The sequence below is a fragment of the Nocardioides sp. Soil805 genome, assembly GCF_001429625.1.
Lineage (GTDB): Bacteria > Actinomycetota > Actinomycetes > Propionibacteriales > Nocardioidaceae > Nocardioides.
Window position 1 is genome coordinate 285,405 of sequence record NZ_LMSU01000003.1, and the last position, 113,723, is coordinate 399,127.

Genomic DNA, 113,723 nt, shown 5'->3' on the forward strand with positions numbered 1-113,723 from the left:
GTTCGCCTTCTCCCCGGTGGTCGGCCTCGCCGCGGACCGCCTCGGCCGGCCGCGGGTGCTGGTGGCCGGGGGAGTGGTGCTGCTGGTGTCGCTGGTGCTGTGCGGGCTGGCGCCGGAGGGCTCGTCGTGGCAGATCTTCGCCGGCCTGTTCCTGCTCGGGCTCGGGTGGTCGTGCGCCACGGTGGCCGCCTCGACGATCATCGCGGACCTGACCCCCGTGTCGGCACGCACCGACGTGCAGGGCACGGCCGACATGGCGATGTCGCTCACGGCCGCCGGAGGCGGCGCGCTGGCCGGACTGATCGTGGGCTGGCTCGGCTACCCCGTGCTGGCGACGTTCGCCGGGGTGCTCGCGCTCGCGGTGCTCGGGGCCGGGGTGGTGGCGGGCACCCTGACGACCTCGGTCCCCGACGCGGCGTCCGACCCGGCGCGCTGACGCGCGACACGCGGCCCCGCATGCACCACTCGAACAACTGTTCGGGCTAGATTGTGTCCACAGGTACGACGCACGGCGAGGTTGTCCACAGCGTTCGACAGGGCTGATCAGGCGATGTCGGTGGCTCGTCCTAGCGTCGCAGACGTACCTGACTACCCGACGGACACGACAAGGACACGCACATGGCTGGTGGAGACCGCGAGAAGGCACTGGATGCCGCACTCGCCAACATCGAGAAGTCGTTCGGCAAGGGCTCGGTCATGCGACTGGGCGACGACACCCGCGCTCCGCTGGAGGTGATCCCGACCGGCGCCATCGCACTCGACGTGGCCCTCGGCCTCGGTGGTCTGCCCCGCGGCCGTGTCGTGGAGATCTACGGTCCGGAGTCCTCGGGAAAGACGACGGTCGCCCTGCACGCGGTGGCCAGCGCCCAGGCGGCCGGCGGCATCGTGGCCTTCATCGACGCCGAGCACGCGCTCGACCCCGACTACGCCAAGGCCCTCGGCGTCGACACCGACGCCCTGCTGGTCTCCCAGCCCGACTCGGGTGAGCAGGCGCTCGAGATCGCCGACATGCTCGTCCGCTCCGGCGCCCTGTCCCTCATCGTCATCGACTCGGTGGCCGCGCTCGTGCCGCGCGCCGAGATCGAGGGCGAGATGGGCGACAGCCACGTGGGCCTCCAGGCGCGGCTCATGAGCCAGGCGCTGCGCAAGATGACCGGTGCCCTCAACAACTCCGGCACGACCGCCATCTTCATCAACCAGCTCCGCGAGAAGATCGGCGTCATGTTCGGCTCGCCCGAGACCACGACCGGTGGTCGCGCGCTGAAGTTCTACTCCTCGGTGCGCCTCGACGTGCGTCGCATCGAGACGCTCAAGGACGGCCAGGAGATGGTGGGCAACCGCACCCGCGTCAAGGTCGTCAAGAACAAGGTCGCGCCGCCGTTCAAGCAGGCCGAGTTCGACATCATGTACGGCAAGGGCATCAGCCGCGAGGGTGGCCTGATCGACGTGGGCGTCGAGGCCGGTCTGGTCCGCAAGTCCGGCGCTTGGTACACCTACGAGGGCGACCAGCTCGGGCAGGGCAAGGAGAACGCCCGCACCTTCCTCAAGGACAACCCCGACCTGGCCAACGAGCTGGAGAAGAAGATCCTCGAGAAGCTGGGTGTCGGTCCGCAGGTCGACTCCCCGTCCGACCTGTCGGACGAGCCCATCGGCGTGGATGACTTCTGAGTCGGGCCCCCCGTCGGGTGAGTCCAGGCCGGCGCCGTCGTGGGCGGGAGACGTCCACGACGGTGTCGAGGCCTGGACCCGGTCGGCGAGGCTGTCGAAGTCCGGCACCCCGGAGTCCGACGAGCCCGACGAGCCGTTCCAGCGGGTGTCCACCCGTCGCTCCGGTCGACGCTCGGGCAGGTCACGGGAGCGTGGACCCGGCCGCTCCGCAGACCCGGGTGCCCGTCGCGCTCCTGCTCCGCCGGACCGGGTGGCGCAGGGCCCTGATGCCGATCCCGAGTCGGTGGCGCGCAAGATCCTCCTCGACGCATTGACCGGTCAGGCGCGCTCGCGCCGGGAGCTGGCCGACAAGCTCGCCACCAAGGGCGTCCCCGACGACCTGGCGTCCGCGCTGCTCGACCGCTTCGAGGAGGTCGGCCTGGTCGACGACGAGGCCTTCGCGCGGGCCTGGATCGCCTCCCGGCAGCCGGGCAAGGGACTCGCCCGGCGAGCTCTCGCTCACGAGCTGCGACGCAAGGGCATCGACGACCAGGTGGCGCGCGAGGCCCTCGACGAGATCGACCCCGACGACGAGGAGACCGCGGCCCGCGCCCTGGTCCGCAAGAAGCTGCGCACCATGCGCGGCCTCGAGCGCGACAAGGCGACCCGGCGCCTGGTCGGGATGCTCGCCCGCAAGGGCTACCCACCGGGCATGGCCTTCGCGGTGGTCAAGGACGAGCTGGGGGCCGACGACGTCGACCTCGACACGCCCTGAGCGCTCGCGACTGGGACATACTGCAGCGATGGGCACGAAGAAGAAGAATCTTGCGAAGACGACCGGTGCCACCGGAGAGGCCGTGCGCCCGCTCCTGCGCATCCCCGAGGGACCGGTCGACCTGGGCAGTATCGACCCGCGTGCCACCCCCGGCTTCGACGGCGACAAGGTGGCCGGCAAGGCGGCGCTGCCGGCGGTGGGCGAGCCGCTCGCGGAGCTCCAGGAGCGGCTCTACGCCCAGGGCAAGTCCGACGGCCACCGACGGGTGCTGCTCGTGCTCCAGGGCATGGACACCTCCGGCAAGGGCGGCGTGCTGCGCCACTCGGTGGGCCTCATCGACCCGCAGGGCGTGCGGATCAGCTCCTTCAAGGCGCCCAACGCGGAGGAGCGCCGCCACGACTTCCTGTGGCGGATCCGTCGAGCGGTGCCCGAGGCGGGCATGGTGGGGGTCTTCGACCGCTCCCACTACGAGGACGTCCTCATCGCCCGGGTGCGTGAGCTGACGACCCGGTCGGCCATCACCCGCCGCTACGACGCCATCAACCGCTTCGAGGCCGAGCTGGCCGACAGGGGGGTCACCCTGCTCAAGTGCATGCTCCACATCTCCGCCGAGGAGCAGAAGGCACGTCTCCTCGCCCGGCTCGACGACCCCACCAAGCACTGGAAGTTCAACCCCGGTGACATCGACGAGCGGTCGCAGTGGCGGGCCTACCAGGAGGCCTACGAGATCGCCCTCGAGCGGTGCAACACCCCCGAGGCCCCGTGGTACGTCGTACCCAGCGACCGCAAGTGGTACCGCAACTGGGCCATCGCCACCATGCTGCACGAGGCCCTGGAGGAGCTCGCCCCGGCGTGGCCGCCGGCCGACTTCGATGTCGCGGGCGAGCGCCGGCGGCTCGTGGAGGAGGACCCGGTCACGTGACCACGACCGGTTCACGCACCGAGGAGGGCACGCTCCCCGGGGTGTTCGTCACGCGCTACGTGACGCCCCTGCGGGAGGGCGGCAGCCTGCCCGGGATCGTCGAGGGCGACGACCTGGGCACCTACGTCTGCAAGTTCCGGGGCGCGGGACAGGGCCTCAAGGTGCTGGTCGCCGAGGTGATCGTCAGCGGGCTCGCGGAGCACCTCGGGCTGCGCACCCCGCGCATCGTCGCCCTCGAGCTCGACCCGGAGATCGCCCGCTACGAGGCCGACGAGGAGGTCCAGGACCTCCTCAACGCCAGTGCCGGGCTCAACCTCGGCGTCGACTTCCTGCCGGGTGCGTTCGGCTTCGACGGCACCGCGCTCGACCCCGACGCGGCCACCTCGGCCGACGAGGCCGCGCGCGTGATCTGGCTCGACGCTTTCTGCGCCAACGTGGACCGCTCGTGGCGCAACCCCAACCTGCTGCTGTGGCACGGCGACCTGTGGGTGATCGACCACGGCGCCTCGCTCTACTTCCACCACGGCTGGGCCGGCGGGGTCACCGATCCCGAGCGCTTCGCGCGACAGCCCTGGGACGCGTCCGACCACGTGCTCGGGCGGCACCTCCACGGCGTCGCCGCCGCGGACGCCGCGATCACCCCGCAGCTGGACCGCGACACCTTCGCCCGGGTCCTGGCCCGGGTCCCGGACGCGTGGCTGGAGCCGGTGCCGGGAGCCGGGACCCCGGACGCCCTGCGGGCGGCGTACGTCGAGTTCCTCACCGCCCGCCTCGGCACCCGCCAGTGGCTCCCCGGCGGTGGCGCATGAAGCGGCTCGCCTACCAGTACGTCGTGCTGCGCTGCGTGCCACGTCCCGACCGCGAGGAGTTCCTCAACGTCGGCGTGGTGCTCTACTGCCAGGCGGCCGACCACCTCGACGTCGCGTGGCACTGCGACGCCGATCGGCTCGCCGCCCTCGACCCGGGCCTGGACACCGCGCAGGTCTGCGCGGCGCTGGCCTTCGTCGAGGGCGTCGCCCGCGGCGACGAGCGCGGAGGCGCCGCTGCCGAGCAGTCCCTGGGCCAGCGCTTCGGCTTCCTCAAGGCCCCCCGCAGCACGGTGCTCCAGCCGGGTCCCGTCCACGGGGGCGTGACCACCGATCCGTCCCGGCAGCTGGAGCACCTCCTCGAGCGCCTCGTGGGATGAGTGCTGTCGGGTGAGTGCCGTGGGATGAGTGCCGACCCCGCCCTCGTCGCTGCGGTCCGCCGCGCGCTGAGCCTGGTCGGCGACCCCGAGCGGGCCCGGCAGCAGCAGGCGTACATGAAGTCGTCCCTGCCCTACCGCGGGCTCAGCGCGCCGGAGCTGCGGGCCCTGCTGCGCCCGCTGCTCGCGGAGCACCGCCTCCACGACCCCGGGACGTGGCGCGACACCGCCCTCGAGCTGTGGGACGGAGCCAGCCACCGCGAGGAGTGGTACGCCGCCATCGCCCTGCTCCGCCACCACCACTACCGGCGCTGGACCGACCCCGACCTCGTGCCGCTGCTGCTGCACCTGGTGCGCACCGGCGCCTGGTGGGACGTCGTCGACGAGGTCGCGAGCCACCTGGTCGGGGACGTCCTGCGGGGGCACCGCGTCGCCGTCACCCCGGTCGTACGTGCGTGGGGGAGCGACCGGGACAGCATGTGGGTGCGACGGACCGCGATCCTCGCCCAGCTGCGGCACCGTGACGCCACCGACACGACGCTGCTCGCCGACGTGCTGGACGCCAACCTCGAGGGCACGACGTACGGCTCGGAGTTCTTCGTCCGCAAGGCGATCGGGTGGGCGCTGCGCGAGCACAGCCGCACCGACGCCGACTGGGTGCGTGCGTACGTCGCGGCGCACGCCGAACGCCTCGCACCGCTCTCACGGCGCGAGGCGCTCAGGCTGGTGGGTCAGACAGGGACGAGCTCGACCGCGCCGACCGCGTAGCGGGCCAGCACCACCCGGGCGACCTCGGGGTGCGCCCCGAGGGGCGCGGAGACGGCGACGGCGCCGGCCTCGAGGGAGAGCTCGGCGGCCCGGTCGGGCAGGAAGCCGGGCGCCAGGAAGAACGACGCGACGGCGATGTGGCGACGGCCCTCGGCGCGGAACGCCCGCACGGCCTCGCCGGCGGCCGGGGGAGCGGCCGAGGCGAACGCCGCCGTGACCGGCAGCTTGTGACGGGTGCCCCAGGTCCGGGCGAGCCTCGCCACGGCCTGGTTGGCGAGGGGGTCCGAGGAGCCGGCGGCGGCCAGCACCAGGGCGTCGAGCTCGCGGACCCGGGCCTCCTTGAGCGCCTCACGCAGGCGCAGGTCGAGCACCTCGAGGAAGGCGGCCTCCATGCCCAGGACCTTGGTGGCCCGGATGGTCAGCCCCTCGTGCCGGGCGGTGGCGGCGGCGATGGCCTCGGGGACGTCCACCTTGGCGTGGTAGGCCTCGGTGAGCAGCAGCGGCACCACCACGATCTCGTCGAAGCCGGCGCGGACCAGCTTGTTGACGACCGTCTCGAAGGACGGCTTGGAGAGCTCGAGGAACGCCGGCTCGATGCGCAGGTCGGGGCGCATCGCCCGGACCTCGTCGACGAGCGCGGTGATCGTCGCGGCGGAGCGGGGGTCACGGCTCCCGTGAGCCAGGGCAACCAGTGCAGGAGCGGCCATCAGAGGGGCCTCCCATCGTGGGTGGTGGGGTGGAGGTCGACGCCGTTGTCGTTGAGGAGGAAGTCAGTGGGCCTCATGCGTGGATCCCGCACTCGGTCTTGGTGGTGCCGGCCCAGCGGCCGCTGCGCGGGTCGTCGCCGGGGGCGACCCGCCGGGTGCACGGCCAGCAGCCGATGGAGGGGTAGCCGTCGTGGACGAGCGGGTTGACCAGGACGCCGTGCCGGTCGATGTACCGCTCGACCTGCTCGTCGGTCCAGCGCGCCATCGGCGACACCTTGACCTTCTGCTTCTTGGCGTCCCAGCCGACGACGGGGGCGATCACCCGGTTGTGCGTCTCCGCGCGGCGCAGGCCGGTCGCCCAGGCGTCGTACCCGGCGAGCGTGTCGGCCAGCGGCTTGACCTTGCGCAGGGCGCAGCACAGGTCGGGGTCGGTCTTGTAGAGGTCCTTGCCGTACTGCGCGTCCTGCTCGGCGACGGTCAGCTCGGTGCTGACGGTCCGCAGGGTGACCGGGAGGGTGGCCTCGACCGCGTCGCGGGTGCCGATGGTCTCGACGAAGTGGTACCCGGTGTCGAGGAAGACCACGTCGATGCCGGGAGCGACCGTCGAGGCCAGGTGGGCCAGCACGGCGTCGCCCATCGAGGAGGTGATGCAGAAGCGCTCGCCGAAGGTCGCGACCGCCCACTCGATGATGTTCTCGGCGGGCGCCAGCTCGAGCTCGGCACCCACGTGGGAGACCAGCTCCCGCAGCTCCTCGGGGGTGCGCCCGTCGGTGTGGGTGCCCTTGAACTCGCGGGCGGCCTGGGTGGACAGGCTCATCGGGCACCTCCTCCGCTGGTGTCGGTCCGGCTGCTGTCGGGTCGGGTGAGGCCGAGGTACTTCACGGAGAAGGCGCGCAGGCACGAGCGGCACTCCCAGCCGTCCTCCAGCGGCCACAGGGTGGTCTCGCCGCAGTAGGGGCAGTGCTGGGCGACCGCGCGCTCGCTCACGAGGCGGCGGCTTCCCCGCGCAGGTGGACCTCGTCGGCGCGGGCGGCCCACGTCGCGAACGACTCGCCGTCCGTGCGGTCGGCGAGGTACGCCGAGACCACGGCGGTCACGTAGTCGTCGAGGTCGGCGCTGGCGACCTTGTGCGCGCGCAGCTTGCGGCCGAAGTTGGCCTGCAGGCCGAGGGCGCCGCCGAGGTGCACCTGGAAGCCCTCCACCTGGTTGCCGTCCGCGTCCATGACCAGCTGGCCCTTGAGGCCGATGTCGGCGACCTGGGTCCGGGCGCAGGCGTTGGGGCAGCCGTTGACGTTGATCGAGATCGGGGTGTCGAGCTCGGGGAAGCGCTTCTCCAGCTCGGTGACGAGCAGGCGGGCGCGCTCCTTGGTGTCGACGATCGCCAGCTTGCAGAACTCGATGCCGGTGCACGCCATGGTGCTGCGCCGCCAGTTGCTCGGGCGGGCGGTCAGGCCGATCTTCTCCAGGCCCTCGGCGAAGGCCTCGGTGTCGGCACCGTCGACGCCCAGCACGACGAGCTTCTGGTACGCCGTGAGGCGCGCGCCCAGGGCGCCGTACTGCTCGACGAGGTCGGCCAGCGCGGTGAGCGTGGTGCCGTCGATGCGGCCGACGACCGGCGCGGCACCGATGAAGAACTTGCCGTCCTTCTGCTCGTGGATGCCGATGTGGTCGCCCTGCGACACCGGGGTGGCGGGGGAGGGGCAGTCGACGAGCGCGCGGTGCAGGTACTCGGCCTCGAGCACCTCGCGGAACTTCTCCACGCCCCAGTCGGCGACCAGGAACTTGAGGCGCGCCTTGGAACGCAGCCGGCGGTAGCCGTAGTCGCGGAAGATCGACACGACGCCCTCCCAGGCGTCGACGACCTCGTCGAGCGGGATCCACACGCCCAGCTTCTGGGCGAGCATCGGGTTGGTCGACAGGCCGCCGCCGACCCACAGGTCGAAGCCGGGGCCGTGCTCGGGGTGGACGGTGCCGACGAAGGAGACGTCGTTGACCTCGGGGGCCACGTCGTGGCTGGGGTGTCCGGTGAGCGCGGTCTTGAACTTGCGCGGCAGGTTGGAGAACTCCGGGTTGCCGATGGCGCGGGCCTTGATCTGCGCCAGCGCCGAGGAGCCGTCGATGATCTCGTCCTTGGCGATGCCGGCGACCGGCGAGCCGAGGAAGGGGCGCGGCGAGTCGCCGCAGGCCTCGACGGTGATGAGGCCGACCGACTCGAGGCGCTGCCAGATCGCGGGGACGCTCTCGACCTCGATCCAGTGGTACTGGATGTTGTTGCGATCCGTGATGTCCGCGGTGTTGCGCGCGTACGTCGTCGAGGTCTCGCCCAGCGCGCGCAGCTGCTCGACCCCGAGCACCTGGCCGTCGGTGCGCACCCGCATCATGAAGTAGCGGTCGTCGAGCTCCTCCTCCTCGAGCATGGCGGTCTTGCCGCCGTCGAAGCCGGGAGCGCGCTGCGTGTAGAGCCCCATCCAGCGGAAGCGGCCGCGCAGGTCGGCCGGGTCGATGGAGTCGAAGCCGCGCTTGGAGTAGATGTTCTCGATGCGGGCCCGGACGTTGAGGGGGTCGTCGTCCTTCTTGGTCTGCTCGTTCTTGTTGAGCGGCTCGGTGTAGCCGAGGGCCCATTGGCCCTCGCCGCGCTTGCGGCGGACGGGCGTGGCGGCTGGAGTGGCCGCGGGAGCGGTCGGGGTGCTGGTCACGATGGTCGTGTCCTTCTTCGCTGAGGGCCGCGCGCGACGGTGGGCGCGGATGTGCAGGGGGGCGGCGTGGTTCAGCGGTGCCAACACATCATGCTGCCGGTGCGACCGAGGTCGACGTGGCGACGGACCACGAGGAACTGGTGCGTGACAGCAAGACTCATGTCAAGGAGTCTCAAGCCCCGGACACCCTTCCCACAAGGCGAAATCTCATGATGAGAGACGAGGCGCCACATAGTGAGACGCATGGCCCGGTCTCAGGCGGGATCACGCGTCCGGTGCGGCCCACGTCACACTCCGTCGACCACGCGGACACGCGACGACCAGGCGTCGTACCTCCCTCTAGGCTGTGTCGCATGACGGACTCCCTCATCAGCAGCGCGTACACCCAGGCCCTCGAGGTGATCGGCGCCGTCGAGCCGCGGATCGCCGACGCCACGCGCCAGGAGCTGGCCGACCAGCGAGGTTCGCTCAAGCTCATCGCCTCGGAGAACTACGCCTCACCGGCCGTGCTGCTCACCATGGGCACCTGGTTCTCCGACAAGTACGCCGAGGGCACCGTCGGGCACCGCTTCTACGCCGGCTGCCAGAACGTCGACACGGTCGAGTCGCTCGCGGCCGAGCACGCGCGCGAGCTGTTCGGCGCGCCGTACGCCTACGTCCAGCCGCACTCGGGCATCGACGCCAACCTCGTCGCCTTCTGGTCGATCCTGGCCAACCGGGTGGAGTCGCCCTACCTGCAGAAGATGCAGGCCAAGAACGTCAACGAGCTGACCGAGGCCGACTGGGAGACCCTGCGTGCCGAGCTGGGCAACCAGCGGCTCCTGGGCATGTCGCTGGACGCGGGCGGGCACCTGACGCACGGGTTCCGCCCCAACATCAGCGGCAAGATGTTCCACCAGCAGCAGTACGGCACCGACCCGGAGACCGGGCTGCTCGACTACGACGCCGTCGCCGCCAAGGCGCGCGAGTTCAAGCCGCTGGTCCTCGTCGCCGGCTACTCGGCGTACCCGCGTCGCGTGAACTTCGCGAAGATGCGCGAGATCGCCGACGAGGTCGGCGCCGTGCTGATGGTCGACATGGCGCACTTCGCCGGGCTGGTGGCCGGCAAGGTCTTCACCGGCGAGGAGGACCCCGTCCCCTACGCCCACATCACCACCACCACGACCCACAAGTCGCTGCGGGGCCCCCGCGGCGGCATGGTGCTGGCGCAGGAGGAGTTCGCCGCGGACGTGGACCGGGGCTGCCCGATGGTGCTCGGTGGTCCGCTGTCGCACGTGATGGCCGCGAAGGCCGTCGCGTTCGCCGAGGCCCGCCAGAGCTCGTTCCAGGCCTACGCACAGCAGATCGCCGACAACGCCCAGTCCCTGGCCGACGGCTTCCTCAAGCGCGACGCCCGCCTGGTCACCGGCGGGACGGACAACCACCTCGTGCTGCTGGACGTCTCCAGCTTCGGCCTCACCGGCCGCCAGGCCGAGTCCGCGCTGCTCGACGCCGGCGTGGTCACCAACCGCAACTCGATCCCCGGCGACCCCAACGGCGCCTGGTACACCTCCGGGATCCGCCTCGGGACCCCGGCGCTGACCACCCGGGGCTTCGGCCACGACGAGTTCGACACGGTCGCCGAGCTCATCGTCGACGTGCTCAGCAACACCGAGGCGGGCACCACGAAGGCCGGCGGGCCCTCGAAGGCGTCGTACGTCCTCGGCGACGGGGTCGCGGAGCGGACCAAGGCCGCGAGCGGCGAGCTGCTGGACAAGCACCCGCTGTACCCCGGCCTCGTCCTGGGCTGATCAGCGGCGCCAGCGGTAGGCCACCTGCGGCCGTCCGCCACCGCCGTACCGGGGCGAGCGCTCGACCCGGCCCTGGTCGGCGAGGTGCTCGAGGTAACGCCGCGCGGTGACCCGCGAGGCGCCGACCAGCGCGCCCACCTCGCTCGCCGACAGGCCGTCCGCGGCGTCGGCGGCGCGCAGCGCCTCGGTGATCTGGCGCAGCGTCTCGGGGCCGAGGCCCTTGGGCAGCTCGGCCGCGCCCGACCGGGTGCGCAGCGCGCCGAAGACCTGGTCCACCTCGTCCTGGACGACGTCGTCGTCGATCCCGGCGAGCTGGGCGCGGTAGGCCGCGTAGTGCTCGAGCTTGGAGCGGAACATCGCGAACGAGAACGGCTTGAGCAGGTAGAGCACCACGCCCTGCGTGACGGCGCGGCGGACGACCTCGGTGTCGCGGGCCGACGTGACGGCGATGACGTCGCACGGGTGCCCGGCGGCCCGCAGCCGCTGGAGCAGGGCGAGGCCGTGGCCGTCGGGCAGGTGCATGTCGAGCAGGACCAGGTCGACGGCGGGGTCCTGGGCGAGGTGCCGCAGCGCGTCCGCGGCCGAGCGGGCGACCCCCGCGAGCTCGAAGCCGTCCACCCGGCGCACGTACTCCGCGTGCGCCTCGGCGGCCAGCTCCTCGTCCTCCACGACGAGGACGCGGACGTCGGTGCTCACCGCGGGTCCTCGGAACGGGGACCGGGCAGGGTGACGGTGAACCGCGCGCCGCCGAGGTCCGAGGCCTCGACCTCGACCGATCCGCCGTGCTGGCGGGCGACCTGGCCGACGAGGGCCAGGCCGATGCCGCGCCCGCCGTTGGCCTTGGACGACCAGCCGTGCTCGAGGACCCGTTCCGCGTCCTCCGGACGGACACCCGTCCCGCTGTCCTCGACCACGATGGTGATCCCCTCCGCGTCGCCCTCGACGTGCACCACGATGCGGCGGTCCGACTGCTCGGAGACGGCGTCCATGGCGTTGTCCACCAGGTTGCCCAGGACCGTGACCAGCTCACGCGGACGCACGGTCAGCTCCTCCGCGACCACCTCGCCGCCGACGACCAGGTCGATCCCGCGCTCGGCCGCCTCGGCGGTCTTGCCGAGCAGGAGCGCGGCCAGCACCGGCTCCTGCACCGCCCCGACGACCTGGTCGGCGAGCTCCTGCGCGAAGCGCAGCTCCTCGGTGGCGAAGTCGACGGCGCGTTCGGAGCGGCCCATCTCGATGAGGGACACCACGGTGTGCAACCGGTTGGCGGCCTCGTGGTTCTGGGCCCGCAACGAGTCGGTGAGCCCACGGACCACGTCGAGCTCGCCGGTGACCGACTGGAGCTCGGTGCGGTCGCGCAGCGTCACGACCGCGCCCACCTCGTCGCCCTCCCAGAACGCGGGGGCCGAGCTGATCAGCAGGACGTGCTCACCCAGGACGTAGATGGTGTCCGGTTGCGGGGTGTCGCCGACCGCGGCGGCGACGAGCCCGGGAGGGAGGCCGAGCTCCGCCAGCGACCGACCCACGACGTCCTCCGGGAGGTGCAGCAGCCGACGGGCCTCGTCGTTGACGAGCTGGACCTCACCATGGGTGTCGACGAGCACCAGCCCCTCGCGCACGGCCGCGAGGACGGCGCGGTAGTACTCGTACATCCGGGTGATCTCCCGCTCGCCCAGCCCGTGGGTCTGGCGTCGCAGCCGGCGGCTGATCAGCCAGGCGCCGACCAGCCCGACGGCGAGCGCCCCCAGCCCGGCCACCAGGATCCCCGGCAGGTCGCGACGCAGCTGCTCGTCGACGCGGGTCAGGGTGATCCCCACGGACACCAGGGCGACCACCGTCCCGTCGTCGAGCACGGGCACCACGGAGCGGATGGAGCGCCCGAGCGTGCCGACGTACTCCTGGGTGAAGACCTCGCCCTGCGGGGCGCCCCCGAGGTCACCCACGAACTTCTCGCCGATGAGCGACTCCGTCGGGTGGGTGTACCGGCGCCGGTCCAGCCCCATGACGACGACGAAGTCGACCGCGGTGTCGGCGCGGACGGCCTCCGCGAACGGCTGGAGCGTCGCGCTCGGGTCCGCGGTGTCGAGAGCCTCGAGGACGGCGGGGGAGTCGGCGACCGAGACCGCCACGGTCACGGCTTCGTCGCGCGCGGAGTCGCGGGTGTCGCGGCGGGCGTCGAGCGCCGCCAGTCCGGTGGCGACCACGACGAGGACGAGCACGACGAGCACCTGCAGCAGCAGGATCTGGCGCGCGACCGGGCTCTCCCGACGTCGAGCCGGGGCGGTGGGCATGCGGGCATTGTGCCGCACGGCCGGCGTGGTTCGGCGCCGCGTACACGGAGCATGAACTCAACGACCACAAGGGTGACGGCCGTCACAGGCGCCCGCAGGATGTGGCGCAGGGCACAGGCCCGCTCTCATCAGCAGCACGGAGTCGGAGGAACCATGAGCACAACCACCCAGGGGACGACGGTCAAGCGCGACCGCACCCACTACCTCTACGTCGCGGTGATCGTCGCGGTGGTCCTGGGGGCCGTCGTCGGCCTCGTCTTCCCCGACTTCGCGGTGGGCCTGAAGTGGATCGGCACGACCTTCGTGGCCCTGATCAAGATGATGATCCAGCCGGTCATCTTCTGCACGCTGGTCATCGGCGTGGGATCCGTCCGCAGCGCGGCGAGCGTCGGCAAGGTGGGCGGCCTCGCGCTCGCCTACTTCCTCACCATGTCGACCTTCGCGCTCGGCATCGGCATGCTCGTGGGCAACCTCATCGACCCGGGCGAGGGCCTCAACCTCTCCGACGACGTCGCCGGCGTGGGTCAGGAGCAGGCCGCGGAAGCGAAGGGCTCCACCACCGAGTTCATCACCGGCATCGTCCCCGACTCGCTGTTCTCGTCGCTCACGTCCGGTGAGGTCCTGCAGACCCTGCTCGTCGCGCTGCTCGTCGGGTTCGCGCTGCAGGCGATGGGCCGCTCGGGCCAGCCCATCCTCACCGCCATCGGGCACCTCCAGCGCCTCGTCTTCCGGGTGCTGGCGATGATCATGTGGGCCGCTCCGGTCGGCGCCTTCGCCGCCATCGCGGCCGTCGTCGGCGAGACCGGGGTGGACGCGCTCAAGAGCCTCGCCACGATCATGTTCGCCTTCTACATCACCTGCGCCATCTTCGTGTTCGGCGTGCTGGGGACCCTCCTCAAGCTGGCCACCGGGGTCAACATCTTCAGCCTCTTCAAGTACCTGGCCCGCGAGTTCCTGCTCATCGTCTCGACGTCCTCCTCCGAGTCGGCGCTCCCGCGACTCATCGCCAAGATGAACCACGCCGGGGTCGAGAAGACCACCGTGGGCGTCGTCGTACCGACCGGCTACTCGTTCAACCTCGACGGCACCGCGATCTACCTGACGATGGCCTCGATCTTCATCGCCGACGCGCTCGACAAGCCGCTGTCCATCGGCGAGCAGCTCTCCCTGCTGCTCTTCATGATCATCGCGTCCAAGGGCGCCGCCGGAGTCACCGGCGCCGGCCTGGCCACCCTGGCGGGCGGCCTGTCCTCGCACCGCCCCGAGCTCCTCGACGGCGTCGGCCTCATCGTCGGCATCGACCGCTTCATGTCGGAGGCCCGCGCGGTGACCAACTTCGCCGGCAACTCGGTCGCCACCATCCTGATCGGCCAGTGGACCCACACCCTCGACCGTGACCAGCTCGACCGGGTGCTGGCCGGGGAGGACCGCTTCGACGAGACCACCATGGTCGACGACCACGGCCCGGACGCCTACGAGCCCGACCCGGTGCCCGCCACGCGGTAGGCGCTCCGCTCGCACACACGCGGACACAACCCCGCTCCCGGTGCTGCCGTCAGGCGGCGGCACCGGGTCCCGCGGCGAGTTGTGTCCGCGTGTTGGCGTGTCGGACCGCTCGCGCGAGCACGCGGCGTACCCACTCAGGACGGAGGACGACGTCCTCCCACGTGAAGCGGAGGACCGTCCACCCCTCGGCCACCAGGAGCGTGTAGCGCCGGACGTCCTTGCGGAAGCCGGCCCGGTTGCCGTGCCACTCGAAGGACTCGGCCTCGAGGACCATCAGCAGGCGTTCGTCGACCAGGTCGGGGCGAGCCCACACGTGGGGTGACGAGATGACGACCTGGGGCTCGACCGACAACCCCACGACGGTCAGCGCGATCGCCCGCAGCGCGGACTCGAAGGGGTTCGCGGCGCTCGACCTGGCGGCGGCCGCTATCGCACGGACGCGCGCGCTGCCGGGCCCCTGCACGCGATCGACCGCCACCTCCAGCAGCGCGCTCTCGCCGGCGCGCAGGGCTGAGTCGGCGACCGCGAGGGCCTCGTCGTCCGGAAGTCGACGCAGGCACTGCGTCACGGTGAGCAGCTTGCTCGTGGCGATCCCGTCCCGGTCGGCGGGCTCGAGGTCCCCGCGGTGCAGTACGACGCCCGCCCGGCGCGCGGGGGCGACGCGCCGCTTGCGCGGCACCAGCACGTGGGGCTGCTCGGGGGCGTGCAGGACCTCCCAGCCGTGGTGGAGGGCGGCACTCGTGAGGCTGAGGGTGCCGCCGAGCGCGTGCGCTCTCGCGGGGGCTTCTGCGACCTCGGGGAGGGTGTAGCGGCCCCGGCCGACCCGGACGAGGGCTCCGGCGGCCACCCGCCCGGTCGACGTCCCGTCGCCCGCTGACGGCCATCAGGTCGGCGCGCGCGGCCAGGCCGCCGTGTCGTCGTACGAGGTCCACCGGGTCCACACGGCGAGCATGCCGAACCCAGCGCGGGACGACGTTCGTCATCCACAGGGTCTGCGTGGCGGCCCGCGCCGAGGTCGCGGGGTCAGGCGCCGACGGAGCGGTAGAGGTCGAGCGTCCGGGCGGCGATCGCGCCCCAGCTGAACGACTCCTGCGCGCGGGCGCGGCCGGCGACGCCGAAGGCGCGGGCGCGCTCCGGGTCGCTGACCGCGTCGTTGAGGGCCTCGGCGAGGTCGGCGACGTACTGCTCGGGCGCGAGCGGCGTGCCGGTGCCGTCGGTGGCCTGCTCGATCGGGACCAGCCACCCGGTCTCGCCGTGGCGCACGACCTCCGGGATGCCGCCGGTCGCGGTGGCGACCACCGCGGTCTCGCAGGCCATCGCCTCGAGGTTGACGATGCCGAGCGGCTCGTAGATCGACGGGCAGGCGAAGACGGTGGCCTGGCTGAGCAGGGCCACCACGTCAGCGCGGGGGAGCATCTCCTCGATCCACACCACCCCGTCGCGGCCGGCGGCCAGCCCGTCGACGAGGCCGCGCACCTCGGCGGCGATCTCGGGGGTGTCCGGGGCGCCGGCGCACAGGATCAGCTGGACGTCAGGCGGCAGCTCGGCGACCGCGCGCAGGAAGAGCGGGAGCCCCTTCTGCCGGGTGATCCGACCGACGAAGATCACGCTGCGCCGGTCCGGGTCGACCCCGAGCGCGCGGACCCGGTCGGCGTCGGAGACCGGGGACCAGAGGTCGGTGTCGATGCCGTTGTGGATCACCGTGACCTTGGCGGGGTCGACGTCGGGGTAGCTGCGCAGCACGTCGTCGCGCATCGCGGCGCTGACGGCGATGATGCCGGCCGCCCCGTCGTACGCCGTCCGCTCCACCCAGCTCGACAGCGCGTAGCCGCCGCCGAGCTGCTCGGCCTTCCACGGTCGCATCGGCTCCAGGGAGTGGGCGCTGACGACGTGCGGGATGCCGTGCATGAGGCCGGCGAGGTGGCCGGCCATGTTGGCGTACCAGGTGTGCGAGTGCACGAGGTCGGCCCCGGCGCAGTCGTCGACCATCGCGAGGTCGACGCCCAGGGTGCGGATCGCGCCGTTGGCGGCGGCGAGCGAGGACGGCTCGGCGTACGCCGTCGTGCCCGCCTCGTCGCGTGGTGCACCGAAGCAGCGGACCTGCGCGTCGACGCCCGCCTGGGCACGGAGCGCGCGGACCAGCTCGGCGACGTGCACCCCGGCGCCGCCGTAGACCTCGGGCGGGTACTCCTTGCTCAGCACGTCGATTCGCATGAGCGGGAACTTACTCCGGCGTTTGGGTCGACCGCGCCGTCCGCGCCCCACTAGTTTCGGTCCATGAGTGCCGCACCCGCCCGCAAGAAGATCCTCGCCATCGTCCTGGCCGGCGGTGAGGGCAAGCGGCTGATGCCCCTCACCGCGGACCGCGCCAAGCCCGCCGTGCCCTTCGGCGGCATCTACCGGCTCATCGACTTCGCGCTCTCCAACGTCGTCAACTCCGGCTACCTCAAGGTCGTCGTGCTCACGCAGTACAAGTCGCACAGCCTCGACCGGCACGTGACGACGACGTGGCGGATGTCCAACCTCCTCGGCAACTACGTCACCCCGGTGCCGGCACAGCAGCGGGTGGGCAAGCGGTGGTACCTCGGCAGTGCCGACGCGATCTACCAGTCGCTCAACCTGCTCACCGACGAGCAGCCCGACATCGTGGTCGTGGTCGGGGCCGACCACGTCTACCGGATGGACTTCTCGCAGATGGTGGCCGACCACGTCGAGTCCGGCGCCGGCTGCACGGTGGCCGCGATCCGCCAGCCCATCGGGCTCGCGGACCAGTTCGGCGTGATCGACGTCGACCCGACCAACCCGCAGCGCATCCGCGCGTTCCTGGAGAAGCCCACCGACCCGGTGGGCCTGCCCGACTCGCCCGACGAGGTGCTCGCCAGCATGGGCAACTACGTCTTCACCGCCGACGCGCTGCGCGACGCGGTCACCCGCGACGCCGAGCTCGAGCAGTCCAAGCACGACATGGGCGGCGACATCGTGCCGTGGTTCGTCGACAAGTCCGAGTCCTCGGTCTACGACTACAAGGACAACACCGTGCCCGGCTCCACCGACCGCGACCGCGGCTACTGGCGCGACGTCGGGACGATGCGCTCCTACTACGCGGCCCACATGGACCTGGTGTCTCCGCTGCCCGTCTTCAACCTCTACAACACCGCCTGGCCGATCTACACCAGCTACGGCCCGCACCCGCCGGCCAAGCTGGTCGCGGGGGCCAGCGGCGGTGGCCCGTCGACCTTCAACTCGATCCTGTCGCCGGGGGTCGTGGTCAGCGGCGGGAGCGTCAACCAGTCGGTGCTGTCGCCCGCGGTGTGGGTCAAGGACGGCGCCGAGGTGTCCGACTCGGTCCTCATGGACGGCGTCCACGTGGGCGAGGGCGCGATCGTGCGCAACGCCATCCTCGACAAGGGCGTGGTCGTGCCGCCGGGTGTCCGCATCGGGGTCGATGAGGAGGAGGACCGGGCCCGCGGGTTCGTCGTCGACGACGGCCTCACCGTGCTGGCCAAGCAGCAGCAGGTGCCGACCGACTGATCAGTCGAGGGCGGCGCGCCTCGCGCGGAGGTGCGCGAGCTCCACGTCGTTGCGGCACGCCGCGATCGCCTGGTCGTACGCCGCCCGGGCGGCCACCGCGTCCCCGTCGCGTGCCAGCAGCTCGGCCCGCACGGCGGCCACCCGGTGGCTGGCCGGGATCTCGACGCCCTCGAGCGCGGCGATCCCCGACGCCGGGCCCTGGGCCTCGGCGACCGCGACGGCCCGGGCGAGCCGGGCGGCGGGGGAGGGCGCGACGGCGAGCAGGGTGTCGTAGAGCGCCACCACGTGGTCCCACCGGGTGTCCTCCGGCCGGGCGGCGCGGGCGTGCTCGGCGGCGATCCGCGCCTGGAGCGTGTACGACGCCGCGAGCACCGTGATCGGCCCGGTGAGCCCGGGGTGCTCGAGCAGGCCCAGGGCCTCGGCGATCTCGTCGTGGTGCCAGCGACCCCGGTCCTGGTCGGGCAGCAGCACGAGGCGACCGTCGTGGACCCGGGCGTCGCGTCGGGAGTGCTGCAGCAGCGTCAGGGCGAGCAGGGCGACGAGCACCGGCTCGTCGGGGCGCACGCCGAGCACGACGCGCACGAGGCGGATCGCCTCGCCGGAGGTCTCGGCGCGCAGGAGGTCCGGGCCGGTGCCCGGCGCGTAACCCGCGGTGAAGGCGAGGTAGGCGACCTGGGCGACGGTGTCGAGGCGCTCCGGCAGCACGCTCGCGTCGGGGACACCGAAGGGGATCGCGGCGCCGACGATCTTCTTCTTGGCCCGGGTGATGCGGGCCGCCATGGTCGCCTCGGGGACCAGGAAGAGCCGGGCGACGTCGGGCGTGGGAACTCCCATGACCAGTCGCAGCGTGAGGGCACTGGCGGCCTCGGGGGCCAGTGCCGGGTGGGCGCACATGAGCACCAGGCGCAGCAGGTCGTCCTCGACGAGGTCACCGGGGTCGGCCATGGCGCGTGCTCCTTCCTCTCGGTGCCCCGCCTCGCGGGCGAGGTCAGGAGCGCCCCGGCGGGCGGTCTCCTCCGCACGGAGCCGGTCGAGCAGGCGCCGGCGGGCGGCGGTGAGCAGCCAGGCCGAGGGGTTGTCGGGGACGCCGTCCTGGGGCCATCGCCGGGCGGCCGCCTCGACGGCGTCGCCCATCGCGTCCTCCACGAGGTCCACGCGCCGGAACTGCGCGAGGAGCAGGGCCACCAGGCGGCCCCACTCCTCGCGCACGGTGCGCTCCAGCACGTCGGTCACGTCAGGCTGCCCAAGCGGCGTCAGTAGGTCACGTCGACGACGGGCGAGACCTGCATGTCGTACGCCGGCAGCTCACCCAGCAGCTCGACCAGCACGTCGAGGTCCGGGGCCTCGACGAGGTAGAACCCGCCCATGCCTTCCACGACCTCGGCGTAGGGCCCGTCCGTCATCTCGAGCCGGCCGCCTCGGGTGCGCAGGGTCGTCGCGGTCCCGGCATCGGCGAGGGCCTCGCCGGCCAGCACCTCGACCCCGGGGCGGGCGGCACACGCCTCGTCGAAGGCCCGGAAACGCTCCATGGTCGCGGCCTGCTCGTCGGGGGTGTGCTCATCCCAGGGCTTGACCTCCCCGTCGCCGATGAGGAGCACGAGGTACTTCACGACGGCCTCGTGTCGGGCACGACGGTGGGCACCACCTGCACGGCGTCGCCGAGCGCCGCGATGATCCGGCAGCACTCCACCAGGTCGTCGACGTCCTCGGTGTCGATGTGGAAGTAGCCGCCCACCTGCTCGGCCGACTCGGCGAACGGACCGTCGGTGACGGTGCTGCCGCCCGGCTGGATCGTGCGGACCGTGCTGCTCGACTGGAGCTCCGCGCCCCCGACGATCCGGTGGCCGCGCTCGGCCAGCTGCTGGGCGAAGCGCCCGTACTCGGCGTACCCGTCCTTGCGCTCCTGCTCGGTCATGGTGGTCCACCAGCGGTCGGCGTCCCCCACGATCAGTACGACGTACTCGGTCATCTCGGTCTCCCTACTCGGCCATGCGGCGGAACTCGATGTGCTCACCGCGGGCGGCGAAGCGCTCGCACGCGGCACGCAGGTCGGCCTCGTCGTCGGTCTCGACGAGGTAGAAGCCGACGACCTGCTCGGCGGTCTCCGAGAACGGTCCGTCCGTGACGAGGGCGCCGCCGTCGCCGTCGGGGCGCATCGAGGTGGCCTGCGCCGACGGGTCGAGCGGTCCGACGGTGAGCAGGGTGTGCCCGCCCGACCGCAGGTCCTCGTGGAACTCACCGTGCGACCGCATCCCCTTCTCGTGCTCCGACTCCGGCAGCGCGGCCCACTCGGCCTCGGGCGCCGGGAGCAGGATCAGGTATCGGCTCATCTGGTTCCTCCTGTGTGGTGGGTCGCGGGTGCGACCTCATCACGATGACGGGCGTGCGGGACAGGTTTCGACAGCACCCCCGGAAATGTTTTCCCGGGTGCCGGTCCTCGACGCGCGAGGCGGCGGGCACCAAGATGGCGCCATGGCACCCGCAGACGCAGCATCCCGCGCCGGACAGCCCGCCGAGGCCCGTGACCTGGTGGACGTCGCCCACCTGGTCACCGCCTACTACACCGGGGTGCCGGACCCCGAGGACGTGGACCAGCAGGTCGCGTTCGGCACCAGCGGCCACCGCGGCTCCAGCCTCAGGACGTCGTTCAACGACACCCACATCGCCGCGACCACGCAGGCCATCTGCGACTACCGACGCGAGCAGGGGTACGACGGCCCGCTGTTCGTCGGTCGCGACACGCACGCGCTCTCCGAGCCGGCGTGGGCCACCGCTCTCGAGGTGCTGGCCGCCAACGACGTGACCGTGCTGGTCGACGACCGCGACGGCTACACGCCCACCCCCGCGGTCTCGCACGCGATCATCCGTGCCAACGGCGGTCGCTCGACGGGCTCCGGCCTCGCCGACGGGATCGTGGTCACGCCGTCGCACAACCCGCCGGCCGACGGCGGCTTCAAGTACAACCCCCCGCACGGCGGCCCCGCCGACACCGACGCCACGAGCGTGATCGCCGCGCGGGCCAACGAGCTGATCGCGGCCGGCCTGGACGGCGTACGCCGCGTCCCGTTCACCCGGGCGCGGGCGGCGGCCGGCGCGTACGACTTCCTCGGGACGTACGTCGACGACCTCCCGCAGGTGCTCGACCTCGACGCCGTCCGTGAGGCCGGGGTGCGCATCGGCGCCGACCCGCTGGGCGGGGCGAGCGTCGCCTACTGGGGCGAGATCGCCGAGCGGCACCGGCTCGACCTCACCGTGGTCAACCCGCTGGTCGACCCGACGTGGCGGTTCATGACCCTGGACTGGGACGAGAAGATCCGGATGGACTGCTCGTCGCCGTCCGCGATGGCCTCCCTGATCCGTCGGAAGGACGAGTACGACCTCGCGACCGGCAACGACGCCGACGCCGACCGCCACGGGATCGTCACCCCGGACGCCGGGCTGATGAACCCCAACCACTTCCTCGCCGTCGCGATCGGCTACCTCTTCGGCGGCGCGCGGCCCGGCTGGCCCGACACCGCGAGGATCGGCAAGACGCTGGTGTCGAGCTCGATGATCGACCGGGTCGCCGCGTCCATCGGCAAGCCGCTGGTCGAGGTGCCGGTCGGCTTCAAGTGGTTCGTCCCCGGGCTGATCGACGGCTCGTTCGGCTTCGGTGGCGAGGAGTCGGCGGGCGCCTCGTTCCTGCGCCGCGACGGCTCTACCTGGACGACCGACAAGGACGGGCTGCTGCTCGCGCTGCTGGCCAGCGAGATCCTGGGCCGCACCGGCCGGACACCGAGCCAGCACTACGCGGACCTGGTCGCCGAGCACGGCGACCCGGCGTACGCCCGTGTCGACGCCCCGGCCGACCGCGCGCAGAAGGCCAAGCTCGCCGCCCTCTCGCCCGACGACGTCGCGGCGACGTCGCTGGCGGGGGAGGAGATCACCGGCAAGCTCACGGAGGCGCCGGGCAACGGCGCGAAGATCGGCGGGCTCAAGGTGACGACGGAGTCCGCGTGGTTCGCTGCCCGACCGAGCGGCACCGAGGACGTCTACAAGATCTACGCCGAGTCGTTCCGCGGGCCCGACCACCTGGCCCAGGTGCAGGCCGAGGCGCGGGAGGTGGTCTCGGCCGCCCTGGGCTGAGGCACCCGGCCGACTAGCGCCGCACGGCGTCGATCTCCAGCCGCACGTAGTCGATGACCGGCTCGGCCATCGCCTCCCGCACCGCGCGGACGAACGGCCGGTGCTCCTCGGGCGGCAGCGTCGCGAGGTGGGACCCGAGGTTGACCGTCGCGAGGTAGGTCTCCATGAGCTCCGGGTCCTCGATCCGCAGGGGATCCGGTCGCAACCGCACGTCCTCGACCTCGAAGCCGGCGCCCTCGAGCGCGACTCGTGTCTCGTCGACGCCCCGGAACGACGTGCCGAACTTGCCGTCGCCGGTGACCTCGACGAGCGCGGCGATCATCACCGCGAGCTGGCCCTGCCCTCCGCAGTCCGAGGTGAGCCGGGCACCCGGTCGCATGACGGCCGCGAGGTGGGTGAAGAGCAGGTCCTGGTCGGTGACCCAGTGGAAGGCCGCCACGCTCATCACCGCGTCCACCGGCTCGGCCAGGGGCAGCGGTTCGGTGAGGTCGGCGACGAGCAGCTCGGCCCGGTCGCGCAGCCGCAGACGAGCCTGGTCGATCATCCTCTGCGAGCCGTCGATGCCGACCAGCCGCACGTCGGGCCAGCGCTCGAGCAGGGCCTCACCGTCGCGGCCGGTGCCGCAGCCGGCGTCGAGCACCCGCTCGTGACCCTCGAGCCGCATCCGGTCCAGCACGCGCTGGCCCCATGCCACGTGGGGGAGCGGCAGGGCGTCGTACGTCGACGCGTCCCACTCGCGGGTGGCCATCAGGCCACCACCGGGGTGGCGCGCTCGACGATCGCCGTCAGGTCGGCGCCGGCCAGCGTGCCGAAGGTCCCGTGGTACGCCGCCCCGAGCCGGTTGGCGCAGAAGGCGTCGGCCACCTCCGGCGGACCGAACCGGACGAGCAGCGAGCCCTGCAGGCACGCGGCCATCTGGCCGGCCAGCCGTCGTGCCGAGACCTCGAGCGAGGAGACGTCGCCGAGCAGGGAGAGGGTGTCGTCGACCGCGCGGTCGAGGTGCGGGTCCACGCCGCGGGCGGCGCCGACCTCGGTGATCCACGCCTCCAGCACCTCCGGCTCGCGGGACAGGGCGCGCAGCACGTCGAGTGCGTTGACGTTGCCCGAGCCCTCCCACACGGAGTTGAGCGGCGACTCCCGGAACAGCAGCGGCATCCCGGACTCCTCGACGTACCCGTTGCCGCCCAGGCACTCGAGCGCCTCGGCGACCATGGCGGGGGTGCGCTTGCACACCCAGAACTTCGCCAGCGGCAGCGCGATGCGTCGCAGCGCGACCTCGTGCGCGTCCCCGGGCCGGTCGACGGCCGCCGCCAGTCGCAGGGCCAGGGCGGTCGCGGCCTCGGACTCCACGGCCAGGTCGGCCACGACGTTGCGCATCAGCGGCTTGTCGACCAGCCGCCCGCCGAAGGCCGAGCGGTGGGTCACGTGCCACGACGCCTCCGCGAGCGAGCGGCGCATCAGGGACGCCGACCCGAGCACGCAGTCGAGCCGGGTGGCGGCGACCATCTCGATGATGGTGCGCACGCCGCGTCCCTCGTCGCCGAGGCGCTGGGCCAGGGTGCCGTCGAGCTCGAGCTCGGAGGAGGCGTTGGAGCGGTTGCCGAGCTTGTCCTTGAGGCGCACGACGTCGATGCGGTTGCGGGTGCCGTCGTCGAGGACCCGGGGGACCACGAAGCAGGTGAGGCCGCCCTCGGCCTGGGCGAGGACCAGGAAGACGTCGTTCATCGGGGCCGAGGTGAACCACTTGTGCCCGTGCAGCGTGTACCAGCCGTCGTCGGCCGTCGGTCGCGCCTGCGTCACGTTGGCCCGCACGTCCGAGCCGCCCTGCTTCTCGGTCATGCCCATGCCGGCCAGCGCCCCCAGCTTGGAGCCGTGCGCCCGGACGCCGGGGTCGTAGCGCAGCGAGGCGAGCAGGGGGGTCCACTCGGCGGCGATCGCGGCGTCGGCCCGCAGCGCGGGGACGGCGGCGTACGTCATGGAGATCGGGCAGCCGTGCCCGGGCTCGGTCTGCGACCAGGCCAGGAAGCCCGCCGCGCGGCGCACGTGGGCGTGCGGGTCGCCGGCGTCCTGCTGCTCCCACGGGGTCGCCGCGAGCCCGTGCCCGACCGCCCGCTCCATCAGCCAGTGCCACGACGGGTGGAAGGCCACCTCGTCGATGCGGGTGCCGTAGCGGTCGTAGGGGACCAGCGCCGGGTGGTGGGTGTTGGCCAGCATCCCGTGCTCGCGGGCGTCGGCCGTGCCGGCCTCGGCACCGAGCGCCTCGAGGTCCGCGAGGACGTCGTCGGAGGCGTGGCGGCGCACGGCCTCGCAGAGCGCGAGGTCGGAGGTGACGACGTTGTGACCGACGAGTGGCGGGGCCTGGTTGGCGGCGTCCCGGAGATGGGCCTGCATGGTGGATACCGTAGGCCCCATGGTGTCGGTGGGAGAGCAGCATCCGGCGCTGCGGACCCTGCGGACCAAGGGCGTCACGGTCCGCGAGCACCTGTGGCGCATCACCGTGGCCACGGTGGGGTCGTGCATGCGCTACCGGGTGACCGGCCTGGCCGCCGAGGCCGCGTTCTTCGCGATCCTCTCGGTGCCGCCGCTGGTCTTCGCCATGGCCGGGGCGATCGGCTACGTCTCCGATCGCTTCAGCGCCGCCCAGCTCGACGACGTGCGCCAGGCGGTGCTCGACCTGTCGTCGCAGGCCCTCACCGAGCGGGCGGTCAACACCATCATCCGCCCGACGATCGACACGGTGCTGGAGGGCGGGCGGTACGACGTCATCTCGGTCGGCTTCGTGCTGGCCCTGTGGTCGGGCTCGCGGGCGCTCAACGTCTTCGTCGACACCATCACGATCATGCACGGCCTCGGCGGGCACCGGGGGATCGTCAAGACGCGCGCGCTGTCCTTCGTCCTCTACGTGATGGCGATGCTCACCGGGATGGTGAGCATCCCGCTGGTGGTGGCCGGCCCGACGCTGGTCGAGCGCTGGCTGCCGGCGCGCTTCGAGTTCCTCATGGGCTTCTACTGGCCCCTGGTGCTGCTGCTGTGCGTCTGCTTCCTGGCCACGCTCTACCACGTGTCCGTGCCGGTACGGACCAACTGGGCCTTCAACCTCCCCGGAGCGGTGTTCTCGCTGGTCGCCTGGATCGGGGGCTCCTTCGTGCTCCGCTGGGTGCTGACCGTCACGGCCGCGGAGTCGAGGTCGATCTACGGGCCGTTGGCGGCCCCCATCGCGGTGATGCTGTGGCTCTACCTCCTGGCCATCGCGGTGCTCATCGGCGCGGCGGTCAACGCCTCCTTCGACACGGTCTTCCCGCAGGGCAGCACGACGCGTGCGCGCAACGAGCTCGTGCAGCGTCTGCGCAGCCGCATCGCCGTGAAAGACTCCTGAGCGTGCCCGACCTGCCCCCGCGTCACTCGAGCGCGCTCCACGGCGCCACGGTCGCACTCCCGGACCCGGCGCGCTCCCCGTGGTGGGAGCTGGGCCGCCGGCTGCTCCTGGCGATGGCGATCCTGGCCGGCACCGTGCTGCTGGTCTACTTCGACCGCGACGGCTACCGCGACGGCAACGACCCACCCGGCTACGGGGTCAGCTTCCTCGACTCGATCTACTACACGACCGTGACGCTGAGCACGACCGGGTACGGCGACATCGCCCCCGTCACCGACCAGGCCCGGATGGTCAACGCATTCGTCATCACCCCCGCCCGCATCGCCTTCCTGGTGCTGTTGATCGGGACCACCCTGGAGGTGCTCGCCTCCCAGGGCCGCGAGATGTTCCGGGTCGCCCGGTGGAGGAAGAGCATGGGAGAGCAGGAGCACGTCGTCGTCGTCGGCTACGGCACGAAGGGGCGCAGCGCCGTCGACACCCTCGTCAACAACGGCCAGAGCCGCGAGGCCATCGTCGTGGTCGACCCGAGCCCCCTGGCGATGGAGGAGGCGCACGCCGACGGCCTGGCGGTCGTCGTCGGTGACGCCACGCGACGCGAGATCCTGCGCCGCGCCGGGGTGCAGACCGCCAGCCAGATCATCATCACCACCGACCGCGACGACTCCAACGTGCTGGCCACGCTGACCGTGCGGCAGCTCAACCCCGACGCCTGGATCGTGGCGGCCGTGCGTGAGCAGGAGAATGTCTCGCTGATGAAGCAGTCGGGCGCCAACTCGGTCATCACCTCCTCCGACGCGGTCGGCCGCCTGCTCGGGCTCTCGTCGATGTCGCCGATGCTCGGCTCGGTCATGGAGGACCTGCTGACGTACGGCGAGGGCCTCGAGGTCGCCGAGCGGGACCTGCTGGTCAACGAGGTCGGCAAGCAGCCGCAGTCGCTGCCCGACCAGGTGATCGCGGTGGTCCGCGACGAGAAGGTCTACCGCTACTTCGACCCGGTGGTCACCCTGCTGGCCCGCGGCGACCGGCTGATCGTCGTACGCCCGGCCAAGGAGCTGCCGTGGGCGCCGCGGCCCGGGACGCACGGCGAGGAGTCCTCGGACGAGGACTGAGCCGCTCCCCGGACGGCGACGTCGTCAGCCGCGGACCGGACGGACGGTGAGGGACTGGGCGATCGTGCCCAGGGGGCCGGACTCGTCGTGGAGCACGGTGCTGGTCAGGCCGTGGCCGGCGGGCCCGAAGGACACCGTCGTGTCGAAGCCCAGCCAGCCCGGCGCCGGTGGCCGGAACAGGTGCGCGGTGAGGTCGAGGTTGGGGAACGCCACCTCGCGGGGGTCGGCACGCACGGTCATGCCGTTGGCGATGTCGAGCAGGCCCGCCGCACGAGCGGTCGCGCTGACCGGCTCGTCGAGGAGCGGCACGTCCGTGCGGACCCAGTAGCCGCCCCTGCCCGGCCCGTGCTGCTCGCGCCGCAGCTCGACGGAGTCGATGAAGCCGCCCGGCCAGACCGTGGTGGGGTCCCACGGCGCCATCGTGTCGGGGCCCGGGAGGCGGGGAAGGTCGGTGCCGGCGACCGTGGTGCTCTCGCCCTCGCTCAGCAGCCAGGCCCGCAGGAGCACGGCCGGCCGGGCGGCGTGCGACAGCTCGGCCTCGACGAGCTCGATCGTCCGGCCCGGGCGGCGTACCCGGACCGCGACGGCGACCTCCTCCATCGGCAGCGTGCCGAGGATGTCGTAGGAGAGCCGGGAGAGCACCAGGACGTCGTCGCGGCGACGGTCCCGGTCCTCCTCGACGAGGTGGGCCAGCAGGCCCAGGGCAGGGGCGACGTGCTGCTCGGCGGTGTTCCAGGCACCGCCCACGTGCTCGGTGGGGGTCCAGCGGTCGTCGCCGCTGCGCTCGAAGTAGGGCATCGACGCCATCCTCGCAGCCGCGTCCCTGGCGACGTGGGTGGTGACGTGGATCGTGACGTGGGGCACCCGAGGTGGGCCCCTGGGGGTGGTGGGGGACGGGTCCGCCGTCGTTAGCGTGGGGGCTCCCCACCACAAGGAGCGACCCATGGCGGAGAACACGCGTCTCGTCCACGCCACCCCCGAGAAGGTCTGGGAGGTCCTGAGCGACGGCTGGGTCTACCCCGTGTGGGTGGTGGGTGCGGCCCGGATGCGCGAGGTCGAGGACACTTGGCCGGCGGTGGGCAGCAGGCTCCACCACTCCGTGGGGTTGTGGCCGCTGCTGATCGACGACAACACCGAGGTCCTCGAGTCCGATCCCGGCCGCTCGCTGACCCTGCGCGCACGGGGGTGGCCGCTCGGTGAGGCGCAGATCGTCATCCGGCTGCTGCCGGTGGGCGCGGAGACCGAGGTGCGGATCGCTGAGGAGCCGGTGTCCGGGCCGGGCGCGCTGGTGCCCCCGCCGGTGCGCGGCCTGAGCCTGAGGTGGCGCAACACCGAGACCCTGCGCCGGCTCGCCTACATCGCCGAGCGGCGCTGATGACCCGCGAGCCCCGGGTCGTGCTCGTGACGGGGGCCTCGAGCGGCATCGGCGAGGCGACCGCCCGGCTCGCCGCCGGCCGGGGGGACCACCTGGTGCTTCTCGCCCGCGGCCCGGTCGCCCTCGCCCGGGTGGCCGCCGACTGCGACGCCCTCGGCGCCTCCTCCACCACGGTGGCGTCGGTGGACATGGCCGACGACGAGGCCGTACGCCGCGTGGTCGCCGACGCCGTCGCCCGTCACGGTCGTCTCGACGTGGTCGTGGGCAGCGCCGGTGTGGTGGCCTACGGCCGCCTGCAGGACGTGCCCGCCGAGGTGTTCGACGGCGTGCTGCGCACGAACCTCACGGGTTCGGTCAACCTGGTGCGTCACGTCCTCCCGGTGCTGCGCGAGCAGGGGACCGGCAGCGTCGTGCTCGTCGGCTCCCTGATCGGCCACATCGCGGTGCCCGACATGGCGGCGTACGTGCTCTCCAAGTGGGGCGTGCGCGCCCTGGTGCGGCAGCTGCGGGTCGACAACCGCGACCGGCCGCAGCTGCGCTTCGGCTACGTCGCGCCCGGCGGCGTCGACACGCCCATCTACGAGCAGGCCGCGACGTACGGCGATGCCGTCGGGCGGCCGCCGTTCCCCGTCCAGTCGCCGGAGCGGGTCGCCCGGCAGGTGCTGGCCACGGCGGACCACCCGTGGCGCGGTGGACAGACCTCGGCGGCCAACCACGTGATCCGGTTCGGCTTCACGACCCTGCCGGCGGTCTACGACCGGCTGGTGGGGCCGCTGTTCCGGGTGGCGGCCCAGGACCTGCTGCGCGAGGTGGTGCTCGGGCCGGGCAACGTGCTGACGTCGCGGCAGGAGCACAATGCGCTGCGGGGGAGCCACGGCAACGCCGTGGCCGGGATCGGTCGCAACCTCGCCGAGCTCGCCCGCCGACGGAAGGACCGTCCCTGATGCACGACGCGGTGGTGGTGGGCGCCGGTCCCAACGGACTGGTCGCGGCCAACAGGCTGCTCGACGCGGGCTGGTCGGTCCTGCTGCTGGAGGCACAGCCGGACGTGGGCGGAGCCGTGCGCAGCGACCGCGAGCTGCACCCCGACTACGTGCACGACACCTTCAGCGCGTTCTACCCCCTGGCGGCCTCGTCCCCGACGATCCGCTCCTTCGACCTCGAGGACCACGGCCTCACGTGGCGCCACGCCCCGGCCGTGCTCGGGCACCCGTTCCCCGACGGCAGCTGGGCCGTGCTGCACCACGACCGGGAGGCGACCGCCTCCGGGCTCGACGCGCTGCACGCCGGCGACGGGGAGGCGTGGCTGGAGCTGTGTGCGCAGTGGGACCGCGTCGGTCCGCACCTCATCGGCGCCCTCCTCACCCCGTTCCCGCCGGTGCGCCACGGCGTCGGCGTGCTGGCCGCGCTGCGGCACGTGGGGGGCCTCGGCTTCGTCAAGACGCTGCTCACCCCGGTCGCCGAGCTCGGCCGGCAGCGCTTCGGCGGTGAGGCGGCCCGGGTGCTGCTGGCCGGCAACGCCGCCCACGCCGACATCCCGCTCGATGCCCCCGGCTCGTCGCTGCTGGGGCTGCTGCTGGCGATGATGGGCCAGACCGTCGGCTTCCCCGTCCCGGAGGGCGGGGCCGGCGAGCTCACCCAGGCACTCGCGCGCCGCTTCCGGGCCGGCGGCGGCGAGATCCGCACCGGTGCCCGGGTCACCCGGGTCGAGGTGGCCGGGGGACGCGTCGCGGCCGTCCGGACCGCCGGCGGCGAGCGTCACCCCGTACGCCGTGCCGTCGTGGCCGACGTCCTCGCTCCCACGCTCTACACGGACCTCCTCGACCCCGACGACGTGCCCCGGCGCGTGACCGATGCGCTGCGCACCTTCGAGCTGGACCCCGGCACGGTCAAGGTCGACTGGGCCCTGGACGGCGTCGTCCCGTGGACCGGGGCTCCCGACCTGTCACCCGGCACGGTGCACGTGGCCGACTCGGTGCGGGACATGACCACGGCCATGAGCCAGGTGCAGGCCGGCTCCGTGCCGGCATCGCCCTTCATGCTGACCGGCCAGATGACGGCGTCGGACCCGACGCGCTCGCCGGCGGGCACCGAGTCGTTCTGGGCCTACACGCACGTCCCCCAGCGGGCCTCCAACGACGCGGGGGAGGGCGGCGTACGCGGGGTGTGGGACGCCGACGACTGCGAACGGTTCGCCGACCGGATGCAGGCCCGCCTCGAGCGGCTGGCACCGGGGTTCGGCGACCGCGTGGTCGCGCGACGGGTGCTCGGTCCCCGCGAGATGGAGGCGCGGAACGCCAACCTGGTCGGCGGTGCCCTCAACGGCGGGACCGCGCAGCTGCACCAGCAGCTGGTCTTCCGTCCCGTGCCCGGTCTCGGGCGGGCCGAGACGCCGGTCCGCGGCCTCTACCTGGGGTCGGCGTCCGCCCACCCCGGGGGTGGCGTGCACGGCGCCTGTGGGGACAACGCCGCACGGGCCGCGCTCGCCCACGACCGGGTGGACCGGGTCCTGCCGGGCCGGGGACGGCTGCGCCGGTCCTGACGACGGGCGCCCGGGGCCCGGGCGGCGTCACGCGCCGCGCTGTCCCGTGTCCGACGGTGGCGGCACATCGCACCAGTTCCGCCCAGAGTGGCGGCACATTCCGCGAGGATGCGCCTTGTCGTGCAGTCCGCCGCCACTCTGGGTCCGCACGGAGCGATGTGCCGCCACCCTGGGGCCGCACCCGGGTGGGCGCCCACCCTCAGCGCTCGAGGGCCGGTCCCGGCGCGATGCGCAGCGGACCGCTGGCCTGCTCCGGGTCGACCCGCTCGCCGCCCTGTCGCACCTCGACGACCTGCTGGGCGTGCAGCTCGCGAGCCACGTCACGGGCGATCGGCATGACGTCTCGCCACTGCTCGCCGCCCACCACGCGAGCGGCGTCGCTGGGACAGATCGTGCTCGTCTCCCGGTGGCGCAGCAGGGCCCGCATGGTGGCCGCGAGCCGGTCGCGGCGGCCCTGCTCGGAGGGCTCCTCCCACCAGGGCTCCCCGCGCTCCCCGAGGGCGACCTTGGCGTCCTGCACGAAGGGGCGGACCTCGTCGCCGCGGGTGCGCACCAGGCGCCGGGCCCGCATCAGCTCCTTGACCAGCTCGGCGCGCAGGGCCTCGGGGATCGAGTCGTCGGTGGCGCGCCACCGGCGACCGTCGACCACGATGTGGTGACCGTCCTCCGTGCGCTCGACCTCGTCGCCGTCCATGGGGGCAACCCTAGGCGTGGCGAGGTCGGAACGTGGACCGTGCCGGCGGGGAATCTCGGGGGAGGGACTCCCCACCGGCGCGGCAGCACGAAACTACTCCCGTGGCCCGCGCCTGTCTGCCCGCAGCGTCGGCGGGTTCGCCAAAAGTGGTGAACGTCGCCCTGCGAGGCGACCCGGGGGTGACGACCTCACCCGCTACGGGTGAGACCCCCTCGGGCCTGCCACGGCTAGGTTCGCCACGTGCTGATCCTCGCCGTCCTCGCCTTCGGGTTCCTCGTCGGAGGCCTCGCCCAGATGCTGCTGGGACGGTCCATGCGTGAGGTCAACTGGCCCCGGGCCCTGGGGCTGGGGCTGCTCGGCTCCCTGGTGGGAGGCACCGTGCTGAGCCTGCTCTTCGGCGAGGGCTTTGAGCTGCGGCCCGCCGGGATCATCGGCTCCGTCCTCGGCGCGGTCCTGCTCACCGCCCTCGTGGAGCGGGGAGCCGACCGGTCCCGCTGACCGGCGGGAGGGCTCGACGCCGGACCCCGTCGACGGGGGTCGCGCCGCTCAGACCCTGATCCCGCTGAAGAGCACGGTGCCGGTGGCACCGGGTGCCGTGACCTTGCCCGCGGGGTTGTTGATGCCCATCTCGTGGACGTAGTAGCGATCCAGGCCCGAGGCCTCGGACGCCCGCAGGATCTCGCCGGCGACGCTGCCCAGCCCGGTGCCGTCGATGGACACGGAGTCGCCCCGGTCGACCCGCACGAAGTCACCGTGCACGTTGACGACGTTGGCGTTGCGGATCACCAGTCGTCGGGGGATCTCGGCGTTGAGCGTGTGTCCCTTCATGGCGAAGCAGGCCGTCCCTGCGCGGTTGCCGTTGACCATGAGCCCGTCGACGAAGGTCTCGCGCACCGCGCCCTCGAGCGTGACGAGGTCGAACGGGAAGTACTGGACCGGGTTCCAGTTGTCGTTGTCGGCCAGGGCGTGGAGCTGCATGTCGCGGAAGATGGTCCTGCGCAGCGAGTTGCCGTCGTTGCCCGGTCCGCGCAGGAGCATCCGTCCCTCGTTGTAGACGAAGCGCAGCTGGTGGAAGTAGTTCTGGTTGCTGCCGTCTCCGGCGTCGTTGCCGTTCTGCAGCACCATGGCGGGCACGTCCGGGGAGCCGGAAGGAGAACCCGACCCGCACCGGTAGACGCGGATGCGCCGGAAGTCGGACTCGCGCACGCGGCCCGAGGCCACTCCGGGCGCCCGGGCGTCGGCGTCGTCCGCCCCGAGCGTGAGGGCGGTGCCGGTGAGGAACCCGAACATGACGTTGTCCATCAGCACGTCGTCGGCGTCGAGCAGGTAGATCCCGTCCCGGGCCGCGACCGAGCGGTCGTCGTCGATCACCACGAAGTCGCGCAGCGTCAGGCCGCCGCCGTCGGCCTCGGGGTCGTAGGTCTGGATGGGACCCGTGCCGACGGTGGACTCCCACTGGCCGTGGCGCTTGAGGTCGGTGGCACGGAGGACCGGACCGGCGAAGGTGCCCGCGTGCCTGATGCGGCTGGCCCGCCCCTCACCCACGATGGAGATCGGGCGGGTGATGTCGATGGTGCTGTCGGCGGCGTAGTCGGCCCGACCCAGCACCACCACCGCCGACGACCCGCCCGACCGTTCGGCCTCGGTGATCGCGGCCCGTACGCCGTCCCAGCCGCCGCCGAAGTCCTGCTCCACGTCGAGCCGGGCGGATGCCGGAGCCGTCCCGGCCGAGGCCGAGGTCATGCCCGCCCCGGCCGCGCTCCCGGCAAGGGCGACCCCGCTCAACATCCTGCGTCTGGAGATCGTCATGACTCCAAGCGTGACCCGGAGTGTCAATACCCGACTTTGAGCAGGGCCGGGCCGCGAGACCACCGCAGCGGAGTCGTGGTCCCGCTCCTACGCGCCGGACGACGCGGTCACTGGGTCCCCCTGCGGACGAAGATCCCGTTCATCTGCAGTCCACGCCCGGTGTCGAGCATCCACGCGGGTTCGGACAGGGCGAGCACGAACCCCTGGGAGTAGCACCAGGCCATCATCTCGGGCAGCAGGTCCTGGCCCTCGTAGATCTCGACCGCCGACATCTCGAACTCGAGGAAGTGGGCCTTCTCCAAGGTCGCGGCGGCGCCGTCGAAGACCGCCTTCTCATGGCCCTGCACGTCGACCTTGAGACCCAGCGGACCCGTCATGCCGTCCAGCGTCGGGAGGATGTTGTCGAGGGCGTCGGCCCGCACGGTCTCGGTGTCGACCTGCACCGAGTCGGGACGCCCCTCGCTCGTGACCAGCGGGATCGCCGAGGAGAACGTCGAGTCGCGGGAGACGTGCAGGAGCAGCTCGGCCGGATAGTCGCTGACGGCCAGGTTGAACGCCTGCCAGCCCGGATCGGCCTGGGTCGACCTGACGAGCTCCTCGTAGGGGGCGGCGACGGGCTCGAAGGACCAGAGCCGTCCGTCGTAGCCGTGGAAGCGCACCTCGTGGGCGTACTGCCCGGTGTTGGCACCGACGTCGAGGAGGTCTCGGATGCCGAGGTGCTTGAGCAGCTGGGCGCGTCTCGCCGCGTAGGTGAAGTGGTAGTGGGTGATCTGCACGTCGAACCGACGGAGCAGTCGCTGGACGGCGTCGGGGACTCGCATGTCGACGACGGTAGACCATTTTCGTCAACGTCGGCTTGACGCACTGCCGGGTCGCGAACGAGGAAGACCCCGCCTCCCTCGGGGGGAAACGGGGTCTGACCTGCTGTTCGTGCTGGTGGGCGATACTGGGTTTGAACCAGTGACCTCTTCCGTGTCAGGGAAGCGCGCTACCGCTGCGCCAATCGCCCGAGGTCGTGCTCTTCACTTGTGGAGCGTGGAGGTGGGTACGGGATTTGAACCCGTGTACACGGATTTGCAGTCCGTTGCCTCGCCTCTCGGCCAACCCACCGCGGGGGCCTTCCCAACATGAAGAAGGCACGGGGAGAGACCTCTCCGAGCGGACAACGAGACTCGAACTCGCGACCTCAACCTTGGCAAGGTTGCGCTCTACCAACTGAGCTATGTCCGCCTGCGCTTTCCCTCCGGTGACCCGGCGGGAAGTGCGAGTGGAACAGTAGCCGACACTGCGACCCGTGCCAAAACCGGGTCCCGCGCCGCGTGTTCTCGCGGGCCGTTCCGGGGGATCCGACTGCCTAGAGTGGCGCCATGCGTGCGTGGATGAACGGTGACCTGCTGCCCGACCCGACCGGCGCGGTGCTGGGGGTCACCGACCACGGGTTCACCGTGGGCGACGGTGTCTTCGAGTCGATCAAGACCCTCGACGGGCGCCCCTTCGCCCTCACCCGCCATCTCGAGCGGCTCGCGCGGTCCGCGTCCGGCCTCGGCCTCGACGCCCCGGACGAGGCCGCCGTGCGTCGCGGCGTCGAGGAGGTGCTGGACGGGACGACCGCCCCGCTCGGCCGCCTGCGCATCACCTTCACGGCCGGCCCGGCCCCCATGGGGTCCGGCCGGGGCGACGGTCCTGCCACCCTCGTCGTCGCCTGGTCCGCGCTCGAGCCGACGGGGGAGTCCACCGCGGTGGCCACCGTCCCGTGGACCCGCAACGAGCACGGGGCGACGGCGGGCCTCAAGACCACGTCGTACGCCGAGAACGTCATCGCGCTCGCCCGGGCGCACGAGCAGGGCGGCACGGAGGCGATCTTCGCCAACACTGCCGGACACCTCTGCGAGGGCACCGGGTCCAACGTCTTCTACGTCGTCGACGGCGAGCTGCGCACCCCCACCCTGGCCAGCGGTTGCCTTGCCGGTGTGACGCGCGCCCTGGTGCTCGAGTGGTGCGGCGGGCGGGAGGTGGACGAGCCGATCGAGGTCGCGCAGGGGGCCGACGAGGCGTTCCTCGTCTCCACCACCCGCGACGTGCAGGCCATCGCCCGCTGGGACGGCCGCGCGCTGCCGGCCCCCGGCCCCGTGACCGCGGAGTGTGCCGCGACGTGGCGCCGCCGCGAGGCCGAGCTGATCGACCCCTGATACTGGACGGGTGACCGACCTGGACCCCGCCATCGCCGAGCGCCTCAAGCGATCGGTCGACGGCCTGGTGCCCGCGATCGTCCAGCAGCACGACACCGGCGAGGTGCTCATGCTCGGCTGGATGGACGACGAGGCCCTGGCCCGCACCCTCACCACCCGCCGGGCGACGTACTGGAGCCGCTCGCGGCAGGAGTACTGGGTCAAGGGCGAGACGTCCGGCCACGCCCAGCACGTGCACGAGGTCCGGCTGGACTGCGACGGCGACACCCTCCTGGTCAAGGTCGAGCAGGTGGGGGCCGCGTGCCACACCGGCGACCGCACCTGCTTCGACGCGGACCGGCTCGATGGCTGAGGAGTCCTCGCAGTCCCCCCGCACCGGCTTCGGACCCGTCGTCCTCGCCGGGCTCGCCAGCGCCGTCCTCGCCGCCGTCGCCGGCACCAGCGCGTGGGTCGAGGGCACGTCGGGCCAGTTGAGCACCGAGACCGCCGGGGACGCCGCCGTCCTGGGCAACGCGGTGGCGGACGGGATCGGCGAGATGCCGCTGGCCGGCGCGCTGAGCCTGGTCGTGCTGGCCGGGTGGGGCGTCGTGCTGGTCACCCGCGGTCACTTCCGTCGTGCCGTCATGGCGGTGGCCGCCCTGGCGGCCGTGGGCCTCCTCGTCACCACCGTCTGGGCGTTCTTCACCCTCCAGGACTCGGTGGGCGAGCAGCTGCGCGCCGCCTCCGGGCAGGACACCTCGGCCGTCCACCTCACCGGGTGGTACGTCGCGGCCTGCGTCGCCGCCGTCGGGTGCGTGGTCACCACGCTGCTCGGCGTACGCCTGGTCCCGGCCTGGCCCGAGATGGGGCGCCGGTACGACGCCCCGGCGGGCGCGGACGTCCCGGCCGAGCCGGAGGGCAACCTGGAGATCTGGAAGGCGCTGGACGAGGGTCATGACCCGACCGACCGGCAGCGGCCCCTAGACTGATCCGCGACTGATCGGGTCACCGGTCGAGCCCGCCCCACGCGCACCGCCGCATCGCCCCAAGGAGCACCCATGGCCAACAACCACGGCAACACCCCCGCTGCGTGGACCGCGGTCAGCGTGGCCATGCTCGGCTTCCTCGTCGGCTCGATCGCCCTCATGCTCTCGCCGATCAACATGACGGTCTTCTGGGTCGGGATCGCCCTCGGCGCCGTCGCGCTGCCGCTGTTCCTGGTGATGGCCAAGCTCGGCTTCCACGGCGACCCGCACTGACCCTCCCCGCACGCGTCGAGCCGATGACCGGGCGCGCACGGCGTCTCGCCGCTCCTCTCGGGACCGCCGCCCTCGTCGCGGTCGCGACGCTCGCCCTGGCCGTCCGCGACCCGCACCGGCCCGGCAGCTGGGGCTGGTGCCCGACCCAGGTGCTGACGCACCTCGACTGCCCGCTGTGCGGCAGCCTCCGCGCCGTCCACGACCTGACCCGGCTCGACCTCGGCGCCGCCGCGTCGAGCAACCTGCTGCTGGTCGTGGCGCTCCCACTCGTCCTCGCCCTCTGGTTGCGCAGGGTCGCCGTGGCCTGGCGCGGAGGAGCCGCGATGCGGCCGGTGACCGTGCCCTCGATCCTGTGGACCCTCGGGCTGGGCGTGGCGGTCGTCTTCACGGTCGCACGCAACCTGCCCGGGTCCTGGCTCGCAGCCTGAGCCACCGTCCGCCCCGCCACCGGTCAGGTGAGAGGGTTGGGGCCATGTCCGTGCTCGACCAGATCATCGTCGGTGTCCGCGAGGACCTCGCCGGTCGCGAGGCCGCCCGGCCGCTCGCCGACGTCCGTGCCGCACTCGCCGACGTCGACCCGGCCCGCGACCCGATGCCGCACTTCCGCGACCCCGGTTCCAGCGTGATCGCGGAGGTCAAGCGCAAGAGCCCCAGCAAGGGCGAGCTCGCCGACATCCCCGACCCTGCCGCGCTCGCCACGGCGTACGCCGCCGGGGGCGCCGCCGCCATCTCGGTGCTCACCGAGCGGCGCCGCTTCGGCGGCTCGCTCGAGGACCTCGTGGCCGTGCGGGCCGCGGTGGACACCCCGGTCCTGCGCAAGGACTTCATCGTCACGAGCTACCAGCTCGTCGAGGCCCGGGCGGCGGGCGCCGACCTCGCGCTGCTGATCGTGGCGGCGCTCGACGACGACGACCTGTGGCGCCTGCACGACGAGGCACGTGAGCTCGGGCTGACCGTGCTGGTGGAGGTGCACGACGAGGCCGAGACGGAGCGGGCGGTGGCCCTCGGTGCCGAGCTCGTCGGCGTCAACGCGCGCAACCTCAAGACCCTCGCGGTCGACAACGACACGTTCGGCCGCCTCGCCCCCCTCGTCCCCGAGGACCGGGTGCTGGTGGCCGAGTCGGGCATCAGCGGCCCCGACGACGTGACCCGGTTCGTGGGCGAGGGCGCCCGGGCCGTCCTCGTCGGCGAGGCGCTGGTCAGGGACGGCGACCCCACCGCCGCCGTACGCACCATGACAGGAGTGAAGCGATGAGCCAGCAGGTCAGCCGGTACGACGCCGACGAGCAGGGCTACTACGGCGGCACGTGGGGCGGGCGCTTCATGCCCGAGGCCCTCGTCGCTGCGCTCGACGAGCTCACCGCGGCGTGGCACGACGCGATGGCCGACCCGGTGTTCGTCGCCGAGTTCGAGGCGATCTGTCGTGACTACGCGGGCACGCCGAGCCGGCTCTACCACGCCGAGCGGCTCTCGCAGCAGGTCGGCGCCCGGATCCTGCTCAAGCGCGAGGACCTCAACCACACCGGGGCCCACAAGATCCGCAACGTGCTCGGCCAGGCGCTGCTCACCCGCCGGATGGGCAAGAAGCGGGTCATCGCCGAGACCGGTGCCGGCCAGCACGGCGTCGCCAGCGCCACGGCGGCGGCCTACTTCGGGCTCGACTGCACCGTCTACATGGGCTCGGTCGACACCCGCCGCCAGGCCCTCAACGTCGCCCGGATGCACCTCCTCGGCGCCAAGGTCGTGGCCGTCGAGTCCGGCAGCGCCACCCTCAAGGACGCGATCAACGAGGCGCTGCGCGACTGGGTCGCCAGCGTCGACCACACGGCGTACCTCTTCGGGACGGCCGCCGGCCCGCACCCGTTCCCGAGCATGGTCCGCGACTTCACCCGCGGCATCGGCGACGAGGCGCGCGCCCAGTGCCTCGAGCAGTACGGCGTGCTGCCGGACGCCATCGCGGCGTGCGTCGGGGGCGGGTCCAACGCCATCGGCCTGTTCACGGCGTTCCTCGACGACGAGGACGTGAGGATCTACGGCTTCGAGCCCGGCGGGGACGGCGTCGACACGCCCCGGCACGCGGCCACCATCCACGCCGGGGCGTCGGGCGTGCTGCACGGCGCCCGCACCTACGTCCTGCAGGACGAGGACGGCCAGACCGTCGAGTCGCACTCGATCTCGGCGGGCCTCGACTACCCCGGGGTGGGTCCGCAGCACGCGCACCTGGCCCAGACGGGCCGCGCGACCTACCGCCCGGTCACCGACACCGAGGCGATGGACGCGCTGGCGCTGCTCGCCCGCACCGAGGGGATCATCCCGGCCATCGAGTCCGCGCACGCCATCGCCGGCGCCATGGAGGTGGCCCGCGAGCTGGCCGCCGAGAAGGGCCCCGACGCCACGGTCCTCATCAACCTCAGCGGTCGCGGCGACAAGGACATGGGGACCGCCACCGAGTGGTTCAAGCTCGGTGAGGCCGACGACGAGACCGGAGACCCCGCGTGAGCGCGACGACCGCCACCGCGTTCGCGACCGCCCGCGCCGAGGGCCGGGCCGCGCTGGTCGGCTACCTGCCCGCCGGCTACCCCAGTGTCGAGGGCTCGATCGAGGCGATGAAGGCCATGGTCGACGCCGGCTGCGACGTCATCGAGGTCGGCCTGCCCTACAGCGACCCGGTGATGGACGGGCCCACGATCCAGGCGGCTGCGCAGGCCGCCCTCGAGGCGGGCACCCGCACCAGCGACGTCCTGCGCGTGGTGGAGGAGGTCGCCGCCACCGGCACCCCCACCGTGGTGATGACCTACTGGAACCCGGTCGAGCGGTACGGCGTCGAGCGCTTCGCCGCCGACCTGGCCGCTGCCGGGGGAGCGGGCCTCATCACGCCCGACCTCACCCCCGACTCCGCGCGGGAGTGGATCGCCGCCGCCGACGCCCACGGGCTCGACAAGGTCTTCCTCGTCGCCCCGAGCAGCACCGGGGAGCGCGTCACGATGACGACCGCGGCCTGCCGCGGGTTCGTCTACGCCACCGCCGTGATGGGCGTGACCGGCGCTCGCACCACGACCAGCGACCTGGCCGGCCCCCTCGTGGCGCGCACCAAGGCCACCACCCAGCTGCCGGTCTGCGTCGGGCTGGGCGTGAGCACCGGCGACCAGGCCGCCGAGGTCGCCTCCTACGCCGACGGGGTGATCGTCGGGTCCGCCTTCGTGCGGACGCTGCTCGACCACGCCGACGACGCGGCCGGCGGGCTCGCCGCGCTGCGGACGCTCACCGAGGACCTGGCGCGCGGGGTGCGGGGTGCGTAGGACGCTCGTCGCGCTGGCCGCGGCGCTCCTCCCGGTCGTCCTGCTCGCGGGCTGCAGCAGCTCGTCCGGCGGCGACGCGGAGTTCGCCGGCACGGTCCTGGACCCGCCCTTCGAGGTCGACGGCCAGCCGCTCACCGACACCGACGGCGCGTCGTACAGCCTCGCCGACGACACCGACAAGCCGCTGACCCTGGTCTTCTTCGGCTACACGCACTGCCCGGACATCTGCGGGCTGGTGATGTCCAACCTCACCACCGGCCTCACGCAGCTCGACGCCGAGGACCGCGACCGGGTGGACGTCGTCTTCGTGACCACCGACCCGACCCGCGACGACCCGGACGTGCTGCGCGACTACCTGGCCCAGTACGCCGACGGGTACGTCGGCCTCACCGGACCGCTCGACACGATCAGCGCGGTCGCCGAGCCGCTGGGCATCGCCGTCGAGAAGGGCGACAAGCTCCCCAGCGGCGGGTACGACGTCACCCACGGGACCCAGGTCATCGGCATCGACGGCGACGACCAGGCCCCGGTGTTCTGGGGTCACGAGACGTCCGCCGCGCAGTTCCGCTCCGACATCGAGACCCTGCTGAGCGAGTCATGACCCTGCCCGAGATCGTCGTGTGGTCCATCCCGAGCCCCAGCCAGGGCACCTGGTACATCGGGCCGCTGCCCCTGCGCGGCTACGCGCTGAGCATCATCCTGGGGATCGTGGCCGCCATCTGGATCGGCGAGCGGCGCTGGGTCGCCCGGGGCGGCCGCGCGGGGGAGATCAGCGACCTCGCCATCTGGGGAGTGCCCTTCGGCCTCGTCGGCGGGCGTCTCTACCACGTCGTCACCGACTGGCAGCTCTACTTCGGCGACGGCCAGAACCCCGTGGCGGCGCTCTACGTGTGGCGCGGCGGCCTCGGGATCTGGGGCGCCATCGCCCTCGGCGCCGTCGGCGTGATGATCGGCGCCCGGCGCCACCACATCAAGCTGCTGCCGATGCTCGACGCGATCGCCCCCGGCGTGCTCGTGGCGCAGGCCATCGGGCGGTGGGGCAACTGGTTCAACCAGGAGCTCTACGGCCGCCCCACCGACCTGCCCTGGGCCCTGGAGATCGACGCGGCCCACCGCCCCGACGCCTACCCGGACGTCGCGACGTACCACCCGACATTCCTCTACGAGTGCCTGTGGAACCTCGGCGCCTTCGGCGTCATCATCTGGCTCGACGCGCGCCTGCGACTCGGCTTCGGGCGGGTGGCCGCGCTCTACGTGATGCTCTACACGCTGGGCCGCGGCTGGATCGAGAACCTGCGCATCGACGACGTGCAGCTCATCGACGTGGGCGGCCTGCGGTTCAACGTGTGGACCTCCCTCGTGCTGTTCGTGCTGGCAGCGGCGTACTTCGCGTGGGCCACCGTCAAGCGCCCGGGACGCGAGGAGACCGTCTACACGCGCGAGGCGGACGCCGACGAGCGGGCGGCCGCCGCACCGGAGGCGTCTGAGGGCTGAGATCGCCGTCTCACCCCGTGGCGGGACCGGTGATAGATTTTCCGACGCGCGGGCCAACGTCGTCCCCTGCCGATCGCCATGTCCACCTCGTGGACGTCCACTCACTGGATCCGCCGGCGCACCGTTGAACGGTGTGCGGCGCACGACGACGGGAGAAAGCCAGATGCACGCCATCCCGCCGCCCCAAGGGCTCTACGACCCCCGCCACGAGCACGATGCGTGTGGCGTGGCGTTCGTGGCCACCCTGACCGGCGTTGCCAGCCACGACATCGTTGCCAAGGCGCTCACCGCCCTGCGCAACCTGGACCACCGCGGCGCCGCCGGCGCCGAGACCAACTCCGGCGACGGTGCGGGCATCCTCATGCAGGTGCCCGACGCGTTCCTGCGCGACGTCGTCGACTTCGACCTCCCGGCGCAGCGCAGCTATGCCGTCGGCACCGCCTTCATCCCGGGCGACCAGGCCGCGGTGGCCGCCGCCCGGGCGCGCATCGAGGAGATCGCGTCCGAGGAGGGCCTGTCGGTCCTCGGCTGGCGCGAGGTCCCGGTGGACCCCTCGACGCTCGGTGCGACGGCGATCAGCGTGATGCCGACCTTCGTGCAGCTGTTCGTCTCCGGGTCCGGCACCCGCGTCAGCGGCATGGCCCTGGAGCGGCTGGCGTTCTGCCTGCGCAAGCGCGCCGAGCACGAGACCGGCGTCTACTTCCCGTCTCTGTCCTCGCGCACGCTCGCCTACAAGGGCATGCTCACCACCGACCAGCTCGACCACTTCTTCCCCGACCTCGTCGACGAGCGCGTCGCCTCGGCCATGGCCGTCGTGCACTCGCGCTTCTCGACCAACACGTTCCCCAGCTGGCCGCTGGCGCACCCGTTCCGCTTCATCGCCCACAACGGTGAGATCAACACCGTGATGGGCAACCGCAACTGGATGCGGGCCCGCGAGGCGCTGCTGTCCAGCGACCTCATCCCCGGTGACCTCGAGCGCCTCTTTCCCATCTGCACACCCGGGAGCTCCGACTCGGCGTCCTTCGACGAGGTCCTCGAGCTGCTGCACATGGGTGGCCGGTCGCTGCCCCACTCGGTGCTCATGATGATCCCCGAGGCGTGGGAGAACCACGCCGAGATGGACCGCAAGCGCCGGGCGTTCTACGAGTTCCACTCCTCGATGATGGAGCCGTGGGACGGCCCCGCCTGCGTGGTCTTCACCGACGGCTCGCAGATCGGTGCGGTCCTCGACCGCAACGGCCTGCGCCCCTCCCGCTACTGGGTGACCGACGACGGGCTCGTCGTCCTGGCTTCCGAGGTCGGCGTGCTCGACATCGACCCCGCGACCGTGGTCCGCAAGGGTCGCCTCCAGCCGGGCCGGATGTTCCTCGTCGACACCGACGAGCACCGGATCATCGAGGACGAGGAGATCAAGTCCGAGCTGGCGGCCGAGCACCCGTACGACGAGTGGCTGCACGCCGGTCTCATCCACCTCGCCGACGTCACCGAGCGCGAGCACATCGTCCACACGCACGCCTCGGTCACGCGCCGGCAGCAGATCTTCGGCTACACCGAGGAGGAGCTGCGCGTCCTGCTCACGCCGATGGCCAACACCGGCGCCGAGACGCTGGGCTCGATGGGCACCGACACCCCGATCGCGGCGCTCAGCGACAAGCCGCGGCTGCTGTTCGACTACTTCGCGCAGCTCTTCGCCCAGGTCACCAACCCGCCGCTGGACGCGATCCGCGAGGAGCTCGTCACCTCGCTCAGCGGCACCATCGGGCCCGAGGCCAACCTGCTCCAGCCGACGCCCGCGTCGTGCCGCCAGGTGGTGCTGCCGTTCCCGGTGATCTCCAACGACGACCTGGCCAAGATCCGCCACATCAACCGTGACGGCGACATGCCCGGCTTCATCACCCACGTCGCCCGTGGCCTGTACGACGTCGCCGGCGGCGGCGACGCGCTGGCCACCCGCCTCGACGAGATCTGCGCCGAGGTGTCCGAGGCGATCGCCGGGGGAGCGCGCATCATCGTGCTCTCGGACCGGCACTCCACCGCCGACCTGGCCCCGATCCCGTCGCTGCTGCTCACCGGCGCCGTCCACCACCACCTCGTCCGCGAGAAGACCCGCACCCAGGTGGGCCTGCTCGTCGAGGCCGGCGACGTCCGCGAGGTGCACCACGTGGCGCTGCTCGTCGGCTACGGCGCGGCGGCGGTCAACCCCTACCTCGCGATGGAGTCCGTCGAGGACCTCGCGCGGGAGGGCTACTACGTCAAGGCCGAGCCCGAGAAGGCCGTGGCCAACCTCATCAAGGGCCTGGGCAAGGGCGTGCTGAAGGTGATGTCCAAGATGGGCGTCTCCACCGTGGCGTCCTACACCGGCGCGCAGATCTTCGAGGCCGTCGGGCTCTCGCAGGCGGTGGTGGACCGCTACTTCACCGGGACCACCTCCAAGCTCGGCGGCATGGGGCTCGACACCATCGCCGAGGAGGTCGCGCGCCGGCACGCCACGGCGTACCCGCGCGGCGGCATCGCGCCCGCCCACCGCGAGCTCGAGATCGGCGGCGAGTACCAGTGGCGCCGCGAGGGCGAGCCGCACCTGTTCGACCCCGAGACGGTCTTCCGCCTCCAGCACGCGACCCGGTCGGGCAGCTACGAGATCTTCAAGCAGTACACCTCGCGTGTCGACGAGCAGTCGGCGCGGCTGATGACGCTGCGGGGGCTGTTCCGCTTCAGGGACGGCGAGGCCACGGGTCGCCCCTCGATCAGCGTGGACGAGGTCGAGCCGGTCTCCGAGATCGTCAAGCGGTTCTCCACCGGCGCCATGTCCTACGGCTCCATCAGCCAGGAGGCGCACGAGACCCTGGCGATCGCGATGAACCGGCTGGGCGGCAAGTCCAACACCGGTGAGGGCGGCGAGGACGCGGACCGCCTGCACGACCCCGAACGGCGCAGCGCGATCAAGCAGGTCGCGTCGGGTCGGTTCGGCGTCACCTCGGAGTACCTCACCAACGCCGACGACATCCAGATCAAGATGGCGCAGGGCGCCAAGCCCGGCGAGGGCGGCCAGCTGCCCGGCCACAAGGTCTACCCGTGGGTGGCCAAGACCCGGCACTCGACGCCGGGCGTGGGCCTCATCAGCCCGCCGCCGCACCACGACATCTACTCCATCGAGGACCTGGCGCAGCTGATCCACGACCTCAAGAACGCCAACCCGAGCGCACGCGTGCACGTCAAGCTCGTCTCCGAGGTCGGCGTCGGCACGGTTGCGGCGGGCGTCTCCAAGGCGCACGCCGACGTGGTGCTCATCTCCGGCCACGACGGCGGCACCGGCGCCTCGCCGCTCACCTCGCTCAAGCACGCGGGCGGGCCCTGGGAGCTCGGCCTGGCCGAGACCCAGCAGACGCTGCTGCTCAACGGGCTGCGCGACCGGATCGTGGTGCAGGCCGACGGCCAGCTCAAGACCGGGCGCGACGTCGTGATCGCGGCCCTGCTCGGTGCGGAGGAGTACGGCTTCGCCACCGCCCCGCTGGTCGTGAGCGGCTGCATCATGATGCGGGTCTGCCACCTCGACACCTGCCCGGTGGGCGTGGCGACGCAGAACCCCGTCCTGCGCGAGCGCTTCAGCGGCAAGGCGGAGTACGTCGTCAACTTCTTCACCTACATCGCCGAGGAGGTCCGCGAGCTGCTCGCCGAGCTCGGGTTCCGCACCCTTGACGAGGCCATCGGCCAGGTCGGCTCGCTCGACGTGGCCCGGGCCGTCGACCACTGGAAGGCGGCCGGCCTCGACCTGACCCCGATCCTGCACCGGGCGTCGCGCTCGGGTGAGTTCGGCCAGTTCGAGGACCAGGACCTGCGCTGCACCCACGGCCAGGACCACGGCCTGGACAAGGCGCTGGACAACGAGCTGGTCAAGCTCGCGGCCCCGGCCCTGGAGGACGGCGAGCCGGTCCGCGCCCAGGTGCCGGTGCGCAACGTCAACCGCACGGTGGGCACGATCCTCGGCCACGAGGTGACCAAGCGCTACCGCGGCGAGGGCCTGCCGGACGGCACCATCGACATCACCCTCACCGGCTCGGCGGGGCAGTCCTTCGGCGCGTTCCTCCCGCGGGGCATCACGTTGCGCCTCGAGGGCGACGCCAACGACTACGTCGGCAAGGGGCTCTCGGGCGGCCGCGTCGTCGTCCGCCCGGACCGGTCGGCGACGTTCGAGGCCAGCGAGCAGGTCATCGCGGGCAACACCATCGCGTACGGCGCGACCTCCGGGGAGGTCTTCCTCCGCGGACAGGCCGGCGAACGCTTCTGCGTGCGCAACTCGGGCGCCACCGCGGTGGTGGAGGGCGTCGGCGACCACGGCTGCGAGTACATGACCGGTGGCGTCGTGGTCGTCCTCGGCCCGACCGGGCGCAACTTCGCCGCCGGGATGTCCGGCGGGTACGCGTTCGTGCTCGACCTCGACGAGGGCCGGGTCAACCGCGAGCTCGTCGACCTCGGTCCCGTCGCCGACGACGCGGCCACCGAGCTCGAGGACATCGTCACCCGGCACGCGGAGGAGACCGGCTCGACGGTCGCCGCCGCACTGCTGGAGGACTGGGACACCGCGCTGGGGCGCTTCACCGAGGTGATGCCCCGCGACTACAAGCGAGTGCTGGACGCCCGCGCCGAGGCCCTCGAGGAGGGCCTCGACGAGGACCAGGCGAACGCCCGGATTATGGAGGTGCTCCATGGCTGACCCCAAGGGTTTCCTGAAGAACGGCCGCGAGGTCGCCACGCGACGTGTCGTCGAGGAGCGGGTGCACGACTGGAACGAGGTCTACCCCGACGGCATCGGCCGCGCGCTGCTGCCCATCATCGGCACGCAGGCCAGCCGGTGCATGGACTGCGGCATCCCGTTCTGCCACCAGGGCTGCCCGCTGGGCAACATCATCCCGGAGTGGAACGACCTGGTCTGGCGCGACGACTGGGACGGCGCGATCGAGCGCCTGCACGCGACCAACAACTTCCCGGAGTTCACCGGGCGGCTGTGCCCGGCGCCCTGCGAGACGGCCTGCGTCCTGGGCATCAACCAGGACCCGGTGACGATCAAGAACGTCGAGGTCTCGATCATCGACCGCGCGTGGGAGTCCGGCGCCGTCCGGCCCCAGCCGCCGGAGTGGCTCTCGGGTCGCACCGTCGCGGTGATCGGCTCCGGTCCCGCCGGCCTCGCCGCCGCCCAGCAGCTCACCCGCGCCGGCCATACGGTCGCGGTCTACGAGCGGGCCGACAAGATCGGCGGCCTGCTGCGCTACGGCATCCCCGAGTTCAAGATGGAGAAGAAGCACCTCGACCGGCGCCTTGACCAGATGCGCCGAGAGGGCACCGTCTTCCGGGCCGGCGTCGACGTCGGCACCACGCTGACGGGGGAGCAGCTCACCGAGCGGTACGACGCCGTCGTGCTCGCCATGGGCGCCACCCAGGCACGTGACCTCCCGGTCCCCGGGCGCGAGCTCGGAGGCATCCACCAGGCCATGGAGTTCCTGCCGCAGGCCAACCGCGTCGCGCTCGGCGAGGAGGTGGAGGGCCAGATCACCGCGACCGGCAAGGACGTGGTGATCATCGGCGGCGGCGACACCGGCGCCGACTGCCTCGGCACCTCGATCCGGCAGGGGGCGCGCTCGATCACGCAGCTCGAGATTATGGCCCAGCCGCCCGAGGACCGACCGGACGGCCAGCCGTGGCCGACGTACCCGATGACCTTCAAGGTCTCCTCGGCGCACGAGGAGGGCGGCGATCGGATGTACGCCGTCTCGACGCAGGAGTTCCTCGGCGACGAGGACGGCCACGTGTCCGCGCTGCGCCTCACCGAGGTCGACGCGTCCTTCCAGCCCATCGAGGGCACCGAGCGCGAGATCCCCGCCCAGCTGGTGCTCTTCGCCATGGGCTTCACCGGCCCGGAGCAGCCGGGGCTCATCGAGCAGCTCGGGGTCGACCTGGACCAGCGGGGCAACGTGGCGCGCGACGCGTCGTACGCCTCGAGCGTGGACGGGGTCTTCGTGGCGGGTGACGTGGGCCGCGGCCAGTCGCTCATCGTGTGGGCGATCGCCGAGGGCCGGGCGGCGGCCGCGGCCGTCGACACGTGGCTCACCGGCTCGACGACGCTGCCTGCGCCGATCCGGCCGACGGACCGACCCCTGGTCGTCTGACGTTCACCGGGACGGGACCTTTGGATCGATCAAAGATCCGCTAGGGTCGGGGTGTGCGTAGAGCCAAGATCGTCTGCACCCTCGGCCCAGCGGTGTCCACCCCCGAGCGTGTCCGTCAGCTGGTCGAGGCGGGCATGGACGTCGCCCGCCTCAACATGAGCCACGGCGAGTACGCCGACCACGAGGTCGCCTACCGCCTGGTCCGTCGCGCGAGCGACGAGACGGGTCACGGGGTCGGCATCTTCGCCGACCTCCAGGGACCCAAGATCCGGCTGGCGACCTTCGCCGACGGACCCGTCAAGCTCAAGCGGGGGGCACGGTTCACCATCACGACCCGCGACGTGCCGGGCGACGTGGACGTCTGCGGGACGACGTACTCCGGGCTGCCCGGCGACGTGAAGGTCGGTGACCCGATCCTCATCGACGACGGCAAGCTGCGGCTGCGCGTCGTCGACGTCGACGAGACCGACGTGGTCACCGAGGTCGTCGTCGGCGGGAAGGCGAGCAACAACAAGGGCATCAACCTCCCCGGCGTCGCGGTCTCCGTGCCGGCGTTGTCGGAGAAGGACACCGAGGACCTGCGCTGGGCGCTGCGGCTCGGCGTCGACTTCATCGCGCTCAGCTTCGTGCGCAGCGCCGAGGACGCCGAGGACGTGCGCACGATCATGCGCGAGGAGGGGATCGTCATCCCCGTCATCGCCAAGATCGAGAAGCCCCAGGCAATCGACAACATCGACGAGATCGTCGACGCCTTCGACGGCCTCATGGTGGCGCGCGGCGACCTCGGGGTGGAGTGCCCGCTCGAGGACGTGCCGGTCCACCAGAAGCGGATCGTCGAGCAGGCGCGTCGCAACGCCAAGCCGGTGATCGTGGCGACCCAGATGCTGGAGTCGATGATCAGCTCGCCGGCCCCGACGCGTGCGGAGGCCAGCGACGTGGCCAACGCCGTGCTCGACGGCGCCGACGCCGTGATGCTGTCCGGCGAGACGAGCGTGGGGGAGCACCCCGTCACGGCCGTCGAGACGATGGCCCGCATCATCGAGTCGACCGAGGACCACGGCCTGCACCACATGCGGGAGATCGACTGGCAGCCCCACACCCGTGGCGGCATCATCGCCAAGGCGGCCGCGGAGGTCGCCGAGGCGGTGGGCGCGAAGTTCCTCGTGGCCTTCACTGTCAGCGGCGACTCCGCCAAGCGGCTCTCGCGCTACCGCGGCCCGATCCCGGTCCTGGCGTTCACGCCCGAGGCGCGCACCCGCTCGCAGCTCGCCCTGACGTGGGGGGTCGAGACGTTCCAGGGTGCCGAGGTCGAGCACACCGACGAGATGGTGCGCCAGGTCGACGAGGCACTGCTCCACATCGGCCGCGTCGACGAGGGCGACCTCGTCGTCATCATCGCCGGCTCGCCCCCCGGGATCCCGGGCTCGACCAACGCGCTGCGCATCCACCGGATGGGCGACGCGATCAACGGCGTCGCGCCGGCCTACCGACGTCCTCGCTGATCACGTCTTCGGACCGATCAGCTCGTCGAGGCGCGCCACGGCCTCGCGCCGTGACACCGACACCACCCACGCGCCGGAGCGGCGCCACGGGACCTCGACGAGGTCCAGCGCCCAGCAACAGAGCGCGCGGATGTCGTCGGAGCGGTTGGTGAACTGCCAGCGCGGGTACTCGTAGCGACGCTTCTCGCCACGCACCACCCGGGTCGCCCAGTTGTGGGCGCGACAGCCGTCGGAGTGGAAGAGCCCGCGCAGGAAGTCGGCCGGGTGGGCCGTGACGACGTCGCGCTGCCAGTCGGCGAGCACGATCGGCCGGTCGTGCTTGCGACCCGGGCCGTGCTGCGGGAACAGGCACGGCCAGTGCTTCCAGTTGGACGAGACGACGACGACACCCGGTGCCCTCACCCGGAACACGCCGCCACCCGGGCGAACCCTGCCGACGAGTCCGCTGACGTCCTCGACGATGCCGGGCAGACTGGCGTCGCACGAGACCCTGAACGTGGTGCGACGTCGGAAGGTCGACACGCACCCGTCACCGAGGTAGTACCCCAGCAGGGCCGCGTAGGCGGCTCCGTCGGTGGGGTGCAGGGACGAGCAGCGGAAGCACTCCAGGGCCACCGTCGCCTCGGTCGAGGCCCACGCCCGCAGGGTCGAGCGGTGGATCCCGGTGGTCCTGGACACCTCGCTGAGACTGGCTCCGGCCGCGACCATCGCGAGAGCCGCGCGGCGTGCGGGGGCGTCGTACATGGCAGCACCGTGCCAGCGACCACCGACAACGACGTCGGTGCCCCGGGTGAGATTCGAACTCACACTGAATGCTGTTTGAGAGCATCGCCTCTGCCGTTGGGCTACCGGGGCGGTTCGGCGAGGAAACCGTATCGGACTAGCCTTGCGGCCGTGACGCAGCCCAGCAACACCCCCGACGCCGTACGACGCGTGGTCATCGCCGAGGACGAGGCGCTGATCCGGATGGACCTGGCCGAGATGCTCGCCGAGGAGGGCTACGAGGTCGTCGGCGAGGCCGGTGACGGCCAGCGTGCGATCGAGCTCGCCGAGGAGCTGCGGCCCGACCTCGTCATCACCGACGTCAAGATGCCCGTCCTGGACGGGATCGCGGCGGCCGAGCACATCGCCGGTGCGCGCATCGCCCCGGTCGTCATCCTGACCGCCTTCTCGCAGCGCGACCTCGTCGAGCGCGCGCGCGACGCCGGGGCCATGGCCTACCTCGTCAAGCCCTTCTCGCGCACCGACCTGGTCCCGGCCATCGAGATGGCGGTGAGCCGCTTCGCCGAGATCTCGGTCCTCGAGCGCGAGGTCGCCGACCTCTCGGAGTCGCTGGCCACCCGCAAGGCCGTCGACCGGGCCAAGGCGGTCCTGCAGGCACAGCTGGGCCTCGCCGAGCCGGAGGCCTTCCGCTGGATCCAGAAGACGGCGATGGATCTGCGCCTGTCCATGCGGCAGGTGGCGGACGGCGTCGTCGAGCACGGTCCCGGGACCACGACGTCCTCCTGAGCGCCTGCGCACGGTTCGGTAACGGATCAGACATGTTTCGGAGTGTGCTTCCCAAGGTGCTTACAGGCGGCCTCCTCTCGGTGTACGTTTCCGCACCGGAGGGGCGCGTTCGACTCGGTGTGCGGGTGCCCTCTTCCGTGAACTCTGAGTCTCCGGTAGTCGAGCCGGGGGACCTGATGAGAGGTAGAACGCCTTGAGGCACAACACTCGAGTGGGCCTGGGTGCACTCGCACTGGCCCTGACCGTCACGGCATCCGCCTGTGGCACCACGGACACCGGCGGCAGCGCCTCCGAGGACGGCGCCTGCGAGGGCAAGATCGGTGTGATGGGCGCGCTCTCCGGCGCGAACTCCAGCATCGTGCTCCCGTCCGTCGACGGCGCCAAGCTCGCCCTGAAGCAGTGGAGCGAGGAGAACACCGACTGCGACATCGAGCTCGTCGAGTTCGACACCGAGGGTGACCCCGCCAAGGCCACTCCGGTCGCCACCAAGATGGCGACCGACGACACGTTCCTCGGTGTCATCGGCGGCGCGTTCTCCGGAGAGACCCGCGCGACCAAGTCGATCTACGGCGACGCCGGCCTGACGATGATCAGCCAGTCCGCCACCGCCACCGACCTGACGCAGGAGGACCAGTCGCCGGTCTTCCACCGTGTGGTCGGCTACGACGACGTGCAGGGTGCAGCCATCGCGAAGTACCTCAGCGACGTCGTCGGCGCCAAGAAGGTCTTCGTCATCGACAACTCCGACGCCTACGGCGAGCCGCTGGCCGCCAAGGTCTCCGAGGAGCTCGGTGACCTCGTCACCGCCAGCGACAAGACCCAGGTCGCACAGACCGACTTCAGCCCGACCGTCTCCAAGGTCAACTCCTCGAAGCCGGACGCCATCTTCTACGGCGGCTACATCGCCGAGGCCGCGCCGCTGCTCAAGCAGCTGCGTGACGCCGGCATCGACGTCCCCTTCGTGGGTGGCGACGGCCTGTACGGCGCGGACTTCGGCAAGGCGGCCGGCGCTGCCGGTGAGGGCGCGATCATCACGTGCCCCTGCGTGCCGATCGAGGACGGCACCTTCGCCGAGGACTTCGAGGCCGAGACCGGCGCCGCTCCCGGCGCCTACGCGGCCGAGGGCTTCGACGCCATGACCATCTTCCTGGACGCGATCGCCGACGGCGCCCGCACCCGCGAGGACATCGAGGCGTTCGTCGACGACTACGACGAGCAGGGCCTGACCAAGCAGCTCGCGTTCGACGAGAACGGTGACATCGCCGTCGAGAACGTCGTGATCTGGGCGTACAAGGTGGTCGACGGCCAGCTGGTCCCCGACCAGGAGATCTCGCTGAGCTGACGCGACAACTCATGACCAACGGGGCGGTTCGGGCACAGGCCCGGCCGCCCCGCTGGTTGACCGGACGGCGACGTCGCAGCAGGTCCCCTGGGAGAGGTACATGGACTTCAACGCATTGATCGACGGTCTGGGTGGACACACCCTGGACGGTCTGACCCGAGGCTCGATCTACGCCTTGGTCGCTCTCGGCTACACGATGGTGTACGGCGTCCTGCGCCTCATCAACTTCGCGCACTCCGAGGTCTTCATGGTCGGCACCTGGACGGTGCTCGGCGTCTACACCGTCCTCGGGGCGGACAGCGAGTCGGCCATGCCCATGGTCATCTTCGCCACCCTCACGGCGCTCGTCGCGGCGGCACTCGCCTCCGCGAGCGTCGCGCTGGCGGTGGAGCGGATCGCCTACCGGCCGCTGCGCAAGAAGAACGCGCCACCCCTCATCTTCCTCATCACCGCCATCGGCTGCTCGCTGGTGCTCGTGGAGATCTTCGGCCACGTGCTCAAGGTCTTCTTCGGCGCGCCCTTCGGTCGCGCGCCGGTCAACGTGCCGTCGCCGATCCAGACGCACACCCTGCTGACCATCGGCGACGTCCGCATCACCAACGTCCAGGTCTTCATCATCCTCGGCGCCGTGCTGATGATGGTGGCGCTCGACCTCTTCGTGAACCGCAGCCGGCTCGGCCGCGGTGTCCGCGCCGTCGCGCAGGACCCCGACACCGCCGCCCTCATGGGCGTCAACCAGGACCGCGTGATCATGCTGGTCTTCATCCTCGGCGGCGCGATGGCCGGCGTCGCGGGCCTGCTGTTCACGATCAACTTCGACATCACGAAGTTCGACATCGGCTTCATCATCGGCATCAAGGCGTTCACCGCCGCGGTGCTCGGCGGCATCGGCAACCTGCGCGGTGCCCTCGTCGGCGGTCTGCTGCTGGGGATCGTGGAGGTCTACGCCTCCGCGGTGTTCAGCTCCAACTGGGCCGACGTCACGGCGTTCATCGTGCTCGTCCTCGTGCTGATGTTCCGCCCGACCGGACTCCTCGGCGAATCACTCGGAAAGGCACGCGCATGAGTGACCTCAACGAACCCACGCCGGACAGCACCACCGACCCGTCCCCGCAGGGTCGAGCCACGGGTGCCTTCGGGCTGCCGCGCCTCAACATCGCGGACAGGTACTCCAAGGCGCCCCTGTGGGTGCGGATGCCGATCGTCCTGATCGGGATCTCCTTCGCCTTCTACCTGCCGTTCCTCAACATCCTGCCCTTCGCCTACATCCGCACCGACCTCACCTCCGGCGGCTCGGACTGGGGCGGTGTGCTGTTCCTGATCGTGATCTACATGATCGTGGCGATCGGCCTCAACGTCGTGATCGGCCTCGCCGGCCTGCTCGACCTGGGCTATATCGGCTTCTACGCCATCGGCGCCTACTCGGTGGCGCTGTTCGGCTCGCCGTCGTCGCCGGTGACCGAGATGATCGCCGACAAGTTCGGCCTCTCCGAGGGCTGGGCGGTGCCGTTCGTCGCCTGCGTGCCCATCGCCATCGCGCTGGCGCTGGCCTCGGGCGTGCTCCTGGGAGCACCGACCCTGCGACTGCGCGGTGACTACCTGGCCATCGTCACGATGGGCTTCGGCGAGATCATCCGCATCCTGTCGCGCAACGTCACCAGCGTGACCAACGGCTCGGCCGGCATCATCGGCGTACCGTCCCCGCCGGAGCCGAGCGAGAACTTCTTCTCCGCCATCGAGACCGCCCACTGGTACTGGCTGGCGCTGTCGGTGCTGATCCTGCTGATCTTCCTCACCCGCCGTCTCGAGGACAGCCGGGTCGGTCGCGCCTGGCTGGCCATCCGCGAGGACGAGGACGCCGCCGCCGTCATGGGCGTCAACGCGTTCAAGTTCAAGCTGTGGGCCTTCGCCATCGGTGCGGCGCTGGGCGCCACCGCCGGCCTGCTGTTCGCCAGCAAGCAGGCGTACGTCGAGCCGACCGGGTTCGCGCTCAACCTGTCCTTCCTGTTCGTGGCCATGGTCGTCATCGGTGGCTCGGGCAACATGGTGGGTGCCATGCTGGGTGCGTTCCTCATCACCTACCTGCCCGAGCGGTTCCGCGAGTTCCAGGACTGGCGCCCGTTCGCGTTCGGCGTGGCGATGGTCGCGGTGATGGTGCTGCGACCGCAGGGTCTGATCCCGAGCCGCCGACGAGCCAGAGAGTTCGCCGACCGCAAGAACGAGGCCGAGGAGGCTGCTGCCGATGCCTGAGCAGACGATGGAGAGCCCGACCCCCGAGGCCGGGACCGTCGGCGACGCACTGCTGGTGGTCGACGACGTGACGCTGCGCTTCGGCGGCGTCGTGGCCCTCAACGAGGTGGCCTTCGAGATCCGCCGCGGCGAGATCCTCGGCCTGATCGGCCCCAACGGCGCGGGCAAGACGACCTGCTTCAACGTCATGACCGGCGTCTACACCCCGACCTCGGGGGAGATCCGCTTCGACGGGACCAGGATCAGCGGCGGCAAGCCGCACCGGATCAACGCCCTCGGGATCGCGCGGACGTTCCAGAACATCCGGCTCTTCCCCGAGATGACCGCCATGGAGAACGTGATGGTGGGCGCGGACGCGCGGCACAAGACCAGCGTGCCCGGCGCGCTGTTCCGCCTCGCCCGCGTGCGTCCCAAGCCGCACGAGCTCCCGGACAACCAGATCAAGGCGGGGTTCGCGAAGGTGTTCGGCATCAGCCGCCACGCCCTCGAGGAGCGGGCCGGACGTCGCAAGTCGATGGAGATGCTGCGCTTCGTCGGCATCGCCGACCGGGCCCACGAGCTGGCGCGCAACCTGCCCTACGGCTACCAGCGCCGCCTGGAGATCGCGCGTGCGCTGGCCACCGAGCCCAAGCTGCTGTGCCTCGACGAGCCGGCGGCCGGCTTCAACCCGGCCGAGAAGGCCGACCTGATGAACCTGATCCGCAAGATCCGCGACCGCGGCCTGACGGTGCTGCTCATCGAGCACGACATGAAGCTGGTCATGGGCGTCACCGACCGGCTCGTGGTGCTCGAGTTCGGCCAGAAGATCGCCGAGGGAGTCCCCGCCGAGGTGGCCCGCAACCCGAAGGTCATCGCTGCCTACCTAGGAGAACCGGACGATGCTGCTCAAGCTTGAGGACGTGGTCCTCAACTACGGAAAGATCGAGGCTCTCCACGGCATCAGCCTCGAGGTCGCCGAGGGCGAGGTGGTCGCCCTCATCGGGGCCAACGGCGCCGGCAAGACCTCGACCATGCGCGCCATCTCCGGGGTGCGCGGGCTGCACTCGGGGACCATCACGTTCAACGGCGAGGACGTCACCAAGCTCCGCGCCGACCAGCGGATGCGCAAGGGCCTGTGCCTCACGCCCGAGGGCCGGGGCGTCTTCCCGGGCATGACGGTGACCGAGAACCTCGACATGGGCGCCTACACGCGTCGGGACAAGTCGGGCATCGCCGAGGACTTCGAGCGGGTCTTCGGACTCTTCCCCCGGCTGCTGGAGCGCAAGAAGCAGATCGCGGGCACGATGTCGGGCGGCGAGCAGCAGATGCTGGCCATCGGCCGCTCGTTGATGTCGCGGCCCAAGCTGCTGCTCCTCGACGAGCCGTCCATGGGCCTGGCGCCGATGCTGATCCAGCAGATCTTCTCGATCATCGGGGAGATCGCGGAGCAGGGCACCACCATCCTGGTGGTGGAGCAGAACGCCAAGCAGGCGCTCTCGCGGGCCGACCGCGCCTACGTGCTGGAGACCGGTCAGATCGTCAAGACCGGCTCGGGCACGGCCCTGCTGGACGACCCCAGCGTGCGTGAGGCCTACCTCGGCGTCGCCTGAGTCAAAACTTCGCACCTCGCGGGACACCGCGCTCATCACGGGCGTAGGGTCCTCGGGGTGCGCCGGGTGGATCCGGCGAACGGGGGACTCACCAGCTACGGGGCCGATAGTGGGAAGTGGGAGCATGAGCCGGACACCGGTGACCGTGCGTGCCGCTGTGGCGGGCGACCTGCCCGCGCTGCGCGAGCTGTGGGGAGACATCCTGCGCCGTGGCTCGACCGACGAGCAGCTGGCGGACCTGCGCCGCGTGCTCGCCGAGGTCGAGGGCGATCCCGACCAGGCGATCGTGGTGGCGGAGTACGACGGCGAGGTCGCCGGCGCCATCCACCTCAGCGCCACGACGCTGACCCCGCTCAACCTCGAGCCGGCCGTCCTGGCCGTCTCGCCCCACGTGCTCCCGCAGTTCCGCCGCCACGGCGTCGGGTCGGCCCTCATCGAGGCCGCCGTGCGGTTCGCCGAGGGCCACGGGATCGCCACGCTCTCCACCGCGGCCGTCGCCAGCTCCCGCGACGCCAACCGCTTCATGGCGCGCCTGTCGTTCACGCCCCAGGCGACGCTGCGTGCCGCGACGACGGTCGCGGTGCGCGCCAAGCTCTCGGCGCGTCGGTCGGCGGGACGCAGCGCCACCCGACAGGGCGGCTCGCGCCACATCGACCGCGTCCTCGCGGCACGCCGCATCAGCCGGGAGAACGTCGCCGGCTGACGACGGCGCCGCCCCGTCCTCGGTCCAGCAGGCTCAGCGGGCGGGGACCAGGGCGCACGTGATGCGCGCCGTGCACACCCGCTTGCCGCGCTCGTCCGAGATCACGACCTCCCAGGTCGCCATGCTGCGCCCCACGTGGGCGGGGGTGGCGACCGCGGTGACGGTGCCGGACGTCGCCGAGCGGTGGTGCGTGGCGCTGATGTCGACGCCGACCGCGATCCGGTCGGGGGCCGCGGCGATCGCCGAGCCCACCGAGCCGAGGCTCTCGGCGAGCACGACCGACGCCCCGCCGTGGAGCAGGCCGTAGGGCTGCGTGTTGCCCTCCACCGGCATCGTCGCGACGATCCGGTCGGGACTGATCTCGGTGATCTCGATGCCCATCTTCTCGTTGAGCGCACCCATGCCCTCGGGCATCTGCGCGAGGACGGCGTCGACGGAGGAGAGGGCCTGGTCGGTGGGGGGCTGGTCGCTCATGGGCGCCATTGTGGCCGACGCCTCCCACCCGTTCCGGGAGGGCCCGGTCCGGGTCCGGCACGACGGGTGACGGGTGGGTCGCGGTGTCGGTGGCGGCGGCTAGAGTCGCGACGTGTCGCAGACGAATGACTCTCGCCCCCGGCTCCTGCTCCTCGACGGCCACTCGCTGGCCTACCGGGCGTTCTTCGCCCTCCCGGTGGAGAACTTCGCGACCGCGACGGGCCAGCACACCAACGCCGTCTACGGCTTCACCTCCATGCTCGTCAACGTGCTGCGCGACGAGGAGCCCACCCACGTCGCGGTGGCCTTCGACAAGTCGCGCCAGACCTTCCGGCTCGAGGAGTACGCCGAGTACAAGGCCAAGCGCAACAAGACGCCCGGCGAGTTCAGCAGCCAGCTGCCGCTCATCCGGCGGGTCCTCGACGCGCTGCACATCACCCACCTCGAGCTCGAGGGCTACGAGGCCGACGACATCATCGCGACCCTCACCACCCAGGCCGTGGCCGAGGGCATGGAGGTGCTGATCCTCACCGGCGACCGCGACTCCATCCAGCTGGTCACCGAGACCTCCACGGTCCTCTACCCGATGCGGGGGGTGAGCGACCTGGCTCGTCTCACGCCCGGCTACGTCGAGGACAAGTACGGCGTCCCGCCGTACCGCTACCCCGAGCTCGCCGCGATCGTGGGGGAGACCTCCGACAACCTGCCGGGCGTGCCGGGGGTGGGCCAGGGCTACGCCGCCAAGTGGATCAACGAGTACGACGGCCTCGACAACGTCATCGCCCGCGCCGACGAGATCACCGGCAAGAAGGGCGAGGCGCTGCGCGAGCACCTCGGTGACGTCATCCGCAACCGCCGCCTCAACGCCCTGGTCCGCGACCTGACCCTCCCGGTGCGTCCGGGCGAGACGGCCCGGCAGCCCTGGGACCGCACGGCCGGGCTCGAGCTCCTCGACGAGCTGGAGTTCCGCGGCGAGCTGCGGACCAGGCTGATGGACACCATCGACCCCGACCCGGGCGCGACCGACACCGCCGAGGCCGGCTTCGAGCTGGACGGCGAGCGGCTCGCCGGCGGGACCGTCGCGCCGTGGCTCGAGGCGCACGTGGCCGCCGGCGAGCGCGTCGGCGTCGCCGTCCAGGGCTCGTGGCGCGCCGGCACCGGCGAGGTCGTCTCCCTCGCGGTCGCCACGGCCGACGGGGCGGCCGCCTGGGTCGACGTCACCGAGGTCTCGCCCGAGGACGACGAGGCGCTGGCCGCGTGGCTGGCCGACCCGGCCCGGCCCAAGGTGCTCCACGACGCCAAGGGTCCGATCCTCGCCCTGGCCGCCCGCGGGTGGCAGCTCGACGGGCTCGCGGTCGACACCGCGCTCGCGGCGTACCTCGTCCAGCCCGACCAGCGCTCCTACGACCTCGCCGACCTCACCCTGCGCTACCTCAAGCGCGAGCTGCGCCAGGACACCGCCGACTCCGACCAGCTGACCCTCGACGCCCTCGACGACACCGGCACCAGCGACGTCGCGATGCTCACCGCCAAGGCGGTGCTCGACCTCGCGGAGGCCCTCGACGACGCGGTCGAGGAGCACGGCGGGACCCAGCTGCTCGCCGACGTCGAGCTGCCCCTCATCGGCACCCTCGTGCGGATGGAGCAGACCGGCATCGCGGTCGACACCGACTACCTGGAGGGCCTCGAGTCGGAGTTCGGCGACCAGGTCCGCGCGGCCGCGCAGGACGCCTACGACGTCATCGGCAAGGAGATCAACCTCGGCTCGCCCAAGCAGCTCCAGGTCGTGCTCTTCGACGAGCTCGACATGCCCAAGACCAAGCGCACCAAGACGGGCTACACCACCGACGCAGACGCGCTCCAGCAGCTGTTCGAGAAGACCGAGCACCCCTTCCTCCAACACCTGCTCCGCCACCGCGACGTGATCCGGCTGCGCCAGACCGTGGAGGGCCTGCTCAAGACGGTGGCCCCCGACGGTCGCATCCACACGACGTACAACCAGATCATCGCGGCCACCGGGCGGCTCTCCAGCACCGATCCCAACCTGCAGAACATCCCGATCCGCACCGAGGCGGGTCGCCGGATCCGCGAGGGCTTCGTGGTCGGTGAGGGGCACGAGTGCCTGATGACGGCCGACTACAGCCAGGTCGAGATGCGCATCATGGCCCACCTGTCCGAGGACGCCCTGCTCATCGAGGCGTTCCGCTCCGGCCAGGACTTCCACTCCATGACCGCGGCCCGGGTCTTCGACGTCGACGCCGACGCGGTGAGCACCGAGCAGCGCGCCAAGATCAAGGCGATGAACTACGGGCTCGCCTACGGGTTGTCGGCGTTCGGGCTCTCGCAGCAGCTGCGCATCGACACCGGCGAGGCGCGGGGCCTGATGGACGAGTACTTCGAGACGTTCGGGGGAGTGCGCGACTACCTCGGCGGCATCGTCGACGAGGCCCGCCGCTCGGGCTTCACCGAGACGATCATGGGTCGGCGCCGCTACCTCCCCGACCTGACGAGCGACAACCGCCAGCGCCGCGAGACCGCCGAGCGGATGGCGCTCAACGCCCCGATCCAGGGGTCGGCGGCCGACCTGGTCAAGGTCGCGATGCTGGGCGTCGAGGCGGCCCTGGCCGAGCAGGGGCTGCGCTCGCGGATGCTCCTGCAGGTCCACGACGAGCTCGTCTTCGAGGTGGCGTCGGGGGAGCGCGAGGCGCTGGCCGCGCTGGTGCGCGAGCAGATGGGCGCCGCGGCCGACCTCGCGGTCCCGCTGGACGTCTCCGTCGGCACCGGTCGCAGCTGGCACGAGGCCGCGCACTAGACGTGGGCGCCGGGTCGCGACCGGTCAGGCGGTGTGCGCGGGCTCGGGGAGCTCGGCGCGCTGCGTGCGCAGGAAGTAGGCGGCGGCTCCCAGCAGCAGGCCCAGCAGCACCGCGTCGACCGACGCGACCGTGACGGCGAGACCGATGATCGAGTCCCGGGTGAGGCCGAGGCCGACCACGCAGGCCAGGGCGACCCACACCGACAGCACCGTCCACCGACCCTGTCGGGCCAGGACGGAGTAGACCAGCAGCTGGATCATCGAGAGCAGGGTGCCGATGATCGCGAAGAGCCACAGGTAGGGCTGGATCTCGTCGAACTCCGCACCTCCGGCGAAGACCATCGCGAGGGGGGCGAGCAGCCAGGTGGCCACGGTGCCGACGAGACCGAGGCCGCCGATGAGGACGAGGCTGCGCACCAGGGCGCGGCGTCGCTCCTCCACCGTCGCCAGCGCGGGGAAGGCCACCACCACGACGAACTGGGGCAGGAAGAGCATCGCCTTGGTGATGATGAGCCCCGCGGCGTACAGGCCGGAGTCGTGGTCGGGCAGGACGTTGCGGGCGACGATGATGTCGACGTTGGACAGCGCGAAGAAGGCGAGCAGCGCCTGTGAGTTGTGCAGGCACTCCGTGACGATCGCCCGGCCGCGGTGGGTGTCGCTGACCTCGCCGGGCTGCCGCGCGGTGCGCAGCGCCCACCAGCCCACGAGCGCAGGGACGAAGAAGGCGATCGTCACGCCGAGGAGCGCGGTGAACTCGCCGGGTGCCAGCACGACCAGGGTCGTGGCGATCACGAGCCGGGGGACGCCGGCCGCGACGTAGACCAGCCCGAGGGCCCCCCACCGACGCTCGCCCTGGAGGATGCCGGCCTGCCCGCCCATGATCGTCAGCGGCACCGCGGCGACCGCGATGAGCGCCGTGGTCGGCAGGCTGTCGAGGCGCAGCAGCCGGTCGATGGCGGGAGTGAGCACGAGCAGCACGAGGCCGAGCGCGACGGCACCCCGATGGGTCACGCGCATGATCGAGCGCTCGATCTGCGCGACGTGCCCCGGGTCGGCCGAGATGCGGCGTGCGGCGGTGGCCTGCAGCCCGAGCGACAGCACGCTGACCACGATGAGGAAGTTCATCGCCGCGATCAGGGCGCCGTAGTCCTTCGGGCCGAGCAGGTACGTCGCCAGCATGGTGAAGCCGTAGGTCGCGACGTTCATGACGGCCATCGCCACCGCGATGCCGGCGCTGGTCTGCGCCAGGCTGCGGACGCGGTCGATGACTGCCACGGGCGCGAGCCTAGGCGGTGCCCAGCCAGTAGGGTCGGACGCCTGCCTGCTCCGCCGGAGCGTCGGTACCCCGGGAGGAGGAGTGGTGCCCACACGGAGTACCGCCGCTCCCGGCACGGTGTCGTCCCGCGGCCGCCTCCCTGCGCTGCTGCCCACCGCCTGGTCGCTGCTGCTGGCCGCACTGGTCCTGGGCCCGGCGCTCGGGTGGGGCTACGTGCTCAGCTACGACATGGTCTGGGTGCCCCGGCTCGACCTGCGCGCCGACACCCTCGGGCTGGGCAGCGCGCTGCCCCGTGCCGTGCCCTCCGACGCGGTGGTCGCGGTGCTCGACGACGTGGTGCCCGCCGTCCTGCTCCAGAAGCTGGTGCTGCTCGGTGCCCTGACGGTGGCCGGTGCCGGGGCCGCGGCACTCGTGCACGAGCGGTCCGTCCCGGCGCGCCTGGTCGCCGCGACGCTGGCGGTGTGGAACCCGTTCGTGGTCGAGCGCCTGGTGATCGGGCACTGGCCCCTCCTGGTGGGGTACGCGGTGCTGCCGTGGGTGGTGGTCGCGCTGCGCGACCGGGAGCGGCCGCGACTGCCGTCGTACCTCCCGCTCCTGCTGCTCCTCGGCAGCCTGAGCGCGAGCGCCGGGCTGGCCACCGCCGTCGCCGCGCTCGCCGTCGGCGTACGCCGCTCGGACGCGCGCCGCACCCTGGTCCTGCTGGCCTGGCTGGCGGCCGCGAACGCTCCGTGGGTGGTCGCCGGACTGGTGCAGGCCTCGACGGCCACCTCGGACCCCGCCGGCGCCGAGCTGTTCGCCACCGCCGGCGAGGGGCTGCTGACCGGACCGTCGGCCGCGCTGTCCTTCGGCGGGATCTGGAACGCGGAGGTGGTGCCGACCTCGCGCACCGGCTGGGCCGGCCTGGCGATGACCGTCCTGCTCCTCGCGGCGGCTGCCGTGGGGCTCCTGCGGGTGCTCCGTGGCCGGGTGCACGTCGACGCGCTGGGCGGCCTGGTCGTGTGCTGGGGCGTGGGGACGGGGCTGGCGGTGCTGAGCTGGGCGGCGCCGGGTGCGCTGGGCCGGCTGGCCGCCGACGTCCCCGGGGGCGGGCTGGTGCGCGACGGCTCGCGCCTGCTGGGACTGGCCGTGCCGCTCGTCGTCGTGCTGGTCGCCGTGGCGGTGGACGCCCTCCTCGAGCGCCTGCCCGACCCGGCGACCCGCGTGCTGGTGGGCGGCGTGCTGGCGCTGCTGCCGCTGAGCCTGATGCCCGACGCGGCGTGGGGTGTCGCTGGACGGCTCGACGCCGTGGCCTACCCGGTCGCGTACGACGACGCGCGCGAGGCCGTCTCCCGTGCGCCGGCGGGTGACGCCGTCTCGCTGCCCTTCGTGAGCTACCGCGCCCCGGTCTGGAACGACTCGCGCCGCGTGCTGGACCCGTTGGGCCGCTACCTCGACCGCCCGGTCGTGGTCAACGACGAGCTGGTCGTCTCCGGCACCCGGATCGCGGGGGAGGACCCGCGGGCGGCCCGGGTGGTCACCGCGCTGGACGCACCCTCGCCGGGGGAGCGGTCGGCGCTGCTGCGGGAGGAGGGGATCTCGGTCGTCGTCGTCGAGCAGATCGAGGGCTACCCGGTGCCGGCGCTGGAGGGCACCGCCACCCTCGACGGCGACCTCGCCGTCATCGAGCTGGGAGCCGCGGACACGCCGCGCCCGTCGCCGACGCGCCGCGCCGCCATGGCGGCGGCCTGGCTGGCGTGGCTGCTGGTGCCGGCCGGAGCGGTCGCCCTGGGGCTCCGGCGCCGTCGACAGGCCCGTCGGCGGACCCTCGGCGACACCCGCCGGTGCGCCCGTCCCTGACCTGCGGGAGATTCGTCCACCGAAATGGCACATCGGGCCGTACCGGCTGGTAAGGTCCGCGACGTACCTGAGGAGGGTCATTCCACAATGGGAACTGTCGTTGCGCCGCTCGTGAGCATCGTTGCCGGTGCTGTCCTTGGTGTCACCACGCTGATGGGCGTCATCTCGTCCCAGACCGGTGCCCCCGACCAGTCCCCGGCCAACGCCGAGGCCCCCGCGCTGGAGTACGGCACCGTCTCGGAGTGACCCGGGCGCGGCCTCGCCGCGCCGGTCACGGCGGTCACCCCTCGTCGGGGTCCTGGCTGTCGATGATCTCGCCGCGCACCGCGCTGGCCACGACGTGGGAGAACGACTCCTGGGCGTGGCCCCACGTGAACTGGTGGCTCATCGCGTGCGCCCCCTCGCCGAGCCGGGCGCGCTCCTCGTGGTCCTCGACCAGCCGGGCGAGCGTCGCGGTGAAGGAGTCCTCGTCGTCGACGAGCACGCCTGAGCGCCCGTCGGCGACCGACTCGCGGGTGCCGCCCGCCGACCGGTAGGCGACCGTCGGGGTGCGGTGCATCCCCGCCTCGCCGATCACCAGGCCCCAGCCCTCCTTGAGCGACGGCAGGCCCAGCAGCCACGCCTGCTCGTAGACCTCGTGCTTGCGTCGCTCGTCGACGTGGCCCTCGAAGACCACGGTGTCGCCGGCGCCACGCGCCTCGGCGTACGCGTGCAGCTCGGCCTCCCACCAGCCGCTGCCCACGACGTGCAGCCGCAGGTCCGGGTGCCGCTCGCGGATCGCGAGCGCCGCGTCGATGGCGTGCTCCACCTGCTTGTGCGGGACCAGGCGGCCGACGACCGCGATCATCGGGTACGCCGCCTTCCCCACACCGACCGGGATCACCGGGTCGGTGCCGTTGTGCACGACCGCGATCCGCTCGCGGTCGACCCCGAGGGCGACGAGCTCGCCCCGGGTGGCCCGCGAGACGGCGACGTACTGGCAGGCCCGGTAGAGGCGGGGCGCCAGCCGGCGCTCGACCCACCACCCGACACGGCCGCTGAGTCCGGGGTAGACGACCGGCCACTGCTCCCGGTGCACGTGGTGGACGAGCACCACGACCGGCCGTCGGGTGGCCAGCCGGGTGAAGAACGGCAGCCCGTTCTGCACGTCCACCACGGCGTCGACGCGCCCGAGCTCGCGGCGCAGCAGGGCCGACACACCCTCCTTGTAGACGCTCAGCTTGGTGCCGCGGCGCAGGAACCGCACCCCGTCGACCGTCTCGTCCGGGGGCGCGGCCGCGTGGGCCGCGCACAGGATGGTGACGCGGGCCCCGCGGGCCACCAGACCGTCCGCCATCTTCTCGAGGTAGCGCTCGGCGCCACCACCCTCGGGGTTGTGGGTGTCGCGCCAGCTGAAGAACGCGATGTGGCGGCCGGTGAGGTCGTGGACGTCGGACATTGCGGCACACCGTACAGCTACTGCGGGGTAGGGTCTGCGCGTGCCGAGCCAGACCCGTCCCACCGAGGTGCCCCCCACCTCGACGGGGCGGCGACCCTGGAGGGCCGACCTGAGGCGTTCGCTCCACCTCTTCACCGAGTTCCGCTACGAGCAGCCCGACCCGGCCCGGTTCTACACCGCCCTGGCGCAGGACTCGGCGGCCCACGTCGGGCAGTACGCCGACCTGGACGGGACCGTGCTCCTGGACGTCGGGGGCGGCCCGGGCTACTTCCGCGACGCCTTCCGGGCGGCCGGCGCGACGTACCTCGCCCTCGACTCCGACGTCGGGGAGCTCGCGGGCGCGGGGGACATCGGGGCCGGCACCGTCATCGGCAGCGGCATGCAGCTCCCGTTCGCGGACGACTCGGTGGACGTCTGCTACTCCTCCAACGTCCTCGAGCACGTGCCCGAGCCCTGGCGGATGGCCGAGGAGATGGTCCGCGTCACCCGACCGGGGGGCCTGGCGTTCATCAGCTACACCACCTGGTTCGGTCCCTGGGGCGGCCACGAGACCTCGCCCTGGCACTTCCTCGGTGGTCGGCGTGCCCGGCGCCGGTACGCCGCCAGGCACGGGCACGAGCCCAAGAACAAGTACGGCGAGTCGCTCTTCGCCGTCACCGTCGCCGACGGCCTGCGCTGGGCCCGCACCCAGCAGCACGCCGACGTCGTCCACCTCCTGCCGCGCTACAACCCCTGGTGGAGCCGCTGGCTGCTCCGCGTGCCGGTGGTGCGAGAGGTGGTGACGTGGAACCTCGTGATCGTGCTGCGGAAGAAGAAGTGACCCCAGACGGCTCGCGGTTCCGGTGGCGGCTCCTCGCCGCCTGCATGCTGCTGGTCGGGGTGGCCACGACCCAGTCACCGGGTCTGCTGGTCGCCGACACCAAGCTGGACCTGGCGATCGCCCCCCTCGACTTCCTGGCCCGGGCGGCGCACCTGTGGGACGGCGAGGGAGCGTTCGGGCAGCTGCAGAACCAGGCCTACGGCTACCTGTGGCCGATGGGCCCGTTCTTCGCCCTCGGCGGACTCCTCGACGTGCCGGGCTGGGTGGTCCAGCGGCTCTGGATGGCCCTGGTCATGTGCGTCGCCCTGGTGGGGACGGCGAAGGTGGCGCGGGCCATGGGCGCGCGCTCGGACCTGGCGTGCATCCTCGGCGGCCTCGCCTTCGCGCTGTCCCCCCGGATGCTCACCGTCCTGGGCCCGTCCTCCATCGAGGTCTGGCCGAGCGCGCTGGCGCCGTGGGTGCTGCTGCCGCTGGTGATCGGTGCCCAGCGGGGCTCGCCGCGGCGCGCGGCCGCCCTCTCCGCACTCGCCATCGCGATGGTGGGGGGCGTCAACGCCGCAGCCACCAGCGCCGTGCTGCCCCTCGGCGCCCTGTGGCTGCTGACGCGCACCCCGGGTCCTCGGCGTCGGGCGATGATGCTGTGGTGGCCGCTCTTCACCCTGCTGGCGACGCTGTGGTGGCTCGTCCCGCTGTTCCTGCTCGGCAGCTACAGCCCACCCTTCCTCGACTTCATCGAGTCCGCGGGCATCACCACGATCCCGACCAACCTGGCCGACTCCCTGCGGGGGACCTCCAACTGGGTCCCGTACGTCGACTCGGGGTCCCGGGCAGGCACCGACCTCGTCCGGGACTTCTACCTGCCGATCAACAGCGCCGTCGTGCTGGTGGCCGGCGTGCTCGGCATGGCCCTGCGTCGTACCCCGCACCGTCTGTTCCTCCTCAGCGGGGTCGTCACCGGGCTGTTCCTGGTGTCCATGGGACACGTCGGCGCCGTCCAGGGCTGGTTCGCCCCCGGCATCCAGGACCTGCTCGACGGCGTGCTCGCCCCGCTGCGCAACGTGCACAAGTTCGACCCGGTCGTCCGCCTCCCCTTGGTCCTGGGCCTCGCCTGGCTCGTCGACGCCCTGGTCGCCCACGCCCGGGACGCCGCCACCTCGCGTCCGGACCGGGTCAACTACCGGATCGTCGCGGGCATCGTGGCGTTCGCGGTGCTGGCGTCCGCGACGCCGGCCGCGGCCGGTCGCATCACCCCCACCAACGGCTTCGAGGAGGTCCCGGACTACTGGAGCGAGGCCGCGCGGTGGCTCGCCGACGAGCAGGACCCCGGCGTGGCGCTGCTCGTCCCCGGCACCATGTTCGGGAGCTACGTGTGGGGCTCGCCCCGCGACGAGCCGTTCCAGGCCCTCGCCTCCACCCGCTGGGCGGTGCGCAACGCCGTCCCCCTCACGCCTGCGGGCAACATCCGGATGCTCGACGCGGTCGAGGACCAGCTCGCGCAGGGCCACGGCTCGCCGGCGCTGGCCGACTACCTGCGACGCAGCGGGGTGAGCCACCTCGTGGTGCGCAACGACGTCTCGCGCGGCGACGACGCCCCCGATCCGGTGCTCGTGCACCAGGCGCTCGACGAGTCCGACGGGATCGAGCTGGCTGCGACCTTCGGTCCGGTGGTCGGTGGTGGCGCGCACATCGACGGCGAGCTCGGCCGTGCGCTCATCAACGGCGGGTGGCAGAACGACTACGCCGCGATCGAGATCTACGCCCTCGAGGAGCCACCGACGGCCGGGACCGGCACCGCGCAGGCTCCCGTCGTGGTCGGGGGCCCGGAGGACCTGCTCGACCTGACGGACCTCGGGGTCGTCGACGACACCGTGCCCACGCAGCTCGCGGCCGACCTCGACGACGAGGAGGTGGACGACGCGCCAGTCGTCCTCACCGACGGCTACCGGTCCGTCGTACGCCACTTCGGTCGCATCCACGACGCGACGTCGCCGGTGCGGACCCGGGCGCAGGCCGAGGCGCCGCAGGAGACGGTCCCGGACTACGAGCTCCCGGACGCGCAGCGGTGGTCGACGTTCGCGGAGTACGACGGGATCGACGGCGTGCGCGCGTCCAGCTCCCTGTCCGACGCCGGTCCCGGCCCCTCGTCGCGTGGGCGGCAGCCCTTCGCCGCGATCGACGGGCACCCCTCGACCTCCTGGCAGAGCTCGCGGTTCACCGAGGACGCCCACTGGTGGCAGGTCGACCTCGAGGACGACGTCGTGCCCCGCTCGGTCGTCGTCACCGGCGCCCTGGTGGGGGACCAGGAGGTCGAGCTCTCGACCGACGACTGGACGAGCGACCCGGTCGTGCTGGCGCCCGACACGCCCGCCCGCATCACGGTGGGGGACACGTCCTCCGCCTCCCTGAGGATCACCGACGTCTCCGGACGCACGAGCACCCCGCTCAGCCTCGCCGAGGTCGAGCTGGAGGACATCACGCCGGATCGGCTGCTGGCCCTCCCGGAGGTGCCGGACGGGAGCGGTGCCCCCGACGCGATCGTGCTGCGGGCCCTCGAGGACGCGCGCACCGGCTGCGCGGTCGTCGACCTCGACGTGCGGTGCGTCCAGGGCCGCGAGGTCCTCGCCGAGGAGCCGCTCGGGATGGCGCGACGGATCACGCTGCCGGAGGCCGCGGCGTACGACGCCTCCCTGCGGGTGCGCGGCGTCCCCGGCCGTGCGCTCGAGACGCTCGTCCGGCAGGGCTCCTTCCTGGACGTGCGCGCCTCGTCGACCGGCGTCGCCGACCCCCGCGGTTCGGTCCTGGCCGCCGTGGACGGCAACGACGCGACCACGTGGTCGGCCGACGTCTCCGACGTGCGTCCGAGCGTGGACCTGAGGTGGCTGCGTCCCCAGACGATCGACTCGATCGAGCTCGGGGTCGACGCGGACACCGCGGCCCGGGCGCCCGAGTCCCTGGAGCTGCGCTGGCCGGGCGGGCGACGCAGCGTCGAGCTCGACGCTGACGGCACCGCGACCTTCCCCACCATCAGGACCGACGAGCTGACCCTCGACGTGGTCGAGGCGGAGCCGGCCACCACCGTGGACTTCAGTGGCGCCACCGGCGCCGTCCCGGTGGGCATCACCGAGCTGAGCCTGGGAGGCGCGCAGGGCCTGCCGGTCCTGGTCGCCGACGACCCGCTCGACCTGCCGTGCGGCACCGGACCCGACCTGGAGGTCAACGGGGTGCGGGTCCGCACGTCCGTGAGCGCCAGCGCCAGGGACCTGTTCAACGGTGTCGACGTGCCGGCCACGCCGTGCGGGAGCGCCACCGTGCCGCTGCGGGCCGGTGACAACGTCGTGGCGCTGGACGCCTCCGACGCCTTCACCCCGTCGTCGGCCGTGCTGGGTCGCGCGGCCCTGCCCCTCGGCGAGGGCGCGGCCGTCGGCGGGTCCTCCGACGGCGTCGGCAGCGAGCGGTTGCTCCCGCTGGCCGGGCAGGTGGTCGTGGCGGGCCACGAGAACGCCAATCCCGGGTGGCGGGCGAGCCAGGACGGGGCCGACCTGTCCCCGGTCGTCGTCGACGGCTGGCGCCAGGGATGGCGCGCCTCCGGCGGGACCGCGGAGGTCGTGGCGGACTTCGCCCCCGGCACGGCGTACCGCTGGTCGCTGTTCGTGGGAGCCGCGGGCGTGCTGGCCCTGCTCCTGGTGCTCCTGCTCCGCCGGCGTCGTCGTCCGGCGCAGGAGCCGCCGAGCCTCGCGGAGCGATCCCTGCCCCCGCTGGTGCCGCTGCTGCTGGCCCCGGTAACCGGTGCGCTGCTGGCCGGTCCCACCGGTGCGGTCGTCGCGCTGGTGGCGACCGTCGCCGTGTGGTCGGTGCGACGGGCCCACGCGGGGACGGCCGTCGCGCTGGTGGCCGCCCTCGTGCTGCCGGCGGTGGGCGTCTACGCCTTCCTCCCGTGGGGAGGTCTCGACGCGTGGGCGGGCAGCCTCGCGTGGCCGTCCTACCTGGTGGTCGCCGTCGTCGCCGGCCTGCTGGTCCTGCTGGACGCGGACTCGCGACGTCGCAGCCGACCCTTGAGGCGCAGCGCCGGCAGCTCGACCACGCGGTAGAGCACCTCCGCGGCGACCAGTGACAGCACCAGCGTGATCGCCCAGATCTTCAGGCCCTGGCCCGTGAAGACCTCGATCCCGGTGAGGTCGAACGCCGCGGCCAGCAGGGCGAGGTGGATGCAGAAGATGCTGTAGCTGATGTGGCCGAGGTGGCGCAGCGGCCGCCGGGTCATCACGTGCCGGTAGGCGCCGGGCAGCGTGAACACCCCGCTCAGCACCAGCAGCGTGCCCACGAACGTGTAGAGGACGTGCTTGGTGATGGACTCGGCGACCGTCGGCGCCTCGAGCAGGGTGGGCCCGGCGAGGGGGGTGGCCGCCACCAGCATCAGCCCGCCGGCCAGCGCCCAGCACACGCCGGGCTGGCGCCCGAGCGCGACGACGTGGCCCACGAGCCGGGACGTGGTGCCCTGCTGGTGCAGCACGTGGACGAGCGCCAGGCCGATGCCCGTCGCGAACCACGTGAGGTACGCCGGCAGCCACAGCCCGGGGGAGCCGGCGACGTGCGGGTCCAGGCGCGGTGCCAGCACCAGCCAGGAGATGCTGGTGAGCGCCATGGCCACCAGGACGACCCCCACCCGTCGCCCCCGCAGCCGACGACCGACGGCGACGAGCATCAGGGCCGGCAGCACCAGGTAGAAGCTCACCTCGACGGCCAGGCTCCACATGTGGGTCAACCCGTAGGGCAGCGACTTGCCGACGAAGGAGTCGAGCAGCGCGAACGAGGCCAGCCAGTCGCTGGGCCCGGCGTCCTCGTTGCCGCCGACGAACAGGTAGGCGATGACCACCACGACGAGGTAGACGGGCAGGATCCGCAGGGCGCGCTTCTCGTAGTACGTCGTCAGCCCGGGGGCCGGGAGGTCGAGGGTCCGGCGGGCCAGGTAGGGCCGGGCGAGCAGGAAGCCGGAAAGCACGAAGAAGATCGCCACGCCGACGTCGAGGCGTGCCAGCAGGGTGCCGCCCACCCCGTTGCCGAGGTACTCCCCGGTCTGGAACGAGGTGTGGGTCGTGAGCACGGCCAGGGCACCGACGGCGCGCAGCGTGTCGAGCACGGGAAACTGGGGGGCGACCTCGACCGGGGGCAGCGGTGCGGGCCTGGTCCCGCGACGGTGTGCGGGACCGGTGCCGGACGGGCGCGACGCCATCACAGGACTCCCGGCACGGCGGTGCCGACCTCGATGACGTCGACGCACAGCGTGGTCTCCGGGGCCAGGCCCGAGATCCGCACCTCGTCGAACGCCCCGGTCGCCTGGACGAACAGGCTGCCGATGCCGGGGTTGACGGTCGCCTCGCGGCTGACGTCGCCGGCTGTCACCGTGATGTCGGTGCGCTGCGAGGAGAGGTAGCCGATCCTCAGCCACCAGTCGACGTCGATGGTGCCGTTCTCGAGGGGGATGGACCTGCCGCTGGCACCCACGCGCCAACCGCACTCGTCCGTGGGGCCCCGGCGCGACGTCACCGCCGCGTCGATCACGGTCGGGGCCACCGTGCCGTCCTCGGTGACCGAGTGCAGCGTGCTGCTGATCAGGGGGAACTCGGCGCGGGACGTGTACAGCGGCACGAGGGACTCGAGGGTGTTGTAGGGGAAGGAGTACCCGGGCATCACGTCCTGAGGCACCGTGCCCCCGGTGAGGTCGAGCGAGCCCTGCGCGTCCACGGCCGCGGTGACGCGGTGCAGGTAGGTGTCGCCGGGGTTGTCGGTGTGCCAGATGTGGGCGTACGACGCCGTGCTGACGACGGCCCCCACCAGGTAGGCCAGGGTCAGCACCCCGGCGAGCACCTGGGTCGGCGCGACCGCGAGCAACGGTCGCGGTCGCGGCTCGCTGGACTCGACCGCGCCCCGGACCGGCAGCCAGACCAGGCCGAGGGTCAGCACCAGGGCGCACACGGTCTCGGTGAGGTAGCGCATCTCCAGGCCGATCGCTGCGCCCGCGACGGGGGCGCGCGTGGTGAGCAGGAGCAGGTAGGCCCCGGTGAGCGACAGGGCCAGGAGCAACCACGCGCGGCCGGTACGACGACGCAGGAGCGCCCCCGTGACGATCGTGCCGACGAGGACCACCCAGGCGAGGTGGACCGCCCAGGCCGGCGGATCGGCGTACCCCGTGGGCGGGTTGCTCGTGTCCCACCGCCAGGGACCGCCGAGCGCCGAGCTGCCGAACGCCGTGCCCAGCATCGTGTCCGCCAGCGCACCGGCGAGGCCGGACCCGCGGTCCTGCTCGATGAAGGGCTGGGGGACCGCGACGGCGTAGTAGACGACGTACAGCGCGGCGGTGAGGCCCCCCGCGATCGCGGCCGGCCAGTAGCGCCGCAGGGCGGCCGTGAGCCTGGCGCGCGGCCCGCCCGACGCGAAGTAGCCGAGCGCGACGAGAGCGAGGACCGGCAGCACCAGGAGGACCTTGACGTAGCAGAGCAGCCCGACGACGAGCACTGCCGTGGTGGCCGCGAGCCACGGCCAGCGACGACCGCGGAGGTAGTGCACCCAGGTCGCGACCGCGGTGAACCAGACGGCCTGGAGCGGCAGCTGGTTGAGCCCGGCCGCCCACCACATGAGGGCCGGGGCGCTCAGCGCGCTGTAGAGGTAGAGGGCGAAGAGGGGCAGGACCTCCAGCCGCGCCCCGAAGACCGTGACCAGCATCCACCAGCACGCGAGGGCCGCCAGCGTGGAGGTCAGCATGGTCAAGGTGACCGCCGTGCCCCACCCGGTGGCCACCTCGCCGGTGTTGCTGACGACCCAGGCGAGGAGCCTGCCGACCGGCATGAACTGGCTGTCGAACGGCGCGGTCAGGTAGTCGAGGTCCAGGCTCTCGCCGCGCGACTGGGCGAGCAGCCGGTAGTCGTCGGTGTAGAACCAGCTCCCGACCAGCATCCAGCAGCGCAGGGCCACCTGCCCGAGCAGCAGCACGAGGGCGACGACGTGCACGCTGGCCGCGTCGAGCGCGAGCACCGGACGGCGGGTGCGGATGTCCTCGTCCTCGACGTGGAACAACCACGGCCATACCTTGTCCACAGGCCCTCCTCGGGCGGGAACTATGCCACAGGCCCACCGGCCCACAGGCCCGGTGAGAAAGGTTCCGACCTGCGTGCTGGAACCGCCCCCCGCGGGACCTACCTGCTGGTAGCCTTCGGCGACTCATCGACTCCTGGGAGGACTTTCGTCGTGCGCAAGATCATTGGTTGGGTGCTCCTTGCACTCGGCGCCTTCTTGTTGGTGATCGGCCTGATGGCCTCCTTCTGGGCTCCGGGTCAGGTGAAGCGGACGCCGCTCGACACCGACAGCGTCACGCGCCTGGCCGGCACCGCCGACAAGCTCAACCCCGCGTCCGGGGAGGTGGAGAGCCTCGACGTCAAGGCCACCAGCATCACCAAGGCCGACTCGAAGCGCTCCGACGACTCGGTCATCGTGTTCGTCAACACCCTCTGCCTGGTCATCGACGAGGGCGACGTCCCCGACTGCGTCGACGCCGACGACCCGGAGAAGCGCCTCATCACGGCCTCCACCGACGTCTTCGCCACCGACCGCTCCACCGCCGAGGCCGTCAACGGCGAGTACCTGCCCGCCGGGGCCGAGGAGAAGGAGGGCCTCATCAACAAGTGGCCCTTCGATGCCGAGAAGAAGGACTACCCCTACTGGGACGGGCTGCTCGGCGCTCCCGTGGACGCGGTGTACGACAGCACGGAGACCCTCGAGGGCCTCGAGACCTACAAGTACCACGTGGTCGTCGACGAGCAGTCGGCCGAGGTCGTCGATGGCGTCCAGGGCGTCTACTCGCAGGACAAGTACCTGTGGATCGATCCGGTGACCGGCTCGATCATCAAGCAGTCGCAGCAGGAGCTCCGCACCCTGGAGAACGGGGACGTGCTCCTCGACCTCGACCTCGCCTTCACCGACGAGCAGGTCTCGGACAACGTGGAGTCGGCCAAGGACTCGGGCGGCACCATCAAGCTGGTCACCAGCACGGTGCCCCTCATCGGCTTCATCGGTGGTGCGCTGGCCCTGCTCGCCGGCGCCTACCTCGTCTTCGCCGGTCGCAAGGAGGAGACTGCCTGAGGCAGTCCGCCCCCGCTCAGCACGACGGCCCGCCGGCACTGCCGGCGGGCCGTCGTCCGTCTTCCGGGGGGAGGTCCCGTCATCCGGCGGCGGGCTGCGGGTTCCCGATGATGACCTCGCTGACGCACACGGTGCCCGCGTCGTCGGCCATCTCCAGGGTGATGGTCTCCGGAACGGCTGTCTGCAGCTGCACCTGCAGCTGCTCGAGGCCCGGTCGGACCTGCATCACGGTCGTGGTCCCGCCGACGGTCACGGCCATCGTGCCGCCCGTCGAGGCGACGGTGTTGACCTGGAGGGCCCAGTCCCACAGGTACCGCTCGTCCGACATCGGCACGGTGACGCGGTCGCCGGGCCCCAGGGCGTAGCCGCACCCCTCGACCGGCCCGGCCTCGGCGTGGGACTCGTCGGTCACCTCGACGTCGTGCACCCGGCCCCGAGGGTCGACGATGGCCAGCTGGCGCGCGGGCTCGGAGAACCGGACGTCGTCCCCGTACGGCGCCAGCACGTACGACAGGCGCGCCTCGGCCGGGAAGAAGGCGGGCTGCAGGACGGTGTCCGGTGTGTTGGCGTCCCACAGGACGGTCGGGGCGCCCCGGGCGGCGAGGTCGGCGCGGAGGTTCTCCACCCACGCGCGTCCCGGGTTCGTGCCGATGCGGTCGGTCGCCAAGAGGTTGGAGACGAGGAGCGACCCCCCGAGGACCCCTACGAGCACCGGGGCGAGTGCGCGTCGTCCGCCGCGAGTGGTGACGGCGCTGCGTCGGCGCGGGCCATCTCGGCGTGCGGCCCGCATGACCAGGGCCAGGGACACGACCGCCGCGGCGAGCACGTCCGCGCTGAAGCGCTCGTCGGTGACGGCGTGCTGACCGGTGAGGATGAAGCGGTTGCTGAACAGGATCATGCCCCAGGCGACGACGGCGTACAGGCCCGCCGCCGCGATCGCCGTCCACGACCCCGGCCACCGGAGCGCCGCCAGGGTCGCGAGGGCGACGAGCAGGACGCCCAGGAGCACCGACTGCCCGAGCGAGGGGTGCCCGTAGATGTCGCCGCTCACCGGGAGGGTGCCCCACGGGCCGCCCAGCAGTGCGGGCGCGAGCATCTCGGAGAAGCCCCGGGCCAGGAACTCGACGGCCCCGTCCTGGGTCGCCGCGGCGTTGAACTCGATCGAGTTCGCGGACTCGCCGCTGGTGGCCACGAGGAAGATCGGCAGGTACACCAGGGTCACCCCGGCGAGTGCGACCAGCGGCGTCCGCGCGGTGCGCAGCCGTGCGCGGAGGGTCCGGCCGTCGGCCATGAGCAGGACCGCGCAGACGGGCAGGACCAGCAGGACGGCCTTCTCCCAGAAGAACAGCCCCCCGGCGTACGCGACCAGCAGGCGCAGCAGGTCCGCGCGTGCGTGCGAGCGCGTCCACCGCTCGGCACCGATGACGCACAGCCCCATGAAGACCAGCATCGGCAGCGCCTGGGTCGCCGCGGCCCACCACATGGTCGGTCGCAGGTAGAGGGGGGACAGCGCGACCAGCGCCAGCGGCGCCAGGGTGAGCAGTCGCGGTCCGGCCAGGCGTGCGAGGGCGACCGCCCACACCAGGACCACCCCGGCGCTCGTGAGGGCCACGACCACCACGGGGACCCAGAAGTTCAGCGGTGCGAGCGTCGTGACGACCCACGTGACGAGGAAGCCGCCGGGCATGAGGTGTCCGTTGTAGTCCTGGACGAGGTAGTCCCACAGCGGCATGGCGTGGGCGTCGTGCATGTAGATCCAGTCGTCGTCCTGCCACGTCCACCGCGCGACGGTCCAGGCGCGCCAGAGCAGGCTGAGCACGACGATCGCGAGCACGCCGCGGCGATAGGGGGTCGCGACGAGCGCGCGGGGGGAGGGCACGGCGGCGATGCTAGTGGCGTGCTCGGTGCTGCGCCGGTACGTCGGGGACTCAGGTCAGGTCGGTCACGAAGATCGCCGTGCCGGGGGTGAGCAGGCCCCGGGTGCGCGACCACCCGCCCCACACCCGGTCGTGGTCGGCGGGCCACTCCGGCTCGACGAGGTCACGGAGCACGAAGCCCGTCGACGAGAGCAGCCGCACCCAGTCACCGAGCGTGCGGTGGTGCTCGACGTAGGCGACGACGCCGGTCTCGTCGTCCACCTCGACGTACGGCGTGCGGTCCCAGTAGGACTGCGAGGCGACCAGGCCGCCGTCACCGGGGTCGTCGGGGAACATCCACCGGGTGGGGTGGGTGACGGAGAAGGCGTAACGACCGCCGGGGCGCAGCACGCGGGCCGTCTCGGTCACGGCGTCGGCGATGTCGTGCACGAACTGCAGCGCACCGAACGAGCAGAAGACGATGTCGAAGCTGTCGTCGGCGAACGGCAGGTGGGTGGCGGTGGCCCGCACGGAGGGCACCACGACGCCGGTGATCTCGTCGATGCGCCGGCTGTGCTGGAGCTGGCGGTGGGACAGGTCCAGCCCGACGGCCCTGCCTCCCCGGCTCCGCACCCAGCGGGAGCACTGACCGGCGCCGCTGCCGACCTCGAGGACGTCGCGTCCCGCGACGTCGCCCAGGATGGCGAGGTCGTCCTCGGTCTGGCCCTCAGGGCCCCACACGAACCCGACGTCGCCCAGGAACTCGCCGTGCGTGGCCTGGTACTCGTCGGCGTAGCGGTCCCAGTCGGGACCGTTGGCGCTGCGGGACTCGGACTCGTCGACCGGTCGGCGCTCGACCCGGACGGACTGCGGGAGGTGGTCCTGCACCCCTCCACCGTAGTGGGCAGGACCGGAGTTGGACGGTGCGGGGCGCGCCCGCGTAGGCTGGAGGGTGCGCCAGAGGTCTGCCTGGGTTCCATACGGAGCGGACCCTCGCTCGTCATCTCTCCATCGGTGGTGAAAGAGGGCTTCTGCGCGTGCCCGCACGACTTCTGACCATCCAAGGAATCACTTCCCTTATGACGAGCACCATCTCCTCCATCGCCGCGAGCGACTGGGACAACGACGCGCCCCAGGTGGCGGTCAACGACATCGGTTCCGAGGCGGACTTCCTCGCCGCGATCGACGCGACCATCAAGTACTTCAACGACGGCGACATCGTCGAGGGCACCATCGTCAAGGTGGACCGCGACGAGGTCCTCCTCGACATCGGCTACAAGACCGAGGGCGTCATCCCCTCGCGCGAGCTGTCCATCAAGCACGACGTCGACCCCTCCGAGGTCGTTTCCGTGGGCGACAAGGTCGAGGCCCTCGTTCTCCAGAAGGAGGACAAGGAAGGCCGTCTGATCCTGTCCAAGAAGCGCGCCCAGTACGAGCGCGCCTGGGGCACCATCGAGCAGGTCAAGGAGGAGGACGGCGTCGTCGAGGGCACCGTCATCGAGGTCGTCAAGGGCGGCCTCATCCTCGACATCGGCCTGCGCGGCTTCCTGCCCGCCTCGCTGGTGGAGATGCGTCGCGTCCGCGACCTGCAGCCGTACGTCGGCCAGACGCTCGAGGCCAAGATCATCGAGCTCGACAAGAACCGCAACAACGTGGTCCTGTCGCGCCGTGCCTGGCTTGAGCAGACCCAGTCCGAGGTCCGGCACGGTTTCCTCACCCAGCTCCAGAAGGGCCAGATCCGCAAGGGTGTCGTGTCCTCGATCGTCAACTTCGGTGCCTTCGTGGACCTCGGTGGCGTCGACGGCCTCGTGCACGTCTCGGAGCTGTCCTGGAAGCACATCGACCACCCGTCCGAGGTCGTCACCGTCGGCGACGAGGTCACCGTCGAGGTCCTCGACGTGGACATGGACCGCGAGCGTGTCTCCCTGTCGCTGAAGGCGACCCAGGAGGACCCGTGGCAGCACTTCGCCCGCACCCACCAGATCGGCCAGATCGTGCCGGGCAAGGTCACCAAGCTGGTGCCCTTCGGCTCGTTCGTCCGCGTCGAGGAGGGCATCGAGGGCCTGGTGCACATCTCCGAGCTGGCCGAGCGCCACGTGGAGATCCCCGAGCAGGTCGTCCAGGTCAACGACGACGTCATGGTCAAGATCATCGACATCGACCTCGAGCGTCGCCGGATCTCGCTGTCGCTCAAGCAGGCCAACGAGACGGCTGCCGCGTCCGACGTCGAGGAGTTCGACCCGACGCTGTACGGCATGACCGCCACGTACGACGAGCAGGGCAACTACGTCTACCCCGAGGGCTTCGACCCCGAGACGGGCGAGTGGCTCGAGGGCTTCGACGAGCAGCGTGCGGTCTGGGAGGACCAGTACGCCAAGGCGCACGCGCGCTGGGAGCAGCACGTCAAGCAGCAGGCCGACGCCAAGGTCGCCGAGGCCGAGGCGGGCGAGGCCACGTCGTACTCCTCCGACGGTGGCGACACCGGCACCCAGGAGCAGACCGGCGGCTCGCTGGCTTCCGACGAGGCGCTCCAGGCGCTCCGCGAGAAGCTGACCGGCGGGGGCAACTGACCCACCGACCCTCCGGGGTCACCGCAGCACAGCACGTCCAGGAGGCCCGCCGGTTCGCCGGCGGGCCTCCTGCCATGTCCGGACGGTGCGGCCGCCCCGGGTGCGTGGCGGGCGGTGCTTGGATGGCTCCATGGCTGCGCGGGAGCGTGACGTCCGGGCCGGGGACGCCGACCGGGACGAGGTGATGGGCCTGCTCGCGGACGCCTTCGCGCAGGGCCGACTCGACTTCGAGGACCTGCAGCACCGCCAGGACCTGGCCGCCCGGGCCCGGATGATGGGGGAGCTGCAGTCCCTGGTGCGCGACCTGCCGCGGACCCGCGACGACGACCTGGTGCTCGTCGCCGGCCTGGCCCGCCAGCGCCGTGACGGACCCTGGTCGGTGCCGTCACGGGTGGTCGTCGCGGCCGCAGCGGCCGACGTACGCCTCGACTTCCGCAACGCCGTGTGTCCCCACCGGCTGGTCGAGGTCGTGGTGCGCCCGGGGCTCGGTCGGGTCGTGCTGGTGGTTCCGTCGGACTGGGGCGTGCGCGTGGGGGAGGTGCGCACCGGCTGGGGCTCGCTGCGCAACGACCACCGCCCCGACCCTCGGGGCGACCGACCGGTGCTGGTCGTGCGCGGCAGCCTGGGGGTGGGGCGGCTCGTGGTCAGGCGACCCAGACGGTTCGGCCGCTGAGGGGTGCGTTGCGCCGGTCGGGCGCTTCAGGCGCGACGCGGGACCACGTGACGACGCTGCTCGACGGGACCGAGCTCGTCGTGGTCGTCGGCGCGCAGCGCGGCGCCGGCGAAGTGGTCGTGGCGCGCGTACCGGACGAGCAGCGCGACGAGGGCGAGGAGGACGAGGGCGAGGGCGAGAGTGGTCATGGCAGTAATCCTGCGCCTGTAGACATCCCGCCACCAGTGGCAGCAATGCCGGTGTGCGTTGATTTCCTGCCACGCGTGGGTCATGCTGATGTCGTGCTCACCAACGTCGCCGTCCTGGTCTGGGACGAGGTCGCCATGTTCGAGCTCGGTGTGCTCTGCGAGGCGTTCGGCCAGGACCGCAGCGACGACGGCGTCCCGGTCCTCGACTTCGCCATCTGCGGCGTCGAGCCGGGCCAGGTGCGCACCTCGCTCGGCTTCGAGCTGCAGGTGCTCCACGGCCTCGACCGGCTGGCCGAGGCGGACCTCGTGTGCGTGCCGGCGATCGCCGGCCACGACAGCGTCCCCCTCCCGGTCGTGCAGGCCCTGCAGGACGCGGTCGCCCGCGGAGCGCGGGTGCTGTCGGTGTGCACCGGGGCCTTCGTGCTGGGGGAGGCCGGGCTCCTCGACGGCCGCGAGGCGACCACCCACTGGAAGCACACCGACGAGCTGGCCGCGCGGTTCCCGCTGGCCCGGGTCGTCCCGGAGGTCCTGTACGTCGACGCCGGGCCGGTCGTCACCAGTGCGGGCTCGGCCGCCGGGCTCGACGCGGCCCTGCACCTGTGGCGCGAGGAGTACGGCGCTGCGGTGGCCGGCACGGTCGCGCGCCGGATGGTGGTGGCCCCGCAGCGACCCGGGGGCCAGGCCCAGTTCATCTCCCGCCCGGTCCCCGAGTGCACCTCCGACTCGCTGGCCCCGCTGCTCGAGTGGATCCAGGGGAACCTGGGCGCGGAGCTGAGCGTCGACCTGCTCGCCCGGCAGACCCACATGTCGGCACGCACCTTCGCCCGCCGGTTCAAGGACGAGACCGGGACGACGCCGTACGGCTGGATCCTGGCCCAGCGGGTGCAGGCCGCACAGGCGCTCCTCGAGCAGTCCGACCGCTCGATCGAGTGGATCGCCTCGGAGGTGGGCTTCGGCAACGCCGCGACGCTGCGCCACCACTTCACCCGGGTGCGTGGGATCAGCCCCCAGCAGTACCGCCGCACCTTCTCGTGCGCCTGACGCCGGGGGAGCAGGGGCCCGGCCGTCCGGGTCTGGACGCCGTGGCCGGCCGGTCCTGCGTGCTCGGTAGCCTTCTCGTGTGACGCACACGCCGCTCTCCGACCTGTCCCGCGACGACCTGCTCGCCCTGCGCGACGAGCTGCAGGCGACGTACGACGAGCTGCGCGCGCGCGGCCTCTCGCTCGACCTGACGCGCGGCAAGCCGTCGTCGGCCCAGCTCGACCTGGCCGAGGAGCTCCTGACCCTCCCGCGCGGCCACCGCGACAGCAGCGGCACCGACGTGCGCAACTACGGCGGGCTGGCCGGCCTGCCGGAGCTGCGCGAGATGTTCGCCGAGCTGCTGTGGGTCGAGCCGGAGCAGGTCGTGGCCGGCGGCAACTCGAGCCTCACCATGATGCGCGACGCGCTGGTCTACCTCATGCTGTTCGGCGGCGTGGACAGCGACCGGCCCTGGAGCAAGGAGGGCGTGGTCAGGTTCATCTGCCCCGTCCCCGGTTACGACCGGCACTTCACGCTGCTCGAGTCGCTCGGCATCGAGATGATCACCGTCCCGATGAACGACGACGGCCCGGACGCGGAGGCCGTGGCGCGTCTCGTGGCCGAGGACCGCTCCATCAAGGGCATGTGGGTGGTGCCGACGTACGCCAACCCGGCCGGCTCCGTGTGCAGCCAGGAGGTCGCCGCCCGGCTGGCCTCGATGGAGACCGCCGCGCACGACTTCAAGATCTTCTGGGACAACGCGTACGCGCTGCACCACCTCACCGAGGAGGAGGCCAAGAGCGCCGACATCCTCACGCTGGCCGCGGCGAGCGGGCACCCGCACCGGCCGATCATGTTCGCGTCGACCTCCAAGATCACCTTCGCCGGTGCGGGCGTCGCCTTCCTCGCGGCGTCCGTGGAGAACGTCGCGTGGTACCTCGGGCACCTCGGCAAGGGCTCCATCGGGCCGGACAAGGTCAACCACCTGCGCCACGTGCAGTTCTTCGGATCCGCGCAGGGCGTGCGCGACCACATGGTCAAGCACCGCGAGATCATCGCGCCCAAGTTCGCCGAGGTCGACCGGGTGCTCACCGAGCGCCTCGACGGTCGCGGTGTCGCGCACTGGAACAAGCCCCGCGGCGGCTACTTCGTCAACCTCGACGTGATGCCCGGGACGGCGTCGCGGGTGGTGGCGCTGGCCAAGGAGGCGGGCATCGCCCTGACGCCGGCCGGCTCGTCCTTCCCCCTCGGCCAGGACCCGCACGACGAGAACATCCGTCTCGCGCCGACCATGCCTCCCCTGGAGGAGGTCAGCGAGGCGATGGACGGCGTGGCGACCGCCGTGCTCCTCGCCGCGGTGGAGAAGCTCCTCGACCGTGGCTGACGTGGTCGGCGCGGGCTTCCAGCCGTTCACCTTCTCGATCGTCGGGGTCCAGAAGGCCGGCACGTCGACCCTGCAGTGGATGCTCAACCAGCATCCCCAGGTGGCGCGCCCACCCCGCAAGGAGATGGGCTGGTTCGACGTCGACGAGGCGACCTGGCTGGAGGCCGACCACGCGTCGTACGGCGTGCAGCGGACCTCGCCGCACCAGCGTGCGCTGGGGGACGCGACACCGCGCTACCTGTTGATGCCGGGCACCCTGGAGCGGATGCGCGACCGGTTGCCCGACCTGCGGCTGATGGCGGTCTTCCGGGATCCGATCGACCGACTGGTCTCCCAGTGGGTGATGGTCCGCGAGCGGCAGCCGGACAGGGCGCCGGACTGGCCGGAGATGATCGCGTGGCGACCGCCGTCCTTCCCGACGATCCTGCCCGAGGAGTTCACCGGGCCGGGCGGGCGGGCCCGTTTCCTGAGGGCGTCGGGGGTCGTGCGCGGCTACTACGGCGGACAGGTCGACCACGGCCTCAGCATCTTCCCCCGCGAGCAGTGGTTGTTCCTCGACTTCGCCTCCCTGCTGGACGAGCACGCCCGGCACCTGGACCTGGTCACCGACCACCTCGGCATCGACCGGTTCTCCTCCCACCCGCCCCTCCGGAGGCTGATGGCCGGTTCGCCGTCCATCACCGGCACGGCGCCCACCGGCGCGGACCTGATGGCGCTGGCGCGGGCGCTCGAGCCGGAGCTCGCGCAGTACGTCGCGCTCACCGGGCTCCCGGTCGAGCACTGGACCACCGAGCGGCTCCTGCGCGGTGACCTCGACGCCGACGAGCAGGCCGCGGCGTACGCCCGCAAGGCCGGCCTGGCCTGACGGACGGCGCGGGGGAGCGGGCGCCGGGTGCGCCCGACGTACGCTCTGGCACATCTGAGGACGGGGAGGACACACAGGTGACCGTTCGGGTCGGACTGACCGGGGGCGTGGCCTCCGGCAAGAGCACCGTCTCGGCGATCCTCGCCGAGCTCGGGGCCGTCGTGATCGACGCGGACGTGCTCGCCCGCGAGGTGGTGGCGCGGGGCACGCCCGGGCTCGACGCGGTCGTGGCGGAGTTCGGCCCGTCGCTGCTGACGCCGGAGGGCGACCTCGACCGGCCGGCGATGGGACGCCTGGTCTTCGCCGACGAGTCGGCCCGCAAGCGGCTCGAGGCGATCATCCACCCCCTGGTGATCGAGCGGATGGCGGCGCTGGAGGCTGCCGCCGTTGACGACGACGTGGTCGTCCACGACATCCCGCTGCTGGCCGAGGGCGGTCGCGCCGACACCTTCGACGCCGTGGTCGTGGTCGACGCCCCGCGCGACCTGCAGGTCCAGCGGATGCTGTCCGAGCGCGGCTGGACGCGCGAGGACGCCGAGTCGCGGATCGCCGCCCAGGCCACGCGCGAGGAGCGCCGCGCGATCGCCACCCACGTGATCGACAACAACGGCTCCCTCGAGGAGCTGCGGGCCCGCGTCGAAGCGGTCCTCGACGAGCTCCGCGGGTAGCCTGCGGGCCGTGCGACTGCCTCTCCTGACCACCGCCACCGCCCTCACCGCGGGGGTGCTGCTGATCGGTGGGTGCGCGTCCGCGCCGGAGCCTGCGGGCGACCCGGCGAGCAGCAGTCCGTCCCCGGAGGCAGTGTCCCCGTCCGCGGAGTCCCCGGCAGCGGAGACGACCGACCCGGACGCGCCCCTGGGCTGGGGGCCGACCGTCGGCGAGCTGGAGGAGGCGCAGGCGCTGGTCGCCGGCTGGTCCTCCGAGCAGCTCGCCGGCCAGGTGATCGTCGGTCGCTACCTGGGCACCGACCCCGCCGCCGTCGCCGCGATGGTGCGCGAGCACCACCTCGCCGGGGTCTCGGTCACCAACGGCAACGTCGTCGACGAGGCCCAGGTTCGCGCGACGACGGCCGCGGTGAGCGAGGCGGTGGCTGCCGACGGCCGCGACTTCCCGGCCGTCATCGGGGTCGACCAGGAGGGCGGCTACGTCTCCCACCTGCGCGGCATCGCCACCGAGTTCCCGGCCTTCGACGCCGCCGGAGCGGCGATCGCCGCCGACGGCACGACGGGTCGCGAGGCCGTGCGCCAGGCGGCGTACGCCACCGGCATGGAGGTCCGCGACCTGGGCTTCACCTGGGTCTTCGCTCCCGTCGCCGACGTGACCATCGGCGCGGCGGACCCGACGATCGGCACCCGGTCCGCGAGCGAGGACCCCGCGATCGCCGCCAAGGCGACGGCCACCGCCGTCCGGGGCTACGACGCCGCCGGTGTGGTCTCGACGATCAAGCACTTCCCGGGCCACGGGGCCGCCACCAGCGACAGCCACGACACGCTGCCGGTGCTCGACTCCTCGCTGCAGGAGATCCGGTCGCACGACCTGCCGCCGTTCGAGGCCGCCATCGCCAGCCACGCCCCGGCGGTGATGATGAGCCACCTCGACCTCACGGCCATCGCACCGGGGGTCCCGGCGTCGCTCGCCCCGGAGGTCTACGACCTGTTGCGCGACGACCTGGGCTTCGAGGGGGTCACGATCACCGACTCGCTGGGGATGGGCGCCGTGGCGGCGAGCTGGAAGCCGGCCGTGGCGGCCCTCAACGCGGGCGCCGACCTGCTGCTGATGCCGGTCGACACCGTCGAGACGCACCGGGTGCTCACCCGGGCCATCGACGACGGTGACGTGACCCGCAAGCGCGCCGAGGAGGCCGCCTCGCGGGTGGTCGCCCTGCAGATGTGGCAGCAGCGCGTGGCCGAGGCGACGCCCGTGCCGGCCGACGTCACGACGCTGGCCGGCGAGGCGGCCGCCGCGCTCACCTCCGCGGCGTACTGACGACGAGACCCGCCCCGACGGGTGTCGGGGCGGGTCTCGGGGCCGTGCGTGGCCGGTGGCTCAGGCGGCCGTGCCGGTAGCGAGGTCGGGGTCACCGATGCGACGCAGCTTCTGCAGCGCCTCCCGCTCGAGCTGGCGGACCCGCTCGGCCGAGATGCCGTGCTTGGCGCCGATGTCGGCCAGCTTGTGCTGGCGGCCGTCGGTGAGCCCGTAGCGCGCCCGGATGATGTCGGCGGCCCGCTCGTCGAGGTGGGCGACGAGGTCCTCGAGCCGCTGTCGCGCCTCGACGTCGAGGAACTCCAGGTCGGGTCCCGGGGCGGTCTCCTGGGCCATCAGGTCACCCAGGGACGTGTCGCCGTCCTCGTCCACCGGGGTGTCGAGGGAGACGTGGTCGCGACCCCACGACATGAGGTCGAGGACCCGGTCGATCTCCATGCCGAGCTCCTGGGCGATCTCCTGCGGCTCAGGGGCGCGGCCGAGCTGGCGCTCGAGGGTGCGACGGGCGCCGCTCACCTGGTTGAGCTCCTCGACCACGTGCACCGGCAGCCGTACGACGCGGGCCTGCTGCGCGATGCCGCGGGTGATGGCCTGGCGGACCCACCAGGTGGCGTAGGTCGAGAACTTGTACCCCTTGGTGTAGTCGAACTTCTCCACGGCGCGGATCAGGCCGGTGTTGCCCTCCTGGATGAGGTCGAGCATGGGCATCTGCGAGCGGCCGTACTTGCGGGCGATGGAGACGACGAGGCGCAGGTTGGCGGAGATGAACTGGTCGATGGCCCGCCGACCCTCCTCGGCCAGCCACTCCAGCTCCTCCTGGTTGGCGCTCATGGGGGCGCCCCCCTTGCGACGGCCGACACGGCCCTCCTCGAGGAGCTTCTCGGCCAGCAGGCCGGCCTCGATGGTCTTGGAGAGCTCGACCTCCATGGCGGCGTCGAGAAGGGGAGTGCGGGCGATCTCGTCGAGGTAGAGGCCGACGCTGTCGCGTCCCTCGATCTCACGCGTGGTGCTCGTGCGGGTGCTCCGTGCGGTGCTCTGTGCGGTGCTCATCGTCGTCTCCTCCTCCGTGGCGGTGCGCCGATACCTCGCCACGTCTTCTCCAACGGCTTCCACGGTCAAGAGATTCCCCACCTCGACTGCTCGGCCCTTCACCTGACTCGACGTCCCGACCACTGCGAGAGTTGCCTCCCTCGGCAACTCTCAGGGACTTCTCAGGGGTGCTTCGGAGACGCGGCGCCACGGGATTGGACGATCCGGGTACCGGTCCGTCCTCCACAGGCTGGTCCACAGGTGTGTGGACAACCCGTCCGCCGCTGTGGACCACCGGCCCGCGCCTGTGGACGCGCCTGTGGGACCACGGGAATGTGGGGTCGACCCCTTGCGCCGGCGCGCTCGGCGGACATAGAACTCTCCTACCGGCGCCGCGTGCGGCGCCGGTGATCGGACAGGCAGAAGGATCCGTACGGCGAGCGTGCTTGCCGCGGGGACCCGGTGACGGGGGCCTCGGGACCCGACTGGCGTCCAGGTCGACCGGACGTCACCCAGCCGGTCACTCCGAGGGGCTCCAGGCGCTCATACCGGCTGGGGCCTCTCACCTTTTCCCGAGGCGCGCCGGCACGTCCGGCTCGCTGGTCGCGAGCTCCGCGCGAGGTGGACCCTCAGTCCTCGGCGGGCGCGACGGCCGGCGACAGGGCCGGGTCGTCGACGGCGTACGACCGGACGGGTCCGGGTGGGGTCTCGGCGGTCTCGAAGCGCACCGTGACCACGCCCCGCCCCGACCCCCACACCCAGCCCGCGCCCATCTCCTCGTGCACGACGTCCATCCCGGGGGAGAAGTGGCGGACCGTAGGCGTCGCGTCCGGGACCACGACCTCCTCGGGCTCGGGCTCCGTCTCGCCGAAGAGGTCCTCCTGGATCCAGTCGGCCAGCCCGGAGACCCCGACGCCGAGCAGTCGCACGCCGCCTGAGGTGTCGAGGTCGGCCAGCAGGGACCGGGCGAGCCGCGCGATGGTGGGTGCGCTGTCCGTGGGGCTGGGCAACGTCGAGGACCGGCTCAGGGTGGTGAAGTCGTGCAGCCGCACCTTGATCGTCACCGTGCGTCCCGACAGGCCGTGCTTGCGCAGGCGCGTGCCGACCTGCACCGCCTGCCGGGTCAGCAGCGACTCCATCAGGCTGCGGTCGGTCAGGTCCGTGTCGTAGGTGCCCTCGCTGCTGACCGACTTGGTCTCCCGGTCGGCGACCACCGGGCGGTCGTCCTCGGCACGTGCCAGCCGGTGCAGGCCGTGTCCGTGCGCCCTGCCGAGCAGGCGCACCATCTCCTCCTCGTCGACGGCCTCGAGGTCGGCCACCGTGTGGAGCCCGGCCCGCCGGAGCCGTTCGGCGGTGGCCGGGCCGACACCGGGGATCACGGTGACCTTCATCGGGCGCAGCAGCTCGCGCTCGGTGCCGGGCGGGACCACGGTCAGCCCGTCGGGCTTGTCGAGCTCGCTGGCCACCTTGGCGATGAACTTGGAGGTGCCGATGCCGACGGTCCCGGTGAGCCCCCCGGTCACCTCGCGCACCCGGGCCCGCAGCTCGTGGCCGAAGGCCGTCACCGTCTCCACCTCGAGGTCCGGCAGGTCGGCGCGCTCGAGGTCGACGAACGCCTCGTCGAGCGACAGCGGCTCGACCAGGGGGGAGGCGGCACGGAGCACCTCCATGACGCGGGCACTCGTCTGCCGGTAGGCGTGGAAGCGCCCCGACAGGAACGCCGCGTGCGGGCACCGGGCGCGCGCCTCGCGCCCGGACATGGCCGACCGGACGCCGTACACCCGGGCCTCGTACGACGCGGTCGCGACGACCCCGCGACCGCCGGTGCCGCCGACGATGACCGGTTTGCCGCGCAGCGAGGGCTTGTCGCGCTGCTCCACGGCCGCGAAGAACGCGTCCATGTCGAGGTGCAGGACCGAGGCGGTACGACGCATCAGGCGTGCGGGTCGCCCGGGAGGGGGTCGGCCCCGCTGCTGGTCACACCGTCATTGTCGCAGGCCACCTGTCGTCCACAGGGGCCAGCCGGGGGCGCGTCGTCCACAGTCCGACGATGCGCAGGTGGGAGCGTCGGCGCGGCCGGGGACGGTCCCTTCATGACTCCCACACCCACACCCATCCCGCTGGTCGCCCGGACGCCCGAGGACATCGTGGCCTTCGTGCCGATCGCCCTCGGCTTCGCGCCCGAGACGTCGGTGGCGATGCTGACGTTCGGCGAGCAGCCGTCCTTCCACGCGCGCGTCGACCTGCCCGACGACGCCGGCGACGTCGACGATGTCGTCGACGCGCTGCTGCGCCCCAGCCTCCGGCACCGCGTCCGCCAGGTGATCTTCGTGGTCTACGACGACGACACGCTCGTGGCCGACGAGTGCGCCTGGTCGTTGCACGAGGCGTTCACCGAGCGCGGCATCGAGGTGATCGACGTGCTGCGGGTGCACGACTGCCGCTGGTTCGCCGTGCTGCCCGGCCGCACGCCCGAGGCCTACCGCGGTGTCCCGTTCGACCCGGGGGCCCACCCGTTCACCGCTCGGGCGGTCTTCGACGGCCGGGTGACCCACGGATCGCGCGCCGAGCTGAGGGCCACCCTGGACCCCGTCGAGGACGCGGTCACCGAGTCCGCCGCCTTCCTGGCGACGGACCCGCAGCCCCTCCCCGCCCGCGAGGTGCGGGCGGTCGTGCACCGGCACACCCGGGAGCCCGGTCCGTGCCCCGTCGAGGTCCTCGTGCCGCTGGCGCTGGCCCTGCGGGAGCCCGCGTCCCGGGACGAGGCCTGGTGCGGGCTGACCAGACCGGTGGCCCGCGCGCACGTCGAGCTGTGGAGCGACGTCGTCCGCCGGGTCCCCGACGAGATCGTGGCCGGACCGGCTGCCGTGCTGGCCGTCGCCGCGTGGCTCGCCGGCGACGGCGCCCTCGCGTGGTGCGCCGTCGAGCGGTGCCGGGCCGTGGCGCCGGACCACTCCTTGGCCCGGCTGGTCGCCGACCTGCTGGACGACGCGTGCTCACCTGACCTGTGGGAGCCCCTCCGGGCGTCCTTCGACCGTGGGGCGGCCTGAGGGCGGGGGAAATCCCGGTCCATCCCACGGGGGGTGACGCCTGTCCCCGGGGGTGCCCGCGTGGCTAGGGTCCTCGCATGGGAGAAGAAGTCGAGCAGCAGGAGTTCTCGCGGGCCGATCGCACGCGCCACCGCGAGAAGGTGAGGCGCAACCTCGACGTCTTCGCCCGCATGTTGCGCGAGGCCCGCTTCGACACCGACGACCCGATGACCGGGCTCGAGGTCGAGCTCAACCTCGTCGACGAGCACGGCGATCCCGCGCTCAAGAACGCCGAGGTGCTCGACCTGATCGGCAAGGACGACTTCCAGACCGAGCTCGCCCAGTTCAACATCGAGCTCAACGTCGCCCCCGCCACCTTGCGCGAGGGCGGGCTGACCATCTTCGAGGACAGCCTGCGCCGCTCCCTCAACGACGCCGAGGAGGCCTCCAGCCGGGTCGGCGCGCACCAGGTGATGATCGGGATCCTGCCGACCCTCGCCGAGGGGCACATGTCCCGGGCATCCCTGAGCGCCAACCCCCGCTACTCGCTGCTCAGCGAGCAGATCCTCGACGCCCGCGGCGAGGACATCACCATCAGCATCTCCGGTCGCGACCGGCTCACGACCACCGCGGACTCGATCGTCCCCGAGGCGGCGTGCACCAGCACCCAGTTCCACGTGCAGACCGCCCCGGACGACTTCGCGGCCTACTGGAACGCCTCGCAGGCCATCGCCGGCGTGCAGCTGGCCGTGGCGGCCAACTCGCCGTACCTGCTGGGCAAGGAGCTGTGGCGCGAGACGCGCATCCCCCTCTTCGAGCAGGCCACCGACACCCGCAGCGAGGAGCTGAAGGTCCAGGGCGTCCGCCCGCGCGTGTGGTTCGGCGAGCGGTGGGTCACCTCGGTCTTCGACCTGTTCGAGGAGAACGTGCGCTACTTCCCGGCGCTGCTGCCGATCACCGACGACCAGGACCCGCTCGAGGTGCTCGAGTCGGGCGGAACCCCCGAGCTCTCCGAGCTCCGGCTCCACAACGGCACGATCTACCGCTGGAACCGTCCCGTCTACGACATCGCCCACGGCGTGCCGCACCTGCGCGTGGAGAACCGGCTCCTCGCCGCCGGCCCCACGGTCGCCGACACCATCGCCAACGCGGCCTTCTACTTCGGCCTCGTGCGACACCTCGCCGAGAGCGAGCGGCCGTTGTGGTCGCAGATGTCGTTCTCTGCCGCCGAGGAGAACTTCCACGTCGCCGCGCAGCAGGGCGTCGACGCGCAGATCTACTGGCCGGGCATCGGCCAGGTCCGTGCCACCGAGCTCGTGCTGCGGCGCCTGCTCCCGATGGCAGCCGAGGGCCTGGACTCCTGGGGTGTGGAGTCCGACGTCCGGGACCGCCTGCTCGGCATCATCGAGCAGCGCTGCCTGACCGGCCTGACCGGCGCGGAGTGGTTCGTGGGCCAGATGCACCGCCGCGACGACATGGAGAGGTACGACGCCCTGCGCGCCACGCTCCAGGACTACCGGGCCCGCATGCACACCAACGAGCCCGTCCACACCTGGACCGACTGAGGTCGTCCATCCGACCGCCGGGCGGCCGCCGAGGACCCAGGCCGTCGCCGCCCCGGGGCCGTCGGCTCAGGTCCGCGGGGGAGGAGCACCCGAGCGACGCCGCAGCCGACGCCACTCGCGGCGGACCCCCGTCACTGGGTCGAGCCACCCGTCGCGGGTGACCACGACGAAGGTGGCGACCAGGCCCGCCTCGGCGTACGCCGCGCGGGTCGCCGCCGACCACAGCACGTCCGCGTCGTGCCCGGCCGTCGTGCCGGAGCGGGTCAGCCACACCAGGGGGACCGGGGGAGTCCTGCCGAGGAGCGCGCCGAGCTCGCGCCGGGAGCGTTGCAGCAGGGCCCCGACCACGTCGGCCGCCAGGGCCGCGCCCACGACGGCGCCCGGCTCGTGGACGAACCGCACCGCATGGCGGCCCGGCAGCCCGACGTGCACGGTCGGCGGGGGTCGCCGCCGGTGGTCGGTCTCCCGGAAGTCCAGGACCGCGGCACGCAGCGCGACGTGCGTCGCGCGTGGGATCGGGGCGAGCACCGGCATGGGCACAGCCTGCCCCGCCCGGGATCCCGCGTGCGCGTCGTCGTCCACAGGCTCCCGCTCGCGGTCCGGATTGGGTACGGTGCCTGCACCCCTCGCGCACCGATGCGCGACCGGTCTGCAGAAGGAGGCGCCATGGGCACCGTCGTCGTCGGATACGTCCCCAAGCCGGAGGGCGAGGCCGCCCTCGCGACCGCCATGTCCGAGGCGAGGCTGCGCGGCAGCAAGCTCGTGGTGGTCAACTCCCACCGCGGTGGGCACGACTACGACCAGGACCGGGCGCACGCCGCCGAGGGCGAGATGGACAACGTCCGCAAGACGCTCGACGAGTCCGGCCTCGAGTACGACATCCGCCAGCTCGTGCGTGGCTTCGAGCCGGCCGAGGACCTCATCAGCATCGCCGAGGCCAACTCCGCCGAGCTCCTGGTGATCGGCCTGCGCCGTCGCTCGCCGGTCGGCAAGCTGATCCTGGGCAGCAACGCGCAGCGCATCCTGCTCGACGCCCACTGCCCGGTGCTGGCGGTCAAGGCCGACTGACCGGGCCGCCGTGTCGACCGAGGTCGGCACGGGCCTGACCGGAGCACGCCGGACCCTTGTGCAACGAGGTTCGGCGTGCTTTGCTCTGGTGGCTGAGAGAGCGCTCTCTCAGCGCAGCCGCTCTCGAAAGGTGTGCCCCCATGCCCCCTGTGGCCTCCCCCCTCGCGCGGATCGTCGGACTCGTGCTGGCCTGGAGCGTCGGCCTCGCGCTGGCGTCCCTGGCCGCCACGTCGGCCACCGCCGCCGCGTCCGCAGCCCCGTCTTCCGCACCCCCGGCGCCCGGCGCCTCCGGCCCGGCCGCCGCGCCCGACCTCGGCGACCGCGTCACCGTCTTCGACCCCACGATGCCGACCAGCGAGATCCAGGCGGCCGCGGACGCGATCCACGCACGACAGGTCGACAACGAGATGGGTAGCGACCGCTACAGCCTGCTCTTCCTGCCCGGGACCTACGGCACGGCCGAGGAGCCGCTGCAGATCAAGGTCGGCTACTACACCGAGGTCGCCGGCCTGGGGGCCTCGCCGTCCGACGTCCGGATCAACGGCAAGGTCGAGGTCTACAACCGCTGCTTCGACGCGGCGGGCGATCCGGCCGAGGTCGGCAGCGAGGGCGCGGAGTGCTTCGCGCTCAACAACTTCTGGCGCAGCGTGTCCAACCTGACCATCGACGTCAACGCCGCGGGACAGGACGGCTGCCGTGGTGGCAACAACTTCTGGGCGGTCTCCCAGGCCGTCTCCATGCGACGCGTGGACGTGAGGGGCGGCGGCCTCACGCTGATGGACTACTGCTCGGGACCCTCGTTCGCCAGTGGTGGCTTCATCGCCGACTCGCGGGCCGGGACGGTCATCAACGGATCCCAGCAGCAGTGGATCACCCGCAACAGCGAGGTCGGCGAGTGGACCAACGCCGTGTGGAACCAGGTGTTCGCGGGCGTGGTCGGCGCCCCGGCGGACGGCGCCTACCCCGATCCGCCGTACACGACGCTCGACCGCACGCCGCTCAGCCGCGAGAAGCCCTACCTGTTCGTGGACGACGACGGCACCTGGAACGTGCGGGTGCCCAGCGCCCAGCAGTCCTCGCGGGGCACCAGCTGGGCCGACGGGCCGACCGCCGGGCGCACCGTCCCGCTCAGCCGCTTCCACGTCGTCGCGCCGGGTGACCCGGTCGGGGAGATCAACCGTGCGCTCGCCCGGGGCCAGCACCTGCTGCTGACGCCCGGTGTGTACGACGTCGACCGCAGCATCGCGGTCAAGCGCCCCGACACCGTGGTGCTGGGGATGGGCCAGGCGACCCTGACGGCGGTGGGTGGCGCCACGCCGCTGGAGCTGGCCGACCGCCCCGGCATCGTCGTGGCCGGGGTGACCGTCGACGCCGGCACGGTGGAGTCCGCGACGCTGATGCGGGTCGGCAACCCGCACGGCCGCGCCGGGGAGCGCCTGTCCGACCCGCGCAACCCCACCACCCTCAGCGACGTGTACTTCCGCGTCGGTGGCCCCCACGTCGGCCGGGCCGACGTGGCCCTCGAGGTCAACAGCGACCACGTCCTGATCGACCACACCTGGGTGTGGCGCGCCGACCACGGCATCGAGGACTTCGACCTCACCGACGGCTTCCTCGGCGACAACGAGCGGTGGCGGACCAACGTCGGGCGCACCGGGGTCGTCGTCGAGGGCGACGACGTCACCGCCACAGGGCTGTTCGTGGAGCACTTCCAGCAGCACAACACCGTCTGGAACGGCGAGCGGGGACGCGTGGTGCTCTACCAGAACGAGCTGCCCTACGACCCGCCCACGCAGTCGGACTGGACGACCCCCGACGGCACCCTGGGCTGGGCGGCGTACAAGGTCGGCGACCGCGTCCAGCAGCACCAGCTGTGGGGCGGGGGTGTCTACGTCTACAACCGCAACAACCCCGACATCGTCACGGCCAACGGCTACGAGGTGCCGACCAGGCCGGGCATCCGCCTCACGCACGTGATGACCAAGAACCTCAGCGGCCCGGGCACGATCGAGGCCGTGGTCAACGGGGTGGGCGCCCCGGTCGACGGCATCGCCGACCCCGGGGACCCGGACGGCTACGAGGACCCCAGCTACGTGGTGACCTACCCGTAGCCGGGACGGCGGCCTGTCCCCGCGGTGGTGCGTGGGGTCAGGCCGTCGACCGGACCACGAGGTCGACGTCGAGCACCACGCGGCGCGCCTCGGGGTCCGCCGCGATCTCGGGCAGCGGCCGGGCCACGGGCAACCCGAGGCGCAGCAGCAGGAGCTGGGCCATCAGGCGTCCCTGGACGGTGGTGCGCTGACGGACCGTGGTGAGGGGTGGTGACGCGACCGCCGCGACGTCGGCGTCGTCGAAGCCCACCACGGCGACGTCCTCGGGGACGCGACGTCCCCGGTCCCGCAGCCGGCTGATGGCTCCGAGGGCCATGGCGTCGGAGGCCACGAAGAGGGCGTCCACGTCCGGGTGCTGCTCGAGCAGCGCGTCGACCGCCTCGGCCCCGCTCGCGGTGGTGAAGTCGCCCTCGGCCACGAGCAGCGGGTCGAAGTCCCGGCCGAGCTCGTCACGGAAGCCGGCCAGCCGGTCCACGCCTGCCGACATGTCCTGGGGACCGGCGATCGTGCCGACCCGGGTGCGCCCGACCTCCCGGAGCCGCCGGGCGGCCAGGGCCCCGCCCGCCCGGTTGTCGTGGTCGACGTACGCGACCTCGGGGTGGTCGGAGAGGGGGCGGCCGCCCATCACGACGGGGACCCCCGCCTGCCCGAGGTGCCCGAGGACGTCGACGCTGTCGTGCTCGGAGATGACCAGGACGCCGTCCACGTGCCCGCCCCGGACGAAGCTCCCGACCCGGTCGAGGTCGTCGGCGCTGCGTGCCATCGAGATGACCAGGTGCATGCCGGCGTCCGACAGCTCCTGGCTGGCGCCGCGCACGATGCCCGCGAAGAAGGGGTCGCCGAAGAAGCGCGCCTCGGACTCGGCGGCCACGAGGGCGACCGTGCTGGAGCGGCGGGTCATCAGGGCCCGGGCGGCCTGGTTGGGGACGTAGTCGAGCTCCCGGATCGCCCGGGAGACGACGTCCACGAGGTGGGGGTCCACCGATGCGGTCCGGTTGACGACGCGCGAGACCGTGGCGCGGGAGACGCCGGCACGGGCGGCCACCTGCTCCAGGGTGGGCCGGCCCGTGCGCTCGGGTCCGACGGGCTGGGATGGTGTGGACACCGTCCTGATGCTAGCCACGCCGGGGCTCGCGGGAGCCGTATCCGGTCGACGCGCGGGTCCGGTCGGGCTCACCCGACGCGGACCACGGCCGCGCCCGTGACCGCACCGCCAGCGAGGTCGCCGAGCGCCATGTCGACACGGTCGAGGGGGTACGCCGTCACCCGCGGTCGCAGGTCGAGCCGCCCGGCCAGGCGCAGCAGCTCCTCGCCGTCGGCCCGCGTGTTGGCGGTGACGCTGGTGAGGGTGCGCTCCCGGAAGAGGTGTTCCTGGTAGTCCAGGGCCGGTATGTCGGTGAGGTGGATGCCGGCCACGGCCAGGGTGCCGCCCTGGTCCAGCGCGGCCAGCGCCGTGGGCACCAGCCCACCCACCGGGGCGAAGAGGATCGCCGAGTCGAGTGGCACGGGCGGACGTCCGTCGGCCGGACCCACCGAGGCCGCCCCGAGGTCGGCGGCGAGCTCGCGGGCGGCCCGGTCGCGGGTCAGCACGTGCACCTCCGCCCCCTGGGCCACGGCGAGCTGGGCGGTCAGGTGTGCGCTCGCCCCGAACCCGTAGATGCCCAGCCGTCCACCGGGAGGCAGCGCCGCACGCCGCAGGGCGCGGTAGCCGATGATGCCGGAGCAGAGCAGGGGAGCGGCCTCCTCGTCGGTGAACCCGTCGGGCAGCGTGTAGGCGAAGGCCTCGGGGACGACGGCGTACTCCGCGAAGCCGCCGTCGGCGTCCCACCCGGTGTACTGCGAGGACCGGCACAGGTTCTCGCTCCCGCGGCGGCACGCGCGACAGCTCCCGCACGTGCGCCGCAGCCACGCGATCCCCACCCGGTCGCCGGGGCCGAAGCGGGCTCCGGCCGACGGGCCGAGCGCGACGACGCGTCCCACGACCTCGTGCCCCGGGACGACCAGCGGCGCGCGGGGCGCCAGCTCCAGGTCGGCCAGGTGCAGGTCGGTGCGGCACACCCCGCAGGCCGTGACCTGCACCAGCACCTCGTCCCCGACCGGGCTCGGCACGCCACGCTCGGCCCGCACGAGGCGACCCGGTCCACCCGGGTGGCCGCTGACCGCCCAGGCCTGCATCGTGCCCGCGCCGCCGGGCACGTCAGTCCGCCGGGAGACGCGGACGCATGGTCTGTCCGGTCGCGCGGGTGGTGCGCCAGGGCTGGATCCGGTGCTGCACCTGGGCGGCGACCAGGTCCACCGGGGGCCTCGTGTCGACCCGCGCCGACCCGGGCCAGTCGTCGAAGGCCTCCCGCAGGCCGGCCGCGATGACCGGGTCGGCGTCGGAGACCGAGTCGCGTACGACGATCCGGTGGGTCGCGACCTCGGCCGGCACGTCGCACCTCAGCTGCACCAGGTCGCTCGAGGTGCGCTCGGCCAGGGACGCCGCGAGGGCGCGCAGGTCCGCGTCGCCCCACGTCCCGTCCAGGACGACCGTCCGGCCCATGGTGAGCAGTCCCTCCGCCCGGTGCAGCACCTCGCGGTACGTGCGGTCGGTCCAGGCCGGCGTGTAGATCCCGCAGCCCGCGGCCGCACTGGCGTGGGTCCGCGGTGGCAGGCCCGCCAGCTCCTTGCGCACGAGGTCGGTGGACAGCACGGCGCAGCCGAGGTCCTCCGCCAGCCGGCCGGCCAGGGTGGTCTTGCCCGTCCCGGGAGCGCCACCGACCAGGATGAGCGACACGCGACCGTCCTCGAGGTGGCGCTGCGCGAGGTCCAGCAGGCGTCCCGGGAGGGTCGACGACCGGGTGTCCCGGCCGTGCGGCAGGCAGGCGACCATGGCCCGCATGAAGGCGCGGTAGCCGATGTAGTGGTGCACGAGCGAGGCGGGCGCGGTGTCGGACGACAGCGCGGCGTACGCCGCCAGCAGGCCCTCGGCCGCCCCGGGCGCACCGAGGCGCTCGAGGTCCATGGCCAGGCAGGCCATGTCGTCGATGCGGTCGAGGTGGCGCAGCCTGTCGTCGAACTCCAGGCAGTCCAGGACACGGGGGCCGTCGCTGAGGCAGAAGATGTCCTCGGCGAGAAGGTCGCCGTGCCCGTCCACGATGGCCGAGCGGCGGATCCGGTCCTCGAAGAGGGGCGCCCTGCCGTCCAGGTACCGCTGCGCGAGTCGCCGGACGGCGTCGACCTCCGCGGCCTCCAGCCGGGTGCCGACGAACGGCTGGGCCCTGTCGAGGTTGCCCTGCCACCGTCCCCACAGGGCGTCACGGGTGCCGCTCTCGTCGACGTCCGGGCCCCGCCCGGCGTGGCTGTGGAACGTCGCCATCAGGTGCGCCAGTGCCGTCAGGTGGCCACCGACCTCGGCGCCGGAGACGACGAGGTGGGTGAGGCGGCGCTGCTCGGGCATCCGTCGCATGACGAGGAGGTGGTCCAGCGGTCGACCGTCCACGTCCAGCACCTCGCTGATGCCGAGGTAGACGTCCGGGGCGAGGCGACGGTTGAGCGCCAGCTCGCGATGCAGCACGGCGAGCCGCTTGCTGCGCGAGCTGAAGTCGAGGAAGCCCAGGTCGACCGACTTCTTGAGCTTGTAGGCGCGTTCCCCCACGAGGAACACCACCGCCGAGTGCGTCTCCCGCGCCTCGGCGTAGGAGGAGACCAGGTCCGTCGCGGCGATGGGGCCCTCGCGCAGCGAGGTGCTGGACATCACGCCTCCGCCCGGCACGGGACGAAGAGCTGGGTCCGCGGCTGCGGCACCTCCGGCCCGTCGAGGTAGGCCTCCCACGGTGCATCCGTGGCCGTGAGCCCGTGGGCCTCGAGCCAGTCGGTCGTCTCCGTGTAGGCGGCCCCCACGGCGTCGTACGCGCCCGTGTGCAGCGTCGTGGCGACCGGTCCGCCGGGGAGCTCGTCCGGGAGCACGTGCCCCGAGGGTCGGACGGCGCGGTCCACGGGGAAGCCGGCGGTGACCTCGAAGCCGTCGCCCCGGGGCAGGTGGCGCGCGAACGGTGGACCCGTCGGTGCGAGGCCCTGGGCGTCGAGCACCCCGAGGACCTCCTCGAAGGCCTTGGCGAAGAAGTCCGCCATGCCGGACGGCATGACGTGGGCGCGGACGACCGCCGTCGACCGGTGGGGGAGGTCGACGAGCCGGATCTCGTGGCCCATGGGTGCGGGTGCCTCGGTCTCAGGGGCCATGGGTCAGGCGTCGAGACGGACGCGGGCGTGCACGTTGCCCTCGACGTCCGACACGGTGCTCTCGAGGAGGTCGTGGGCCAGCCCGGTGAGGGCCCGGCACGCGGCCAGCTCCTCGCCGATCTCCGGGACGTCACGATCGGCAGGGTTCCGCCGGGCGACGCCGGAGTGACGCACCTCGGTGCCCGCGCTCGTGCGCAGGACCGCGTCGGCCCGGGTCGTCGTCCCGTCCTCCACGAGGTAGAGCTCGATGTGCCACTGCTTGCTCTGCATGCTCGTGCTCATGGTGGGTGCTCCCTCCGCTCGGATCGTGCTCGGCCACGTCCAGCCTCCGTCGCCGCGGCTGCCGGAGCGAGGGCGGAAGGTCCCGCTCGCATCCCGCGAAGGTCCCCCCTGGCGACAAGTGACTTCCGGCCCTGCCCAGGGGCCGGGTGGGCGGCGAAGACTCGGACCAGAGGTTCCACACGGGAGCCACACCCCAGGAGGACGCACCATGAACACGCTGACCCATCGCCGGGCCGACCCGCTCACCGAGCTGCTGGGCTGAGGGGGCAGCCGTGTACGCCGCCGTGGGGGACAGGCTGATCATCCACAGCCAGCACGTCGACGAGCCCGTGCGCGACGGTGAGGTGCTGGAGGTGCGGCACGAGGACGGCAGCCCGCCGTACCTCGTGCGCTGGGCCGACACCGGCCACGTGGGTCTGGTCTACCCGGGGCCGGACGCGGAGGTCCACCACTTCGAGCACCCGCGGTGAGCCGGTGCCGGACCGTGCGGGTGCCCGGCGTGGTGGGGCGCTGGCCGATCGGGCGCTGGTCGGCGTGCCGGTGCGGGATACTGCGGACATGGCCCTCCACATCACCGGCGACGCCGCCGCCGACCAGGTCCTCGACGACTCGCCCTTCGCGCTGCTGGCGGGGATGATGCTCGACCAGCAGTACCCCATGGAGCACGCGTTCCGCGGACCGGCCAAGGTGATGGACCGCTTCGGGACCCTCGATCCCGCGGCGATCGCCGCCGCCGACCCGGAGGAGTTCGCCGCGATGGCGGCGACGACGCCGGCCATCCACCGCTTCCCCGGCTCCATGGCCTCCAAGCTCCAGGAGCTCGCCCGGATCGTCACCGACGAGTACGACGGGGACGCCTCGCGGATCTGGACCGAGGCCGCCGACGGCCGGGACCTGCTGCGCCGGATGATGGCCCTGCCCGGCTTCGGCAAGCAGAAGGCACAGATCTTCGTCGCGCTGCTCGCCAAGCAGCTCGGGGTGCGTCCCGCGGGCTGGGAGGACGTGGTGGGGGACTACGCCCTCGACGGGCACCGTTCCGTGGCGGACGTGGTGGACGGCCCCTCGCTGCAGAAGGTGCGGGACTTCAAGAAGCAGAAGAAGGCCGCCGCGAAGGCGGCCGGCCCCGCCTGAGCGGGGCCGGCCACCTGGCTGCCCGACCGGCCGACCGGCCGTGCGGGTCAGACCGAGGTCTTCTCCGCGCCGGGGTGCTCGGGGTCGGGGTCCTCCGAGCCGGACGCCTCGTCGTCCGCCCGGCGGGACGCGATCAGGCTGGTCGTGGTGGTGATGGCCAGGATCGCGAGGATGACGCCGAGCGAGGCCAGGGTCGGCACCGACGGCACCCAGGACCAGACCTCGTGGGCCCAGTGCAGGACCAGCTTGACGCCGATGAAGCCCAGGATCGCGGCCAGGCCGTAGGACAGGTGCACCAGCTTGGCCAGCGCCCCCTGCAGCACGAAGTACAGCGCGCGCAGGCCGAGCAGCGCGAAGGCGTTCGTGGCGAACACGAGGTAGGGGTCCCCGGTGATGCCGTAAACGGCGGGCACCGAGTCGACGGCGAAGACGACGTCGGTGGCGAAGACCGCGATCACGACGAGCGCGAAGGGCGTCAGCCAGCGCCTGCCCTCACGGCGTACGACGAGGCGGGTGCCCTCGTAGTCGTCGGTCACCGGCATGACCCGGCGGGTGAGGCGCACGATGCGCATCTCGTTGACGTCCATCTCGTGGTCGTGGCCCGAGACGGCGTCGCGCAGCAGCTTGAGGCCGGTCAGCAGCAGGACGAGGCCGAAGACGAGGAAGACCCAGTCGAAGCGGTCGAGGGCCGCGGCCCCCAGGGCGATGAAGATGCCGCGCAGCACGAGGGCGCCGACGATGCCGTACAGGAGGACCCGCTGCTGGAGGGCCTTCGGCACCGCGAACGCGGCGAGCAGCAGCATGAAGACGAACAGGTTGTCGACGCTCAGGGTCTTCTCGACCAGGTAGCCCGTGTAGTACTCCAGGCCGCGGTCGGAGCCGTGGGCGTTCCAGACGTACAGGCCGAAGAGGAGGGGCAGGGCGACGTAGAAGACCGACCAGGCGATCGCCTCCCGCATGGACACCTCGTGGGGCTTGCGGGTGGCGATGAAGTCGATGACCAGCAGGCCGACGACGGCGCCGATGGTGACCCACCACAGGGTCGGGGTCGCGATGGAGTCGAGCACGGAGTTCTCCTCGAGATCTCTCAGGACAGGTTGCTGCCGGGCCTGAGGTCTCCCTCGCCGTGCGTCACGGTGGACGTCCGGCGCCCACCCGAGGCGCGAGCTGTCGCGCCGTACTGACCGGGTGGTCTTGGTGAGGTACTCCCCTCGAGCAGAAGTGTACGGATCCACTCAAGTTTGCCGGAAACCGCGCCGGGGGGACGCAGGTTCGGGCCCTGGGGGTGGCCGTGGCAGAATGACGGTGCGGCACTTGACGAAACCGGGCCTTGCCGCGCCCCGAAGTCTTCTGACGAGAGGTGTTCGTGTCCTCGCACGCACGCAAGTTGCTCCCCGCAGAGGTGCTCGCGCACCCGGCCATCGTCTCGCTCATCGAGCGAGGTACCCCCGCTGGCAGCGTGACCACCCACGACCTCCGACAGGCCAGTGACGACGCCCAGGTCGAGCCCCGCCACCTCAAGGCCCTGCTGGGCCACCTGAGCGGCCTGGGCATCTCGGTCGAGATCGGCGCCGAGACCTCGCGCGCCGCCGCGGCCGCCTCCGGCGCCCGCAAGACCACGACCTCCGCCACGGCGAAGAAGACGGCGACCAAGGCCGCCGCCAAGAAGGCGCCGGCGGCCAAGGCCGACGAGCCTGCGGCGACCAAGGCGGCCGCCGCCAAGAAGGCGCCCGCCAAGAAGGCGGCCGCCGCCGTCGACCTGGAGACGGAGCTGCAGCCCGCGACCGTCGGCGCCGACGGCAAGAAGGTGCTGCCCGACCTCCCGGACGAGCAGTTCGAGAAGGACGTCAAGGTCGACCCGACGATCAAGGAGGACGAGAAGCAGGCCTTCACGGTCTCCGCGTCCGACGACACCGACGAGCCCGAGCAGCAGGTCATGGTCGCCGGTGCGACCGCCGACCCCGTCAAGGACTACCTCAAGCAGATCGGCAAGGTGCCCCTCCTCAACGCCGAGATGGAGGTCGAGCTCGCCAAGCGGATCGAGGCCGGCCTCTTCAGCGAGGAGAAGCTCGCCAAGGGCGGCAAGATCACCCCCAAGGTGCTCGAGGAGCTCGAGTGGATCTCCGAGGACGGACGGCGCGCCAAGAACCACCTCCTCGAGGCCAACCTGCGACTCGTCGTCTCGCTGGCCAAGCGCTACACCGGCCGCGGCATGCTCTTCCTCGACCTGATCCAGGAGGGCAACCTCGGCCTCATCCGGGCCGTCGAGAAGTTCGACTACACCAAGGGCTACAAGTTCTCGACCTACGCGACGTGGTGGATCCGCCAGGCGATCACCCGGGCGATGGCCGACCAGGCCCGCACCATCCGTATCCCGGTGCACATGGTCGAGGTCATCAACAAGCTCGCCCGCGTCCAGCGGCAGATGCTGCAGGACCTGGGCCGCGAGCCCACGCCCGAGGAGCTCGCCAAGGAGCTCGACATGACCCCCGAGAAGGTCATCGAGGTCCAGAAGTACGGGCGTGAGCCCATCTCGCTGCACACGCCCCTCGGCGAGGACGGCGACTCCGAGTTCGGTGACCTCATCGAGGACTCCGAGGCGATCGTCCCGGCCGACGCGGTGTCGTTCACGTTGCTCCAGGAGCAGCTCCACGCCGTCCTCGACACGCTCTCCGAGCGCGAGGCGGGCGTCGTGAGCATGCGCTTCGGCCTCACCGACGGCCAGCCCAAGACGCTCGACGAGATCGGCAAGGTCTACGGGGTGACGCGCGAGCGCATCCGGCAGATCGAGTCCAAGACGATGTCCAAGCTGCGCCACCCGAGCCGCTCGCAGGTCCTGCGCGACTACCTCGACTGAGGACCACGCCTTCGCACGCGATCCTCAGGGGGACGAGTTGATGCACACGACCGTGCGGTGGGGCCTCGCGCTCGCCGCGGTGGGTGTGGTGCTGCTGCCGACCGCGGCGTCGGCGACCACCCAGACGCTCCCGGACGCCGCCGAGACCCCCGAGTCGCGCACCGACATCGTGTCCACGACGGTGCGCCACTCCGGGGCCGAGGTCGTCCTGCGCGTGCACTTCGACGACCTGCGACGGCGCAACGAAGCCGGGCTGGCCACCTACGTCGACGTGGATCGCGCTCGACGTGGTCCGGAGTACGTCGTCAACACCGGTCTCAACGACGGGACCGACTACCAGCTCGCCCACGTGCGCCGCTGGCAGGCCGTCGGTGCGCCGCTGCAGTGCGCGCACTCGGTGCGGTTGCGCTGGGCGAAGGACGTGGCCGTCGTACGCATCTCCCGCGGCTGCCTCGAGGACCCCTCGGCGGTGCGGGCCAGCGTCCTCATGACCGACCTGTACGACGGCGTGCACGCGGTCGTCGACTGGGCGCCGGCGACCCGCCGCTTCGGCACCTGGCTGGCGCCCAGCTGAGGTCCGGTCGGTCCGGTCCTCGCGCCCGCCCCTAGCCGGCGGCGACGAGGGCGACCGCGATCCCGCAGCACGCCAGGCCGAGGCCCTGGGCGCCGTGGATGCGCTCGCGCAGCACGGTGGCCGCGAGCAGGACCGTGACCGCCGGATACAGCGAGGTGACGACCGCGGCGATGGTGAGCAGCCCGGTCTGGGTGGCGAGCAGGAAGCAGACGACGGCGGCGGTGGCCAGGACCCCCGCCACCAGGCCCCACAGGTCCGAGCGGTGCCGCGGCAGCCAGTCGGCACGCAGCACGGTCGCCGTGAGGGCCACGGCGACGAGCGCGACGGCCTGCGCGAGGGCCGTGGGCCACCACCCCGCCTCCTCGGGCACCTGGCCCATCGCGGCGAAGAGCAGGCCGAACCCGGCTCCGGCCAGGACCCCGTCCACCAGTCCGTCGGCGAGGCCACCGTCGGAGTCGGGCTCGCGGCTGACCAGCCAGATGCCCGGCACCGCTGCCGCGATGCCCACCCAGACCAGGACCTCGGGCCGCTCGCCGGTGGCCACCGCCACCACCACCGGCAGGAGCGCGGCGCCCACGGCGGAGACCGGTGCGACGACCCCCATCCGGCCCGCGGCGAAGCCCCGGTAGAGGAAGGCGCCGCCGGTGCCGCTGCCGATGCCGGCCAGGGCTCCCCAGGCGAGGTCGGTGCCCGTCGCCTCGCCCGGCACGGCGAGCGCCAGCGCGACGGCGCCCAGCAGCGAGCCGAGCGCGGCGACGAAGGCGACCGACCATGCCGACGTACGCCGCGAGGCCAGCCCGCCGACGAAGTCGGACAGGCCGTAGGCGACGGCGGCGCCGAGCGCCAGGAGCACGCCCATCAGGGCGTCACCACGACGCCCACGACCCACACCAGGGCCGCCAGGACCGCCGCGACGGCCTCGATGAGGATCGAGATGCCCACCGCCTTGAGGGCGTGGGTCGTGGCCGGCCACGCGGCCCGCGCCCCGAGCCGGTGCCGCTCCGAGAGGTAGACCCCGAGCACGAAGCCCACGATGAGCCCGACCACCGGCACGACGAAGAAGCCGACGAAGCCCAGGAGCGCGCCCGCCAGCAGCGTCGAGCGGGGGACGCCGGCCTCCTGGAGGCGGCGACCGGGCAGGACGTACTTCACCACCGCGCCCGCCGCCAGGAACGTCGCCGCGACCGCGAACACGGTCCAGGCGCGGGGGGTGCCGACCTCGCTGGCCCAGACCAGGATGGCGCCGAGGACCAGGATCGAGCCGGGCAGCACGGGCACCACGATGCCGACGACGCCGACAGCGATCAGGAGCGCGATCAGGACTTCGAGGGGGGTCATGTGCGGAGCCTTCCACAGCCGGCCGCACCGTCGGCCGGGGTGCCGCCGGGCGCGTGCGAGATCGGGCGTCGGGTAAATGAGGAGCGGCCCCGGACAAGGAGTCCGGGGCCGCTGTGGTGGTCTGGGGTAGGGGTGCTCAGTCCTCGGTGGCTGCGGGCGTCGCCGAGAGCTTGTGGGTCTCGTCCTGCACGGTCGAGGCCACCTCCCGGAGCTTGTCGCCGTGCTCCCGGGCGTGGTGGGCGCAGAACAGCAGCTCGCCACCGGTCTGGAGCTCCACCCGCAGGTAAGCCTGGGCACCGCAGCGGTCGCAGCGGTCGCCTGCCGTCAGGGCGGCGGGCTGGGGGGCAATGGCAGTGGTCACATCGGCCTCATTTCTCTCCATCGGTGTCTGGCCCAACGTAGCCCCCGGGGAAAAGATTCCCCGACGGTGGTTCGGTACTGACCCACCCATCCTTGCACTGATGCGGCTGGCCCGTGGTGGTTGTTCGTCACCGTGGGACGAGCGGATCGGTGATCCGACGGATGTTCCGTGCGTACTGCCTGTGTGAGGTAGGACGCTAGTCGTGCCCCTCACGGTTGCGTGGCAGCGTGCCCTCCGCCGCCGTACGGCGTGTCGCGGGTAGGTTCTTCCCTTGTGGCAGCACCGGCGGACAACACCTACAACGCAGCACACCTCCTCGTCCTCGAGGGACTGGAGGCGGTGCGCAAGCGGCCCGGCATGTACATCGGGTCCACCGACACCCGCGGCCTCATGCACTGCCTGTGGGAGATCATCGACAACGGCGTCGACGAGGCCCTCGCGGGCGTCGCGCACCGCGTCGAGGTGACCCTGCACCCCGACGGGTCTGTGGAGGTCCACGACGACGGTCGCGGCATCCCCACCGACAAGGAGCCCAAGACCGGGCTCCCGGGCGTCGAGGTGGTCGCCACCAAGCTGCACGCCGGCGGCAAGTTCGGCGGCGGCTCGTACGTCGCGACGGGCGGCCTGCACGGTGTCGGCCTCTCGGTGGTCAACGCGCTCTCCTCGCGCATGGACATCGACGTGGACCGCTCGCCCTCGCAGCAGGGCATCTCCTTCCAGCGCGGCGTCCCGGGCACCTTCGACGGCGACGGCCCCCAGGCGGCGTTCACCCCCGGCTCGGGCATGTCCCGCAAGGGCAAGCGGGTGGCCAAGGGCAAGACCGGCACCCGGATCCACTTCTGGCCGGACCGGCAGATCTTCACCAAGGACGCCACCGTCGAGTTCGAGGGCCTCCTGGGGCGCGCGCGGCAGACGTCGTACATCGTCCCGGGCCTCGAGCTGGTGATCCGCGACCTCCGGGGGCCGGAGCTGGTGGAGGAGAAGTTCCTCCACGAGGGCGGCATCTCGGAGTTCGCCGACTACCTCTCGGCGGGCGAGCCGGTCACCGACATCCTGCGGCTCCAGGGCAGCGACACCTTCACCGAGACGGTGCCCCTGCTCGACGACCAGGGCCACATGACGCCGCAGGAGGTCGAGCGCGAGCTGATGGTCGACGTGGCGCTGCGCTGGTCGCAGACCTACGACACCCAGGTCCGCTCCTACGTCAACGTCATCGCCACGCCCAAGGGCGGCACCCACCTCAGCGGCTTCGAGCAGGCGGTGACCGCGACCTTCAACGACGTGATGCGCTCCGCCAAGGTCCTGAAGGTCAACGACGACAACGTCATCAAGGACGACGTCCTGGAGGGCATGACCGCGGTCGTCACGGTGCGGCTCGCCGAGCCGCAGTTCGAGGGCCAGACCAAGGAGATCCTGGGCACCCCGGCCGCGCGCACCGTCGTGCGCAAGGTCGTGGCCGCCGAGCTCAAGGCGTTCCTCACCTCCACCAAGCGGGCCGAGAAGGCCCAGGCCAAGCTGGTGATGGAGAAGGTCGTCGGGGCCTCCAAGACCCGGATCGCGGCCAAGCAGCACAAGGAGACGCAGCGCCGCAAGAACGCGCTGGAGTCCTCCGCCCTGCCCGCCAAGCTGGCCGACTGCCGCGCCGGTGACAACGAGCGCACCGAGCTCTTCATCGTCGAGGGTGACTCCGCGCTCGGCACGGCCAAGCTGGCCCGCAACTCGGAGTACCAGGCGCTGCTGCCGATCCGGGGCAAGATCCTCAACGTCCAGAAGGCCTCGGTCGGGGACATGCTCAAGAACGCCGAGTGCGCCTCGATCATCCAGGTCGTCGGCGCGGGCTCGGGCCGGACCTTCGACCTCGACGCGACGCGCTACGGCCGGATCATCTTCATGGCCGACGCCGACTCCGACGGCGCCCACATCCGCTGCCTGCTGGCGACGCTGTTCTTCAAGTACATGCCCGAGCTGATCACCGCGGGGCGCGTCTTCACCGCCGTCCCGCCGTTGCACCGCATCGAGATCTCCAACCCCAAGAAGGGGATGGCGAAGTACGTCTACACCTACTCCGACGACGAGCTGCAGCGGAAGCTGGCCGAGCTGAAGAAGAAGAACGTGCGCTGGAAGGACCCGGTTCAGCGCTACAAGGGCCTCGGCGAGATGGACGCCGACCAGCTGGCCGAGACCACCATGGACCCGCGCCACCGCACCCTGCGGCGCCTCACCGTCGACGACGCCGAGGTCTCCGCCCACGTCTTCGAGCTGCTGATGGGCTCCGACGTCGCACCGCGCAAGGAGTTCATCGTGCAGGGCGCCTACGACGTCGACATGGAGACGCTCGACGCGTGAGCCGCTTCGTCCGGTTCCAGAGCCCGGAGCCGTCGCCGCGTGGCATCCACGTCGGCGTCTTCGGGCTCGTCAACGTGCTGGGACGGGGCGGGGACCTCTGCTCAGCCGACGAGGCCCACCGCGTGCGGATGAACCGGTGGTTCGACGCCGCCTACACGGACCCGTCGACGGTCGACCGGCTGGTCTACGACCGCGAGGTCAACCCGCGGGCCGTGGCGTGGTTCAAGGTGCCGGCCGCGGACCACCTGGTCGAGGCGACTCGGGGGCATCTCGACATCCTCGACAGGCACGGTGTGGCCTGGGAGCGGGTGGAGTCCGACGACCCGGGCCGGGTGGTCTACGAGGACCAGCACCAGGTCGTCGTCGTTCCCGGTGAGTCCGGCACACCTGGCGGTTCCTGAGCTTCCACGCATACGCGCGGAAGTGCGGCCCACGGGGCGGCCAGGGCGGGTGAAGATCCCGCAGGTGCGTGGGACTTCAGTCGATCCGGGGCGACGGACGACGCCGCTGATCGCGCGTCGGCTCGCCGGGCACGGGAGGACTGGCTAGGTTGCGGCCATGGAGTCGTTCCTGGTGCTCATCCTGGTCGCCGCCGTGGCGGTCGTCGCCCTGTACTGGATCATCCGGCTCGCCGTGTCGCACGGGGTCCAGGACGCTGACAGGTCCCTTCACCACGCCGCTGCGGGCGCCCAGGTGTCCGAGGTCATCCGGCGCCAGCGCGCACGGCACGACGACGAACGGCCCTGAGCCCGCTCAGTCCGGCAGGGCGCGGTTGATGGCCAGCACCGCGCCCAGGCAGGACGCCAGGACGACCGCCATGCCCGCGAGGCCGAGGGCGATCCCCAACGGCACCGCCCGGTCGGCACCGACGGCGACGAGGGCGGCGACGGCGACCACGCCGGCGGCGTACCGGCCGTAGCGCGTCCAGGGGAGCGCGACCTCGTGGCCGAGCACCCAGCCCTCGTCGGACGCGAGCGTACGACGGGTCCGGATGCCCAGGGACCGGTTGCGCGGGATGCGTCCCGCAGCGGCCTCCCGGGTCATCCACCACACCAGCGCGGAGGCGGCGGCGGCCGCGACGGCCAGGCCGGTCGCGGCGACCTCGGCGTCGCCCATCAGAACTTCTGCTCGAGCAGCCCGGTGTCCACGTGGTACAGGAACCCGCCGACCTTGACGCTGCCGGGGATGAGCGGGTGCGAGCGCACCTTCTGCACGTCCTCCTCGAGGGCGGCCACCTGGTCGGGGACCACGTGGAACTGCTGCCAGGAGGCGTCGACGCCGGCCGACGCGCCGATCCGCTCGCGCAGCTCCGCCTCGGTGCTGGAGGACATCGCACAGCGGGTGTGCGGCACGACGAGCACGCGCTCGACGCCGAGCAGGTGCACGCCCAGCACGAGGGCCTCGAGGGCGGCGTTGGTCACCCGGCCCCCCGGGTTGCGGAAGATCTTGGCGTCGCCGTGCTGGAGCCCCAGCATGCGCAACGGGTCGATCCGGCTGTCCATGCACGTCACGATCGCCACGCCGGCGTGCGCGACGCCGTCGAAGCCGCCGAGCTCGAAGGTGTCGGCGAAGGCCTGGTTGGCGGTGATGAGGTCAGTGAAGTCGTCCACGACGGCTGAGGGTAGCGGAGCCGCGGCCTAGCCCGGAGCGACCACCGCCGCGCTGGACTCCTGCGGCAGCAGCACGGTGGTGCGCACCGAGGCGGCGATCCGGTAGGGCCTCGCCTGCAGGATCGGTCCCAGCGTGCGGCGCAGCCGCGACATCTCGGCGCGGACCGTGACCACGCGTCCGGGGTCGGCGAACAGGTCGCCGGCCAGCTGGGCGGCGGTGCGACCCTCGGGCGCGCGGACCAGCGCGAGGAGGATCTCGGTGTGCCGGGGGCTGGGGTGGTGCTGCCACGCGTGGCTCGAGGTGCGGACCCGCAGCTCGGCGCGGCCCCGGAGGTCCAGCACCAGCTCGCTGGCCGTCGGGTGCTCCTCGCCGAGCCGCACCAGCCAGCCGCCCGGCAGCGGCTCGACGCTCACCGTGCCGAGCGCCGGGAGCCAGGTGGACGCAGACGACAGGTCGGCCGGGAGGAGCAACCGCTCCGGGGCGGTGAGGCCGGTGACGGCGGCGACGTGCCCGCTGGGGTCGACCGCCAGCGCCCGGCCGCCGACCCGGGCCACCACGGGGGCGGCGTACGCCCGGAGCCGTCCGAGCGAGGCGGCGTGCTCGCTGCGCACCTCCGCGGCGGCGAGCCGGGCGGTCACCCCGACCAGGGCGAGCACGGAGCGCTGGACGGCGTACGCCGGACCGCTGATGTCGACGGCACCGAGCGTCGACCCGGTCCACGGGTCGAGGACCGGGGACGCCGCACAGCTCCAGCGGGTGTGGGACTCGACGTAGTGCTCGGGGCCGTGGATGTGCACCGGCTCGCCCACGACCAGGCAGGTGCCGATGGCGTTGGTGCCGACGTTGGCCTCGGTCCACGCGGAGCCCTGGACGAACCCGAGGCGGTCGGCGAGGCGTCGTACGCCGCTGCGCCCGCGGCGCCACAGGACCCGGCCGTCGGTGTCGGTCACCACGACCAGCAGGCCGTCGTCGACGACGGGGGACAGCGAGGACGTGATGCTCGGCAGCAGCGGCCCCAGCGCGCTCGAGGCGCGTCGGGACTCGACCTCTCCCTCGCTCAGCGGGGCGACGGCCGGCTCGGCGCCCGGGGCCAGCCCGCCGGCGCGGACCCGGCGCCACGAGGCGCTGATCTCGGGACGGGCCTCCTCGACCGGCGCGCCGCCCGACAGCACCCGGTCGCGGGTGACCCGCTGGGTGCGCTCGTGCTGGCGCTCGTCGCGGCCCATCACCCCTCCTGACCGGTGCCACGTGCGGTTGCAACCCCCTGCAACCCTGCCGCCGATCCTACGACCGGGTGTGTCGTGGGTCACGTCGGAAGGAGACACCGTGACCCAGACCCTCGACGCACCCGAGACCACCGAGACGCCCGACCCGAGCGCCGTGGCCACCGCCTGGCTGGACGCCCTGGAGGCGGCGATGGCCGCCCGGGACGTGCCGGCTGCCGCCCGGCTGTTCGCCACCGAGTCCTACTGGAGGGACCTGGTGTCCTTCAGCTGGAACCTCACCACCGTGGAGGGACGCGACGGGGTCACCGACCTCCTGGACGCGACGCTGGCGACGACGGACCCGTCGGGCTTCGCGCTGGACGAGCCCGCCGACGAGGCGGACGGCGTGGTGACGGCGTGGTTCCTCTTCGAGACGGCCGTGGGTCGCGGAAGGGGGCTGCTGCGCCTGGTCGAGGAGGACGGGGAGCGCCGCGCGTTCACCTTCCTCACCACGCTCTACGAGCTCAAGGGGCACGAGGAGCCGCGCAACGAGCACCGGCCGCGCGGGGCGGAGCACGGTGCGGACAAGAAGCGCCAGACGTGGCTGGAGCGCAGGCAGGAGGAGGCGGAGAGCCTCGGCAGCACCACCCAGCCCTACGTCCTGGTGATCGGCGGCGGGCAGGGCGGCATCGCCCTCGGCGCCCGGCTGCGCCAGCTCGGCGTACCGAGCCTGGTCATCGACAAGCACCCCCGACCGGGCGACCAGTGGCGCAACCGCTACAAGTCCCTGTGCCTGCACGACCCGGTCTGGTACGACCACCTGCCCTACCTGAAGTTCCCGGACAACTGGCCGGTCTTCGCCCCCAAGGACAAGATCGGCGACTGGCTCGAGTCGTACACCACGATCATGGAGGTGCCGTACTGGTCGAGCACGATCGCGACGGGTGCGTCGTGGTCCGAGGAGACGGGGGAGTGGATCGTCGAGGTCGAGCGGGAGGGCCGGCCGCTGACCCTGCGCCCGACCCAGCTCGTCTTCGCGACCGGGATGTCCGGCAAGCCCAACATCCCCGACGTCCCCGGCACGGACGTCTTCGCCGGGGACCTGCACCACTCGTCGGCCCACCCCGGCCCGGACGCCTACGCCGGCAAGAGGGTCGTGGTGATCGGCAGCAACAACTCCGCCTTCGACATCTGCGGCGCGCTGTGGGAGAACGACGTCGACGTCACGATGGTGCAGCGCAGCTCGACCCACATCGTCAAGAGCGACAGCCTGATGGAGTACGGCCTGGGCGACCTGTACTCGGAGCGTGCCGTGAAGGCAGGGGTGACGACCGAGAAGGCCGACCTGATCTTCGCGTCGCTGCCCTACCGGATCATGCACCGCTTCCAGATCCCCGCCTACGAGGCGATGGCGGAGAAGGACAAGGACTTCTACGAGCGGCTCGAGGCCGCGGGCTTCGAGCACGACTGGGGTGACGACGGCTCGGGGCTGTTCATGAAGTACCTGCGTCGCGGCTCGGGCTACTACATCGACGTCGGCGCCGCCGAGCTGGTGGCCAACGGCGACGTCAGGCTCGTCCACGGCCAGGTCGACCACCTGACCGCGGACGCGGTGGTGCTCGCCGACGGCACCGAGCTGCCCGCCGACGTCGTCGTGATGGCGACCGGCTACGGCTCCATGAACGGCTGGGTGACCGACCTCATCGACCAGGAGACCGCGGACCGCCTCGGCAAGGTCTGGGGACTGGGGTCGGAGACGACCAAGGACCCGGGGCCGTGGGAGGGCGAGCAGCGCAACATGTGGAAGCCGACCCAGGTCGACAACCTGTGGATGCACGGCGGCAACCTGCACCAGTCGCGGCACTACTCCCTCTACCTGGCCCTGCAGCTCAAGGCGCGCTACGAGGGCATCGACACCCCGGTCCACGGGCTGCAGGAGGTGCACCACACCGGCTGACCCCCCCCGGGCCGGGTCAGTGCGCCGTCAACGCGTCGCGGTCACTGGCCCGGTCGGTGCGCGCCCCCGCGAACAGGACCAGCGCCAGGATCCCCGCCACGACCGCGCAGCCCGCGGCCCCCCAGAAGACCGCGTGCTCCTGGGCGATGCCGGCCAGCTTGAGCAGCCGGCTGAACTCCGGGCAGCGGCTCGACCCGCCGCAGACCTCACGGACGGGGGGTACGTCGGCCTGCTCGGCGTAGTAGCGACGCAGGCCGATGACCGTCAGCGCGGAGATGCCGACCAGCATCCCCACCATCCGGGCGACGACGACGAAGGCGCTCGCGACGCCGTGGACCTCGTCGTCGGTGTGGGCGAGCAGGGCGGCGTTGACCGGGGCGAGCGCGAGGCCGAAGCCGAGCCCCCCGACCACGAGGGCGACGTTGGCCGACCAGCCCGACAGCGAGGTGAGGTCCCAGCGGGTCATCAGCACGAACCCGGCCGCGGCCAGCGCCATGCCCGCCGCCGTCACCACGCCGGGGGAGACCCGGCGGATGAGGTAGCCGCCCACCACCGCCCCCACCGGAAGGGCGACCAGGAAGCGCACCAGCACCAGGGCCGCCAGCAGCTGGGAGTCGGGGTAGACGGTCGTGCGGGCGAACAGCGGGATGTCGATGAGCGCGGCGATGAGGGCGGCGCCGATGAAGAAGCTCACCAGCAGGGCACCCCACGCGGGCGTGCGCCGCAGGGCACCGCGGGGGACCAGGGGAGCCTCGGCGCGCCGGAGGTGGACCACCAGGAGCGCCGCGGAGACCGCCGAGCCGAGCAGGAACCACAGCCCCTGGTCGGAGAACACCTGGACCTTGGGGTCGGCCGTGGCGAAGGCGAGGATGACGCCGGCCAGCGCCAGCGCCAGGAGCAGGGCGCCGGTGAGGTCGGCCTCGCGCAGGGCCGCGACCCAGCGGCGTACGTCGAAGAGCGGGGCACGCGCGAGCGTGCACCACACGAGCAGGGCGAGGCCCGCCCCCATCGCCACCACGCCGACCGGGGTCAGCCAGCGACCGTCGGCCGTGAAGGGGATGAACGCCTGGCCCCACGTGAGGTCGCGCAGCAGCGGGGGCGGGCGCAGCATCACGAGGGCACCGGCCAGCAGGGTCAGTGTGAGCAGGGCCAGGCCGACCACGTCCACCCGCCGTCGCGTCGCGTCACGGGCGGGCGCGACGCGGCGGATGGCCACCGCCAGGACCAGACCGACCGCGAGGTTGATCGCGAAGATCGCCCGCCAGTCGGTGAACGCGAGCACCACGGCACCGAAGAGGGGCCCGACCACGGAGCCGACCTCCTGCACGGCCGAGACGACGCCGAGGGGCACGCCGCGTCGCTGCGGAGGGTAGAGGTCGGCGACCAGGGCGAGCGTGGCGGGCACGAGGCCTCCGCCGCCGACCCCCTGGAGGAAGCGCCCGACGACCATCGAGGGCATGTCGTAGGCCAGCGCGGTCACGAGCGAGCCGAAGGCGAAGAGCACGAGGGAGAAGACCAATACCGGGACCCGTCCCTGCAGGTCGGCCATCCGCCCGATGAGCGGGAGCATCGCGACGTAGCCCAGCAGGAAGCCGGAGATGATCGGCGCGGCCCGCTGGAGCTGGTCGATGGGCACGCCCACCGAGGTCATCATGTCGGGGAGCGCGAGCACGACCACGTAGGTGTCGGCGGCGGCGAACGCCACCGCCACGGCCGCCAGGCTGAGCAGGAGGTGCGCGGAGCCGGTCCCGGACGCGTCCGGTCCGGCCGCCCGGCTCATGGCGCGACGATGTCGCGGGTCGTGCCGTAGTCGGCGAGGTCGACGGTGTAGGTCATCTCGGCGCTGTCCTTGTAGAAGACGCCGGTGAGCACCGCCTGGCGCAGCTCGCCGTCCTCGCTGACGAGGTACTCCGCCTCGAAGCTGTCGCCCGAGGAGCTCGGGATGACCTTCTTCATCGCCGCGCCCGGCACGGTCCCGGTGTAGGTGGTGAGCACCTCGGTGTTGTCCGTGCCGCCCCGCACGGTCTCGCCCTCCTCGACGCCCTCGGTGACGGCGAGCAGCGAGCCGAAGCCCGTCTCCTCGCTGACCAGGGCGGCCGGGTCGGGGGCGCCGTAGTCGCCGGGGTCGATGTCCTGGTAGCCGGTCGTGAAGGGGAGCTGCGCGTAGACCACCTTGTCGACCGCGACCACCGGCACGTCGACGCTCTGCCCGGCGTAGATGACCGTGATGGTGCCCTCGAAGGCGGGCGCGCTGGTCGCGACGCCCTCGGCGCGGGTGATGCCCGAGACGCCCTGCGGGAGGTCCTCGGTCGACAGGGTGAGGTCGACCCCGCTGGTGCCGGCGAGGGTGTCGGCCGCCGCGGCGAGCACCTCCTCGGGCGTCTGCTCGTCGGCCGCCTGGCTCTCGTCCCCGCCGGAGCAGCCGGCCAGCAGGACGACGCCCGCGAGCGCGCCCGCGAGTGCCCCGGCGAGGGGTCGGAGCGGCGTACGACGTCGGCTGCTGGCCGAGGGTGAGGTCATGGCTTCAGCCTTCCACACCCTCGGTGGACGCCCCGGGCTCCTCGCCCGGGACGGCGCCGGCGACCGCGGCCGCGACCGGACCGGCCACGGCGGCGATGGGCTGGGCGGCCGGGATGCCGGAGCCGTCGCGGCGCCCGGTGGCCTCCGGGAGGTCCACCGGGGCCCCGCTGGCGGCGGCCGCCCGGGCGGGGGCGGCACCGGCCCAGGCGGTCAGCAGGGTGTCCTCGCCCTTGAGGAACCGGTGGCAGCGGACACCGCCGGTGGCGCGCCCCTTGGCGGGGTACTCCGAGAACGGGGTCACCTTGACGGCGCCGGCCTCGGTCCCGGGCAGGGCGGTCGATGCGCCGCTGGCCGTCACCACGACTGCCTCGGTCGGGTCGAGCGCCCCGAAGAACGTGACCCGCTCGCCGGAGGTGAGCCGGACGCCGGCGATGCCGCCGCCGGAGCGGCCCTGGGGTCGCACCGCGTCGGCGGTGAAGTGCAGCAGCTGGGCGTCGGTGGTGATGAAGCAGAGCGTCTCCGCGCCGGTCGCGAGCTCGACCGCACCGACGACCTCGTCGCCGTCCTTGAGCGAGATGACGTCCCACTCGTCGCGGTTGAGCACCTCGGGGTTGACCCGCTTGACCGTCCCGTCCCGCGTGCCGAGCGCCAGGCCCGGGCCCTCGGCGGCCAGCGAGGTGAGGGCGAGCGCCCGCTCACCCTTGTCGAGCACGACCAGCTCGCTCAGAGCGAGCGTCCCCTTCAGGTTGGGGTCGTTGCTGGTGGACGGCAGCTCCGCGTTGCTGAGGTCCACAACGGAAAGCCTGACCAGCCGACCGCGGTTGGTGAGTACGCCGATCTCGCCGCGCTTGGTCGTGCGTACCACCGAAACGGTGACGTCGTGATTCGTCCTTGCCCCACCACCGCCCGGCATCTCGACGTCCTTGGTGCGAGCCAACAGTCCGGTGGAGGACAGCAGTACGAAGCAGGGGTCGTCTGCGAGCTCCACGGACGCTGCCGCGGCGATGGCCGGAGCCGCACCGAGCAGGACGGTACGGCGCGGGGTGCCGTAGGTCTTGGCGACCT

107 protein-coding genes and 4 tRNA genes (2 of these 111 cut by a window edge) are annotated in these 113,723 nt (G+C 72.3%); 62 read left to right on the forward strand and 49 right to left on the reverse strand.

The features are described from left to right. The 7 genes from ASG94_RS16265 to ASG94_RS16295 all read left to right on the forward strand — a co-directional run. A protein-coding gene (locus ASG94_RS16265; protein WP_056927525.1) for an MFS transporter crosses the window boundary here: on the forward strand, positions 1-436 show its 3' portion. It extends 851 nt beyond the left edge of the window; 436 of the gene's 1,287 nt are visible here — the last part of the coding sequence; its start codon lies off the left edge, out of view; the stop codon is at positions 434-436. Between the two features lie 182 nt (positions 437-618). Next, positions 619-1,668: a recombinase RecA gene (gene recA, locus ASG94_RS16270; protein WP_056927526.1), complete on the forward strand. Its 1,050-nt coding sequence runs from the start codon at positions 619-621 to the stop codon at positions 1,666-1,668. 283 nt (positions 1,669-1,951) lie between these two features. Then, positions 1,952-2,422 (forward strand): regulatory protein RecX, encoded by a 471-nt coding sequence (locus ASG94_RS22455; protein ID WP_235537299.1) that lies wholly within the window; start codon positions 1,952-1,954, stop codon positions 2,420-2,422. Between the two features lie 28 nt (positions 2,423-2,450). Then, positions 2,451-3,344, forward strand: a complete 894-nt coding sequence (locus ASG94_RS16280) for a PPK2 family polyphosphate kinase (protein WP_056927527.1) — start codon at positions 2,451-2,453, stop codon at positions 3,342-3,344. After that, positions 3,341-4,153 carry a HipA family kinase gene (locus ASG94_RS16285; RefSeq protein WP_056927528.1) on the forward strand — a complete coding sequence of 271 codons (813 nt, stop codon included), beginning with the start codon at positions 3,341-3,343 and terminating at the stop codon, positions 4,151-4,153. Before ASG94_RS16280 ends, ASG94_RS16285 begins: the two co-directional genes overlap by 4 nt. Further along, complete coding sequence (locus ASG94_RS16290) at positions 4,150-4,530, forward strand: DUF3037 domain-containing protein (RefSeq protein ID WP_056927734.1); 381 nt, start codon at positions 4,150-4,152, stop codon at positions 4,528-4,530. The genes ASG94_RS16285 and ASG94_RS16290 overlap by 4 nt, the downstream gene beginning before the upstream one ends. Before the next feature lie 24 nt (positions 4,531-4,554). Continuing rightward, positions 4,555-5,295: a DNA alkylation repair protein gene (locus ASG94_RS16295; RefSeq protein WP_056927529.1), complete on the forward strand. Its 741-nt coding sequence runs from the start codon at positions 4,555-4,557 to the stop codon at positions 5,293-5,295. Here the strand turns inward: ASG94_RS16295 and ASG94_RS16300 are convergent. The 4 genes from ASG94_RS16300 to ASG94_RS16310 form a co-directional block, all read right to left on the reverse strand. Continuing rightward, entirely contained in the window at positions 5,259-6,002 is a 744-nt protein-coding gene (locus ASG94_RS16300; protein WP_056927530.1) for a sirohydrochlorin chelatase, read from the reverse strand. The two genes, ASG94_RS16295 and ASG94_RS16300, sit on opposite strands and share 37 nt — an antisense overlap. Before the next feature lie 73 nt (positions 6,003-6,075). Beyond that, the gene (locus ASG94_RS16305) at positions 6,076-6,819 is read right to left on the reverse strand and encodes a phosphoadenylyl-sulfate reductase (RefSeq protein ID WP_056927531.1); all 744 of its coding nucleotides are present in this window, start codon (positions 6,817-6,819) and stop codon (positions 6,076-6,078) included. After that, positions 6,816-6,989 carry a hypothetical protein gene (locus tag ASG94_RS21795; RefSeq protein ID WP_200958153.1) on the reverse strand — a complete coding sequence of 58 codons (174 nt, stop codon included), beginning with the start codon at positions 6,987-6,989 and terminating at the stop codon, positions 6,816-6,818. Before ASG94_RS21795 ends, ASG94_RS16305 begins: the two co-directional genes overlap by 4 nt. After that, on the reverse strand, positions 6,986-8,698 hold the full coding sequence (locus ASG94_RS16310) for a nitrite/sulfite reductase (RefSeq protein ID WP_056927735.1): 1,713 nt from the start codon (positions 8,696-8,698) through the stop codon (positions 6,986-6,988). The genes ASG94_RS21795 and ASG94_RS16310 overlap by 4 nt, the downstream gene beginning before the upstream one ends. A 353-nt stretch (positions 8,699-9,051) precedes the next feature. On the opposite strand from ASG94_RS16310, the gene ASG94_RS16315 reads away from it, so the two are divergent. Beyond that, a complete protein-coding gene (locus ASG94_RS16315) occupies positions 9,052-10,488 on the forward strand; it encodes a glycine hydroxymethyltransferase (protein ID WP_056927532.1) in 1,437 nt (478 codons plus the stop codon). Here the strand turns inward: ASG94_RS16315 and ASG94_RS16320 are convergent, their stop codons facing one another. Next, positions 10,489-11,184 (reverse strand): response regulator, encoded by a 696-nt coding sequence (locus tag ASG94_RS16320; protein ID WP_056927533.1) that lies wholly within the window; start codon positions 11,182-11,184, stop codon positions 10,489-10,491. Next, complete coding sequence (locus ASG94_RS16325) at positions 11,181-12,779, reverse strand: sensor histidine kinase (RefSeq protein ID WP_056927534.1); 1,599 nt, start codon at positions 12,777-12,779, stop codon at positions 11,181-11,183. Before ASG94_RS16325 ends, ASG94_RS16320 begins: the two co-directional genes overlap by 4 nt. A 153-nt stretch (positions 12,780-12,932) precedes the next feature. Between ASG94_RS16325 and ASG94_RS16330 the strand changes: the two genes are divergently transcribed. Beyond that, entirely contained in the window at positions 12,933-14,285 is a 1,353-nt protein-coding gene (locus ASG94_RS16330; RefSeq protein WP_056927535.1) for a cation:dicarboxylate symporter family transporter, read from the forward strand. 49 nt (positions 14,286-14,334) lie between these two features. Here the strand turns inward: ASG94_RS16330 and ASG94_RS16335 are convergent, their stop codons facing one another. After that, complete coding sequence (locus ASG94_RS16335; RefSeq protein WP_056927536.1) at positions 14,335-15,132, reverse strand: hypothetical protein; 798 nt, start codon at positions 15,130-15,132, stop codon at positions 14,335-14,337. Between the two features lie 176 nt (positions 15,133-15,308). Continuing rightward, the gene (gene glgA / locus ASG94_RS16340; RefSeq protein ID WP_056927537.1) at positions 15,309-16,499 is read right to left on the reverse strand and encodes a glycogen synthase; all 1,191 of its coding nucleotides are present in this window, start codon (positions 16,497-16,499) and stop codon (positions 15,309-15,311) included. 63 nt (positions 16,500-16,562) lie between these two features. Between glgA and glgC the strand changes: the two genes are divergently transcribed. After that, entirely contained in the window at positions 16,563-17,816 is a 1,254-nt protein-coding gene (glgC, locus tag ASG94_RS16345; protein ID WP_056927538.1) for a glucose-1-phosphate adenylyltransferase, read from the forward strand. Here glgC and ASG94_RS16350 read toward each other — a convergent pair whose 3' ends face one another. The 4 genes from ASG94_RS16350 to ASG94_RS16365 are packed head-to-tail and all read right to left on the reverse strand — an operon-like array spanning position 17,817 to position 20,146. After that, a complete protein-coding gene (locus ASG94_RS16350; protein ID WP_056927539.1) occupies positions 17,817-19,049 on the reverse strand; it encodes an RNA polymerase sigma factor in 1,233 nt (410 codons plus the stop codon). It abuts the gene before it with no gap. A 20-nt stretch (positions 19,050-19,069) separates the two neighbouring features. Continuing rightward, a complete protein-coding gene (locus ASG94_RS16355) occupies positions 19,070-19,426 on the reverse strand; it encodes a YciI family protein (protein ID WP_056927540.1) in 357 nt (118 codons plus the stop codon). Then, on the reverse strand, positions 19,423-19,785 hold the full coding sequence (locus tag ASG94_RS16360) for a YciI family protein (RefSeq protein ID WP_056927541.1): 363 nt from the start codon (positions 19,783-19,785) through the stop codon (positions 19,423-19,425). The genes ASG94_RS16355 and ASG94_RS16360 overlap by 4 nt, the downstream gene beginning before the upstream one ends. Before the next feature lie 10 nt (positions 19,786-19,795). After that, positions 19,796-20,146 carry a YciI family protein gene (locus tag ASG94_RS16365; protein WP_056927542.1) on the reverse strand — a complete coding sequence of 117 codons (351 nt, stop codon included), beginning with the start codon at positions 20,144-20,146 and terminating at the stop codon, positions 19,796-19,798. Positions 20,147-20,288: 142 nt separating this feature from the next. Between ASG94_RS16365 and pgm the strand changes: the two genes are divergently transcribed. Beyond that, positions 20,289-21,941 (forward strand): phosphoglucomutase (alpha-D-glucose-1,6-bisphosphate-dependent), encoded by a 1,653-nt coding sequence (pgm, locus tag ASG94_RS16370; RefSeq protein WP_056927543.1) that lies wholly within the window; start codon positions 20,289-20,291, stop codon positions 21,939-21,941. 13 nt (positions 21,942-21,954) lie between these two features. Here pgm and ASG94_RS16375 read toward each other — a convergent pair whose 3' ends face one another. Further along, a complete protein-coding gene (locus tag ASG94_RS16375) occupies positions 21,955-22,689 on the reverse strand; it encodes a class I SAM-dependent methyltransferase (protein ID WP_056927544.1) in 735 nt (244 codons plus the stop codon). Further along, a complete protein-coding gene (locus ASG94_RS16380; RefSeq protein WP_056927545.1) occupies positions 22,689-24,332 on the reverse strand; it encodes an acyl-CoA dehydrogenase family protein in 1,644 nt (547 codons plus the stop codon). Before ASG94_RS16380 ends, ASG94_RS16375 begins: the two co-directional genes overlap by 1 nt. Positions 24,333-24,351: 19 nt before the next feature. On the opposite strand from ASG94_RS16380, the gene ASG94_RS16385 reads away from it, so the two are divergent. Both ASG94_RS16385 and ASG94_RS16390 read left to right on the forward strand, forming a co-directional pair. Continuing rightward, a complete protein-coding gene (locus tag ASG94_RS16385; protein WP_056927546.1) occupies positions 24,352-25,317 on the forward strand; it encodes a YihY/virulence factor BrkB family protein in 966 nt (321 codons plus the stop codon). A 2-nt stretch (positions 25,318-25,319) separates the two neighbouring features. Next, positions 25,320-26,426, forward strand: a complete 1,107-nt coding sequence (locus ASG94_RS16390; RefSeq protein WP_056927547.1) for a potassium channel family protein — start codon at positions 25,320-25,322, stop codon at positions 26,424-26,426. Between the two features lie 24 nt (positions 26,427-26,450). Here ASG94_RS16390 and ASG94_RS16395 read toward each other — a convergent pair whose 3' ends face one another. Then, positions 26,451-27,224 (reverse strand): thioesterase family protein, encoded by a 774-nt coding sequence (locus ASG94_RS16395; protein ID WP_056927736.1) that lies wholly within the window; start codon positions 27,222-27,224, stop codon positions 26,451-26,453. 145 nt (positions 27,225-27,369) lie between these two features. Here ASG94_RS16395 and ASG94_RS16400 point away from each other — a divergent pair, with 145 nt between their 5' ends. Genes ASG94_RS16400 through ASG94_RS16410 form a run of 3 tightly spaced genes read left to right on the forward strand, consistent with a single transcriptional unit; the run spans position 27,370 to position 30,343 of the window. Beyond that, entirely contained in the window at positions 27,370-27,801 is a 432-nt protein-coding gene (locus ASG94_RS16400) for an SRPBCC family protein (protein WP_056927548.1), read from the forward strand. Next, positions 27,801-28,745 carry an SDR family NAD(P)-dependent oxidoreductase gene (locus tag ASG94_RS16405; RefSeq protein WP_082624266.1) on the forward strand — a complete coding sequence of 315 codons (945 nt, stop codon included), beginning with the start codon at positions 27,801-27,803 and terminating at the stop codon, positions 28,743-28,745. The genes ASG94_RS16400 and ASG94_RS16405 overlap by 1 nt, the downstream gene beginning before the upstream one ends. After that, entirely contained in the window at positions 28,745-30,343 is a 1,599-nt protein-coding gene (locus tag ASG94_RS16410; protein WP_056927549.1) for a phytoene desaturase family protein, read from the forward strand. The genes ASG94_RS16405 and ASG94_RS16410 overlap by 1 nt, the downstream gene beginning before the upstream one ends. Positions 30,344-30,542: 199 nt before the next feature. On the opposite strand, the gene ASG94_RS22460 is transcribed toward ASG94_RS16410, so the two are convergent. Continuing rightward, positions 30,543-31,037: a DUF3253 domain-containing protein gene (locus ASG94_RS22460; protein WP_056927550.1), complete on the reverse strand. Its 495-nt coding sequence runs from the start codon at positions 31,035-31,037 to the stop codon at positions 30,543-30,545. Positions 31,038-31,277: 240 nt separating this feature from the next. Here ASG94_RS22460 and ASG94_RS16420 point away from each other — a divergent pair, with 240 nt between their 5' ends. Beyond that, positions 31,278-31,535: a GlsB/YeaQ/YmgE family stress response membrane protein gene (locus tag ASG94_RS16420; RefSeq protein WP_056927551.1), complete on the forward strand. Its 258-nt coding sequence runs from the start codon at positions 31,278-31,280 to the stop codon at positions 31,533-31,535. Between the two features lie 48 nt (positions 31,536-31,583). Here the strand turns inward: ASG94_RS16420 and ASG94_RS16425 are convergent, their stop codons facing one another. The 5 genes from ASG94_RS16425 to ASG94_RS16445 form a co-directional block, all read right to left on the reverse strand. Continuing rightward, complete coding sequence (locus ASG94_RS16425) at positions 31,584-32,846, reverse strand: hypothetical protein (RefSeq protein WP_156411637.1); 1,263 nt, start codon at positions 32,844-32,846, stop codon at positions 31,584-31,586. Positions 32,847-32,953: 107 nt separating this feature from the next. Continuing rightward, a complete protein-coding gene (locus ASG94_RS16430; protein ID WP_056927553.1) occupies positions 32,954-33,667 on the reverse strand; it encodes an FkbM family methyltransferase in 714 nt (237 codons plus the stop codon). Positions 33,668-33,780: 113 nt separating this feature from the next. Further along, positions 33,781-33,855 (reverse strand) — tRNA-Val (locus tag ASG94_RS16435). 27 nt (positions 33,856-33,882) lie between these two features. After that, a tRNA-Cys gene (locus tag ASG94_RS16440) sits at positions 33,883-33,956 on the reverse strand. A 47-nt stretch (positions 33,957-34,003) separates the two neighbouring features. After that, positions 34,004-34,076, reverse strand: a tRNA-Gly gene (locus ASG94_RS16445). Positions 34,077-34,213: 137 nt separating this feature from the next. On the opposite strand from ASG94_RS16445, the gene ASG94_RS16450 reads away from it, so the two are divergent. The 13 genes from ASG94_RS16450 to pyk all read left to right on the forward strand — a co-directional run bounded on the left by ASG94_RS16450 (position 34,214) and on the right by pyk (position 48,732). Beyond that, the gene (locus ASG94_RS16450; protein WP_056927554.1) at positions 34,214-35,035 is read left to right on the forward strand and encodes an aminotransferase class IV; all 822 of its coding nucleotides are present in this window, start codon (positions 34,214-34,216) and stop codon (positions 35,033-35,035) included. 10 nt (positions 35,036-35,045) lie between these two features. Continuing rightward, on the forward strand, positions 35,046-35,387 hold the full coding sequence (gene hisI / locus ASG94_RS16455) for a phosphoribosyl-AMP cyclohydrolase (protein ID WP_056927555.1): 342 nt from the start codon (positions 35,046-35,048) through the stop codon (positions 35,385-35,387). Beyond that, positions 35,380-36,003, forward strand: coding sequence for a Trp biosynthesis-associated membrane protein (locus tag ASG94_RS16460; RefSeq protein ID WP_056927556.1), 624 nt, complete (start codon positions 35,380-35,382; stop codon positions 36,001-36,003). Before hisI ends, ASG94_RS16460 begins: the two co-directional genes overlap by 8 nt. A gap of 69 nt (positions 36,004-36,072) precedes the next feature. Further along, positions 36,073-36,273 (forward strand): HGxxPAAW family protein, encoded by a 201-nt coding sequence (locus ASG94_RS16465; RefSeq protein WP_056927557.1) that lies wholly within the window; start codon positions 36,073-36,075, stop codon positions 36,271-36,273. A 23-nt stretch (positions 36,274-36,296) separates the two neighbouring features. Continuing rightward, positions 36,297-36,701 carry a DUF2752 domain-containing protein gene (locus tag ASG94_RS16470; protein ID WP_056927558.1) on the forward strand — a complete coding sequence of 135 codons (405 nt, stop codon included), beginning with the start codon at positions 36,297-36,299 and terminating at the stop codon, positions 36,699-36,701. Between the two features lie 44 nt (positions 36,702-36,745). Continuing rightward, a complete protein-coding gene (gene trpC / locus ASG94_RS16475; protein WP_056927559.1) occupies positions 36,746-37,528 on the forward strand; it encodes an indole-3-glycerol phosphate synthase TrpC in 783 nt (260 codons plus the stop codon). Continuing rightward, on the forward strand, positions 37,525-38,772 hold the full coding sequence (gene trpB / locus ASG94_RS16480) for a tryptophan synthase subunit beta (protein WP_056927560.1): 1,248 nt from the start codon (positions 37,525-37,527) through the stop codon (positions 38,770-38,772). The genes trpC and trpB overlap by 4 nt, the downstream gene beginning before the upstream one ends. Then, positions 38,769-39,572: a tryptophan synthase subunit alpha gene (gene trpA / locus ASG94_RS16485; RefSeq protein WP_056927561.1), complete on the forward strand. Its 804-nt coding sequence runs from the start codon at positions 38,769-38,771 to the stop codon at positions 39,570-39,572. Before trpB ends, trpA begins: the two co-directional genes overlap by 4 nt. Further along, positions 39,565-40,173, forward strand: coding sequence for an SCO family protein (locus tag ASG94_RS16490; protein ID WP_056927562.1), 609 nt, complete (start codon positions 39,565-39,567; stop codon positions 40,171-40,173). The genes trpA and ASG94_RS16490 overlap by 8 nt, the downstream gene beginning before the upstream one ends. After that, positions 40,170-41,066 (forward strand): prolipoprotein diacylglyceryl transferase, encoded by an 897-nt coding sequence (lgt, locus tag ASG94_RS16495; RefSeq protein ID WP_056927563.1) that lies wholly within the window; start codon positions 40,170-40,172, stop codon positions 41,064-41,066. Before ASG94_RS16490 ends, lgt begins: the two co-directional genes overlap by 4 nt. Before the next feature lie 163 nt (positions 41,067-41,229). After that, positions 41,230-45,780, forward strand: coding sequence for a glutamate synthase large subunit (gene gltB, locus ASG94_RS16500; protein WP_056927564.1), 4,551 nt, complete (start codon positions 41,230-41,232; stop codon positions 45,778-45,780). Then, complete coding sequence (locus ASG94_RS16505; protein WP_056927565.1) at positions 45,773-47,230, forward strand: glutamate synthase subunit beta; 1,458 nt, start codon at positions 45,773-45,775, stop codon at positions 47,228-47,230. The genes gltB and ASG94_RS16505 overlap by 8 nt, the downstream gene beginning before the upstream one ends. Positions 47,231-47,283: 53 nt before the next feature. Then, positions 47,284-48,732, forward strand: coding sequence for a pyruvate kinase (pyk, locus tag ASG94_RS16510; protein WP_056927566.1), 1,449 nt, complete (start codon positions 47,284-47,286; stop codon positions 48,730-48,732). Here the strand turns inward: pyk and ASG94_RS16515 are convergent, their stop codons facing one another. Both ASG94_RS16515 and ASG94_RS16520 read right to left on the reverse strand, forming a co-directional pair. Further along, positions 48,733-49,476: a hypothetical protein gene (locus ASG94_RS16515; RefSeq protein WP_056927567.1), complete on the reverse strand. Its 744-nt coding sequence runs from the start codon at positions 49,474-49,476 to the stop codon at positions 48,733-48,735. Positions 49,477-49,514: 38 nt separating this feature from the next. Then, a tRNA-Leu gene (locus ASG94_RS16520) sits at positions 49,515-49,587 on the reverse strand. 39 nt (positions 49,588-49,626) lie between these two features. Here ASG94_RS16520 and ASG94_RS16525 point away from each other — a divergent pair. The 7 genes from ASG94_RS16525 to ASG94_RS16555 all read left to right on the forward strand — a co-directional run bounded on the left by ASG94_RS16525 (position 49,627) and on the right by ASG94_RS16555 (position 56,125). Further along, positions 49,627-50,241 (forward strand): ANTAR domain-containing response regulator, encoded by a 615-nt coding sequence (locus tag ASG94_RS16525; RefSeq protein WP_056927568.1) that lies wholly within the window; start codon positions 49,627-49,629, stop codon positions 50,239-50,241. Between the two features lie 193 nt (positions 50,242-50,434). Continuing rightward, positions 50,435-51,583: a branched-chain amino acid ABC transporter substrate-binding protein gene (locus ASG94_RS16530; protein WP_082624268.1), complete on the forward strand. Its 1,149-nt coding sequence runs from the start codon at positions 50,435-50,437 to the stop codon at positions 51,581-51,583. A gap of 100 nt (positions 51,584-51,683) precedes the next feature. After that, a complete protein-coding gene (locus ASG94_RS16535; RefSeq protein WP_056927569.1) occupies positions 51,684-52,649 on the forward strand; it encodes a branched-chain amino acid ABC transporter permease in 966 nt (321 codons plus the stop codon). Beyond that, on the forward strand, positions 52,646-53,833 hold the full coding sequence (locus tag ASG94_RS16540) for a branched-chain amino acid ABC transporter permease (protein ID WP_082624269.1): 1,188 nt from the start codon (positions 52,646-52,648) through the stop codon (positions 53,831-53,833). The genes ASG94_RS16535 and ASG94_RS16540 overlap by 4 nt, the downstream gene beginning before the upstream one ends. Continuing rightward, the gene (locus tag ASG94_RS16545; RefSeq protein ID WP_056927570.1) at positions 53,826-54,728 is read left to right on the forward strand and encodes an ABC transporter ATP-binding protein; all 903 of its coding nucleotides are present in this window, start codon (positions 53,826-53,828) and stop codon (positions 54,726-54,728) included. Before ASG94_RS16540 ends, ASG94_RS16545 begins: the two co-directional genes overlap by 8 nt. Then, positions 54,712-55,422, forward strand: coding sequence for an ABC transporter ATP-binding protein (locus tag ASG94_RS16550; RefSeq protein WP_056927571.1), 711 nt, complete (start codon positions 54,712-54,714; stop codon positions 55,420-55,422). Before ASG94_RS16545 ends, ASG94_RS16550 begins: the two co-directional genes overlap by 17 nt. Positions 55,423-55,546: 124 nt before the next feature. Beyond that, positions 55,547-56,125, forward strand: coding sequence for a GNAT family N-acetyltransferase (locus tag ASG94_RS16555; RefSeq protein WP_082624270.1), 579 nt, complete (start codon positions 55,547-55,549; stop codon positions 56,123-56,125). A 33-nt stretch (positions 56,126-56,158) separates the two neighbouring features. Here the strand turns inward: ASG94_RS16555 and ASG94_RS16560 are convergent, their stop codons facing one another. Next, a complete protein-coding gene (locus ASG94_RS16560; protein ID WP_082624271.1) occupies positions 56,159-56,599 on the reverse strand; it encodes a PaaI family thioesterase in 441 nt (146 codons plus the stop codon). A 112-nt stretch (positions 56,600-56,711) separates the two neighbouring features. Between ASG94_RS16560 and polA the strand changes: the two genes are divergently transcribed. After that, positions 56,712-59,411, forward strand: a complete 2,700-nt coding sequence (gene polA, locus ASG94_RS16565) for a DNA polymerase I (protein ID WP_056927573.1) — start codon at positions 56,712-56,714, stop codon at positions 59,409-59,411. A 24-nt stretch (positions 59,412-59,435) separates the two neighbouring features. Here the strand turns inward: polA and ASG94_RS16570 are convergent, their stop codons facing one another. Next, the gene (locus ASG94_RS16570) at positions 59,436-60,686 is read right to left on the reverse strand and encodes a lipopolysaccharide biosynthesis protein (protein ID WP_056927574.1); all 1,251 of its coding nucleotides are present in this window, start codon (positions 60,684-60,686) and stop codon (positions 59,436-59,438) included. 85 nt (positions 60,687-60,771) lie between these two features. On the opposite strand from ASG94_RS16570, the gene ASG94_RS16575 reads away from it, so the two are divergent. Beyond that, entirely contained in the window at positions 60,772-62,523 is a 1,752-nt protein-coding gene (locus tag ASG94_RS16575; protein ID WP_156411638.1) for a hypothetical protein, read from the forward strand. A gap of 87 nt (positions 62,524-62,610) precedes the next feature. Then, entirely contained in the window at positions 62,611-62,769 is a 159-nt protein-coding gene (locus ASG94_RS22040; protein WP_268788623.1) for a DUF2613 family protein, read from the forward strand. A 34-nt stretch (positions 62,770-62,803) separates the two neighbouring features. On the opposite strand, the gene ASG94_RS16580 is transcribed toward ASG94_RS22040, so the two are convergent. Continuing rightward, positions 62,804-63,961, reverse strand: a complete 1,158-nt coding sequence (locus ASG94_RS16580; RefSeq protein ID WP_056927576.1) for a glycosyltransferase family 4 protein — start codon at positions 63,959-63,961, stop codon at positions 62,804-62,806. 40 nt (positions 63,962-64,001) lie between these two features. Between ASG94_RS16580 and ASG94_RS16585 the strand changes: the two genes are divergently transcribed. Both ASG94_RS16585 and ASG94_RS16590 read left to right on the forward strand, forming a co-directional pair. Further along, positions 64,002-64,781 (forward strand): class I SAM-dependent methyltransferase, encoded by a 780-nt coding sequence (locus ASG94_RS16585; RefSeq protein ID WP_235537300.1) that lies wholly within the window; start codon positions 64,002-64,004, stop codon positions 64,779-64,781. Then, positions 64,778-68,869: an alpha-(1->3)-arabinofuranosyltransferase gene (locus ASG94_RS16590; RefSeq protein WP_056927577.1), complete on the forward strand. Its 4,092-nt coding sequence runs from the start codon at positions 64,778-64,780 to the stop codon at positions 68,867-68,869. The genes ASG94_RS16585 and ASG94_RS16590 overlap by 4 nt, the downstream gene beginning before the upstream one ends. Here ASG94_RS16590 and ASG94_RS21805 read toward each other — a convergent pair. After that, the gene (locus ASG94_RS21805) at positions 68,761-70,011 is read right to left on the reverse strand and encodes an acyltransferase family protein (RefSeq protein WP_156411640.1); all 1,251 of its coding nucleotides are present in this window, start codon (positions 70,009-70,011) and stop codon (positions 68,761-68,763) included. The two genes, ASG94_RS16590 and ASG94_RS21805, sit on opposite strands and share 109 nt — an antisense overlap. Next, entirely contained in the window at positions 70,011-71,873 is a 1,863-nt protein-coding gene (locus tag ASG94_RS21810) for a hypothetical protein (protein ID WP_056927579.1), read from the reverse strand. Before ASG94_RS21810 ends, ASG94_RS21805 begins: the two co-directional genes overlap by 1 nt. Before the next feature lie 171 nt (positions 71,874-72,044). Between ASG94_RS21810 and ASG94_RS22045 the strand changes: the two genes are divergently transcribed. Beyond that, positions 72,045-72,914 (forward strand): DUF3068 domain-containing protein, encoded by an 870-nt coding sequence (locus ASG94_RS22045; protein WP_162260828.1) that lies wholly within the window; start codon positions 72,045-72,047, stop codon positions 72,912-72,914. A gap of 79 nt (positions 72,915-72,993) precedes the next feature. Here the strand turns inward: ASG94_RS22045 and ASG94_RS16610 are convergent, their stop codons facing one another. After that, positions 72,994-74,793 (reverse strand): hypothetical protein, encoded by a 1,800-nt coding sequence (locus ASG94_RS16610; protein WP_056927581.1) that lies wholly within the window; start codon positions 74,791-74,793, stop codon positions 72,994-72,996. A gap of 49 nt (positions 74,794-74,842) precedes the next feature. Continuing rightward, positions 74,843-75,658: a class I SAM-dependent methyltransferase gene (locus tag ASG94_RS16615; protein WP_056927582.1), complete on the reverse strand. Its 816-nt coding sequence runs from the start codon at positions 75,656-75,658 to the stop codon at positions 74,843-74,845. A gap of 191 nt (positions 75,659-75,849) precedes the next feature. Here ASG94_RS16615 and rpsA point away from each other — a divergent pair, with 191 nt between their 5' ends. After that, complete coding sequence (rpsA, locus tag ASG94_RS16620; protein WP_056927583.1) at positions 75,850-77,340, forward strand: 30S ribosomal protein S1; 1,491 nt, start codon at positions 75,850-75,852, stop codon at positions 77,338-77,340. 130 nt (positions 77,341-77,470) lie between these two features. Then, positions 77,471-78,013, forward strand: a complete 543-nt coding sequence (locus ASG94_RS16625; RefSeq protein WP_056927584.1) for a DUF1707 SHOCT-like domain-containing protein — start codon at positions 77,471-77,473, stop codon at positions 78,011-78,013. Positions 78,014-78,039: 26 nt separating this feature from the next. Here ASG94_RS16625 and ASG94_RS21820 read toward each other — a convergent pair whose 3' ends face one another. After that, entirely contained in the window at positions 78,040-78,201 is a 162-nt protein-coding gene (locus tag ASG94_RS21820; RefSeq protein ID WP_156411643.1) for a hypothetical protein, read from the reverse strand. Between the two features lie 93 nt (positions 78,202-78,294). Here ASG94_RS21820 and ASG94_RS16630 point away from each other — a divergent pair, with 93 nt between their 5' ends. The 5 genes from ASG94_RS16630 (at position 78,295) to ASG94_RS16650 (ending at position 83,456) form a co-directional block, all read left to right on the forward strand. After that, positions 78,295-79,242 carry a helix-turn-helix domain-containing protein gene (locus ASG94_RS16630; protein WP_056927585.1) on the forward strand — a complete coding sequence of 316 codons (948 nt, stop codon included), beginning with the start codon at positions 78,295-78,297 and terminating at the stop codon, positions 79,240-79,242. A 79-nt stretch (positions 79,243-79,321) separates the two neighbouring features. Continuing rightward, positions 79,322-80,605, forward strand: coding sequence for an aminotransferase class I/II-fold pyridoxal phosphate-dependent enzyme (locus ASG94_RS16635; protein WP_056927586.1), 1,284 nt, complete (start codon positions 79,322-79,324; stop codon positions 80,603-80,605). Further along, complete coding sequence (locus ASG94_RS16640; RefSeq protein WP_156411644.1) at positions 80,598-81,470, forward strand: sulfotransferase domain-containing protein; 873 nt, start codon at positions 80,598-80,600, stop codon at positions 81,468-81,470. The genes ASG94_RS16635 and ASG94_RS16640 overlap by 8 nt, the downstream gene beginning before the upstream one ends. A gap of 77 nt (positions 81,471-81,547) precedes the next feature. Further along, entirely contained in the window at positions 81,548-82,138 is a 591-nt protein-coding gene (gene coaE, locus ASG94_RS16645) for a dephospho-CoA kinase (protein ID WP_056927588.1), read from the forward strand. Between the two features lie 10 nt (positions 82,139-82,148). Continuing rightward, entirely contained in the window at positions 82,149-83,456 is a 1,308-nt protein-coding gene (locus ASG94_RS16650) for a glycoside hydrolase family 3 N-terminal domain-containing protein (protein ID WP_235537301.1), read from the forward strand. A 60-nt stretch (positions 83,457-83,516) separates the two neighbouring features. Here ASG94_RS16650 and ASG94_RS16655 read toward each other — a convergent pair whose 3' ends face one another. After that, a complete protein-coding gene (locus tag ASG94_RS16655; RefSeq protein ID WP_056927589.1) occupies positions 83,517-84,503 on the reverse strand; it encodes a sigma-70 family RNA polymerase sigma factor in 987 nt (328 codons plus the stop codon). A gap of 608 nt (positions 84,504-85,111) precedes the next feature. Beyond that, complete coding sequence (locus ASG94_RS16660) at positions 85,112-86,416, reverse strand: DNA polymerase IV (RefSeq protein WP_056927590.1); 1,305 nt, start codon at positions 86,414-86,416, stop codon at positions 85,112-85,114. 159 nt (positions 86,417-86,575) lie between these two features. Between ASG94_RS16660 and ASG94_RS16665 the strand changes: the two genes are divergently transcribed. Beyond that, on the forward strand, positions 86,576-87,532 hold the full coding sequence (locus ASG94_RS16665; protein ID WP_056927591.1) for a DUF4192 domain-containing protein: 957 nt from the start codon (positions 86,576-86,578) through the stop codon (positions 87,530-87,532). Positions 87,533-87,609: 77 nt separating this feature from the next. Next, the gene (locus tag ASG94_RS16670; protein ID WP_056927592.1) at positions 87,610-89,076 is read left to right on the forward strand and encodes a glutamate-cysteine ligase family protein; all 1,467 of its coding nucleotides are present in this window, start codon (positions 87,610-87,612) and stop codon (positions 89,074-89,076) included. Positions 89,077-89,142: 66 nt separating this feature from the next. On the opposite strand, the gene ASG94_RS16675 is transcribed toward ASG94_RS16670, so the two are convergent. Further along, positions 89,143-89,610: a hypothetical protein gene (locus ASG94_RS16675; protein ID WP_056927742.1), complete on the reverse strand. Its 468-nt coding sequence runs from the start codon at positions 89,608-89,610 to the stop codon at positions 89,143-89,145. Positions 89,611-89,742: 132 nt separating this feature from the next. On the opposite strand from ASG94_RS16675, the gene ASG94_RS16680 reads away from it, so the two are divergent. Next, entirely contained in the window at positions 89,743-90,144 is a 402-nt protein-coding gene (locus ASG94_RS16680) for a universal stress protein (RefSeq protein ID WP_056927593.1), read from the forward strand. Between the two features lie 140 nt (positions 90,145-90,284). Then, positions 90,285-92,255: a glycosyl hydrolase family 28-related protein gene (locus tag ASG94_RS16685; protein WP_200958155.1), complete on the forward strand. Its 1,971-nt coding sequence runs from the start codon at positions 90,285-90,287 to the stop codon at positions 92,253-92,255. Positions 92,256-92,292: 37 nt separating this feature from the next. Here ASG94_RS16685 and ASG94_RS16690 read toward each other — a convergent pair whose 3' ends face one another. The 5 genes from ASG94_RS16690 to ASG94_RS16710 form a co-directional block, all read right to left on the reverse strand. After that, the gene (locus ASG94_RS16690) at positions 92,293-93,360 is read right to left on the reverse strand and encodes a LacI family DNA-binding transcriptional regulator (RefSeq protein ID WP_056927594.1); all 1,068 of its coding nucleotides are present in this window, start codon (positions 93,358-93,360) and stop codon (positions 92,293-92,295) included. Between the two features lie 68 nt (positions 93,361-93,428). Further along, positions 93,429-94,451 (reverse strand): zinc-dependent alcohol dehydrogenase family protein, encoded by a 1,023-nt coding sequence (locus tag ASG94_RS16695; protein ID WP_235537302.1) that lies wholly within the window; start codon positions 94,449-94,451, stop codon positions 93,429-93,431. Between the two features lies 1 nt (position 94,452). Continuing rightward, positions 94,453-95,991 carry a bifunctional aminoglycoside phosphotransferase/ATP-binding protein gene (locus tag ASG94_RS16700; RefSeq protein WP_082624309.1) on the reverse strand — a complete coding sequence of 513 codons (1,539 nt, stop codon included), beginning with the start codon at positions 95,989-95,991 and terminating at the stop codon, positions 94,453-94,455. Then, positions 95,991-96,476, reverse strand: a complete 486-nt coding sequence (locus ASG94_RS16705) for a GyrI-like domain-containing protein (RefSeq protein WP_056927595.1) — start codon at positions 96,474-96,476, stop codon at positions 95,991-95,993. Before ASG94_RS16705 ends, ASG94_RS16700 begins: the two co-directional genes overlap by 1 nt. A gap of 3 nt (positions 96,477-96,479) precedes the next feature. Beyond that, positions 96,480-96,758, reverse strand: a complete 279-nt coding sequence (locus ASG94_RS16710; RefSeq protein WP_200958156.1) for a DUF1876 domain-containing protein — start codon at positions 96,756-96,758, stop codon at positions 96,480-96,482. A gap of 272 nt (positions 96,759-97,030) precedes the next feature. Between ASG94_RS16710 and ASG94_RS16715 the strand changes: the two genes are divergently transcribed. Together ASG94_RS16715 and ASG94_RS16720 are read left to right on the forward strand one after the other, a co-directional pair. Continuing rightward, entirely contained in the window at positions 97,031-97,228 is a 198-nt protein-coding gene (locus ASG94_RS16715) for a DUF1918 domain-containing protein (RefSeq protein ID WP_056927597.1), read from the forward strand. Positions 97,229-97,316: 88 nt separating this feature from the next. After that, positions 97,317-97,889 carry an HhH-GPD-type base excision DNA repair protein gene (locus ASG94_RS16720; protein ID WP_056927598.1) on the forward strand — a complete coding sequence of 191 codons (573 nt, stop codon included), beginning with the start codon at positions 97,317-97,319 and terminating at the stop codon, positions 97,887-97,889. 47 nt (positions 97,890-97,936) lie between these two features. On the opposite strand, the gene ASG94_RS16725 is transcribed toward ASG94_RS16720, so the two are convergent. Continuing rightward, complete coding sequence (locus tag ASG94_RS16725; RefSeq protein WP_200958157.1) at positions 97,937-98,956, reverse strand: TerC/Alx family metal homeostasis membrane protein; 1,020 nt, start codon at positions 98,954-98,956, stop codon at positions 97,937-97,939. Positions 98,957-99,249: 293 nt separating this feature from the next. Here ASG94_RS16725 and ASG94_RS16730 point away from each other — a divergent pair, with 293 nt between their 5' ends. Next, positions 99,250-100,746: an RNA polymerase sigma factor gene (locus ASG94_RS16730; RefSeq protein ID WP_156411645.1), complete on the forward strand. Its 1,497-nt coding sequence runs from the start codon at positions 99,250-99,252 to the stop codon at positions 100,744-100,746. 40 nt (positions 100,747-100,786) lie between these two features. Then, on the forward strand, positions 100,787-101,320 hold the full coding sequence (locus ASG94_RS16735; protein ID WP_056927599.1) for a hypothetical protein: 534 nt from the start codon (positions 100,787-100,789) through the stop codon (positions 101,318-101,320). 31 nt (positions 101,321-101,351) lie between these two features. Here ASG94_RS16735 and ASG94_RS16740 read toward each other — a convergent pair whose 3' ends face one another. From ASG94_RS16740 to ASG94_RS16750, 3 genes are all read right to left on the reverse strand, one after another. After that, the gene (locus ASG94_RS16740; protein WP_056927600.1) at positions 101,352-102,179 is read right to left on the reverse strand and encodes a DMT family transporter; all 828 of its coding nucleotides are present in this window, start codon (positions 102,177-102,179) and stop codon (positions 101,352-101,354) included. Continuing rightward, positions 102,179-102,658: a DUF456 domain-containing protein gene (locus ASG94_RS16745; protein ID WP_056927601.1), complete on the reverse strand. Its 480-nt coding sequence runs from the start codon at positions 102,656-102,658 to the stop codon at positions 102,179-102,181. The genes ASG94_RS16740 and ASG94_RS16745 overlap by 1 nt, the downstream gene beginning before the upstream one ends. A gap of 136 nt (positions 102,659-102,794) precedes the next feature. Beyond that, positions 102,795-103,040, reverse strand: a complete 246-nt coding sequence (locus ASG94_RS16750) for a DUF7455 domain-containing protein (protein WP_200958158.1) — start codon at positions 103,038-103,040, stop codon at positions 102,795-102,797. A 252-nt stretch (positions 103,041-103,292) separates the two neighbouring features. Between ASG94_RS16750 and ASG94_RS16755 the strand changes: the two genes are divergently transcribed. The 3 genes from ASG94_RS16755 to ASG94_RS16765 all read left to right on the forward strand — a co-directional run bounded on the left by ASG94_RS16755 (position 103,293) and on the right by ASG94_RS16765 (position 106,112). Continuing rightward, entirely contained in the window at positions 103,293-105,365 is a 2,073-nt protein-coding gene (locus tag ASG94_RS16755) for a DNA gyrase/topoisomerase IV subunit B (RefSeq protein ID WP_235537303.1), read from the forward strand. After that, the gene (locus ASG94_RS16760; RefSeq protein WP_056927604.1) at positions 105,362-105,766 is read left to right on the forward strand and encodes a hypothetical protein; all 405 of its coding nucleotides are present in this window, start codon (positions 105,362-105,364) and stop codon (positions 105,764-105,766) included. The genes ASG94_RS16755 and ASG94_RS16760 overlap by 4 nt, the downstream gene beginning before the upstream one ends. Positions 105,767-105,923: 157 nt before the next feature. Continuing rightward, the gene (locus tag ASG94_RS16765; RefSeq protein WP_056927605.1) at positions 105,924-106,112 is read left to right on the forward strand and encodes a hypothetical protein; all 189 of its coding nucleotides are present in this window, start codon (positions 105,924-105,926) and stop codon (positions 106,110-106,112) included. Positions 106,113-106,118: 6 nt separating this feature from the next. Here ASG94_RS16765 and ASG94_RS16770 read toward each other — a convergent pair whose 3' ends face one another. From ASG94_RS16770 to ASG94_RS16780, 3 genes are read right to left on the reverse strand one after another with little or no spacing between them, the layout of a single operon-like run. Continuing rightward, a complete protein-coding gene (locus tag ASG94_RS16770; protein WP_056927606.1) occupies positions 106,119-106,481 on the reverse strand; it encodes an SdpI family protein in 363 nt (120 codons plus the stop codon). After that, on the reverse strand, positions 106,481-106,975 hold the full coding sequence (locus ASG94_RS16775; RefSeq protein ID WP_056927607.1) for a beta-class carbonic anhydrase: 495 nt from the start codon (positions 106,973-106,975) through the stop codon (positions 106,481-106,483). Before ASG94_RS16775 ends, ASG94_RS16770 begins: the two co-directional genes overlap by 1 nt. Before the next feature lie 27 nt (positions 106,976-107,002). Continuing rightward, a complete protein-coding gene (locus tag ASG94_RS16780) occupies positions 107,003-108,202 on the reverse strand; it encodes a GAF domain-containing protein (protein ID WP_056927608.1) in 1,200 nt (399 codons plus the stop codon). Positions 108,203-108,302: 100 nt separating this feature from the next. On the opposite strand from ASG94_RS16780, the gene ASG94_RS16785 reads away from it, so the two are divergent. Further along, positions 108,303-110,138, forward strand: coding sequence for an NAD(P)/FAD-dependent oxidoreductase (locus ASG94_RS16785; protein WP_056927609.1), 1,836 nt, complete (start codon positions 108,303-108,305; stop codon positions 110,136-110,138). Positions 110,139-110,154: 16 nt separating this feature from the next. On the opposite strand, the gene ASG94_RS16790 is transcribed toward ASG94_RS16785, so the two are convergent. The 3 genes in view from ASG94_RS16790 to ASG94_RS16800 are tightly spaced (at most 4 nt apart) and all read right to left on the reverse strand, a layout consistent with a single transcriptional unit that may run on beyond the window. Beyond that, positions 110,155-111,918 carry an MFS transporter gene (locus tag ASG94_RS16790; protein ID WP_056927610.1) on the reverse strand — a complete coding sequence of 588 codons (1,764 nt, stop codon included), beginning with the start codon at positions 111,916-111,918 and terminating at the stop codon, positions 110,155-110,157. Then, positions 111,915-112,658 carry an LppX_LprAFG lipoprotein gene (locus ASG94_RS16795; RefSeq protein WP_056927611.1) on the reverse strand — a complete coding sequence of 248 codons (744 nt, stop codon included), beginning with the start codon at positions 112,656-112,658 and terminating at the stop codon, positions 111,915-111,917. Before ASG94_RS16795 ends, ASG94_RS16790 begins: the two co-directional genes overlap by 4 nt. 4 nt (positions 112,659-112,662) lie before the next feature. After that, positions 112,663-113,723: the end of a DNA gyrase/topoisomerase IV subunit A gene (locus ASG94_RS16800; RefSeq protein ID WP_056927612.1), read on the reverse strand. 1,447 nt of this gene lie beyond the right edge of the window; 1,061 of the gene's 2,508 nt are visible here — the last part of the coding sequence; its start codon lies off the right edge, out of view — the gene reads right to left on this strand; its stop codon occupies positions 112,663-112,665.

Coding starts and splice junctions, on each gene's coding strand:
- recA (WP_056927526.1), top strand. CDS start 619: ATGGCTGGTGGAGACCGCGAGAAGGCACTGGATGCCGCACTCGCCAAC.
- ASG94_RS16280 (WP_056927527.1), top strand. CDS start 2,451: ATGGGCACGAAGAAGAAGAATCTTGCGAAGACGACCGGTGCCACCGGA.
- ASG94_RS16290 (WP_056927734.1), top strand. CDS start 4,150: ATGAAGCGGCTCGCCTACCAGTACGTCGTGCTGCGCTGCGTGCCACGT.
- ASG94_RS16295 (WP_056927529.1), top strand. CDS start 4,555: ATGAGTGCCGACCCCGCCCTCGTCGCTGCGGTCCGCCGCGCGCTGAGC.
- ASG94_RS16300 (WP_056927530.1), bottom strand. CDS start 6,002: ATGGCCGCTCCTGCACTGGTTGCCCTGGCTCACGGGAGCCGTGACCCC.
- ASG94_RS16305 (WP_056927531.1), bottom strand. CDS start 6,819: ATGAGCCTGTCCACCCAGGCCGCCCGCGAGTTCAAGGGCACCCACACC.
- ASG94_RS16315 (WP_056927532.1), top strand. CDS start 9,052: ATGACGGACTCCCTCATCAGCAGCGCGTACACCCAGGCCCTCGAGGTG.
- ASG94_RS16325 (WP_056927534.1), bottom strand. CDS start 12,779: ATGCCCACCGCCCCGGCTCGACGTCGGGAGAGCCCGGTCGCGCGCCAG.
- ASG94_RS16330 (WP_056927535.1), top strand. CDS start 12,933: ATGAGCACAACCACCCAGGGGACGACGGTCAAGCGCGACCGCACCCAC.
- glgA (WP_056927537.1), bottom strand. CDS start 16,499: ATGCGAATCGACGTGCTGAGCAAGGAGTACCCGCCCGAGGTCTACGGC.
- glgC (WP_056927538.1), top strand. CDS start 16,563: ATGAGTGCCGCACCCGCCCGCAAGAAGATCCTCGCCATCGTCCTGGCC.
- ASG94_RS16360 (WP_056927541.1), bottom strand. CDS start 19,785: ATGACCGAGTACGTCGTACTGATCGTGGGGGACGCCGACCGCTGGTGG.
- ASG94_RS16365 (WP_056927542.1), bottom strand. CDS start 20,146: ATGAGCCGATACCTGATCCTGCTCCCGGCGCCCGAGGCCGAGTGGGCC.
- pgm (WP_056927543.1), top strand. CDS start 20,289: ATGGCACCCGCAGACGCAGCATCCCGCGCCGGACAGCCCGCCGAGGCC.
- ASG94_RS16375 (WP_056927544.1), bottom strand. CDS start 22,689: ATGGCCACCCGCGAGTGGGACGCGTCGACGTACGACGCCCTGCCGCTC.
- ASG94_RS16380 (WP_056927545.1), bottom strand. CDS start 24,332: ATGCAGGCCCATCTCCGGGACGCCGCCAACCAGGCCCCGCCACTCGTC.
- ASG94_RS16385 (WP_056927546.1), top strand. CDS start 24,352: ATGGTGTCGGTGGGAGAGCAGCATCCGGCGCTGCGGACCCTGCGGACC.
- ASG94_RS16395 (WP_056927736.1), bottom strand. CDS start 27,224: ATGCCCTACTTCGAGCGCAGCGGCGACGACCGCTGGACCCCCACCGAG.
- ASG94_RS16400 (WP_056927548.1), top strand. CDS start 27,370: ATGGCGGAGAACACGCGTCTCGTCCACGCCACCCCCGAGAAGGTCTGG.
- ASG94_RS16405 (WP_082624266.1), top strand. CDS start 27,801: ATGACCCGCGAGCCCCGGGTCGTGCTCGTGACGGGGGCCTCGAGCGGC.
- ASG94_RS16410 (WP_056927549.1), top strand. CDS start 28,745: ATGCACGACGCGGTGGTGGTGGGCGCCGGTCCCAACGGACTGGTCGCG.
- ASG94_RS22460 (WP_056927550.1), bottom strand. CDS start 31,037: ATGGACGGCGACGAGGTCGAGCGCACGGAGGACGGTCACCACATCGTG.
- ASG94_RS16425 (WP_156411637.1), bottom strand. CDS start 32,846: ATGACGATCTCCAGACGCAGGATGTTGAGCGGGGTCGCCCTTGCCGGG.
- ASG94_RS16430 (WP_056927553.1), bottom strand. CDS start 33,667: ATGCGAGTCCCCGACGCCGTCCAGCGACTGCTCCGTCGGTTCGACGTG.
- ASG94_RS16450 (WP_056927554.1), top strand. CDS start 34,214: ATGCGTGCGTGGATGAACGGTGACCTGCTGCCCGACCCGACCGGCGCG.
- ASG94_RS16460 (WP_056927556.1), top strand. CDS start 35,380: ATGGCTGAGGAGTCCTCGCAGTCCCCCCGCACCGGCTTCGGACCCGTC.
- ASG94_RS16465 (WP_056927557.1), top strand. CDS start 36,073: ATGGCCAACAACCACGGCAACACCCCCGCTGCGTGGACCGCGGTCAGC.
- ASG94_RS16470 (WP_056927558.1), top strand. CDS start 36,297: ATGACCGGGCGCGCACGGCGTCTCGCCGCTCCTCTCGGGACCGCCGCC.
- trpC (WP_056927559.1), top strand. CDS start 36,746: ATGTCCGTGCTCGACCAGATCATCGTCGGTGTCCGCGAGGACCTCGCC.
- trpB (WP_056927560.1), top strand. CDS start 37,525: ATGAGCCAGCAGGTCAGCCGGTACGACGCCGACGAGCAGGGCTACTAC.
- lgt (WP_056927563.1), top strand. CDS start 40,170: ATGACCCTGCCCGAGATCGTCGTGTGGTCCATCCCGAGCCCCAGCCAG.
- gltB (WP_056927564.1), top strand. CDS start 41,230: ATGCACGCCATCCCGCCGCCCCAAGGGCTCTACGACCCCCGCCACGAG.
- ASG94_RS16505 (WP_056927565.1), top strand. CDS start 45,773: ATGGCTGACCCCAAGGGTTTCCTGAAGAACGGCCGCGAGGTCGCCACG.
- ASG94_RS16515 (WP_056927567.1), bottom strand. CDS start 49,476: ATGTACGACGCCCCCGCACGCCGCGCGGCTCTCGCGATGGTCGCGGCC.
- ASG94_RS16535 (WP_056927569.1), top strand. CDS start 51,684: ATGGACTTCAACGCATTGATCGACGGTCTGGGTGGACACACCCTGGAC.
- ASG94_RS16540 (WP_082624269.1), top strand. CDS start 52,646: ATGAGTGACCTCAACGAACCCACGCCGGACAGCACCACCGACCCGTCC.
- ASG94_RS16545 (WP_056927570.1), top strand. CDS start 53,826: ATGCCTGAGCAGACGATGGAGAGCCCGACCCCCGAGGCCGGGACCGTC.
- ASG94_RS16550 (WP_056927571.1), top strand. CDS start 54,712: ATGCTGCTCAAGCTTGAGGACGTGGTCCTCAACTACGGAAAGATCGAG.
- ASG94_RS16555 (WP_082624270.1), top strand. CDS start 55,547: ATGAGCCGGACACCGGTGACCGTGCGTGCCGCTGTGGCGGGCGACCTG.
- ASG94_RS16560 (WP_082624271.1), bottom strand. CDS start 56,599: ATGAGCGACCAGCCCCCCACCGACCAGGCCCTCTCCTCCGTCGACGCC.
- ASG94_RS22040 (WP_268788623.1), top strand. CDS start 62,611: ATGGGAACTGTCGTTGCGCCGCTCGTGAGCATCGTTGCCGGTGCTGTC.
- ASG94_RS16580 (WP_056927576.1), bottom strand. CDS start 63,961: ATGTCCGACGTCCACGACCTCACCGGCCGCCACATCGCGTTCTTCAGC.
- ASG94_RS21805 (WP_156411640.1), bottom strand. CDS start 70,011: ATGGCGTCGCGCCCGTCCGGCACCGGTCCCGCACACCGTCGCGGGACC.
- rpsA (WP_056927583.1), top strand. CDS start 75,850: ATGACGAGCACCATCTCCTCCATCGCCGCGAGCGACTGGGACAACGAC.
- ASG94_RS16625 (WP_056927584.1), top strand. CDS start 77,471: ATGGCTGCGCGGGAGCGTGACGTCCGGGCCGGGGACGCCGACCGGGAC.
- ASG94_RS21820 (WP_156411643.1), bottom strand. CDS start 78,201: ATGACCACTCTCGCCCTCGCCCTCGTCCTCCTCGCCCTCGTCGCGCTG.
- ASG94_RS16655 (WP_056927589.1), bottom strand. CDS start 84,503: ATGAGCACCGCACAGAGCACCGCACGGAGCACCCGCACGAGCACCACG.
- ASG94_RS16660 (WP_056927590.1), bottom strand. CDS start 86,416: ATGCGTCGTACCGCCTCGGTCCTGCACCTCGACATGGACGCGTTCTTC.
- ASG94_RS16665 (WP_056927591.1), top strand. CDS start 86,576: ATGACTCCCACACCCACACCCATCCCGCTGGTCGCCCGGACGCCCGAG.
- ASG94_RS16670 (WP_056927592.1), top strand. CDS start 87,610: ATGGGAGAAGAAGTCGAGCAGCAGGAGTTCTCGCGGGCCGATCGCACG.
- ASG94_RS16675 (WP_056927742.1), bottom strand. CDS start 89,610: ATGCCGGTGCTCGCCCCGATCCCACGCGCGACGCACGTCGCGCTGCGT.
- ASG94_RS16680 (WP_056927593.1), top strand. CDS start 89,743: ATGGGCACCGTCGTCGTCGGATACGTCCCCAAGCCGGAGGGCGAGGCC.
- ASG94_RS16685 (WP_200958155.1), top strand. CDS start 90,285: ATGCCCCCTGTGGCCTCCCCCCTCGCGCGGATCGTCGGACTCGTGCTG.
- ASG94_RS16700 (WP_082624309.1), bottom strand. CDS start 95,991: ATGTCCAGCACCTCGCTGCGCGAGGGCCCCATCGCCGCGACGGACCTG.
- ASG94_RS16705 (WP_056927595.1), bottom strand. CDS start 96,476: ATGGCCCCTGAGACCGAGGCACCCGCACCCATGGGCCACGAGATCCGG.
- ASG94_RS16710 (WP_200958156.1), bottom strand. CDS start 96,758: ATGAGCACGAGCATGCAGAGCAAGCAGTGGCACATCGAGCTCTACCTC.
- ASG94_RS16720 (WP_056927598.1), top strand. CDS start 97,317: ATGGCCCTCCACATCACCGGCGACGCCGCCGCCGACCAGGTCCTCGAC.
- ASG94_RS16735 (WP_056927599.1), top strand. CDS start 100,787: ATGCACACGACCGTGCGGTGGGGCCTCGCGCTCGCCGCGGTGGGTGTG.
- ASG94_RS16740 (WP_056927600.1), bottom strand. CDS start 102,179: ATGGGCGTGCTCCTGGCGCTCGGCGCCGCCGTCGCCTACGGCCTGTCC.
- ASG94_RS16745 (WP_056927601.1), bottom strand. CDS start 102,658: ATGACCCCCCTCGAAGTCCTGATCGCGCTCCTGATCGCTGTCGGCGTC.
- ASG94_RS16750 (WP_200958158.1), bottom strand. CDS start 103,040: ATGGAGAGAAATGAGGCCGATGTGACCACTGCCATTGCCCCCCAGCCC.
- ASG94_RS16765 (WP_056927605.1), top strand. CDS start 105,924: ATGGAGTCGTTCCTGGTGCTCATCCTGGTCGCCGCCGTGGCGGTCGTC.
- ASG94_RS16770 (WP_056927606.1), bottom strand. CDS start 106,481: ATGGGCGACGCCGAGGTCGCCGCGACCGGCCTGGCCGTCGCGGCCGCC.
- ASG94_RS16780 (WP_056927608.1), bottom strand. CDS start 108,202: ATGGGCCGCGACGAGCGCCAGCACGAGCGCACCCAGCGGGTCACCCGC.
- ASG94_RS16790 (WP_056927610.1), bottom strand. CDS start 111,918: ATGAGCCGGGCGGCCGGACCGGACGCGTCCGGGACCGGCTCCGCGCAC.
- ASG94_RS16795 (WP_056927611.1), bottom strand. CDS start 112,658: ATGACCTCACCCTCGGCCAGCAGCCGACGTCGTACGCCGCTCCGACCC.